Origin of the sequence: Paenibacillus sanfengchensis (assembly GCF_036864765.1) — a bacterium.
GTDB classification, from domain to species: Bacteria; Bacillota; Bacilli; order Paenibacillales; family Paenibacillaceae; genus Fontibacillus; species Fontibacillus sanfengchensis.
The window spans coordinates 1-115343 of sequence record NZ_JBAGJC010000009.1 but is presented as its reverse complement, the minus strand read 5'-3'; the positions used below and the strand labels follow the sequence as shown (position 1 = coordinate 115343).

Annotated in this window: 104 protein-coding genes, 3 pseudogenes and 1 riboswitch (1 of these 108 running past the window's edge); of the genes and pseudogenes, 88 read left to right on the top strand and 19 right to left on the bottom strand. The window is 50.2% G+C overall.

What is annotated here, in order from left to right; translation table 11 throughout:
- Positions 1-866, top strand: the 3' portion of a protein-coding gene (locus tag V4U84_RS19125; RefSeq protein WP_334077743.1) for a WD40 repeat domain-containing protein. Its footprint begins 865 nt before the window's first position; only the last 866 of its 1731 coding nucleotides appear in the window; its start codon lies beyond the left edge, outside the window; it ends in the stop codon at positions 864-866.
- A gap of 27 nt (positions 867-893) precedes the next feature.
- Here V4U84_RS19125 and V4U84_RS19120 read toward each other — a convergent pair whose 3' ends face one another.
- The 3 genes from V4U84_RS19120 to V4U84_RS19110 form a co-directional block, all read right to left on the bottom strand.
- The gene (locus tag V4U84_RS19120) at positions 894-1409 is read right to left on the bottom strand and encodes a hypothetical protein (RefSeq protein ID WP_334077742.1); all 516 of its coding nucleotides are present in this window, start codon (positions 1407-1409) and stop codon (positions 894-896) included.
- Positions 1410-1506: 97 nt separating this feature from the next.
- The gene (locus V4U84_RS19115) at positions 1507-2373 is read right to left on the bottom strand and encodes a hypothetical protein (RefSeq protein ID WP_334074938.1); all 867 of its coding nucleotides are present in this window, start codon (positions 2371-2373) and stop codon (positions 1507-1509) included.
- Between the two features lie 96 nt (positions 2374-2469).
- Positions 2470-2931, bottom strand: a complete 462-nt coding sequence (locus V4U84_RS19110; protein ID WP_334074939.1) for a hypothetical protein — start codon at positions 2929-2931, stop codon at positions 2470-2472.
- Between the two features lie 162 nt (positions 2932-3093).
- Here V4U84_RS19110 and V4U84_RS19105 point away from each other — a divergent pair, with 162 nt between their 5' ends.
- From V4U84_RS19105 to V4U84_RS19040, 14 genes are all read left to right on the top strand, one after another.
- Entirely contained in the window at positions 3094-4932 is a 1839-nt protein-coding gene (locus V4U84_RS19105) for an HSP90 family protein (RefSeq protein ID WP_334074940.1), read from the top strand.
- Entirely contained in the window at positions 4929-6008 is a 1080-nt protein-coding gene (locus V4U84_RS19100; protein WP_334074941.1) for a hypothetical protein, read from the top strand. Before V4U84_RS19105 ends, V4U84_RS19100 begins: the two co-directional genes overlap by 4 nt.
- A gap of 190 nt (positions 6009-6198) precedes the next feature.
- A complete protein-coding gene (locus V4U84_RS19095; RefSeq protein ID WP_334074942.1) occupies positions 6199-7722 on the top strand; it encodes a PTS transporter subunit EIIC in 1524 nt (507 codons plus the stop codon).
- A complete protein-coding gene (locus V4U84_RS19090) occupies positions 7700-8548 on the top strand; it encodes a PRD domain-containing protein (protein ID WP_334074943.1) in 849 nt (282 codons plus the stop codon). The genes V4U84_RS19095 and V4U84_RS19090 overlap by 23 nt, the downstream gene beginning before the upstream one ends.
- A gap of 250 nt (positions 8549-8798) precedes the next feature.
- Positions 8799-10250, top strand: a complete 1452-nt coding sequence (locus tag V4U84_RS19085; protein ID WP_334074944.1) for a glycoside hydrolase family 68 protein — start codon at positions 8799-8801, stop codon at positions 10248-10250.
- 109 nt (positions 10251-10359) lie between these two features.
- On the top strand, positions 10360-11916 hold the full coding sequence (locus V4U84_RS19080; RefSeq protein WP_416367275.1) for a glycoside hydrolase family 32 protein: 1557 nt from the start codon (positions 10360-10362) through the stop codon (positions 11914-11916).
- A 166-nt stretch (positions 11917-12082) separates the two neighbouring features.
- Positions 12083-13384 (top strand): DUF5050 domain-containing protein, encoded by a 1302-nt coding sequence (locus tag V4U84_RS19075; RefSeq protein WP_334077741.1) that lies wholly within the window; start codon positions 12083-12085, stop codon positions 13382-13384.
- A gap of 226 nt (positions 13385-13610) precedes the next feature.
- Entirely contained in the window at positions 13611-14684 is a 1074-nt protein-coding gene (locus V4U84_RS19070; RefSeq protein WP_334075127.1) for a FecCD family ABC transporter permease, read from the top strand.
- Between the two features lie 4 nt (positions 14685-14688).
- Complete coding sequence (locus tag V4U84_RS19065) at positions 14689-15450, top strand: ABC transporter ATP-binding protein (RefSeq protein WP_334077740.1); 762 nt, start codon at positions 14689-14691, stop codon at positions 15448-15450.
- A gap of 54 nt (positions 15451-15504) precedes the next feature.
- Complete coding sequence (locus V4U84_RS19060) at positions 15505-16491, top strand: ABC transporter substrate-binding protein (RefSeq protein ID WP_416367274.1); 987 nt, start codon at positions 15505-15507, stop codon at positions 16489-16491.
- A 119-nt stretch (positions 16492-16610) separates the two neighbouring features.
- On the top strand, positions 16611-18326 hold the full coding sequence (locus tag V4U84_RS19055) for an ABC transporter ATP-binding protein (RefSeq protein WP_334074948.1): 1716 nt from the start codon (positions 16611-16613) through the stop codon (positions 18324-18326).
- A gap of 90 nt (positions 18327-18416) precedes the next feature.
- Positions 18417-19475, top strand: coding sequence for an NAD(P)/FAD-dependent oxidoreductase (locus V4U84_RS19050; protein ID WP_334077738.1), 1059 nt, complete (start codon positions 18417-18419; stop codon positions 19473-19475).
- Positions 19476-19780: 305 nt separating this feature from the next.
- Positions 19781-20122, top strand: coding sequence for a PadR family transcriptional regulator (locus V4U84_RS19045; protein ID WP_334074950.1), 342 nt, complete (start codon positions 19781-19783; stop codon positions 20120-20122).
- Positions 20119-21102: a permease prefix domain 1-containing protein gene (locus tag V4U84_RS19040; RefSeq protein WP_334077737.1), complete on the top strand. Its 984-nt coding sequence runs from the start codon at positions 20119-20121 to the stop codon at positions 21100-21102. The genes V4U84_RS19045 and V4U84_RS19040 overlap by 4 nt, the downstream gene beginning before the upstream one ends.
- Before the next feature lie 885 nt (positions 21103-21987).
- On the opposite strand, the gene V4U84_RS19035 is transcribed toward V4U84_RS19040, so the two are convergent.
- Entirely contained in the window at positions 21988-22653 is a 666-nt protein-coding gene (locus V4U84_RS19035) for a hypothetical protein (protein ID WP_334077736.1), read from the bottom strand.
- A 485-nt stretch (positions 22654-23138) separates the two neighbouring features.
- Here V4U84_RS19035 and V4U84_RS19030 point away from each other — a divergent pair, with 485 nt between their 5' ends.
- On the top strand, positions 23139-24977 hold the full coding sequence (locus V4U84_RS19030) for a S8 family serine peptidase (RefSeq protein ID WP_334077735.1): 1839 nt from the start codon (positions 23139-23141) through the stop codon (positions 24975-24977).
- Between the two features lie 277 nt (positions 24978-25254).
- Here V4U84_RS19030 and V4U84_RS19025 read toward each other — a convergent pair whose 3' ends face one another.
- On the bottom strand, positions 25255-26109 hold the full coding sequence (locus V4U84_RS19025) for a sulfurtransferase (protein WP_334077734.1): 855 nt from the start codon (positions 26107-26109) through the stop codon (positions 25255-25257).
- Between the two features lie 187 nt (positions 26110-26296).
- On the opposite strand from V4U84_RS19025, the gene V4U84_RS19020 reads away from it, so the two are divergent.
- Positions 26297-27220: a DMT family transporter gene (locus V4U84_RS19020; protein ID WP_334074954.1), complete on the top strand. Its 924-nt coding sequence runs from the start codon at positions 26297-26299 to the stop codon at positions 27218-27220.
- Positions 27221-28009: 789 nt separating this feature from the next.
- Here V4U84_RS19020 and V4U84_RS19015 read toward each other — a convergent pair.
- Positions 28010-28222, bottom strand: a complete 213-nt coding sequence (locus V4U84_RS19015) for a hypothetical protein (protein ID WP_334074955.1) — start codon at positions 28220-28222, stop codon at positions 28010-28012.
- Positions 28223-28424: 202 nt separating this feature from the next.
- On the opposite strand from V4U84_RS19015, the gene V4U84_RS19010 reads away from it, so the two are divergent.
- Complete coding sequence (locus V4U84_RS19010) at positions 28425-29018, top strand: hypothetical protein (protein WP_334077733.1); 594 nt, start codon at positions 28425-28427, stop codon at positions 29016-29018.
- On the opposite strand, the gene V4U84_RS19005 is transcribed toward V4U84_RS19010, so the two are convergent.
- On the bottom strand, positions 29019-30020 hold the full coding sequence (locus tag V4U84_RS19005) for a ketoacyl-ACP synthase III (RefSeq protein ID WP_334077732.1): 1002 nt from the start codon (positions 30018-30020) through the stop codon (positions 29019-29021).
- A 210-nt stretch (positions 30021-30230) separates the two neighbouring features.
- Here V4U84_RS19005 and V4U84_RS19000 point away from each other — a divergent pair, with 210 nt between their 5' ends.
- From V4U84_RS19000 to V4U84_RS18885, 24 genes are all read left to right on the top strand, one after another.
- Positions 30231-32360: a DNA topoisomerase III gene (locus tag V4U84_RS19000; protein WP_334077731.1), complete on the top strand. Its 2130-nt coding sequence runs from the start codon at positions 30231-30233 to the stop codon at positions 32358-32360.
- A gap of 58 nt (positions 32361-32418) precedes the next feature.
- The gene (locus V4U84_RS18995) at positions 32419-32556 is read left to right on the top strand and encodes a hypothetical protein (RefSeq protein ID WP_334074959.1); all 138 of its coding nucleotides are present in this window, start codon (positions 32419-32421) and stop codon (positions 32554-32556) included.
- A gap of 128 nt (positions 32557-32684) precedes the next feature.
- Positions 32685-32948: a DUF1294 domain-containing protein gene (locus V4U84_RS18990; RefSeq protein WP_334074960.1), complete on the top strand. Its 264-nt coding sequence runs from the start codon at positions 32685-32687 to the stop codon at positions 32946-32948.
- Between the two features lie 89 nt (positions 32949-33037).
- Complete coding sequence (locus V4U84_RS18985) at positions 33038-33472, top strand: universal stress protein (RefSeq protein ID WP_334074961.1); 435 nt, start codon at positions 33038-33040, stop codon at positions 33470-33472.
- A gap of 370 nt (positions 33473-33842) precedes the next feature.
- Positions 33843-33944: riboswitch (purine riboswitch) on the top strand.
- 208 nt (positions 33945-34152) lie between these two features.
- Positions 34153-34638 (top strand): 5-(carboxyamino)imidazole ribonucleotide mutase, encoded by a 486-nt coding sequence (gene purE / locus V4U84_RS18980; RefSeq protein WP_334074963.1) that lies wholly within the window; start codon positions 34153-34155, stop codon positions 34636-34638.
- Complete coding sequence (gene purK, locus V4U84_RS18975; RefSeq protein WP_334077730.1) at positions 34635-35948, top strand: 5-(carboxyamino)imidazole ribonucleotide synthase; 1314 nt, start codon at positions 34635-34637, stop codon at positions 35946-35948. The genes purE and purK overlap by 4 nt, the downstream gene beginning before the upstream one ends.
- Positions 35945-37243 carry an adenylosuccinate lyase gene (gene purB, locus V4U84_RS18970; RefSeq protein WP_334077729.1) on the top strand — a complete coding sequence of 433 codons (1299 nt, stop codon included), beginning with the start codon at positions 35945-35947 and terminating at the stop codon, positions 37241-37243. The genes purK and purB overlap by 4 nt, the downstream gene beginning before the upstream one ends.
- 278 nt (positions 37244-37521) lie before the next feature.
- The gene (locus V4U84_RS18965; protein WP_334077728.1) at positions 37522-38421 is read left to right on the top strand and encodes a phosphoribosylaminoimidazolesuccinocarboxamide synthase; all 900 of its coding nucleotides are present in this window, start codon (positions 37522-37524) and stop codon (positions 38419-38421) included.
- 64 nt (positions 38422-38485) lie between these two features.
- Positions 38486-38731 carry a phosphoribosylformylglycinamidine synthase subunit PurS gene (gene purS / locus V4U84_RS18960; RefSeq protein ID WP_334074967.1) on the top strand — a complete coding sequence of 82 codons (246 nt, stop codon included), beginning with the start codon at positions 38486-38488 and terminating at the stop codon, positions 38729-38731.
- A 2-nt stretch (positions 38732-38733) separates the two neighbouring features.
- Positions 38734-39423 carry a phosphoribosylformylglycinamidine synthase subunit PurQ gene (purQ, locus tag V4U84_RS18955; RefSeq protein WP_334074968.1) on the top strand — a complete coding sequence of 230 codons (690 nt, stop codon included), beginning with the start codon at positions 38734-38736 and terminating at the stop codon, positions 39421-39423.
- A complete protein-coding gene (purL, locus tag V4U84_RS18950; protein ID WP_334074969.1) occupies positions 39401-41644 on the top strand; it encodes a phosphoribosylformylglycinamidine synthase subunit PurL in 2244 nt (747 codons plus the stop codon). The genes purQ and purL overlap by 23 nt, the downstream gene beginning before the upstream one ends.
- Positions 41629-43119: an amidophosphoribosyltransferase gene (gene purF / locus V4U84_RS18945; RefSeq protein ID WP_334074970.1), complete on the top strand. Its 1491-nt coding sequence runs from the start codon at positions 41629-41631 to the stop codon at positions 43117-43119. The genes purL and purF overlap by 16 nt, the downstream gene beginning before the upstream one ends.
- Positions 43120-43628: 509 nt before the next feature.
- A complete protein-coding gene (gene purM, locus V4U84_RS18940; protein ID WP_334077727.1) occupies positions 43629-44672 on the top strand; it encodes a phosphoribosylformylglycinamidine cyclo-ligase in 1044 nt (347 codons plus the stop codon).
- Positions 44672-45292, top strand: a complete 621-nt coding sequence (gene purN / locus V4U84_RS18935) for a phosphoribosylglycinamide formyltransferase (protein WP_334077726.1) — start codon at positions 44672-44674, stop codon at positions 45290-45292. Before purM ends, purN begins: the two co-directional genes overlap by 1 nt.
- Before the next feature lie 122 nt (positions 45293-45414).
- Entirely contained in the window at positions 45415-46962 is a 1548-nt protein-coding gene (purH, locus tag V4U84_RS18930; protein WP_334077725.1) for a bifunctional phosphoribosylaminoimidazolecarboxamide formyltransferase/IMP cyclohydrolase, read from the top strand.
- 87 nt (positions 46963-47049) lie between these two features.
- A complete protein-coding gene (gene purD / locus V4U84_RS18925) occupies positions 47050-48324 on the top strand; it encodes a phosphoribosylamine--glycine ligase (RefSeq protein ID WP_334077724.1) in 1275 nt (424 codons plus the stop codon).
- Positions 48325-48704: 380 nt separating this feature from the next.
- On the top strand, positions 48705-48932 hold the full coding sequence (locus tag V4U84_RS18920) for a hypothetical protein (RefSeq protein WP_334074975.1): 228 nt from the start codon (positions 48705-48707) through the stop codon (positions 48930-48932).
- A 169-nt stretch (positions 48933-49101) separates the two neighbouring features.
- A complete protein-coding gene (ilvA, locus tag V4U84_RS18915; RefSeq protein WP_334074976.1) occupies positions 49102-50364 on the top strand; it encodes a threonine ammonia-lyase IlvA in 1263 nt (420 codons plus the stop codon).
- Positions 50365-50535: 171 nt separating this feature from the next.
- Positions 50536-51495, top strand: a complete 960-nt coding sequence (locus V4U84_RS18910; protein ID WP_334074977.1) for an ABC transporter ATP-binding protein — start codon at positions 50536-50538, stop codon at positions 51493-51495.
- The gene (locus V4U84_RS18905; RefSeq protein ID WP_334077723.1) at positions 51488-52252 is read left to right on the top strand and encodes an ABC transporter permease; all 765 of its coding nucleotides are present in this window, start codon (positions 51488-51490) and stop codon (positions 52250-52252) included. The genes V4U84_RS18910 and V4U84_RS18905 overlap by 8 nt, the downstream gene beginning before the upstream one ends.
- Positions 52253-52326: 74 nt before the next feature.
- On the top strand, positions 52327-52698 hold the full coding sequence (locus V4U84_RS18900; RefSeq protein WP_334075128.1) for a GntR family transcriptional regulator: 372 nt from the start codon (positions 52327-52329) through the stop codon (positions 52696-52698).
- Positions 52699-52727: 29 nt separating this feature from the next.
- Positions 52728-53429: an ABC transporter ATP-binding protein gene (locus V4U84_RS18895; RefSeq protein ID WP_416367273.1), complete on the top strand. Its 702-nt coding sequence runs from the start codon at positions 52728-52730 to the stop codon at positions 53427-53429.
- Positions 53426-54190, top strand: a complete 765-nt coding sequence (locus V4U84_RS18890) for a hypothetical protein (RefSeq protein ID WP_334074979.1) — start codon at positions 53426-53428, stop codon at positions 54188-54190. The genes V4U84_RS18895 and V4U84_RS18890 overlap by 4 nt, the downstream gene beginning before the upstream one ends.
- A 23-nt stretch (positions 54191-54213) precedes the next feature.
- Positions 54214-55596, top strand: coding sequence for an erythromycin esterase family protein (locus tag V4U84_RS18885; RefSeq protein ID WP_334074980.1), 1383 nt, complete (start codon positions 54214-54216; stop codon positions 55594-55596).
- 163 nt (positions 55597-55759) lie between these two features.
- Here V4U84_RS18885 and V4U84_RS18880 read toward each other — a convergent pair whose 3' ends face one another.
- A complete protein-coding gene (locus V4U84_RS18880; RefSeq protein WP_334077722.1) occupies positions 55760-56458 on the bottom strand; it encodes a DUF1129 family protein in 699 nt (232 codons plus the stop codon).
- A 260-nt stretch (positions 56459-56718) separates the two neighbouring features.
- Here V4U84_RS18880 and V4U84_RS18875 point away from each other — a divergent pair, with 260 nt between their 5' ends.
- From V4U84_RS18875 to V4U84_RS18865, 3 genes are all read left to right on the top strand, one after another.
- On the top strand, positions 56719-56934 hold the full coding sequence (locus V4U84_RS18875) for a hypothetical protein (RefSeq protein WP_334077721.1): 216 nt from the start codon (positions 56719-56721) through the stop codon (positions 56932-56934).
- A 123-nt stretch (positions 56935-57057) separates the two neighbouring features.
- Positions 57058-57885, top strand: coding sequence for an alpha/beta hydrolase family protein (locus V4U84_RS18870; RefSeq protein ID WP_334074983.1), 828 nt, complete (start codon positions 57058-57060; stop codon positions 57883-57885).
- Positions 57886-57995: 110 nt separating this feature from the next.
- Positions 57996-58793, top strand: a complete 798-nt coding sequence (locus V4U84_RS18865) for a DODA-type extradiol aromatic ring-opening family dioxygenase (protein WP_334077720.1) — start codon at positions 57996-57998, stop codon at positions 58791-58793.
- A 35-nt stretch (positions 58794-58828) separates the two neighbouring features.
- Here the strand turns inward: V4U84_RS18865 and V4U84_RS18860 are convergent.
- A pseudogene (locus tag V4U84_RS18860) lies at positions 58829-59339 on the bottom strand (DoxX family protein).
- Positions 59340-59483: 144 nt separating this feature from the next.
- On the opposite strand from V4U84_RS18860, the gene V4U84_RS18855 reads away from it, so the two are divergent.
- From V4U84_RS18855 to corA, 4 genes are all read left to right on the top strand, one after another.
- Positions 59484-60557 carry a DUF3048 domain-containing protein gene (locus V4U84_RS18855; protein WP_334074986.1) on the top strand — a complete coding sequence of 358 codons (1074 nt, stop codon included), beginning with the start codon at positions 59484-59486 and terminating at the stop codon, positions 60555-60557.
- A 212-nt stretch (positions 60558-60769) separates the two neighbouring features.
- Positions 60770-61384 (top strand): DUF47 domain-containing protein, encoded by a 615-nt coding sequence (locus V4U84_RS18850; RefSeq protein WP_334074987.1) that lies wholly within the window; start codon positions 60770-60772, stop codon positions 61382-61384.
- Between the two features lie 86 nt (positions 61385-61470).
- Entirely contained in the window at positions 61471-62460 is a 990-nt protein-coding gene (locus V4U84_RS18845; protein ID WP_334074988.1) for an inorganic phosphate transporter, read from the top strand.
- Between the two features lie 90 nt (positions 62461-62550).
- Complete coding sequence (corA, locus tag V4U84_RS18840; RefSeq protein WP_334077719.1) at positions 62551-63510, top strand: magnesium/cobalt transporter CorA; 960 nt, start codon at positions 62551-62553, stop codon at positions 63508-63510.
- A 22-nt stretch (positions 63511-63532) separates the two neighbouring features.
- On the opposite strand, the gene V4U84_RS18835 is transcribed toward corA, so the two are convergent.
- Entirely contained in the window at positions 63533-64039 is a 507-nt protein-coding gene (locus V4U84_RS18835; protein ID WP_334077718.1) for a hypothetical protein, read from the bottom strand.
- 247 nt (positions 64040-64286) lie between these two features.
- Here V4U84_RS18835 and V4U84_RS18830 point away from each other — a divergent pair, with 247 nt between their 5' ends.
- From V4U84_RS18830 to rlmD, 5 genes are all read left to right on the top strand, one after another.
- Positions 64287-64577 (top strand): YerC/YecD family TrpR-related protein, encoded by a 291-nt coding sequence (locus V4U84_RS18830; RefSeq protein WP_334074991.1) that lies wholly within the window; start codon positions 64287-64289, stop codon positions 64575-64577.
- Position 64578: 1 nt separating this feature from the next.
- Positions 64579-65373, top strand: coding sequence for a sirohydrochlorin chelatase (locus V4U84_RS18825; RefSeq protein ID WP_334077717.1), 795 nt, complete (start codon positions 64579-64581; stop codon positions 65371-65373).
- A gap of 157 nt (positions 65374-65530) precedes the next feature.
- Positions 65531-66421: a diacylglycerol kinase gene (locus tag V4U84_RS18820; protein ID WP_334074993.1), complete on the top strand. Its 891-nt coding sequence runs from the start codon at positions 65531-65533 to the stop codon at positions 66419-66421.
- Positions 66422-66572: 151 nt separating this feature from the next.
- Complete coding sequence (locus V4U84_RS18815; protein ID WP_334074994.1) at positions 66573-66785, top strand: hypothetical protein; 213 nt, start codon at positions 66573-66575, stop codon at positions 66783-66785.
- Between the two features lie 412 nt (positions 66786-67197).
- Positions 67198-68811 (top strand): 23S rRNA (uracil(1939)-C(5))-methyltransferase RlmD, encoded by a 1614-nt coding sequence (gene rlmD, locus V4U84_RS18810; RefSeq protein ID WP_334074995.1) that lies wholly within the window; start codon positions 67198-67200, stop codon positions 68809-68811.
- A 134-nt stretch (positions 68812-68945) separates the two neighbouring features.
- Here the strand turns inward: rlmD and V4U84_RS18805 are convergent, their stop codons facing one another.
- A complete protein-coding gene (locus V4U84_RS18805) occupies positions 68946-69278 on the bottom strand; it encodes a GNAT family N-acetyltransferase (RefSeq protein ID WP_334074996.1) in 333 nt (110 codons plus the stop codon).
- On the opposite strand from V4U84_RS18805, the gene V4U84_RS18800 reads away from it, so the two are divergent.
- Genes V4U84_RS18800 through V4U84_RS18790 form a run of 3 tightly spaced genes read left to right on the top strand, consistent with a single transcriptional unit; the run spans position 69273 to position 71023 of the window.
- On the top strand, positions 69273-69584 hold the full coding sequence (locus tag V4U84_RS18800; RefSeq protein ID WP_334074997.1) for a hypothetical protein: 312 nt from the start codon (positions 69273-69275) through the stop codon (positions 69582-69584). The two genes, V4U84_RS18805 and V4U84_RS18800, sit on opposite strands and share 6 nt — an antisense overlap.
- Before the next feature lie 51 nt (positions 69585-69635).
- On the top strand, positions 69636-70094 hold the full coding sequence (locus V4U84_RS18795) for a MarR family winged helix-turn-helix transcriptional regulator (RefSeq protein WP_334074998.1): 459 nt from the start codon (positions 69636-69638) through the stop codon (positions 70092-70094).
- A gap of 59 nt (positions 70095-70153) precedes the next feature.
- The gene (locus tag V4U84_RS18790) at positions 70154-71023 is read left to right on the top strand and encodes a hypothetical protein (protein ID WP_334074999.1); all 870 of its coding nucleotides are present in this window, start codon (positions 70154-70156) and stop codon (positions 71021-71023) included.
- A 45-nt stretch (positions 71024-71068) separates the two neighbouring features.
- On the opposite strand, the gene V4U84_RS18785 is transcribed toward V4U84_RS18790, so the two are convergent.
- Positions 71069-71728, bottom strand: coding sequence for a hypothetical protein (locus V4U84_RS18785; RefSeq protein ID WP_334077716.1), 660 nt, complete (start codon positions 71726-71728; stop codon positions 71069-71071).
- A 503-nt stretch (positions 71729-72231) separates the two neighbouring features.
- Between V4U84_RS18785 and V4U84_RS18780 the strand changes: the two genes are divergently transcribed.
- From V4U84_RS18780 to V4U84_RS18750, 7 genes are all read left to right on the top strand, one after another.
- Complete coding sequence (locus V4U84_RS18780) at positions 72232-72411, top strand: hypothetical protein (RefSeq protein ID WP_416367272.1); 180 nt, start codon at positions 72232-72234, stop codon at positions 72409-72411.
- Positions 72412-72613: 202 nt separating this feature from the next.
- Positions 72614-73183, top strand: coding sequence for a GNAT family N-acetyltransferase (locus V4U84_RS18775; protein ID WP_334075001.1), 570 nt, complete (start codon positions 72614-72616; stop codon positions 73181-73183).
- Between the two features lie 527 nt (positions 73184-73710).
- The gene (locus V4U84_RS18770; protein ID WP_334075130.1) at positions 73711-74403 is read left to right on the top strand and encodes a response regulator transcription factor; all 693 of its coding nucleotides are present in this window, start codon (positions 73711-73713) and stop codon (positions 74401-74403) included.
- A 4-nt stretch (positions 74404-74407) separates the two neighbouring features.
- Positions 74408-75457: a HAMP domain-containing sensor histidine kinase gene (locus V4U84_RS18765; protein WP_334077715.1), complete on the top strand. Its 1050-nt coding sequence runs from the start codon at positions 74408-74410 to the stop codon at positions 75455-75457.
- Between the two features lie 232 nt (positions 75458-75689).
- The gene (locus V4U84_RS18760) at positions 75690-76856 is read left to right on the top strand and encodes an alpha/beta hydrolase family protein (protein ID WP_334077714.1); all 1167 of its coding nucleotides are present in this window, start codon (positions 75690-75692) and stop codon (positions 76854-76856) included.
- A gap of 66 nt (positions 76857-76922) precedes the next feature.
- Complete coding sequence (locus tag V4U84_RS18755; RefSeq protein ID WP_334075004.1) at positions 76923-77873, top strand: ABC transporter ATP-binding protein; 951 nt, start codon at positions 76923-76925, stop codon at positions 77871-77873.
- A complete protein-coding gene (locus tag V4U84_RS18750; protein WP_334077713.1) occupies positions 77873-78589 on the top strand; it encodes an ABC transporter permease in 717 nt (238 codons plus the stop codon). The genes V4U84_RS18755 and V4U84_RS18750 overlap by 1 nt, the downstream gene beginning before the upstream one ends.
- On the opposite strand, the gene V4U84_RS26980 is transcribed toward V4U84_RS18750, so the two are convergent.
- Together V4U84_RS26980 and V4U84_RS18745 are read right to left on the bottom strand one after the other, a co-directional pair.
- Positions 78528-78824 (bottom strand): phenolic acid decarboxylase, encoded by a 297-nt coding sequence (locus V4U84_RS26980; protein ID WP_416367271.1) that lies wholly within the window; start codon positions 78822-78824, stop codon positions 78528-78530. The genes V4U84_RS18750 and V4U84_RS26980 overlap by 62 nt on opposite strands.
- Positions 78785-78886, bottom strand: a pseudogene (locus V4U84_RS18745) (phenolic acid decarboxylase); the annotation flags it as partial. The gene V4U84_RS26980 and the pseudogene V4U84_RS18745, both read right to left, overlap by 40 nt.
- A 376-nt stretch (positions 78887-79262) precedes the next feature.
- Here V4U84_RS18745 and V4U84_RS18740 point away from each other — a divergent pair.
- On the top strand, positions 79263-81503 hold the full coding sequence (locus V4U84_RS18740; protein ID WP_334077712.1) for a right-handed parallel beta-helix repeat-containing protein: 2241 nt from the start codon (positions 79263-79265) through the stop codon (positions 81501-81503).
- 228 nt (positions 81504-81731) lie between these two features.
- On the opposite strand, the pseudogene V4U84_RS18735 reads toward V4U84_RS18740, so the two are convergent.
- Positions 81732-82877, bottom strand: a pseudogene (locus V4U84_RS18735) (PQQ-dependent sugar dehydrogenase family protein); the annotation flags it as partial.
- A 210-nt stretch (positions 82878-83087) separates the two neighbouring features.
- Here V4U84_RS18735 and V4U84_RS18730 point away from each other — a divergent pair.
- The 5 genes from V4U84_RS18730 (at position 83088) to V4U84_RS18710 (ending at position 87416) form a co-directional block, all read left to right on the top strand.
- Positions 83088-84089 carry a carbohydrate-binding protein gene (locus V4U84_RS18730; RefSeq protein ID WP_334077711.1) on the top strand — a complete coding sequence of 334 codons (1002 nt, stop codon included), beginning with the start codon at positions 83088-83090 and terminating at the stop codon, positions 84087-84089.
- A 241-nt stretch (positions 84090-84330) separates the two neighbouring features.
- The gene (locus V4U84_RS18725) at positions 84331-85323 is read left to right on the top strand and encodes a tRNA dihydrouridine synthase (protein WP_334077710.1); all 993 of its coding nucleotides are present in this window, start codon (positions 84331-84333) and stop codon (positions 85321-85323) included.
- Between the two features lie 99 nt (positions 85324-85422).
- Positions 85423-85992: an SF0329 family protein gene (locus V4U84_RS18720; RefSeq protein ID WP_334077709.1), complete on the top strand. Its 570-nt coding sequence runs from the start codon at positions 85423-85425 to the stop codon at positions 85990-85992.
- 153 nt (positions 85993-86145) lie between these two features.
- Positions 86146-86700, top strand: a complete 555-nt coding sequence (locus V4U84_RS18715; RefSeq protein ID WP_334077708.1) for a PadR family transcriptional regulator — start codon at positions 86146-86148, stop codon at positions 86698-86700.
- Positions 86697-87416 carry a CPBP family intramembrane glutamic endopeptidase gene (locus V4U84_RS18710; RefSeq protein WP_334077707.1) on the top strand — a complete coding sequence of 240 codons (720 nt, stop codon included), beginning with the start codon at positions 86697-86699 and terminating at the stop codon, positions 87414-87416. Before V4U84_RS18715 ends, V4U84_RS18710 begins: the two co-directional genes overlap by 4 nt.
- A gap of 8 nt (positions 87417-87424) precedes the next feature.
- Here the strand turns inward: V4U84_RS18710 and V4U84_RS18705 are convergent, their stop codons facing one another.
- Positions 87425-87817 (bottom strand): MerR family transcriptional regulator, encoded by a 393-nt coding sequence (locus V4U84_RS18705; RefSeq protein ID WP_334077782.1) that lies wholly within the window; start codon positions 87815-87817, stop codon positions 87425-87427.
- Positions 87818-87916: 99 nt separating this feature from the next.
- Here V4U84_RS18705 and V4U84_RS18700 point away from each other — a divergent pair, with 99 nt between their 5' ends.
- From V4U84_RS18700 to V4U84_RS18640, 13 genes are all read left to right on the top strand, one after another.
- On the top strand, positions 87917-88288 hold the full coding sequence (locus V4U84_RS18700) for a carboxymuconolactone decarboxylase family protein (protein WP_334075021.1): 372 nt from the start codon (positions 87917-87919) through the stop codon (positions 88286-88288).
- Positions 88289-88625: 337 nt separating this feature from the next.
- A complete protein-coding gene (locus V4U84_RS18695) occupies positions 88626-89207 on the top strand; it encodes a DUF4256 domain-containing protein (protein WP_334077706.1) in 582 nt (193 codons plus the stop codon).
- A gap of 463 nt (positions 89208-89670) precedes the next feature.
- Positions 89671-90966 (top strand): ABC transporter substrate-binding protein, encoded by a 1296-nt coding sequence (locus tag V4U84_RS18690; protein WP_334077705.1) that lies wholly within the window; start codon positions 89671-89673, stop codon positions 90964-90966.
- Positions 90944-92248, top strand: coding sequence for an ABC transporter substrate-binding protein (locus V4U84_RS18685; protein ID WP_334077704.1), 1305 nt, complete (start codon positions 90944-90946; stop codon positions 92246-92248). The genes V4U84_RS18690 and V4U84_RS18685 overlap by 23 nt, the downstream gene beginning before the upstream one ends.
- A gap of 957 nt (positions 92249-93205) precedes the next feature.
- Positions 93206-94369, top strand: coding sequence for a DUF4317 domain-containing protein (locus tag V4U84_RS18680; protein WP_334077703.1), 1164 nt, complete (start codon positions 93206-93208; stop codon positions 94367-94369).
- 306 nt (positions 94370-94675) lie between these two features.
- Positions 94676-95050: a DUF2750 domain-containing protein gene (locus tag V4U84_RS18675; protein WP_334077702.1), complete on the top strand. Its 375-nt coding sequence runs from the start codon at positions 94676-94678 to the stop codon at positions 95048-95050.
- Between the two features lie 129 nt (positions 95051-95179).
- The gene (locus V4U84_RS18670; protein WP_334077701.1) at positions 95180-96016 is read left to right on the top strand and encodes a hypothetical protein; all 837 of its coding nucleotides are present in this window, start codon (positions 95180-95182) and stop codon (positions 96014-96016) included.
- A gap of 13 nt (positions 96017-96029) precedes the next feature.
- Complete coding sequence (locus tag V4U84_RS18665; RefSeq protein ID WP_334077700.1) at positions 96030-97469, top strand: DEAD/DEAH box helicase; 1440 nt, start codon at positions 96030-96032, stop codon at positions 97467-97469.
- Between the two features lie 209 nt (positions 97470-97678).
- Positions 97679-99184, top strand: a complete 1506-nt coding sequence (locus V4U84_RS18660; RefSeq protein WP_334077699.1) for a restriction endonuclease subunit S — start codon at positions 97679-97681, stop codon at positions 99182-99184.
- Positions 99185-99212: 28 nt separating this feature from the next.
- A complete protein-coding gene (locus V4U84_RS18655) occupies positions 99213-100736 on the top strand; it encodes a class I SAM-dependent DNA methyltransferase (RefSeq protein ID WP_334077698.1) in 1524 nt (507 codons plus the stop codon).
- On the top strand, positions 100726-101931 hold the full coding sequence (locus V4U84_RS18650) for a restriction endonuclease subunit S (RefSeq protein ID WP_334077697.1): 1206 nt from the start codon (positions 100726-100728) through the stop codon (positions 101929-101931). The genes V4U84_RS18655 and V4U84_RS18650 overlap by 11 nt, the downstream gene beginning before the upstream one ends.
- A gap of 252 nt (positions 101932-102183) precedes the next feature.
- A complete protein-coding gene (locus tag V4U84_RS18645; protein WP_334077781.1) occupies positions 102184-105312 on the top strand; it encodes a type I restriction endonuclease subunit R in 3129 nt (1042 codons plus the stop codon).
- An 11-nt stretch (positions 105313-105323) separates the two neighbouring features.
- Positions 105324-109742, top strand: coding sequence for a sigma factor-like helix-turn-helix DNA-binding protein (locus V4U84_RS18640; protein ID WP_334077696.1), 4419 nt, complete (start codon positions 105324-105326; stop codon positions 109740-109742).
- 154 nt (positions 109743-109896) lie between these two features.
- Here the strand turns inward: V4U84_RS18640 and V4U84_RS18635 are convergent, their stop codons facing one another.
- Complete coding sequence (locus tag V4U84_RS18635) at positions 109897-110166, bottom strand: helix-turn-helix domain-containing protein (protein WP_334075026.1); 270 nt, start codon at positions 110164-110166, stop codon at positions 109897-109899.
- Between the two features lie 115 nt (positions 110167-110281).
- Between V4U84_RS18635 and V4U84_RS18630 the strand changes: the two genes are divergently transcribed.
- From V4U84_RS18630 to V4U84_RS18620, 3 genes are all read left to right on the top strand, one after another.
- Positions 110282-110467 (top strand): aspartyl-phosphate phosphatase Spo0E family protein, encoded by a 186-nt coding sequence (locus V4U84_RS18630; RefSeq protein WP_334075027.1) that lies wholly within the window; start codon positions 110282-110284, stop codon positions 110465-110467.
- Between the two features lie 27 nt (positions 110468-110494).
- Positions 110495-110782 carry a hypothetical protein gene (locus V4U84_RS18625; RefSeq protein WP_334075028.1) on the top strand — a complete coding sequence of 96 codons (288 nt, stop codon included), beginning with the start codon at positions 110495-110497 and terminating at the stop codon, positions 110780-110782.
- Between the two features lie 267 nt (positions 110783-111049).
- A complete protein-coding gene (locus V4U84_RS18620) occupies positions 111050-112126 on the top strand; it encodes a hypothetical protein (protein ID WP_334077695.1) in 1077 nt (358 codons plus the stop codon).
- Here V4U84_RS18620 and V4U84_RS18615 read toward each other — a convergent pair.
- The gene (locus V4U84_RS18615; protein WP_416367270.1) at positions 112113-112424 is read right to left on the bottom strand and encodes a hypothetical protein; all 312 of its coding nucleotides are present in this window, start codon (positions 112422-112424) and stop codon (positions 112113-112115) included. The two genes, V4U84_RS18620 and V4U84_RS18615, sit on opposite strands and share 14 nt — an antisense overlap.
- A 216-nt stretch (positions 112425-112640) precedes the next feature.
- Here V4U84_RS18615 and V4U84_RS26975 point away from each other — a divergent pair, with 216 nt between their 5' ends.
- Both V4U84_RS26975 and V4U84_RS18610 read left to right on the top strand, forming a co-directional pair.
- On the top strand, positions 112641-112724 hold the full coding sequence (locus tag V4U84_RS26975; RefSeq protein ID WP_225038886.1) for a putative holin-like toxin: 84 nt from the start codon (positions 112641-112643) through the stop codon (positions 112722-112724).
- Between the two features lie 175 nt (positions 112725-112899).
- A complete protein-coding gene (locus V4U84_RS18610; protein WP_334075030.1) occupies positions 112900-113517 on the top strand; it encodes a hypothetical protein in 618 nt (205 codons plus the stop codon).
- 502 nt (positions 113518-114019) lie between these two features.
- Here V4U84_RS18610 and V4U84_RS18605 read toward each other — a convergent pair.
- Positions 114020-115234, bottom strand: coding sequence for an IS4 family transposase (locus tag V4U84_RS18605; protein WP_334077049.1), 1215 nt, complete (start codon positions 115232-115234; stop codon positions 114020-114022).
- Between the last annotated feature and the right edge of the window lie 109 nt (positions 115235-115343).

The window sequence follows — 115343 nt, the reverse complement described above, 5'->3', positions numbered from 1 at the left end:
ACCCCGGACTGGATTGGGAGCAATTGGAGCGGAACGCATATTATGAGGAGTATACATACGTGGCATTTAGCGAGACAGGCCGTTATTTGCTGATTGTGCCGACCGCAGGCAGCTATGATCCTCAAGGCGACGACGGTTACGGTATCCCCGAACCCTACCGGACCTTCTACTGCGTGGAGTTCGCAAGCGGGGAGGTTATTCTGCAGCACACCTTTTCCGAGAAGTGCAAAATTGCGGCGGTCCAAATGAGCGCGGACGAACAGTTGCTGGCCGTGGGGTGCTTCGGGAAGGACATAACGTTATGGGATATGACAGGTCGGGCAGTGTATGGGGAAGACGATTTTGTCTGGCTCGGTTTGCCGTCCCGGGTAGGCATGACGCAGACGGTTGCGTTTAGTCGGGACAGTAAAAAGTTAGCGTATGCGTCGCGGCAGGCTGTCCGGATCATTCATCTGACCGGGGACGATGCGGATGCCATTCTCACGGAGGATATCCCGATGCCGGAGAATTCCGTTTGCGGCGCCCTCTGTTGGGATTCGCAAGATCGTGTCATTTTTGCACAATATCGTCATAATAGCCCCTCTCGCCTCCTCCGGTATCGGAGCGGTTCGGAAGGGATGGAAGTGCTGCTCGATCAGGGCCTGTATGATGTGGAGGGAATTTACGTCAGCGAGCAGCACGAAGAGATGTGGATCTATGATTCGCCTGTCGTTCAGGTGAGAAATTACACGACGGGAGCCTTGGTTCAAAAATATGACCCCTATCAGTGGTCTTATTCATCGTATATGATTTCTAATCAAGTGTTCATTCAGCCTCGGGCAAGCATGGCCGCCATTAGCCATAAAACGAAAATCCGGCTGGGGTAAACTGTAAGCAAAAAAACAGGCTATAGTTCAACGGCGCTCCCCGTCCAGCATACGAGCTTGATCAAGCAACACCCATTGATTGACTTCGTCATAGCCTTTCACAACGGCTTCCAGCTTGTGGCCAGGATACATCCATTCCGGCGGAGATATTTTTCTTAAGGAGGCTGTATCCGCTAAGCCAACCGCCCGATCTTCAAACATATCGACCAAAGTACCCTGCGGAAAAAATGCTTCAATGCTTCCCGTGATTTTCATTCCGACAGGTAAAGCTTGTTTGACTTGCCGCCATTCCTCCAGAGTAGCCAGCAAAATTTCGGACCATAGTCCCTCAAACCGGGCTTGGGGGATCCTCTCGTAGTAAGCGTCGGAAAGATCGATCGGGCGCTCGGCCAACATGAAATGATAGTGCTCATGCTTCCGATGGGAAGAGATCCGGGTGCCGTCCTCTTCGATAACGATTTGTCTCAGGGCGATGCCGTCCGAATCGACTTCAAAATAATAGGTTCCCAATTCGGGCTCTTCGCATGCGCGTAGATAGATCATGAGTAGTCACCTGCCGCTCCCTATTAGTATAGTTCTGCATTCTATTATACAAATTAAATAAGAAGAAAGCCGCCAAAATGGTTGGCGGCTTTCAAAACTACCCGTTGATTCCCAATGTCTGATAGAAATTCTCCATATTCCGCTCAAACAGGCCATCGGTAAGCGACAATTGTTTCATCAGACTCTGCATGCTCTCTTTATAGGCTGAAAAAGAGCTTGTGTCCACCGAGCCGAATCGGTTAAGCGGACGAGTTTGTGGCTCCGACTGCCCGGCACGGCTGGCCTGATTTCTGTAATCCTTTGTCCATTGCGGATTTTGCGGTATCTTCTTTACAAAATCAAGGAGGATTTCCAATCCGTTTCCGCCGCCCGCTATATCTTGTTGAAACTTCTTATAGCTTTCCGGATCGGACCGTTTCATGAGCGATTCCGGATTAATATAATCCTCCGGCGCGCCCGCAGGGCGTTCTTCCGGCATCGCATAACTTACTTGGTCTGTCTCAGGATCGACGGATCGCGTTAGGGCAAGGTTGGCAATGGTATTCATGGTGTTCAGAAACTCATTTGCCTGGTCGCCGCTCATATACTGGTCGGCTATGTATTTCGCCTGCGATAAGCCGATATCGATCAGCGCGGATCGCTGATCATCATTCCATGAGTCGGAAACCATAAAGTTGGATTCAATGATGCCGTACACCGCCTTGGATACTTCCTCGGGCTGTCCCTGCAAAACCCGGTTCAGCGATTCGTTAATTTCTGTCGTTCCGTAATACTTGGCGGGTTGTGTTTTGATCGAACCAGCCGCCAGTTCGCGTCCAGCCTTGCTAATCTCGACCCGATCATGGCTTAACAAGCCGTTAAAATTGCCTCCCCGCAGTTGCGGCGGTACAGTTGCTCGATTTGACAGGTCCAGTCTGGGAAGCGAGAGGCTCGAGTGATTACCACTACTACCCGTTATTTTCATACAAAAACCTCCTAATTTTTACCTCACTCCCCTATATATCGGAGGATGATGCGTGGGATTGAATAGAGGATAAGGTGCAGGAAGCAATTAATTGACCTAAACCGCGGCCAGCCATGCGGCTCCGCCACCCGCAATCGTGAGGATAAACCCGGCCGCAATTCTCCATTTATGCTTTTTATCCAATCCCAGTTCGCCGATGACACCGGGCAGAATCCATTTGAAGGCGAATAGGGAGAAGAATCCCTGCACAACGCCCAATAAGACGAGTTTCTTGGCCTGATCCAAATAGACCTCGGCGGGGGCGGAACGGGAAAACGCCAAGGTTCCTCCGGTACGCGCGCACCAGTAAGTGATCATCATATAAAGAAGGATCATCAGCAGAGTGAAAAAGATGGGAAGCGATTCTTTGACCATGTCCCGGACCTTGGTTTTCTCGGAGCGCTTGAATTGAGGAAGTCCGATCAGATAGAACACCACTCCCATAATTAAAATGCCGCCTCCTATGGCACATAGGGCGCCATTTACGACCGCTCCCGCCATCAATAGTATAAATAGCATTACGCTCCTCCAATCTGCGCTTTGTGCCGAATGCGGCAATTCTCATTGTATATGCGGAAGAATAGCGTGTGTCAACACCGCTAATCGACAGGTCCCCCCCACTTCCAGGTGAAAATTATGGTAAATTTATAAAAGTAGTCTATTAAAAAAGGGGAGAGTTTGATGAATCGCCATGCGCAGGAAGATTTCCGCTTTCAAGTCGATCTTAGCGGAATGATCAATATTTTGTCCAATCACCTGTACAGCAGTCCCAAGGTTTTCTTGCGGGAATTGCTGCAGAATGCCGTAGATGCCATTACCGCTATGCGGGAGATGGAGACATCTCATCGGGGACAGGTGAGAGTAGAGGTCATCGGGTCCGGCAGCGGAGCCACGTTGGCCATGGAAGACAACGGGGTGGGCCTTACCGAGGAGGATATTCACGAATTTCTCGCGATGATTGGCCAGTCGTCGAAGCGGAAAGACGGAAAACTCGTGGGGGAAACTTCATTTATCGGCCGCTTCGGCATCGGTTTGTTGTCCTGTTTTATGGTAAGCGATGAGATCGTGCTTCTGACCCGGTCGGCAAAGGGTGGACCTTCGCTGGAATGGCGGGGAAAACCGGACGGTACATACAGTATACGTAAATTGGAAAGTGAGCTGTCCATGGGCACAAAAGTTTATCTGCGGTGCAAGCCGGGCAGTGAGTTGTACTTTGAACCGGCGAATCTGGAAGCCTGGCTTGGCGATTACGGTTCCCTCCTGCCGTATCCGATTGTGCTCGAGGCGGAGGGGACCGGCAAGACCATCAATGTCCCTCATCCGGATTGGATGAACAACCTGTCGCTTGCGCAAGGAAGACGCGAGGAGGTTCTCAAATTTGGCGAACAACTGCTCAAAGAGCCGGTTCGTGATTTTATTCCGCTCACCTCTTCCTCCGGCGGGACTTGCGGAATCGCTTATATTTTGCCATACGCCGTCAATCTAAGCGCCAAGCGGTCGCATCGCGTATACCTGAAGTATATGCTTGTTTCCGAATCGGCGGAGAACATTGTTCCGGATTGGGCCTTTTTCGTAAGGTGCATCATCTGGACGGATGAACTTCAGCCGACGGCTTCGCGGGAGCATTTCTATGAGAACGAGAAGCTGGAGACAATTCGCGGAGAACTGGGGGAATCGCTGCGCCGGGAGTTGATGGCGTTGGCTGACCGGGACCCGGAACGACTGAAAGGAATCATTCAACTGCATGCCTTGTCTATGAAAGCATTGGCGGTGGAGGATGAGGCTTTCTTCCGCATCATTCACCGCTGGCTCCCCTTTGAGAGCAGCTATGGCCGCAGAGATCTGGGGGAACTGCTGGATGAAAATGATGAGATTTACTACACGCTGACGCTCGATGAGTATCGGCAAATTACGCACGTGGCTTCCGCGCAGGCCCTGCCGGTCATCAACGGGGGATATGTCTACGATGCCGGCCTGCTCGAAGGCTTGCAAAGTCTATACCCGCAAAAAAAGATCGAGCGGCTGCTCCCGGAAGACGTCTCCTTCACCTTCATCGACCTTACGCCGGAGGAACGGAGACAGTACTACGAACTAACCCGGGATGGGGATGCGGCGCTGCAGCGCTTTCGCTGTCGCGTGCAGCTCAAACGGTTCAAACCGTCCACGCTCCCTTCCTTGTTTACGCTATCGAAGGAATCCTCCGATCTGCGGAGCCTCATCGCCGCGGAAGAGGTAAGCACAACGGAATTATCGTCGATTCTTAATACCTTGAGCTCCACTTATGAGGATCAGCTCTACTCGACCTTGTACTTGAATTTGGACAATGATGTCGTGGCCCGGATTTTTGGCTCCGGGAATCGCGCCATCCTGATTGCCGCGATCGAGATGCTGTATGTCAACGCGCTGATGATGGGGCATTATCCGCTGAACCGAAAAGAAATGCAGGTGCTGAACGAGGGGATTTTGCGCTTTATCGAATTGGGCTTGTCGGCCTATAGCGGGGGAGGAGAGCGGGAATGAGCATGGAGCTTGATTTTGATCAATTATTGGACGAAGCTATGGATATGCCGGATGCCAACGCCAAAATAGCTCTGCTGGAGCAGGCCATCCGCTTAGCCGATACAGCGTGTAATATAGAACAAGGATATGAAGCGCGGAGCAAGCTGGTGAAGGCAGCGGCTTTTAACGGCTATCCGGTTAAAGCGTTGGTTGCCTTCTCGTGGAAGCTGGGGCAGTACGATAAACACCCTGAGCAATTCGAGTATGATCTGCATGACCTGATATGGTCATACAAATGGATTCTGGAGGAAATTTCTTCGTTACCGGACATTCAGCTTGTTCAGATCCATAATTTATTGGAGGATTTTCATCTTCGCTCCAAGAAGGCCGGTTATTCGGAACGGACTTATCACTACTACCGTTTCAGTCTGGCTCTGTTGACGGGAGATCTGGAAGAGGCGAAGCAATCTATGGACAAGTGGACCGCGGTTGACCGGGATTCGCTGAGTAATTGCCTTGCTTGCGAGCAGGATATCCTTGTGGAATTTCATTTCCGCTGGGGAAACGATACGCAGGCTCTGGCAGAAGCGAAGCCAATCCTGGACAGGTGGATGAGTTGCGCCGAAGTGCCGCAAGTCACCTATCCCAAGCTGTTAATGCCGCTGTATCGTACCGGACGGCTGGAAGAAGCGGCCAAACTGGAACGTAAGAGCTATCGGCTTATCAAGGGAAAACGCGACTTTATCGAACCCGCGGGGCTGCATATGGCTTATCTGAGCTTGACTGATCCCTTCAGGGGCCTGGAGGTATATGAAGCCTTCGCGCCGTTAACCCACAACCATGAAGATATGCTGTCCCGCCTTATGTTTGACGGCTCGGCGGCTGCCTTGTTCAAGCGGTTGGCCCGCGAGCAGGTGAAATTCGACATCCGGCTGCCCGCTTACATTACCGATCCCGCCGCATCGAGCGATGTATCCTTGCTGTCGGACATCTACACCGGACTCGCCCTGACCGCCGCCGGGAAATTCGATACCCGCAACGGGAATCGCTTCTACACCGATTATGTGCAGCAGCTTTTGGCCCGAGTGGCGGAGTAGTGTAAGACAATAGATCAAAAGACGGAAAGTCCGCGTGAATACGTGGGCTTTCCGTCTTTTTTGGTATTTCTTGACCATTGATTTTGGAAAGTGAAGTGGTCAAAATAGAACTATTGCCATAGATGACGAAATTGTAACCTTTTTACCGGAAGCTTTTCCAGCAGTTTGAAAATAAGAGGGAGGATCATCCATGCAGCAGGATGAGCGAAGTGTGACGGGGGCTCACGGGTCGGTGAAGGGGTTGGCGACGCGCCTGGTGGGGCTGTCCGGCGGAGTCGGGAATATTATCGAATGTACGCACTGTACGACACGGCTCCGTCTCAGGCTGCGAGATAGCGATCTTGTTGATGAGGATCGTCTGAACGAGTTGAACGAAGTCCGGGGGCTGTTCGCGCGAACCGGGCAACTGCAGATTATCCTTGGACCGGAAATCGTTTTTAAAGTCACCCGTCAGGTAAACGGCATGCTTGAGGCCGCCGCTTTGCCAACATTACAGCGGCAAGAGGTACAGACCGGCCTTAAGACATCCAAACACAAAAACGATGGGGTGCATTCGTTTATACGGCGGTCGCTGGACGCGGTTCAATTCTTTTCCGATGTGGTTGTGCCCGTTATTCCGCTATTTGTCGGGACGGGGCTCCTGCTTGGCCTATTGGGCTTGATGGGGGCTTTTGGCTGGAATGATCCGGGCAACGTCTGGTTCCGGGTCTTGTCGCTGTTGACGGGATCGGCCTTTCAGCTTATGGCGGTCCTGTTCGGGTATCATACGGCCAAGCGGTTCGGGGGAACTCCGGTTCTTGGGGCGGCGATGGGTATTGTCATAACACATCCCGGTTTTCTGTGGCCAGCCGAGCCGGGTGCGGGACCATGGAGCGTTCACATCTTGATAATGGCTCCCCAATTTGAGCACCAGGGGGCGATCATTCCGACGATTCTTTCGACACTATTGTTGACTTTCATAGAGAAAAAGCTGCGCCGCCGGCTTCCGTCGTCCGGAGCATTTCCTTTCGCTCTTTTTATCAGCTTTGCTCTGGCGGGCGGCATGGCGTTACTGATCATTGAGCCGATGGCCTTCCGGTTGGGGAGCTTTCTGGGCGTTTGGCTGGAGCGGTTGTTCGCCTCCAGCGGCGTACTTTTTGGCCTACTGCTTGGCGGAATGTATAGTTCGATTGTGATCACCGGACTCCATCACGGCATTCAGACGGTGGAAGCCGGATTAATCTCCAATCCGGACATCGGCGTCAATTTTTTGCTGCCGATCTGGTCCATGGCGAATATCGCCCAAGCCGGAGCCGGACTCGCGGTGTATGCCGGAACCCGGGACGCGGCTTTAAGGAAGGTGGCTTTGCCTGCTTCCATCACCGCTCTATTTGGCATCACCGAACCGGTTACCTATGGCGTCAACCTGAAGCTGGGTCGCCCCTTTCTGGGCGCTGCGGCGGGAGGGGCCGTCGGAGGTGCGTATGTCGCTTTTCATAAGGTCGTGTCCAATTCGTTCGGTCTAACCGGAATACCAATGACGGCTTTTGTTGTGCAGCCTGGGCCCATGAACCTGTTCCATTATTTAACGGGTTTTTTGCTGGCCCTGACAACGGCATTTTGCGCCACTTGGCTGCTTGGTACCAAGCGAACTTTTATGCACGGAGGCTTGGCTAAACTGCTTGGAAAACGATCAGACATAGGAGACTATCATGAAAATCAAAAAAATACTTAATAATAACGCAGCGGTTGTCAATGATTTAGGAGAAGAAAAAATCGTTCTGGGTTCCGGCATTGTCTTCAGGAAAGGGAAGAATGACGTGGTTGATCCCGCCCTGATCGAGAAAGTGTTCGTCATTAGCGATGCTTCGCAATACGACCACCTTCAGGAGATGCTGGGAACATTGCCCGAAGAAGAAATCGCGGTGACGCAGCAAATTATCACGTTCGCCGAGCGGGAATTGGGAGTCGCGTTTTGTGAGCATATCCATATCGCTCTGACCGACCATCTTTCGTTCGCGCTGGAACGAATTCGCAAAGGCATCGCCATTCAGAATACACTGCTGGAGGAAATCCGTATTCTGTATCCAAGGGAATTCCAGATCGGGCTCCGCGCCAAGACGATGATTTACGAGAAATTACAGGTGGTTATCCCGGAGGATGAGGTGGGTTATATTGCCATGCATATTCATACCGCCTGGAAGAACTCGGGCACTCGTGAGAAGACGACGGAGAAAACGGCAATGATCCGGGATATCGCCGAAGGTGTGGAGCATGCTTCGGGTGTAACGCTGAACCGGCGTTCCGCCAACTATGAACGGCTGTTGAACCAGCTTGAGAATATGCTGCAAACCGATGAATCGGGCAGATTTCGCAATGAATTGGTTCCGGAGCTAGCGGCGCTGGCCAGGGATCGTTTTGCCGAGGCTTATGGACAGGCCTGTGGAATCGGCGAATGGATTGAGGAAGATTACGGGTATGTTTTTACGGAGAGTCAGCGGGTCGTGATCGCCATGGAGATTAACCGGATAGGAACCAGGCGCATGGGACCATGGAGTTAGCCCTATCCTCTTATTCACATAGGAATAAGGGACTTTGGTCCTGATGATAATCGGGAAATACGGGCTATAGCCATAACCGGCTCCGACAGGATAGAATAACTTTTGACATTTGAATATGTCGGGATTGTTACTGGTAAGCAGGCAAGACCTAAAAATCCGTCAGGGAATGGTGTATTCACCACGCTCTAAGGTTTTTTAGGTCTTTTTTCTGTTCTCCAGAAAAATTACACGAGAAAGGGAGAGAGAAAGTATGAATCTCAAACACATCGTAAGAAGAGCATCAGCAGTAACCTTGGCAACAGCTTTATTGGCAGCAGGAGGAACGTCGGTATTTGCAAAAAAAGGTTCGGATTACAAAGAGAGCTACGGCTTCTCCCATATTACACGCTCCGATGCCCTGAAAATCCCGGGACAACAAACAAGCGAGCAATTTAAGGTTCCCCAATTCGATGCTTCAACGATCCGGAATCTTCCTTCCGCCAAAGGCTTGGACGCAAATGGCAACGTCATTGACCTGGACGTATGGGACACCTGGCCGCTGCAAAACGCGGACGGAACCGTCGCTAACTATAACGGCTATGAAATCGTGTTTGGTCTGGCCGGCGATCCGGATCGGGGATGGGACACGTTCATCTATATGTTCTATAAGAAAATAGGCGACAATTCCATCGATGCCTGGAAGAATGCAGGCAGAGTGTTCAAAAACACCGATAAGGACGTGCCGAACGATCCGATCCTGAACCAACAGGGAGAGGAATGGTCCGGTTCCGCGACGCTGACTTCCGATGGCCACATTCGCCTGTTCTACACCAACCGTCATGGCTGGGATCCCGCGAACGGATTTTTCGGCAAGCAAACGTTGACGACCGCTCAAATCAACTTGTCCGAGCCCGAATCCGATACACTTAAAGTGGACGGTGTTGAAGACTTTAAGTCGATCTTTGACGGTGACGGCAAAATGTATCAAACGGTCGATCAGGCTTTCAGCGGGGGAGACTACACGGACAACCATACCTTGAGAGACCCGCACTATGTGGAAGACAACGGCCGCAAATACCTGGTTTTTGAAGCGAACACCGGGACGGAAACGGGTTATCAAGGCGAGGATTCCTTCAACAACCGGGCCTTCTACGAAGGAAGCATGAACTTCTTCAGATCCGAGCAGGAGAAACTGTCGCAAAGCCCTGACAAGAAATCCATTTCCTTGGCCAACGGCGCGTTGGGGATTATTGAGTTGAATGACGATTACACGTTAAAACAGGTCATGAAGCCGCTCATCGCCTCAAACACCGTAACGGATGAAATTGAGCGTCCCAACATTTTTAAATTGAATGGGAAATGGTATCTGTTCACCGATACAAGAGGCGCTAAAATGTTTGTGGACGGCATTGACGCCGAGGATATCTATATGCTCGGCTACGTATCCGATTCACTGACCGGCCCATACAAGCCGTTGAACGGTACCGGACTGGTGCTGCATCAGGATCTGGATCCTAAAGACGTTACGTGGACCTACGCACATTTTGCCGTTCCGCAAGTTCAAGGAAACAACGTGGTCATTACGAGTTACATGACGAACAGAGGCTTTTTCGAGGATCATCATTCCACCTTCGCACCAAGCTTCCTCGTCAACATTAATGGTTCCAAGACATCGGTCGTGAAGGATAGTGTCCTTGAACAAGGACAATTGACGGTGGAATAACCGCTCTCCAATAGTGTCAAAGCAAAGAAAATGTCAATGAAATATTGGCATTTTCTTTGCTATTTTTACAAGCGAGGGTTGCCTTATGAACAACAACATGAAGAACCGGATGAAAAAACAACTTGTCGCGTGGGCGGTCTGCAGCGGTTGTCTGGTGGCTCTTGGCTTAACCGTGCAGGTTCCTATCATGACCAGTATGCAGAAAATTGCGCAGGAAGCGCAAAAGAATATACCCGCTCCCGAGTCTGGCTTGCGGGCAAGTTATCATTTTACCGCACCGGACAAGTGGAAAAATGATCCTCAGAAGCCGCTGTATCTGGATGGGAAATATCACTACTTCTATTTGTATAATCGTGATTATCCTACCGGTAACGGCACGGAATGGCGGCATGCCACCTCCTCGGACTTGATCCACTGGGAGGATCAGGGCGTGGCGATTCCCAAATACACAAACCGGAACGGCGACCCCTGGTCAGGTTCGGTTGTCGTGGATGAGTCGGGGACGGCCGGATTCGGCAAGGGCGCGTTGGTTGCGATCGTGACACAGCCCTCCGCCAACGGCGGGAGTCAGGAGCAATTTTTATGGTACAGCACCGATCGGGGGAGAACATTCAAGTTCTACGGAGACAAGCCCGTGCTTAACAATCCGGGAAAAAAAGACTTCAGAGACCCCAAGGTGATTTGGGACGCCCGTTCGCAAAAATGGGTCATGGCTTTGGCCGAGGGAACAAAGATCGGGTTCTATGAGTCGGCCGATCTGAAAAATTGGCGTTATACCGGCGATTTCCAAACCGATAACATCGGTCTGGTGGAATGCCCGGATCTCTATGTGATGAGGGCGGACGACGGAAACTATAAATGGGTGCTTGGCGTGAGCGCCAACGGGATTTCATCGGGACGGCCCAACACTTACGCTTATTGGACGGGGAGCTTTAACGGCAAGGGATTTATACCGGACCGGCTTGAACCCGGGTGGCTGGATTATGGGTTTGACTGGTATGGAGCGGTTACGTTCGAGGATGGAACAGAGAGCGACAAGACCGGTCACCGGTATGCCTTGGCCTGGATGAACAACTGGAGTTACGCCAACAATACGCCCACGCTTAAAGAAGGCTATAACGGCATGGACTCGATCGTGCGAGAGATTGAACTCAGAAGGTCGGCGGAAGGAGATTATCGCTTGGTGTCCAAGCCAATAGACGCCCTGAATAAGGCCGCGGTTGCGGAAAACTCGTTCGAACCGATCGTCGTTAACGGCTCTCGAACCCTGCTGGCTTCGGGCGATTCCTATCAGCTGGATGCCGACATTTCCTGGACAGAGATAAGGAATGTAGGGCTCCGGCTCCGGGAATCGGCCGATGGGAGCCGTCATGCCGATGTCGGGGTTTATACGGAAGGCGGGTATGCCTACGTGAACCGGGCAAATACCGGGCATCCCGACTTGAGCGGACGCTATTTGGAGAGTCGAGCGCCGTTTCTCCCCGCAAAGAACAAGGTGCACCTGAAAATACTGGTGGATAAGACCAGCATTGAGGTCTATGTGGATGATGGCTCCGTGGTATTCTCCAACCTTGTCTTTCCCGAACGGAATGACCTGGGCATCACCCTCTATACTGAAGGGGGCACGGCGGTATTCAGTAACCTAGTAATCAAACACTTTAAATAATGAATAAGGTTGGGGGCAGCAGCCGGCTATTGATTCTTTGGCTCTCATGGAACATCTCAGGCAAAATATGGGTCTAAAGGCTCATGGAAAATATACACAGCTGCCTCCGATAAAAGAGAAGTATAGTCTTTTATACATATATTTTATTCGGAAGAAGGAGAATTGAATGAACAGCTATGTCAGATTTGCCAGAAAAATGCTGCTCCCGCTATTGGCCGTTGTGCTGGCCTTCACCGGAGCGGTAGCGGCCGCTCCGAAAGCGGAAGCGGCGGCGGCCTCGTCAACGGATGCCTATGTATATTATGTGTCGGACGGGGACTTGTACCGGGTACGGACGGACGGCAGTCCCGCCCAGTTAATCCGGGAAAATTTCTTCGGCGTTGAACTGAAGCCGGCGGGCGATTATCTTTTCCACTTGTTTGATGAGGGTTCGCTGACGTTGCTGAAATTGTCCATGGTTGATTCCAAAGCGAAGGCGGCTGACTTTGGCGGAGATCACGACATCCTTTACTTTGCAACCGAGGGCAATTTCGTCTACTGTATGGATGATAAAGGGCGCATCTATCGGGTGCCGGCCGAAGCCAAAAAGGTCGATGAAGGCACGCTGATTGCCGACATGGCTGACACCAAGCATCCTCAGTTCACCGTGCTGGATGGCAAAGTATACTACAATGCGCTCAAAAACGGCAGAACCATCTGGGTTGCGGCCAAAGCGGCGGACGGAAGCGGAGCGGTTCAGTGGATCGCCGAGGGTGCGCTTTCATCTTCTTATTACTTACATAAGGAAAACAACACCCTTTACTTCATGGTCGATACCAAACCGACGGAAACCCAATATTCCCTCAATAGCATGGTGCTCTATTCGATGCCGGCCGGCGGAACCGCCAAGGCATTGAACGTCAAAGCCCCGTTGGACGCGAATGCCGTATATTCCGGCTTGTGGGCGGGCGATTATTATTTGTACAACAAAGGAGTTCGCCCGGGTTCCGGAGATGGCTTTGACTATTCCAAGTCCAAAGGCTTCCTGATCGACAAGACGGGCAAGAGCATTCAACTGAACCAAACCGGGGTTTACGAAATTGCCGCCCTGGGCGGAAATAAATTCGCTTATGTCGACGCAAAAGGCAAGGCCTATGTGAGTACCCTGGCAAATGGCAAGGTGGCGAGCACTAAGGCGATCCCGCTAACGAATGTGGGATATGTACGGAATTTGACCAGCGGCGGCAAGGTGAGATCGACGGCCTTGTTTGCCGAGAGCGGCGCTTATGTGCTGAATTCCGATCTGACCCTCACCAAGATGGTCGGCGTGGAGTGGGATCTCTGCGTGTACAAAGAAGATGTGGCAGGGGTCTTCTATGTCAACGCGGGAGATAACGGCCGATTGTATTGGATGGGCGAAGACGGCAAAACGACCAAGAAGCTCGCCGATGAGAAAGTGTCCCGAATTGTACTGATCTCCAAAAATTAAATCAAGCCACGCAAAATAGTTCGATGGTAACCCATCGCAACAAAAGAACGGCCCTTACGCTAAGTAGGGGCTTTTTTTGTTGTTGGAAAATAATAGATTGAATTTTAAAAAGGATTCACGTAATATTATCCGTATGATAATGATAATCATTTTCATATAAGTATAACGCAGGAGGTGAGTTTTTAAATTGAAAAGTGAGGGCGCGAGTACGAATGTGAGTGTAAGTATGGCAAATCCGGCGGGAGTAAGAGCAGGGGGCATCTACTATGCTATGATTCTCGTTTTGATAGGTATGATTTTGTTATCCGCAGTGTATTCGGTATCGATCGGGCAGGTACATATTCCCTTCAGCCAAGCCATGGACATATTACTTCATGCATTGACGAATGGTCATCTGGGTTCGCTGGAACATGTCGAAAGCGAGTCCTACTTGAACATCATATTGCAAGTCAGGGCGCCGCGAGTTATATTCGCCCTCCTTATAGGCATCGGACTATCGTTGTGCGGTACCGTCATGCAGGCTGTCGTCCAAAACCCGCTCGCCGATCCGTACATTCTCGGTATTTCGTCGGGGGCTTCGTTGGGAGCTACGTTTGCGATTCTGATCGGATTTGGAAGCGGCGCGTTCTTGTCCCAGTTCGGCATCGCGTTTGGGGCCTTCGTCGGCGCAATGATTACCTCGCTGGCGGTCTTGCTCTTATCCAGCATCGGCGGAAAAGCAACCTCGGTGAAGCTGGTCCTATCCGGGGTTGTCGTCGGCGCATTGTGCGGTTCATTTTCAAGTCTGATCATCTATTTTGCCAACAACACGGAAGGGATCAAAACCGTTACCTTTTGGTCTATGGGCAGTCTCGCTTCTTCCAGTTGGGAGAAAACGCCGATTATGGCCGTGGTCGTTTTGCTGGGATGCGCGATGTTTCTTTTTCAACACCGGGTGCTGAATACGATGCTGCTCGGCGATGAATCCGCCGTAACCCTCGGCATCAACCTGAGCGGATATCGTAAATTGTATCTGGTGGCCACCGCCCTGATTACCGGCACGATGGTAGCGTATGCGGGGATGATCGGTTTTGTGGGTCTAATCGTTCCGCATATATGCAGAGGCTTATTCGGAGCGGATCACAAACGGTTAATGCCGGGAACCCTGCTTTTGGGGGGGCTCTTTCTCATCTGGGCCGACATTCTGTCAAGAACGCTGATTCATAATGTCGAATTGCCTATCGGAATCATTACTTCTGTGATCGGTTCGCCATTATTTATCTACATGATTGTCAAAAAAGGCTACAATTTCGGAGGGTAGAATCATGGAATTGACCGCGAAGGAAATGGAGATCAGGATCGGTAAAAAAGAAATCGTAAAAAATGTTTCGATTCAGGTCAAAAACGGGCAATTTGTCGGTTTGATCGGACCGAACGGATGCGGGAAATCCACGCTGTTAAAAAGCATTTACAAAAGTCTGGTTCCCCAAAGCGGCTCCGTTTTTCTTAATGAGATGGATGTGTTGAAAACTTCCGAAAAAAAAGTTTCGCAGCGATTGGGCGTCGTTGGCCAGTTTAACGAAATGCATTTTGATTTGACCGTACAGCAGATGGTGATGCTGGGCAGAACCCCGCATAAACGGATGCTGGAGTCGGACAAACAGGAAGACTACAGGATTGTCGAGGACGCATTAACGAGAACCAATCTGCTCGATTACAAGGAACGGAGCTATCTGTCCTTATCCGGCGGCGAAAAACAACGGGTGATTTTGGCGAGGACCATTGCCCAGCAGCCGCAATTTATGATTCTGGACGAACCGACAAATCATTTGGATATCCGCTATCAGCTGGAGATTTTAACCTGTGTCAAGGAATTGAACATAGGTGTTCTGGCCGCTCTGCACGACTTGGAAATGGCTGCGCATTATTGCGATTATTTATATGCCATAAAAGACGGTGAAGTGTATGCGCACGGCATCCCGGAAGAGGTTCTCACCCCGAAGGTTATCGAGGCTTTGTATCAAATCAAGTGCCAGACCTACACCAATCCGGTGACGAACGGACTGGGTTTTGCTTATGGAATTTAAAAGGGAGGAAGAAATGTGAAAAGAATTGCAGTTCTGGGGATCGGTTTGACCCTTATGTTAGCGTTAGCGGCTTGTGGGGGCCCGGCGAAGAGCGGAGAAGCGGAAGTAAAACCCGAAACGCCAAGTCATTACCCTTTAACGATTCAAAATTTCAAAAAGGCGGAAGGCGGAACAACCTGGGAGAAAAAAGATCAAGCCTTCGACAAAGCTCCCGAGCGCATCATGGCGAATACCCGGCCGTCCGCGGAACTCCTGCTGCATCTGGGCTTGGCCGACAAAATCGTAGGGGTAGGCGCCAGCTTCGGGCAACCGGACAAAGCGGTGGAAGCGGAGTACGCCAAGCTGAACATTCTTAGCGACGGATATGTGGGCAAAGAAGTGACGATGGGAACGAATCCGGATCTGGTCATGGGCCGGGGCGGCTTGTTCGACAATGCCGACTGGGGCGTCGGCACCGTAGATACGCTTAACGAAATGGGAATTCGTACATATGTCCTTGAATCTTCTGTAGCCGGGGGGACGTATGAATCCATCTATAACGATATCAAAAATCTCGGCGAGATTTTCGAAGTGCAGGACAAAGCCAAAGAATTCGCCCAGGAGCTCAAAAGCCGGCAAGAAGCGGTCATTTCCAAGTTAAGCGGCATTACGGAGAACAAGACGTACGTTTACCTGCATATGAGTGATCCCAAAGAGGTGAGCGTATTGACGCTTGAAGGGGAGACGTTCTTTAACGGGGCGATGAATATGATCAAATTGGATAACGCGTTGAAGGATCAGACCGGCGAGGGGAATATAGAAATGCTGATCGAGGCCGACCCGGATGTGCTGATTATTCCGGATTGGAGCATCAGTAACGGCACGAGCCCCGACAAAATCAAAGAAGGGCTTTACGCCAATCCCAAATTGTCCGGCATGAAGGCCATTAAAAACAAACAAATCTACGCCATGGATTATAATTACATGTTCGGCTATGGGTACAATACCCTGGACGGAATTGAGATTTTGGCCAAAGAGATGTATCCGGACCTGTTCAAATAAAAGATTACTGCGCAGTTGGTCTAAAAAGGCATTCGTCCGACTATTAATTGATAATGATTATCATATTCATCGAAAGACCACCTTGACTGAAGGTGGGCGGGAAAGGAGTGGTATTCCGCTTGATTCGAAGATTTTTCTCCTATTATCAACCTTACCGGAGTTTGTTTCTGCTCGATTTTGGCTGCGCGATCATCGCGGGTTTGCTGGAGCTGGCATTCCCGATGGCCGTTAATGTGTTTATCGACGATCTGCTGCCTGAGGGCAAGTGGAATGTGATTCTGCTGGCTTCCGTTGCCCTTATTGCTTTGTATGTACTGAGCGCGGTTCTGATGTATATCGTGAACTATTGGGGCCACATGCTTGGCATCAATATCGAGACGGATATGCGCCGTAAACTGTTTTCGCATATCCAGAAGCTTTCGTTCCGTTACTTCGACAATACGAAAACCGGCCACTTGATCGGCCGTCTGACGAACGACATGAATATGATCGGCGAAATGGCGCACCACGGGCCTGAGGATCTGTTCATCGCCGTCATGACGCTCGCCGGTTCTTTCACGCTGATGGCGCTGATCCATTGGGAACTTGCGCTGCTTACTTTCGTGATCGTACCGGGGATCGTGTGGATCGTGATTTATTTTAATAAAAAAATGACGAAAGCGGTTGACCAGCTGTTCAGCGATATTGGCGATTTTAATGCGCGGATTGAGGATAGTGTGGGAGGAATTCGCGTCGTCAAGGCTTTTTCCAACGAGGCGCATGAAGAAGCGCAATTTGCCGTCAACAATGGACGTTTCCGTCTGACGAAGCTTGCTTCCTACAAGCTGATCGCCCGCAATGGCTCCATCAGCTATATGATGATGCGGTTCGTTACGGTGTTTGTCATGGTCTGCGGAACCTGGTTCGTCATTCAAGAACGCTTGTCATACGGCGAATTTGTCGGCTTCTTGCTGCTGACCAATGTGTTCTTCCGGCCCATCGAGAAGATCAACGCCATTGTGGAGAGTTATCCGCAGGGCTTTGCCGGTTTCAAACGCTATACGGAGTTGCTGGATACGGAGCCGGACATCGAGGATGCGCCGGACGCCGCAGAGATGCAGCCGTTTCAGCGGGAAATTCACTTCGACCACATCTCCTTCGGCTATGGAGAGGACAAAAAGGTGCTGAACCGGGTTGACCTTGTCATCCGCAAGGGAGAAACGGTGGCTTTTGTCGGACCATCCGGCGCGGGCAAGACCACGCTGTGCAGCCTGTTGCCGCGTTTTTACGAAGTGGATGGCGGCGCGATTCGCATCGACGGCGTGGATATCCGCAGCGTGACCCAGGAATCGCTGCGCGGGCAGATTGGCATTGTACAGCAGGATGTGTTCCTGTTCGCGGGGACGATCCGCGACAACATCCTGTACGGCCAGCTTGGCGCCAGCGAAGAAGAGGTGTGGGAAGCCGCACGGAAGGCGAAGCTTGATGAATTTATCCGCGCTCAGGAGCAAGGGATGGACACGGTCATCGGCGAGCGGGGCGTCAAGCTGTCAGGCGGTCAGAAGCAGCGTCTGGCGATCGCCCGCATGTTCCTGAAGAATCCGCCGATTCTGATTCTTGATGAAGCCACCTCGGCCCTCGATACCGAAACGGAGCTGGCCATTCAGCAATCGCTCGCCGAGCTGGCGAATGGCCGTACGACGCTGGTCATCGCGCACCGGCTGGCCACGATCAAAGAGGCGGACCGCATCGTGGTCGTAACCGATCAAGGCATCGCCGAGCAGGGGCGGCATCAAGAGCTGGTGGAGGCCGGCGGCGTATACAGCCGCTTGCACCGGGCGCAGTTCGGAACTTAAGGAAGTTCTTTGCCGGCCGTGTGACCGAGTGTCGGATCGATAGATAGAGAAGATGAAAGATCTTATATGACAAGCTGGAGGTAACCTAAAGTGCATGATTTGGAACTTTATGATTTGACGATTATCGGCGGCGGGCCCGCCGGTTTGTATGCGGCATTCTACAGCGGGATGCGGGATATGAAGACTAAGCTGATCGAGGCGAAGGAAGAACTCGGCGGGCGGACGCTGATTTATCCGGAGAAGATGATTTGGGACGTCGGCGGTGTCACGCCTGTGCGCTGCGAGCGATTGACGCGGCAAATGATCGATCAGGCGATGACGTTTGATCCTACGATTGTGCTGGGACAGCAAATTTGCGGGCTCGAGCGTCTGGATGACGGAACGATGCTGCTGACGGCGGAAACGGGCGAGCGGCATTGGACCAAAACGGTGATCCTTGCGTTGGGGCGGGGTGTGCTGAAGATGGCAAAGCTGGAGATCGAGGGAGCCGAGCGCTATGAGGTCAGCAATCTGCATTATACCGTGCAGGAGCTGGAGGTTTTCCGGAACAAGCGGGTGCTCATTTCCGGCGGCGGGGATTCCGCGGTGGATTGGGCGAACGAATTGGAGCCGATCGCCGCAAGCGTAACCGTCGTCCACCGCCGTGAGCATTTTGGCGGACATGAGCGCAATGTGAAACGGATGATGGAATCATCCGCTCGTGTCCTTACGCCTTATGCGGTGAAGCAGCTTCACGGCAGTAGGGACGGCAAGGCAATTGAGGCGGTATCCATCGCCCAGGTGAATCCGGAGGGCCAATTGGGGGACACTGCCATGCGGCTCGACGTGGACGCCGTGATCGTGAATCACGGTCTGCGCGGCGACTTCGGCAATATCGTCAACTGGGGGTTGGATATGGGCGAGTGGGATATCAATGCCAATGAAAAGCTGACGACCAATTTGCCGGGCGTTTTTGTGGCCGGCGACGTGGCGAGTTATGCGAGCAAGCTGCACTTGATCGCCGGCGCGTTTACCGATGCCGCCCTGGCGGTGAATAGCGCCAAGCTGCACCTGGAGCCGGAGACGTACAGGATGGCCTATGTCTCCTCCCATAACCCCAAGTTCAAGGAGCGGAATATCGCGCTGGGCGTGGCGGAGGAGGAAGCTTGATCGGAGGGATGGGCGTGTCGTCGGCCTGTAATCCCGCGTCATTTTTTCATATTAAAAGGATTTTGAAGCAGGTCTGAAGCAAAACGATTGGAAAACAAATCCGATATCAGCAATCTCCAAAAGAAAGAGCCCGCGAGAAACAGGCGAGGGCTCTTTCTTTACGTTTATTCCGCCCCGGTTTGGGCTGCATCGGTTTTATCATAAAAGCTGCGGGGGTTGCAATTTAAAAGAAAACATTATACGATGTACTTAATAACGCGAGGTAGTTAATTAATGCGAAGTACTTGAAAGAGGTGAATAGTTTCTTGGATTTTGACAAAGAGATGTTGAAGGGATATATCGATGTCATTCTCTTGAGTCTACTTCAGGACAAGCCGATGTACGGGTATGAAATTGCCAAGAAAGTGCGCGAGGTAAGCGGCGGCGCGATGGATATTAAAGAAGCCACCTTGTATATGGCGCTTAAGCGGTTGGAGAAGCAGGCCCTGGTGGAGGCCTTCTGGGGAGAAGACGATGAATCGAGCGGCGGCGGACGGCGTAAATATTACCGGCTGCTGCCGGAAGGGCAAATACGCTTGCAGGAAAACCAGCGGAGCTGGGCGGTGTTCCGCAACATTATAGATACATTACTAGGAGGGAACCGATGATGAAAACAATGAGCTTAACCACTGAATCCACCCGCCGGATTACGGAATATGTCGACCAACTGTGCAGACTGATGAAAGAACCCCCCGGGGAAATCAACGACTTCCGCGAGGAGATGACCGCCAACTTGATCTCGGGAACACTGGAGCGTATGCAAACCGGGATCAGCGAGCAACAGGCGGTAGCTATGGCGCTGTCGCAGTTTGGCGAAGCCGGGGAAGTCAAGCGGGAGTTGGAGAAAATCTACACGGTCAAAAGGCGTTTTGCCACCGGCGTACTCTGCAGCGCCCTGACTCTGCTGGTTCTATCCGCCGTCTGTATAGGATTGATCTGCGGTGTATGGAATGAACGGATGGTGGAGAAGTTTGGTGAAGATGCCTATCAAATGGTGAAGCAGGAGTCCGGGACCCCCGGTACCACAACGCTCTCCCAGCCGCTTCAGGAGAAACTGAAAGCCTGGGTGGATAACACCTGGGGGGTAAAAGGAATTAATATTGAGCGCGCTCAAAATAAGAAGAATGAGAATTCCAGACTGTTTATGTATGCAGCCGATTCGGACGCAGAACAATGGCTCCACTACGGCTCGTCCTACGAGTCTTACAGCTTCACCATGCGCATGGAAGCCGAGGGAACCGAGGAAAAAGAACGCCCCCGACCGGAGTCCAAATTCTTCATCAGAACATTGATTCATGATGTATTTAGTAGCTATGTTGAGAACCCTCAGTCTCAGGTTGTTGACGAAAGTTCTTTCATTGTCAGCGTGGCGGTCACCTATTTCAACTATACCTTTTTCTACAGTCTGGGATTGTTCCTGCTCGGCGGCTACTGCCTGTTGTTTACGGTCTGGGCGGGGATGAATGCTTATTATGAAGGGAAAGGCAATATAGGCTGGATTGCACTGTTTCTGTTAACAAATATTATCGGTTATGGACTTTACCTGCTATCACGCGGAAGCAAGCGGCGAGGTGCGGCTGCATTGTAGGTCCTGAGATATAACAAAAGGATGGACGCAGGTGTGATTCGGAAGGAAGCCGGCCACTTCCAAAGCCAAAAGGTTCGGACAGGCTGAGACGCTGGGCCGCAGTATATGACAGTCTGCGATCCTTACTCAGTGCCCCAGCCCGTCAGACGGCCTTGAACCTTGATCAACACAGAATTCCTGCATATCTGCAAGTTTTTTTCCTGTTCAGAACAAAAATTTGAAAATCCCTGCAAATCTGCAGGAATTTTCGGCGAAATAGCTCGTTTCTCTAAAATCGCTAGAAATACCTGCAGATTTGCATCTTTTTCGCATACCCTCGTCCGATCGATTTAAATACCTGCAGATTTGCATCTTTTTGGAGTTGGAAGTGTTGGAAAGCGCGTTAGGCACCTTAATAGCCGTGGGCTTAATACGGATTGGATGTTAACTTTTGAAAAAGTGCTCACTGTATTCGTGTGGAGACCGCTCCAAAACGGCACTATATTAGGTTTAACTATTGATTTGCATATTAGACAGCGGTGTAAAGGGCTCTTTTCACACTCTTGATCTGCAACTAAATGTCTGGTTTGAATTAAAGGGAATTCTTCCCGTTAATTTGGTATGCATGCGGCTGCAGAGGCGAATTAGCTGGAAAACCTCCCGTTAATTCGCCTGAAATTGTGTATTTCGGCCATAGGGCCGCGAAATAGATGGAGCTTTTCCAGCTAAATCCGATCGAAAAGCCAAGAGCGGTACATTAACAGGATATTTTCTCGTTAATGATACAGACTCCGACGGCGGAACCCTATATCTACAATTGTGGATGTTGGCAGCGTATATCCGAAACCCTATCATATGCTTGCCCAACGCCAATTCTTTAATTCAACCTATATAGTATCCTTTGGATTACTGCGGCAAAGAAATATTTCTCTCCACCATAAGAGGGATCAATTTACGGAATGCGATCGTGGATGCAGCCTTTTCCTCCCTTTGATAGGCTTCAAAGTCTTTTCGGAATGTCTCTTGTAGATCCTCAGGTAAATGGCGGATGTATAGGTGCGCGCATGCGCTGATCTGTTCCGGTGAGCCGAAATCAACGACCAGGTCAATGATGTCGAGCACATAAAACTCCATAGGATTCGCCTGGGGCAAAAACCATCCAGTCATAATGGCTTCCTCAAGTACCTCCTCAAGATTCGTACCATACTTGTCCACCAAAGGAACAACCTTGTCTTGAATCAACGTGATAATTTCCGCCAGTTCTCGCTCTCGGGTGGCTTCTTTAGCCAGATTCCATACCTTGCCTTTGTCTCGGAAACTGCTCAAGCTGATATACCAGTATGTTTTTCCGCTGGCCGTATTTATCATTCGGCAATCGGTATTAAACTCCAAATAACTGCCAGCCACATTGGAAGCATGACTCGAAAAACGTACCTCAGCCGTAAAGGAGCCCACGTGCTTGACCATGCTCCTCCTGGATTTATAGTATTTGAATCCGTAAGGCTCGCAGGCCGCAGCAATCTTGGAACAACATTCTCGAAAAATCTCCTTGCCGGTTGGATGGTCTGCCATTGTCGGTTCATCTCCATTTTGCTTATTCTATTAAGGGTAGGACAACATGGAAATCCCTACCACATTCTAAGTCCATATATTACTACGAAAAAACGGGCCTCCGGGTTCCGATTATTACGGTGATTTTGAAGGCAAAGCAACACTTTTGTTGGCCGACTGTTGATTTAAGCGAGAGAGTTGCTTGAATGTCTTTGTAGTCGGTTCATACAGGAAGATTTTCTGGGGAATCGGCCTTTTTCTGTGCAACAAATTGGGGAGAGGGTGCGTCATTAGAGAAAAGTAAAATTTTGGACACAATTAATCGACGCAAATCGACTGTAAATAAAGTAAAAATATGTAACTCTGAAAATGAGTAAGTGAAACCATTTACTCCAGAACGGTAACAAAAGGAGGTGGTCTATGGGCGGCGGGATTCAAGAATCAATTATGAACGTGGAGTTAAAAATCTTGTCAGTAAATTAACTTATGAAAGGAGAAAAGCAAGCATGCTAAAAAAAACGGTTACATTACTTCTGGCAGGTTCCATTGTTTTTGGCGGGATGACACAGTCCGGAACAATTCAAGCTAATGCAGATGGAAATGGGCTCGTCATGGATAAAGAGAAGTTGATTTTAAAGCAGATTGATGAGCAGAGTGTGCAAAAAGAAACACAAACATTTAAATTACCTGTTTTAACTGAGGAGGAAAACTTCGAGAAGGATGAGGAGCCTGAGTCAAAGATTACTCATATGTTGAGAGAGGAATTAGAATTAAATAAAGATAAGGAGACCACCTTTGATGTAGAGGTTTTGGTACATTTCGATTATACCGACGAGGAGTTTGAACAGAAGTACAAGGAGTTATTTGGAAATTCTTTAGAATTAACAAAGAGAAAAATCAGCTCTTATCTTATTGAAAATATCAACTACGAGCAACTGGTCAAGCTTGAGATGCTAAAAGAGGTTCTTGTAATAGCCTCGATTAATAATTATATAGTTCCCGATAAAGCGGCTGAAGGGGGGGAGGAAATCGGTATCAACCTTAATTCGTCTACTGACATGATCGGCGTCAAAAAGGCAAGGAAGGACTTTAAGGTAACAGGTGATTTAGATGGAAATGAAAATGTTTATTCTACAAAGGATGTAGTCATAGCCATTGTAGATACCGGAATTGATGCTAATCATGTAGATTTGGACGGTGGTAAAGTTATTGCTTGGTACGACGCGGTTAACGGAAAAACCAAGCCCTATGATGATCGCGGGCATGGTACCCATGTAGCTAGCATTGCCGCCGGAACTGGAGAAGGAGATCCGGGAGTACAAGAAGGGGTAGCTCCAGGCGCAGCTTTAGTAGGTGTAAAAACTTTACCGGGAGCAGGTCAAACCGGTGATCCCAGAGATACATTAAAAGGCCTAGAATGGATCTTAGCAAATCTGGATCGATATAGCATTGATGTTGTTAATATGAGTATAGGAACTACAGCATCATATGAAAGCAGGAAAGAAGTTATTGACACGATAAATAAAATTAAAGCACGCGGTGTCCCGGTTTTTGTAGCAGCCGGAAATGAGGGGAACGATGAACCCTATTACGACACTTTATCGACTTACGCTAGATACACCTCTACCTCAGTCGGAAATATTAAAGACCCTTATGAAGGAGGCTGGGGACTATCTGAGTCGTCCTCCCGAGGTACGGACAAAAGCGTAACCTATAATAAAGGCCCTTACGTAGTACTACCGGGTCACAATGTTCGGGCTGCTGCAGCCAATACGGGGAAGGAATATGTGACACTTTCTGGCACTTCCATGGCTACGCCGATGGTTTCAGGTGTGTTTGCGCTGATGTATGATGCCGCCTATTCCCGTGGAGTTTCATCTAGCATTAATTTTACAGTAACGGATATGGGAGAAGATGGTTTCGATAAAAACTACGGCAATGGAAGAGTGCTGGCATATGAGTCTATCAAAGATGCTGCTCAAGAATCATCTGGGAGTTTTGACACGCATCGGACCTATATTCGAGTACCTAATGGGAGCGTTCAAAAAGGAAACGTGGATTTATATGCTATAAGAGTCAATTCAAGTGCTGCTGATTTAAATGCCACCTTGCTAGTTTTAAATGAAAAGGCGGAAAATCTGGATCTTGTGATTTGGGCACCTGGATCAAATCCGTACCAAGGGGATCCATCTTCTTACTGGATTCGTAGAAACGACGGACCGCCACATGAGTTCTTTAGTTTATCTAATCCTCCTAGAGGAACTTATTATATTGGCGTTTATGGTGTTGAAGATTCGGCCAATTATTCTTTAGAAATCACCGGGCACGAACTAACTGTAAATTGATGTTAAATAAAATGTGAAAAAAAACACAAATAACTACAACTAGAATGGAGAGAAACAGTGAACAGCCATGGACAATCTCATTTTTGGGACAAGGGGTGACTTCCGTAACGGGTCATTTTCTTGTCCTTTTTTAGTTTTCGGATAATCGCGCTGATTCTTCCGGGGCTGCTTGATTGCTATGGGAGTTTGTCCAAGCAACGGGGGAAGCGGTGCGTCTGCCAGGCGCTATCTAAAAAGAAAAGCCCGCGTCGGGCGCGGGCTTCTTCCATTCCTACTTTCAACGTTCTTCTCTCTTCGCGACCGGATTGTTCTCATAGCTAATCCAGTCGCTCCAACTGCCCGCATAGAGCTTCGCCTGCGGGTAGCCCAGCCGGTACAGCGCCAGCACGTTGGGACAGGCGCTGACGCCGGAGCCGCAGTAGACGATGGCCTCGCGGCCGTCGTCGAGCGCCCGGATGACCGGGGCGAGCTGCTCGCGGAGCGCAGCCTCCGCTTTCCAGTGCCCCTGGTCATCCAGCACGTCCTTCCAGAACCGATTGACCGCGCCGGGGATATGCCCGGCCTTCGCGTCAATCGGTTCCTGGACTCCCGCGTAACGCGAAGCTTCGCGGGAGTCGACCAGCAGGACGCCGGGATCGCCGAGCGCCCGGCGGACCTCGTCCACGTCCGCGACCCGTTCGTCGCGGACGTTTGGCACAAACGCGGCCGGCACCGCGGTCCGCTGCGCGTCGGTCACGGGGAAGCCGCCGGCCTGCCAGGCGGCGAACCCGCCGTCCATGACGTACACGTCGTCATGGCCCAGCCAGCGCAGCAGCCACCACAGGCGCGCTGCGTACATCCCGCCCTGGTCGTCGTAAGCGACGACGCGGGTGGAGTTGCCGATGCCGGCCCGGCCGAGGCGGGCGGCCAACTGCTCCGGCGCCGGCAGCGGGTGCCGGCCGCCGTGTTCACGGACCGGAGCGGACAGATCCGCCTCCAGGTCCAAAAAGACCGCGCCGGGAATATGCGAAGCCGCATAGGCTTCCCGGCCGGCGTCCGGACGGCCCAGCGCGAACCGGCAGTCGACAATCACGAGATCCGGCTCGTACATACGGGCCAGTACCCATCTTGGCGTTACGATTGGATCGGTCATATGAGTTCAGGCTCTCCTTTTCACTCCATTGCGAAAAATGGCGTTTTTTTCGATTCCAAAGTAAAAGATATTTCCAATGTAGCACACTGCCCGGTCTTTAGACTATAATTAGGTTCGGTCTGCCGGACTTTACTTTTTTCAATACGTCAAAACGCCGCCGACACATAAAAAAACAAGGAGCACCAACATGAAATCGAGTACCAAGCCATTCGTCTCATTTGAACTTCTCTACATAATCGGAATCCTCGCGATTTCGTTCTCATCGATCTTTGTCCGGTGGTCCACCGCGGAGGTGTCCGTCGTGGGCATGTACCGTCTTTATCTGACGTGCCTGCTGATGCTGCCGTTCATTTGGAAGTTTCGTAAGGAAATGTTCTCCCTCACCGCCAAACAATGGCGCGGCCTGCTGCTGTCGGGTGTGATGCTGGGCCTCCACTTTCTGCTGTGGATGAGCTCGCTGCGGCTGACAACGGTGGCCAGTTCGACCGTCATCCTGACGCTGGAGCCGATCCTCGTGATGATAGGCTCTTTTTTCCTGTTCGGAGCCAAAGTAAACCGGGCGATGCTCGCCGGAATGGGCTTGGCGCTCGTCGGGTCAATCGCCATAGGGGCAGGGGACTTCAAATTATCGGGTACAGCCCTGCACGGAGACATTTTGTCCTTGCTCGGCACGATCGCCGTGGCGGTTCACATGCTGTTCGGCAAGCAATTGCTCAAAAAAATGAGCGCGTTCGTCTACAACTTCTGGGTGTTTTTCATCGCCGCTTCGACGCTTGCGGGCTATAACGCCGCAATGGGGCATGCCTTTACCGGCTACTCGCCGAGAGAGTGGGGAATCTATCTCCTTCTCGCGGTGGTCCCGACCTTGTTCGGGCATTATCTGTTCAACTGGTTGATGAAATTTATCAGTGCGGCCGCCGTTTCGATGGCCGTGCTGGGCGAACCGGTTTTCTCCTCGCTGCTGGCCTGGCTTTTACTGAAGGAGAGCCTGACCGGTATACAGCTGGTTGCTGGGGTGGCCATTTTGAGCGGGGTCTGGATCTTTATCCGTTACGGAAAAGAAACCCCTGCCGCCGAACCCGAGCCGACTGTGCTAAAAGACCCCGCCTAATCAGCCTGCTTAATCTTGGCATGAACGTAATAACGCCCCTTTTGGGGGCGTTATTGCGTTTTTTTGCAGGGTCGGACTCTAATAATAGCGGTTAAAAGGGCCTTATTATCCCGTTGCGGGCAAAATCGCACGCCAAAATGCGGCTATATTAGGTTGAACTAAAGAATTGGCGTTGGGCAAGGATGTGAATGGTTTCGGAGATACGCGGCCAACATCCACAATTGTAGATATAAAGTCCCGCCGTCGGAGTCTACATCATTAACGGGAAAATCTCCCGCTAATGTACCACTTTTGGCTCTTCGATCAGATTTAGCTGGAAAAGCTCCATCTATTTCACGGTCCTATGGCCGATATACGCAATTTCAGGCGAATTAGCGGGAGGTTTTCCAGCTAATTCGCCTCTGCAGCCGCATTCGCACCAAATTAACGGGAAGAATTCCCTCTAATTCGAACCAAACCATTCGTTGCAGGTCAAGCGTGTGAAAAGAACCCTTTGCACCGCTGTCTAATAGGCAAAACCAATAGTTCAACCTATATAGTTTCATAAACTGCCTCAAAACTGCGGGGCATGAGCAACAGGCTGCACTCGCCTGATCCCTGCCAGCGTTCCGACCACGCCTGATCCCCGCCAGCACTAAGGGCTGGCTGCCGTTTGGCACTCGCCTTCACTCGGCATGGGGGCGCCCGGCCTCGCCGGCCGGTATCAGTCCCACCCCGGCCTCGCCGCCCACATCTGTCTCAGCCCGGCGTAACGGCTCCTGCGCCCGTGGCGCTTCCGTAATGGGCGCCTTATTTTCTCAGCTCAAAAAATTGGCTGTCGCTGCGGGAGTGATAGGTCAGCTCGCTGACGCCTTTTTGCGTGATGACGGTGTCGTCGGTAAAGCGGATGATGCAGGTGCTGCTATCCACCATATGGTTATCGCGGAAGATGCGGACGGGCATTTTGCGGTCTACCGCTTCCTGGAAGTCCTGTTCGGTCAAAAGCCGTCTAATCGTTGGCACGTTGTAAAATCTCCTCTATCCCTCTATATTGTTCCTTCGCTTGTTGCCACCAGCATATCAACGAACCTGTCGAATGTCCAGTTGCCGCTGACTGTCAGCGGATGAGCGCCCAACCGTGTCCCCGGGCAGATGCATATGATGAAGCATGGAGATGCGGGTTGTTGTAAAAAAATTTAAATCTTCATCGAGGAGAGGATGCGAAATGTCCGGACATCGGCTTTGCGGTAAGAGAGGAGGGCGCAGAAGAAGACTGGTGAAGCAATCGCCAACAGCCTATTTGCTGCAGAGGATGGCGGCGGGCATGCTTCCCCTGTATAAAGCGGTCGCGTGCAATCCGCGTTTTGCGGAGGCCTGGAGCCGGGCGGTGGTCGGCGCGGACCTGGACGGGTTGAAGAAAATGCTGTGCGTGGTGGCGCCCCGGCTGGCCCATCACGGAATAGGGACGAACGGCATCGGGTATTTTATCACTTTCAGCGCGCCGTCGTCCTCCTATTCGTGTGGGGTGACCATCCCTCCGGGACAGGTTCAGTTTCACTTCAATCCGAGGATTCATCAACGAATTGCCCGGGCGGTTTTGCCCTATTACCGGGAAATGGCCAGCCGTCCCTCTTACTGTGCGGCACTCGCCAGAGCGATTCGGAGGGGCAATCAACGGGCCGCCTCCCGTTTGGTTCGTTGTTTTGTCAAATGCCCCGCTCTAAAAGCGGTAAAAATTCAGAGCGGAGGCATCAATCTGGTCTTCAAATACCCCTCCAGCAAATTTGAATATACATGCCTGATGTTTCGGGATTATTAACTAGTTCGGGGTTTCCCCCCAACGGATCAGGAGCCCGCAATGGGTCAGGCCGCCGCCGAAGCCGTAGAGCAATACCCGGTCGCCGGGATGAAGCTGCCCGGCCCGGACACCGGCTTGCAGCGCAAGGGGGATGGAGGCGGAGGAGGTGTTGCCCATCTCCGTTACGCTCTGCAATGTTTTGGCCAGGGGAATCCCGGACTTTTCGCAGATCGACTCGATCATGCGCAGATTCGCGCTGTGGGGGACGAACCAGTCGATATCGTCCACGGTCAGTTTCGCTTGCTCCAGCAGCTTTTCGATGCCGGCCGAGACGGTGCGGACCGCCCATTTGAACACTTCCCGGCCGTTTTGAACGATCCGGCCTTCTCCCGCCAGGGGCTCGCCGTCCATCTCCGTCGACAGGCCGGAGCGGTAGACGTGGATACCGCCGCTTCCCTGCGTTCCCATGATTACGGATTCGAAGCCCGGTTGCTCCGGCGCGTACTCTACCAAAGCGGCTCCGGCTCCGTCCCCGAACAGGATGCACGTGCTCCGGTCGGTGTAATCCGTGATTTTGGACATCGTTTCCCCGGCCACGACCAATACCTTGCGGTGCAGCCCCGAAGTAATCATCCCGTTGGCCATATGGAGGGCATAAGTAAAGCCCGCGCAGGTCGCGTTCAGATCAATGGCCCCGGCGCCCTCCATTCCGAAGTGCTTTTGAATGCGGCAGGAGACGGTGGGGAAGGAGTAGTCCGGAGTTGTCGTGGAGGCGATGATCAAATCGACATCCTCCAGGCTGACGGATTCGCCGCCGGAGCCGCGCAGATTCTCCACGGCCCGGATGGACAAGTGGGAGGTGAATTCGTCATCGGCGGCGATGTGCCGCTCCTGAATGCCGGTACGTTGGACAATCCAGGCATCGTTGGTGTCGACGAGCTTTTCGAGATCATTGTTCAAAAGAAGGCGCTCAGGCACATAAGTTCCCAAAGCGGTAATACGGGCTGCGGATTTCGGATTCACTCCAAATCACTCCTTCAAATTTTATCGAAAATTGTTATCTGGTATTAGTACCTGGTGATAAAACTATTATATCCGTTTCGTATTCTTTTTCCAAGCCTCTTTCTTTATACTTCATACCCTTAAATGCTCGGCAAGAAAAAGCGATCTCTCTGCGCGAGGCCTTTCGGGATGCTATAATGGATAAGGAAAGAAGGGAGTGCTCAAACAGTTATGAAAACGTTGGTACTGGCGGAAAAACCGTCTGTGGGCCGGGAATTGGCGCGGGTGCTGGGCAGCCGTGAAAAACACAAGAGCCATTTCGAAGGGCCGAAGTATGTGGTTACCTGGGCGCTTGGCCATTTGGTTGGCTTGGCCGAGCCGGAGGATTATGACGGCAAATTCGGAACCTGGTCTTTGGAGGACCTGCCGATACTGCCAGGTAAAATGAAGCTGAAGGTGCTGCGGGAGAGCAGCCATCAATATAAAGCGGTGCAGCAGCTCTTGCGCCGTCAGGATATCGGCGAGCTGATCGTCGCGACGGATGCGGCCAGAGAAGGCGAACTACTGGCGCGCTGGATAATGGATATGGCGAAATGGAACAAGCCGTTCAAACGGCTGTGGATTTCTTCGCAAACGGACAAGGCGATCAAGGAAGGCTTCGCTTCCTTGAAGCCGGGCTCGCAGTTCGATCGGCTTTACCATTCGGCCCGCTGCCGGGCGGAGGCGGATTGGATGATCGGTCTGAACGTCACGCGGGCGCTGACCTGCAAGTTCGGTTCGCCTTTGTCGGCCGGACGGGTACAGACCCCGACCCTGGGCATGATCATGCAGCGGGAACGCGAAATTATGTCCTTCCGGTCGGAAGAGTATCAAGTGGTCCGCGCGGATCTGGGATCTTTTGAGGCTGTATGGCGGGGGAGCGGCGGCGATTCGCGGATTTTTGAGCCGGGTCGGGCCGAGCAGCTGCAGCGGAAGCTGGAGGGGCGCAGCGCAACGATCGTCAAGCTGACCAAGAGCGAGAAGCAGGTGCCGCATCCCCAGGCCTATGATTTGACGGAGCTGCAGCGGGATGCGAACCGGTTGCTCGGCTTCTCCGCGAAGCAGACGTCCAATGTGCTGCAGCGGCTGTATGAGCAGCATAAGCTGGTCACTTATCCACGCACGGATTCGCGCTACTTGACCTCCGATATGGTGGAGACGCTCAAGGAACGCCTGACCAGCGTAGCGGTCGGACCTTATGCGCCGCTGGCCAGACCGCTGCTCCGCAAGCCGCTTCAGCCGGGCAAACGCGTAGTGGATGACAGCAAGGTGACGGATCACCACGCGATTATTCCTACCGAGCAGACGGTGCTGTTGAACACGTTGAATACGGAGGAGCGCAAGCTGTACGACCTGATTGTACGGCGGTTCATCAGCTTGTTCTATCCGCCGGCCCGGTTCGACAACGTCGCGGTCGTGATCGACGCGGACGGGGAGAAGCTCCATGCCAAAGGCGTCACGGTCAAGGACAGCGGCTGGAAAGCGGTGTATGACGGTCAGGCGGTCGCGGACGGGGAGGACGACGAGGACCGCGAGGAAGAGGGCGGTTCGGCCTCGCTGCCGGAGCTGAAGGAAGGCGAGAAGCTGACCGTCAAGCGTTGCCGTCTGCAGTCCGGCCGGACACAGCCGCCGAAGCGGTACACGGAGGCCGCGCTGCTGACGCAGATGGAGAAGCACGGCCTGGGCACGCCGGCGACGCGCGCGGATATCATCGAGAAGCTCGTGAGCTCCGACACGATCGAACGGCAGGGGGCCAGCCTGCATCCTACGGGCAAAGGCAAGCAACTGATCGAGCTCGCGCCCGCCGATCTCCGCTCGCCGGAGCTGACGGCGAAATGGGAGGCGGAGCTCGAACGGATCGCCCGGGGGCAGGGGAAGCCGGAACCGTTCCTGAACGGAATCCGGGACATGGCCCAGACCCTGGTCAAAGGGGTGAAGAACAGCGAGGCCACCTACAAGCCGCATAATGTTTCGAACAGCCATTGTCCGGACTGCGGGACACGGCTTCTCGAGAAAAAGTCCAAGCGCGGTTTGATGCTGGTTTGTCCGAGCGAGGACTGCGGCTACCGGCGTTCGGGTGAGAAGCAGTTGTCGAACCGGCGCTGCCCGCAGTGCCATAAGAAGATGGAACTGAAGGAAGGCAAGGCCGGCATGTACGTGCAGTGTCTCCCGTGCGGCATTACGGAGACGCTGAACAAAGATGCGAAGCACATCAACAAGCGGGAGCAGCAAAAGCTGGTCAAGCAGTATGCGAAGCAGGAATCGCTCGGCTCCAATCTCGGAGATCTTCTGAAAGCGGCGCTGGAGAAAAAGGGAGAGTAGAACAAGGACCGAATAAAAGCCGCGGCCGCCCGGAATGCTAAGCCCGGGAGGTGACTTTATGCCGCACAACAAAGCGGAGAAAACCCAGAACCGGCAGAACAAATCCAGCATCATGGAGGAGCATATCGCCCTGAAGCCCAAGAAGCAGGCCGAGTACCCTCCGAATCTGAACGAGATTCCGAAGCGGGAGTCTTAGGCGGTTGATGCAAAGTGCTCCCCGAAAGGGGGGCTTTTTAATTTGTTTTCTAATTTAAAACGTTGGCGGTATAATGGAATAGAAGGCATCTCATGACTGCCCGACGGGAAAGAGGAGGCGATCAAAAAATGAGGACGGGCTTGCTGGTCTGGCTGTTATTTATCAATGCCGTGGCCTATATCGTCATGTCCGATGACAAACGGCGGGCCAGGCAGCGGAAGGAGCGGATTCCCGAGAGGACGCTGTTTCTGCTGGCCGCAATCGGCGGAGCGCCGGGCGTGCTGCTGGCCATGCAATTGAAGCGGCACAAGACCAAACATATGAGCTTCCGGGTGGGCATTCCGCTGCTCCTTGTTTTGAACGCCGCGTTATACGGGTATTTTTTTACTTGAGGTCCTTCCTTATGCGTGAGGCATTCATTTTTTGGCGAGTTTGACAGGTTGGAGAAGTACATACTTTTAGTAAAGTGGGGTGCTTTCTTATGTTATTTTCCAAAATATTAGCCGCCTATGACGGCTCCAAAGCGGCCAACAAAGCGCTGGACAAAGCGGTGGAGCTGGTGAAGGCGACGCCGGGCGCAACGCTCGAGGTGCTGCATGCTTTTGATTTTCCACGCTTTTATGTCGCGGAGGGATTTGCTCCCGTTCCGGCCAAGGTGAACCAGGATTTCTACGAGCTGGCCGAGAAGACGGTGGAGGAAGTGAAGAACCGGCTGGAGGCCGACGGCATTACCGCCAAGGTAGAGATGGTGCAAGGGGCGCCGGCGGAAGCGATTCTGGATTACGCAGCCAAAAACGGCAATGACGTCATTGTCATCGGCAGCCGCGGCTTGGGCGGAATCCGCGAATTCGTACTCGGCAGCGTCAGCCACAACGTCGTGCAGCATGCCCGGATTCCGGTGCTGGTCGTGAAGTAACGGATTTATAAAATTAGCCCTTCGCGGGAGATGGATCTGATAACATCCATTTTCCCGGAGGGCTTTTTCTCGGTACCGGCCACCACCCGCACATTAGCGGTCTTTTTGGGCGCTATTGCGGCCCGATTTGGCTGCTGCTATTCCATACCGTCCCGTCCAATTCGACAAAATAGCGCCGCAAAAGGCCCCTATTCATCCGTCCTACTTTCAAGGGAAGCAGGACGCGTGATGGTCTCGAAAAAAAGAGAGGAATGCCGAAACATTGTTCAAAAACGAACATTCCAAAAACTACACATATGAATGTTCGGGTTTAAGTTGACATTCGGCGTAGGGGATTGGTAAACTTAAATCAGCTTCTTTTTCTAAAATAATAAAATAAATATATTAATCTCGTATAAAGCCGGGAATAAGGTCCGGCAGTCTCTACCCGGGAACCGTAAATTTCCGGACTACGAGGAATTCAGCGTCAGCCGTGATCCCCCAGCTCCATTTACAAGCCGGGTGGAAACCGGACATTTGTCGTCTTTTCGTCCGGATTTCAGGGACAAATGGGCTGCGCGAGGATTTCCGACACGTCCGATCTTCCCGTAGGAGAACTTCTTCCTCTATGCAAGGTCGGACCTTTTTTTCTAAATCGGCAAAAAGGGCATGACTAAAATAAACGGAAAGTGGGTTGAACAATGTCTGTACAGGTGGCTGTCATCATGGGGAGCACTTCGGATTGGGAGACGATGCGGCATGCGTGCGAGGTGCTGGACGAGCTGGAAATCGGATATGAGAAAAAGGTCGTATCGGCGCACCGGACGCCGGACTTGATGTTCCGGTTTGCCGAGGAGGCGGCGGGACGAGGTATTCGCGTCATCATCGCCGGCGCCGGCGGAGCGGCGCATCTGCCGGGCATGGTCGCGGCCAAGACCGCTCTGCCCGTGATCGGCGTGCCGGTACAGTCGAAGGCGCTGAACGGGCTCGATTCGCTTCTGTCCATCGTGCAGATGCCGGGAGGCATTCCCGTGGCCACGGTAGCGATCGGCCGGGCCGGGGCGACCAACGCGGGCTTGCTCGCGGCCCAGATCCTTGGCGCGTTCGACCCGGCGGTACAGCAGCGGGTGCAGGCCCGCCGCGACCGAATCACGAGCGAAGTGCTGGAAAGCAGTGATTCGCTATGATCCGCCGCGAGTTGCTGGGCTCGTTGGAGCCCTCCGGCGCAGGGGCGGGTGGCGGCAAGGCGGAAAGCGCGGCTAAGGGGAGCGCGGACAAAACGGCTTCCGCTCAGGCGGCTTCCGCCGGGCAGCGGGAGCGTCAGGTGCTCCCGGGCGCGACGGTCGGCGTATTGGGCGGTGGCCAGCTAGGCCGCATGATGGCGCTCGCCGGCAGCAACCTGGGCTACCGCTTCATCGCGCTCGATCCGACGCCGGAGTCGCCGTGCGGCCAGGTTGCGGAGCAGATCGTCGCCGGCTACGGGGACAAGGAGGCGGCACGGGAGTTGGCGAAGCGAGCGGATGTGATCACGTACGAATTCGAGAACGTGGACGCCGAAGTGGCGGCGCTGCTGGAGCAGCAGTCGTACGTGCCGCAGGGCAGCCGGCTGCTGTACACGACGCAGCATCGTCTGCGCGAGAAGCGTGCGGTGGAGGCCGCCGGGGCCAGAGTGGCGCCGTATGCGGAAATCGGCAGCGAGGAAGCGCTGCGGGAAGCCGTCCGGCGCCTGGGCTTGCCGGCGGTCTTGAAGACGGCCACCGGCGGCTACGACGGTAAAGGCCAATGGGTCATCCGGTCCGTTGGAGAGATCGGACCGGCTTATGCCGAGCTGAGCCGCGCGGGCACGGAGCTTGTGCTGGAGCAGTTCATCCCGTTCGTCAAGGAACTGTCGGTCATCGCGGCCCGCAGCCCCCGCGGGGAAATCAGTACGTTTCCGGTGGCGGAGAACATTCATGTGGACAATATTTTGCATCTGTCCATCGTTCCGGCCAGAGTGGAGGAAACGGTGCTGCGGGAGGCCGAGCGGCTGGCCGCCCGGATTGCGGAATCGATGGAAGCCGTTGGTCTACTGGCGGTCGAGATGTTTTTGACGGAGAGCGGGGAATTGTTTGTCAACGAACTCGCCCCGCGCCCTCATAATTCGGGGCATTATACGATGGAGGCTTGCGCTACCTCGCAATTCGAGCAGCACGTCCGGGCCGTGTGCAACCTGCCGCTTGGGGATCCGGCCCTTCGGACCCCGGTCGTTATGGTAAACGTGCTTGGCGAGCATCTCGATGCCGTCAAGGAAGCGGTAGCCACCGGACGCTGGGGCGGCGAAGCGGAGGGCAGCGCAGATCCGGCTGGATTTCGGGTCATCCCGAAAGTACACTTATATGGAAAGAACGGTTCGGCTCCCGAGCGCAAAATGGGGCATGTGAATCTGCTCTGCGGGGATGTCCGGGACGGGCTTGATTTTATACAGCAAACCAATATTTGGAGGAATCAAAACTCATGATCGAACGTTACAGCAGACCGGAAATGCGGGCTATCTGGACCGAGGAGAACAAGTTCAAGGCTTGGTTGGAAGTTGAAATTTGCGCGTGCGAAGCCTGGGCGGACCTCGGGGTTATTCCGAAGGAAGATGTCGCATTGCTGCGGAAAAACGCTTCTTTCGACATCGACCGGATTTACGAGATTGAGCAGGAAACGCGCCATGACGTGATCGCCTTTACCCGGGCCGTTTCGGAAAGCCTGGGACCGGAACGCAAGTGGGTTCACTACGGGCTGACTTCGACCGATGTCGTCGACACGGCGCTCGGCTATTTGTTGAAGCAGGCGAATGAAATTTTGGAAAAAGACATCGTCAACTTTATCGAGATTCTGCGCGAAAAAGCGCTGGCTTACAAAGACACGCCGATGATGGGCCGGACGCATGGCGTGCATGCGGAGCCGACCACCTTCGGCTTGAAGATGGCGCTCTGGCATGAGGAAATGAAGCGGAATCTGGAGCGGTTCCGCCGGGCGGCGGACAATGTCCAGTTCGGCAAAATCTCGGGCGCGGTCGGTACCTACGCTAATATCGACCCGTTTGTCGAGGAGTTCGTTTGCCGCAAGCTCGGTACGAGCCCGGCGCCGATCTCGACCCAAACACTGCAGCGCGACCGCCACGCGGAATACATGGCCACGCTGGCCCTGATCGCCACCTCGCTCGACAAATTCGCGACGGAGATCCGCGCCTTGCAAAAGAGCGAATTCCGCGAAGTAGAGGAAGCCTTCGCGAAGGGTCAAAAGGGCTCGTCCGCGATGCCGCATAAACGCAACCCGATCGGCTGCGAGAACATTTCCGGCCTCTCGCGCGTCATTCGCGGCCATATGGTATCGGCCTACGAGAACGTCACCCTCTGGCATGAACGCGATATCTCGCATTCGTCCGTGGAGCGCGTCATTCTGCCTGATGCGACGATGCTGCTGAACTACATGCTGAATCGCTTCGGCAATATCGTGAAAAACTTGACGGTGTTCCCGGAAAACATGCAGCGCAATATGGGCCGTACCTTCGGCGTTCCGTTCTCCGGCCGCGTCATGACGAAGCTGATCGACAAAGGCTTCAGCCGCGAGCAGGCGTACGACACCGTTCAACCGCGGGCCATGCAGGCATGGGAAACGCAACGCCAGTTCCGCGACATCATCGAGGAGACGCCGGAAATCACTGCGGTGCTGAGCCGCGAGGACATCGACGACGCCTTCAACCCGTCCTGGCACCTGAAGCACGTGGACACGATCTTCCGCAAGCTGGGCTTAATCGAGTAATTAGACATTGAATCCGTCCTTGCCAGGTGGACTTTTGGGGGTGAAATGTCTTTTCAAATGTGGACATACAACCGCTCGTTTTATTGAGCAGCGGATGGTCCTCTTAACCAGATATCGATGGTGGTTAGGGATTGAAATACCATATATGGATTTTAAACGGTGGGACGGATTATAGTGGGTTTGTCCACATTTAGAAAGACAAATTGCTTGAAATGTCTACTGTGCGGGGACATGAAATGAAGAGTAATTAAAGCAGTTGAGGAAAGGGAGGCCGCAGGATGTCGACACCGGCAATTTCCACGGCGGCGGAGCTGGTTAATGCCCCGCTGCTCTACAAAGGCAAGGTCCGGGAGCTTTATGACCTGGGCGAGCATTATTTGATCGTCGTGACGGACCGGATTTCCGCATTCGACTATGTGCTGGAGCCGGCGGTGCCGGACAAGGGGAATGTACTGAACCGGTTGAGCGCTTTCTGGTTCGAACGGACGAAGGACTTGATCCCGAATCACGTAATTCATACCGATGTGGATCGGCTTGGTGAGGTTGTTCCCGAGGCGCACCGGGAAGCGCTGCGCAACCGGATTATGGTGACGCGCAAGGCGCAGCGGATCGATATCGAATGCGTGGTCCGCGGTTACGTCACCGGCGGAGGCTGGCGGCAGTACGTCAGCGGAGGCGCGATCAACGGCATCAAGCTGCCGGAGGGACTGCGCAAGAACGCCAAGCTGGAGCAGCCGATTTTTACGCCGGCGGCCAAAAATGATGTCGGCCATGACGAGGACATTTCGTTCGAGACGATGGCCGGTATGGTCGGCGCCGATTTGGCGGAGCAGCTTCGCAGCCGCACGCTGGAGCTTTACGGTTTTGCCCGCGATTATTGCGAGGAGCGCGGCATTATTTTGGCGGACTGCAAGCTGGAATTCGGCCTGGTGGACGGGGAACTGATCGTCATCGACGAAATGTTCACGCCCGACGCCTCCCGCTTCTGGGCGAAGGAAAACTACGCACTCGACATTGAGATCGACAGCATGGATAAAGAACCGGTCCGGACCTACCTGGCCGGCTCCGATTGGGACAAGAACAGCCAGCCCGACCCGCTGCCGCCACAGGTAGTGGAGGAGACGGCCCGGCGGTACCGCGATATTTTTTACCGGTTGACCGGACAGGAGATGCAATAATCTTTTTTAATACGAAAATCCGCGGCGGTGCCGCATAATCCATGACTAGGAGGAACACAGGGATATGATTAAAGCGACAGTCTATGTCACCATCAAGGAAAGCGTACTTGATCCGCAGGGGGTTGCCGTGCAAGGGGCGCTGCATTCGATGGGCTTCAGGGAAGTAAGCAGCGTACGGATCGGCAAGTATATGGAGCTGGAGCTCGATACCGATGACCGTTTTGAGGCGGAAGCCCGGATCAAGGCGATGTGCGAGAAGCTTTTGGCCAATACGGTGGTAGAAGATTACCGCTTTGAACTGGAGGGCTAATCATGAAATTCGCGGTACTCGTATTTCCCGGTTCCAACTGTGATATCGACTGCTACAAGGCGGTGGAGGATACGATCGGCCAGCCGGTGGATTATGTGTGGCACACGGCCACGGATCTTTCGGGGTATGATGGCATCCTGGTTCCCGGCGGATTTTCTTACGGCGACTATTTGCGCTGCGGCGCCATTTCCCGGTTCGCTCCGGTAATGGCAGAGGTGGCGAAGGCGGCTGAGCAGGGAAAATACATTCTCGGCATCTGCAACGGGTTTCAAATCCTGACGGAGGCGGGGCTGCTGCCGGGAACATTGCGGCGCAATATGTCGCTTAAATTCCGCTGCCATGATACGGTGCTTCGCGTGGAAAACAACAACAATCCGTTTACGACGCAGTATGCCGCAGGGGAAGAGATTACGGTCCCGATCGCGCATGGCGAGGGCAACTATTATTGCGATGAAGCTACGCTCGCTCAATTGAAAAAGAACAATCAGATTATTTTTCGCTATGTGAACAATCCGAACGGCTCGGTGGACGATATCGCCGGCATCTCCAACGAACGCGGCAACGTGGTGGGCATGATGCCCCATCCGGAACGCGCCGTGGACAGTCTGCTCGGCTCGGAAGACGGCAAGCGAATGTTTACTTCAATTTTAAAGGCATGGAGGGATCGGCATGAGTCAGCAAGTGTCCGCTAAGGAACCGACCGCGGAACAAATCGCGGAACAGCAAATTTACAAACAGATGGGCGTTTCGGACAGCGAATATGAGCTGATCTGCGGATTCCTTGGCCGCAAGCCTAACTATACGGAGATCGGCGTATTCAGCGTCATGTGGTCCGAGCACTGTGCCTATAAAAACTCCAAGCCGCTGCTGCGCCGTTTTCCGACCAGCGGTCCCCGCGTGTTGATGGGACCCGGCGAAGGCGCGGGGATCGTCGATATCGGCGACAACCAGGCGGTCGTGTTCAAGATCGAAAGCCATAACCACCCTTCGGCGGTTGAGCCTTATCAAGGCGCGGCGACGGGCGTGGGCGGGATTATCCGCGATATTTTTTCCATGGGCGCAAGACCCGTGGCCCTGCTGAACTCGCTTCGTTTCGGCAAGCTGGAAAGCGAGCGCGTAAAGTACTTGTTCGAGCATGTCGTATCCGGGATCGCCGGTTACGGCAACTGTATCGGGATTCCGACGGTCGGCGGCGAAGTCGTGTTCGACGAGAGCTATGACGGAAATCCGCTGGTCAATGCGATGTGCGTCGGGCTGATCGATCACGATAAAATTCAGCGCGGTGTGGCCAAAGGCGTCGGCAACCCGGTGTTCTACGTAGGGCCGCCAACCGGCCGCGACGGGATTCACGGCGCGACGTTCGCTTCCGAGGAACTGACGGAAGAGTCAGAAGCCAAGCGGACGGCAGTTCAGGTCGGCGACCCGTTCATGGAGAAGCTGGTTATGGAGGCGTGCCTGGAATTGATCGACACGGGGATCGTGCTCGGGATCCAGGACATGGGGGCCGCGGGGCTGACTTGCTCCAGTGCGGAGATGGCGAGCAAGGCCGGCAACGGGTTGGAGCTGTACCTTGACCAGGTGCCGCAGCGGGAATCCGGGATGACGGCTTATGAAATGATGCTGTCGGAATCCCAGGAACGCATGCTGTTCGTCGTCGAGCCGAAGGACGAGGCCCAGGCGATGGAAATCTTCGAGCGTTGGGGCGTCATTTGCGCGAAAGTGGGTAAAGTTACGGACGACGGACGCTTGAAGCTGTTCCATCACGGCGAGGTTGTCGGCGATATGCCGGTCAAGGCGCTGGTGGACGAGTGCCCGATTTATGATAAACCGTCGGCGGTGCCGGCTTACTATGAACAAAATGCCGAGGTAGATACGCTGCGTTATACGGAGGTTGCCGATTTGGGCGCGGCGCTGGAACAAGTGCTGGCCTCTCCTTCCGTTGCCAGCAAAGCCTGGGTTTACGACCAGTATGACTACATGGTTCGCACCAGCACGGCGGTTCGCCCGGGCTCGGACGCGGCGGTCGTAACGATTCGCGGCACCCGCAAAGGGCTGGCGATGACGACGGACTGCAACGGGCGCTTCGTTTATCTGGACCCCGAGGTCGGAGGCCGGATCGCGGTCAGCGAAGCGGCGCGGAACATCGTCTGCTCGGGCGCGGAGCCGCTGGCGATTACGGACAATTTGAACTTCGGCAGCCCGGAGAAGCCGGAAATTTTCTGGCAGATGGAAAAGGCGGTCGACGGGATGGCGGAAGCGTGCCGCGTGCTGGACGCTCCGGTCATCGGCGGGAATGTCAGCTTATACAACGAGAACGCCAAAGGCGCGATCTATCCGACGCCGGTCGTCGGGATGGTCGGCCTCGTGCACGACAGTGATCACATTACGACGCAAAGCTTCAAAGCCGAAGGCGACGTCATCTTCCTGCTCGGCGAAACGAAGGCGGAGCTTGGCGGCAGCGAGTTCCAGGCCGTGGTGCACGGCGTGACGGAGGGACGTCCGCCGCAGCTTGATCTCGCTGTGGAGAAGAAGCTGCTGGACGCGGTGCTTGGCGCAATTCAAAGCGGTCTGGTCCGCTCCGCGCATGACTTGTCGGAAGGCGGCCTGGCTGTTGCGTTGGCGGAATCCTGCATCAGCGGCGGTCTGGGCGCTCAGGTTGATTTTGATACTACGCTGCGTTCCGATGTGGCCTTGTTCAGTGAAACCCAGTCGCGGATTCTGCTCTCGGCCTCTCCCGATCAGGCGGAAAAACTGCAGGAGTTCATCGCATTGCGCGGTGTGCCTGTGGAGCGAATCGGCCAGGTCGGAGGCCGTGATTTGGTCATCCGCATCGGCGGGGCTTCCGCTTTGAACAGACCGGTGGAGGGACTCAAGCGGGTCTGGGAGGACACCATTCCATGTCTGATGAAATAAGACAGCTAAAGCAGGGGCACGGTCTATGGGTAGGCGACTACTATAATGAGGGAACGACGCGCAGCGATATTTTCGACAAGTTGAAGGAAGAATGCGGCGTGTTCGGGGTTTACGGTCATCCGGAGGCCGCCTCTCTTTCCTATTACGGTCTGCATGCGCTGCAGCACCGGGGGGAGGAAAGCGCGGGGATTTGCGTCACGGACGGTGAAGCCTTCAATTACCACCGCGGTATGGGGCTGGTCAAAGAGGTGTTCGACCGCGACAAGCTGGAATCGCTGCGCGGGGATCGCTCGATCGGTCACGTGCGGTATTCGACGAGCGGCGACAGCCGAATCACGAATGCGCAGCCTTTGATTTTTAAATACCGCGACGGCGATCTGGCGGTGGCGACGAACGGCAACATCGTAAACGCGCCCAAGATCCGCCGGGAGTTGGAGATGAGCGGTTCGATTTTTCAAACGACGAGCGATACCGAGGTGATCGCGCATCTGATCGCGCGGTCGCCGAAGGAATTCGTCGAAGCGGCCAAGGACGCGCTGCGTCAATTGGTGGGCGGGTTCGCCTTCCTGCTGCTGACGGACGACAAGCTGCTCGTCGCCAGCGACCCGAACGGTCTGCGTCCCATCACGATGGGGCGGTTGGGCGGCGCGTACCTGTTCTCGTCCGAGACCTGCGCGTTCGAGGTGGTCGGCGCGGAGACGATCCGCGACATCCAGCCGGGCGAGCTGCTCGTGTTGGACGAGAATGGACTGCGGGAGGAACGTTACGCCGCTCCCGAACGGAAGGCGCTATGCGCGATGGAGTACATTTACTTCGCGCGTCCCGACAGCGATATGAACGGCTCCAATCTGCATGCCACGCGCAAGCGGATGGGGCAGATGATGGCGCAGGAGTCGTTCGTCGACGCGGACGTCGTGACCGGCGTGCCCGACTCCAGCATCTCCGCCGCCATCGGCTACGCGGAGCAGACCGGCATTCCTTACGAGCTCGGTCTGATCAAAAACAAATACACCGGCCGGACGTTCATCCAGCCGAGCCAGGAGCTTCGCGAGCAGGGCGTGAAGATGAAGCTCAGCGCCGTGCGCCGCGTGGTGGAAGGCAAGCGCGTCGTGATGATCGACGACTCGATCGTCCGCGGCACGACGTCCCGGCGCATCGTCAATCTGCTGCGCGAAGCGGGGGCGACCGAGGTGCATGTGCGCATCACCTCGCCGCCGTTCAAAAACCCGTGCTTCTACGGCATCGACACGCCGGATCGCGGGGAACTGATCGCCTCGTACAAATCGGTCGAGGAGATTCGTAAAGAGATCAACGCGGATTCGCTGGAGTTTTTGAGTCCGGAAGGGTTAATCCGCGCCGTGGGCGGCGATAACCGGGACGACTACAAAGGCGGCCTGTGCATGGCCTGCTTCGACAACGATTATCCGACGCGGACCGATTTTGACGGCGAGGAGAAGTTCGGCTGCACGTGCTGACGCAAGGCCAGTTTGTTTCACTTCGTAGGTGTTTCATGGGGTGAAACATGCGGTTGGACGATGCGTGAACTAGCGAGGCGTGAAGCGTGGTGCCCAGGGGCAGCCCCGAATCACGGGTACGGCGGGACATGGGCCCCTGGCGGTCAGCGGTGACCTGGGCTTCGGCCTTCGACCTTCGACCGCTAGCAATTAACGGGAATTTCTCCCGTTAATTTGAACGCGAGGCGGAGATTTCGGGAAATAGCTGGAATTTCTCCAGTTATTTTGGGCGGTTTTTGCCTTGAGGGGCCGTTTGAAGACAATTAGCTGGAGGTTTTCCAGCTAATTGTCCGTAAGGGCCGCATCTAAAAAAATTAACGGGAGGTTTTCCCGTTAATTTGGGATTCGTACGCCATATTCGCACCATTGAGCATAGTCATTCTGGCGAAGGTGTGCCGTTATGGCATCCGGTTGCTCGATCATAATAGGTGGTATGGACCACCAATAACTTTTAAGGAGAGTGTCCTTACGTGTCTGAAGCTTACAAAAACGCCGGGGTGGACATCGCGGCCGGGAATGAAGCGGTAGAGCGGATGAAGAAGCACGTCAAACGGACGTTTCGTCCGGAAGTCATGACGGATTTGGGCGGCTTCGGCGCTTTGTTCGGCTTGAACAAAGACAAATATGAGGAGCCGGTGCTCGTTTCGGGGACCGATGGCGTCGGCACCAAGCTGAAAATCGCCTTCGCGATGGACAAGCATGATACGATCGGCATCGACGCGGTGGCGATGTGCGTGAACGACATCGTCGTTCAGGGCGCAGAGCCGTTGTTTTTCCTCGATTATCTGGCCTGCGACAAGGTCGTGCCGGAAAAAATCGAGGCCATCGTCTCCGGCATCGCCGAAGGCTGCCACGAGTCGGGCTGCGCGCTGATCGGCGGCGAGACGGCGGAAATGCCGGGCATGTACGCCGAGGGTGAGTACGACATCGCCGGCTTCACCGTCGGCGTCGTCGATAAGCGCAAAATCGTCAACGGCAGTACGATCGCCGCCGGGGACACCGTGATCGGCCTGGCGTCGAGCGGCGTGCACAGCAACGGCTTCTCGCTGGTGCGCAAGCTGTTGCTGGAGCAAGCCGGCTATTCGCTGCAGGATCGTTTGCCCGAGCTGGGCGACGCCGCGCTCGGCGAAGTGCTGCTGACGCCGACCAAGCTGTATGTGAAGCCGGTGCTGTCCCTGCTGGAGCAGGTTCAGGTGAAGGGTATGGCTCACATTACCGGCGGCGGCTTCATCGAGAACATTCCGCGCGTTCTGCCGGAAGGCGTGAACGTCGAAATCGACTACGGTTCCTGGCCGGCTCTGCCGATCTTCTCGCTGCTGCAGGAGCAGGGGGACGTCAGCAACCGCGACATGTTTACGACGTTCAACATGGGTATCGGCCTCGTGATCGTCGTAGCGGAACAGGATGCCGCGGCCGCGCAGGATGCTCTCCGCGCCGCGGGAGAAACGCCGTACGTCATCGGCCGCGTCACGGAGGGCGAGCGGATTGTGACGTTTAAAGGAGCTGACGTCTAATGCCGCCCCCTTACCGGATCGCCGTATTCGCCTCCGGGCAGGGCAGCAACTTCCAGGCGCTGCTGGACGCTTCCCGCGCGGGCGGACTTGGCGGGGCCGAGATCGTGCTGCTCGTCAGCGACAAGCCGCAGGCGCCCGTTGTCGAACGCGCGCGCTTGGCGGGCGTGGACACATTTTTGTTCCAGCCCAAGGGCTACGCGCGGCGGGAGGATTACGAGGCGGAAATAGCGGCGGAGCTGGAGCGGCGCCAGGTCGATCTGGTCGTGCTGGCGGGCTATATGCGGCTGCTGACTTCAGTGCTGGTAGACCGATATGCCGGGCGGATGATCAACATTCATCCCTCGCTTTTGCCGGCTTTTCCCGGAAAAGATGCGATCGGGCAGGCCTGGGAGTACGGGGTGAAAGTCACCGGAATCACCGTCCATCTGGTGGACGGGGGGATGGACACCGGGGCGGTGATCGCCCAGACCGCGGTGCCGCTGCTCCCCGATGACACCATTGAGTCTTTGGAGGAACGGATTCATCTAGCGGAAAAGGAGCTTTATCCGCGTGTCGTCACCTGGTTTGCCCAGGGACGAATCACTGTGGAAGGCAGAAAAGTGACGGTTAAGACGGTATAGCGGGCGAATTCGAGTTTGTTTTTTTACCCGTTTGAGGTATAGCGAACCTTGTCTTGTTCGTTTCGATATTTCCCGAGAAATATCGGGTCAATCATTCGCCATCATAAAGGAGGAGCCAAATCGTGGGTATCAAAAGAGCGCTGGTTAGCGTTTCGGACAAAACAGGCATCGTGGAGTTTTGCCGGGAGCTGTCAAAGCTGGGTGTGGAGATTATTTCGACAGGTGGGACCAAGAGTCTTTTGTCGAAGGAGGGGGTTCCGGTCATCGGAATTTCCGAAGTGACGGGCTTTCCGGAAATTTTGGACGGGCGCGTCAAAACCTTGCACCCCGCGGTGCACAGCGGATTGTTGGCCGTTAGGGACAGCGCGGAACATCAGGCGCAAATGAAAGAACTGGGTCTGGATTATATCGACCTGGTTGTCGTGAACCTGTATCCGTTCCAAGAAACGATCGCCAAACCGGATGTCACTTACGAAGACGCCATCGAAAATATCGACATCGGCGGACCGACCATGCTTCGTTCGGCGGCCAAAAACCACGCCTTTGTCAGTGTAGTTGTCGATGCGGCCGATTACGGCAGCGTGCTGGAAGAGGTGCGGACGAGCGGCGATACGACGCTGGAAACGCGCAAACGGCTCGCGGCCAAAGTCTTCCGTCATACGGCGGCTTACGACGCGCTGATCTCCGATTATTTGTCGAATGTGACCGGGGACCCGCTGCCTGAACGCTATACTGTAACTTATGAGAAAATCCAGGATCTCCGCTATGGCGAAAATCCGCACCAAAAAGCGGCGTTCTACCGCAAGCCGCTGGCTGCTGCTGATACGCTGACGACAGCGGAACAGCTGCACGGTAAGGAGCTCTCCTACAACAATATCAACGATGCGAATGCCGCGCTCCAGATCGTCAAGGAATTCGAAGAACCGGCCGTGGTCGCCGTTAAGCATATGAATCCTTGCGGCGTGGGTGTGGGCGGCAGCATTTATGAAGCTTACCGGAAGGCGTATGAGGCCGACCCGGTATCGATTTATGGCGGCATCGTCGCGGCGAACCGAATCATCGATGAAGCGACGGCTCAGCTCTTGAAGGAGATTTTTCTGGAAATCATCCTGGCACCGGGCTTCACGTCCGGGGCGCTTGAGGTGCTGACCCAGAAAAAAAATATCCGTCTGCTGAAGCTGGGGAATTTGGCGGCCGGCGGCACCCGGAGCAGCCAGTTTGTCGTGACCTCGATCGACGGCGGGATGGTCGTGCAAGAAAGCGATGTTCACTCCCTCAACGAGAGCGATCTGCAGGTAGTTACCGACCGCAAGCCGACCGAGGAAGAGTTGAAGCAATTGCTGTTCGGCTGGAAGGTCGTTAAGCATGTGAAGTCCAACGCGATTGTGCTCGCGAAGGATGATATGACCGTTGGCGTGGGCGCCGGTCAAATGAACCGCGTCGGCTCCGCGCAAATCGCGATCGACCAGGCGGGCGACAAAGCCAAGGGCAGCGTGCTCGCTTCGGATGCGTTCTTCCCGATGGGCGATACGCTCGAGCTGGCGGCAAAAGCCGGCATCACGGCGGTCATTCAGCCCGGCGGCTCGGTCCGCGACGAGGAATCAATCAAGGTGGCCAATGAACATGGCATCGCCATGGTGTTCACCGGCGTTAGACACTTCAAACACTAATACTCTAGCTAAGGCCTGGACGGCAGGACCGCTGCGGCGGCCCTGCCGATATTTTTGTCGGAAACTTAGTTGCCCAGGAGGTATGGAATGGATATTTTAGTGATTGGCGGCGGCGGACGCGAGCATGCGATCTGCTGGGCGCTGGCGAAAAGCCCGAAGGCAAGGCGCATTTATTGCGCACCGGGAAACGCGGGTATCGGACAAATTGCGGAAATCGTGCCGATTCAAGTCCATGAATTTGAGCGATTGACGTCGTTTGCGCGCGAGAAAAAGGTCGATCTGGTGGTCGTCGGTCCGGATGATCCGCTGGTGGACGGGATTGTCGATGCTTTTGAAGCGGAAGGCATTCCGGTGTTCGGCCCGAGAAAAAACGCGGCTTTGATCGAGGGCAGCAAGACATTTATGAAGGACCTGCTGAAAAAATACGACATTCCGACGGCGGCCTATGAAAAGTTTGAAGACTACGAGCAGGCGCTGGCATACTTGCGGACGCAAGCGGTGCCGATCGTGATCAAGGCGGACGGACTGGCGGCAGGAAAAGGGGTAACCGTGGCGTTCACGCGCGAGGACGCCGAGCAGGCGCTGCGGCAAATCATGGTGGACAAAGTGTTCGGCGAATCCGGCAGCCAGGTCGTGATCGAGGAGTTTCTGGCCGGGCAGGAAATGTCGATTCTGTCGTTCGTGGACGGGGAAACGGTTCGTCCCATGGCGGCGGCCCAGGACCACAAGCAGGTGTACGACGGCGACAAGGGTCCGAATACGGGCGGGATGGGGACGTACTCCCCGCTGCCGCATATCGCCGATTCCATCATCGAGGAAGCGATCGAGACAATTATTAAGCCGACGGCCAAAGCGATGGTTCAGGAGGGACGCCCTTTCCGCGGCGTGCTGTTCGCCGGGCTGATGATTACGCCGGACGGCAAGCCGAAGACGATCGAGTTCAACGCCCGTTTCGGCGATCCCGAAACCCAGGTCGTATTGCCGCGCCTGAAAAGCGATCTGCTGGAGATTTTCCTCGCGGCTGTGAACGGCACGCTGGCTGAGGCGGAAATCGAATGGAGCGACGAGGCGGCGGTTTGCGTCATCCTGGCGTCGGGCGGGTATCCGGCGTCCTATCCGAAAGGCCTGCCGATTATGGGGCTGGACGCCGCCGAGTCGGACGCATCGGGCCTTGTGTTCCACGCAGGCACGGCCAAGAACGAAGCCGACGAGTGGGTCACGAACGGCGGCCGCGTGCTCGGCGTTGTCGGGCTCGGCAAGGGTATCGCCGAAGCCCGGGAGCGGGCGTACGCCTCAGCGGAGAAGATCCGCTTTGAGGGCATGCACAACCGCACGGATATCGCCGCCAAGGCGTTGGTTTAGAAGGTTGGAGGAGGCCGCCCGGATCGGGCGGTCTTTTTGAGTTTTGTTAGCGGGGGAATGTTGCCGGGAATGGAGCCCCATAGCGGACCGAACTTTTGGGCCCTTATTTCGGGAAAAAGCTGGCCAAACCCTGATTTCGGGGATCTTGGTAGGGAAATAAGGTCTTTTTGGACCGCTACGCACCTAGCAAAGCTAGCACCCTCTATCCGTGCAGCTAAGGAAAAAACAATAAGACGATTTCATGCCCTGTATGACAAGTGTATCGGCAGGACGTGATGGAATGGCATGGAAGAAAGTCAGAGCGAACCGGGGAATGACCAAAAGGCCGTTAGGGATAAGTGCCGTAACTTTGGAGATGTTATCAAAGAGGAGGCGATGAGGTGAGCAATAACAACAAGAACAAGAACATGCTGCCGGTCTCACACGAGAAGGTGGATGTCGAGGGAGTTTATGCCGATGAGACGGGCCGCGCGGAATATTTGCACAAGGGCGATGAGTTTCCCGCCGATCTGGTGTTGGGCACGACCGAGTGGAAGCTGACCGAACTGGCCCAGGTGAAGCATGCCGAAGGGCGCACCAATCCGCGGCTGACTCCGAACAAAGATTAGATTCCCGGCGGAACGCCCCGGATTACCTGCCTCTTTTTCGGCGGAATCGGGGGCGTTTTTGCAGGTCGACGAGTTGAAAGGGTTATCATAAATCTACCTCTTGAATCGCGGACTGTTCCGGTGTAACGTTAGAAGAATGAGAGATACGTTATGAAGCGAGGAGATAGAGATGAGCCATACGGAACAGCATACGGTAGCGATGGAGGACATTGTACGGGCGCACCATGTTCTTAAGGAAGTTGTACGGCGGACTCCGCTGCAGCTTGATCCGACGTTGTCGGCCAAGTACGACTGCAAGGTGTATCTGAAGCGGGAGGATCTGCAGGTAGTCCGGTCGTTCAAAATACGCGGGGCCTACAATATGATCCGCAGTTTGACCCGGGAGGAGCTGGCGAAAGGCATCGTCTGCGCGAGTGCCGGCAACCATGCGCAGGGCGTGGCTTTTTCCTGCAATGCGCTGGGCATTCAGGGGAAGATCTTCATGCCGAGTACCACGCCGAACCAGAAGATTAAGCAGGTGAAGCGTTTCGGGGGTTCCTCCGTGGAGGTGATCCTGACCGGAGACACTTACGACGATGCTTATGAAGAGGCGATGAAGGTCTGCAATGAAGGCGGAATGACGTTTATCCATCCGTTCGACGATCCGAAAATCGTCGCCGGCAACGGGACGATTGCGATGGAAATCATGGAGAGTCTGGACACGCCTGCGGACTACGTCTTTGTGACGATCGGCGGCGGCGGACTGGTTTCCGGCGTGGGAACGTATATTAAAACGGTAAGCCCGCAAACGAGGCTGATCGGTGTCGAGCCCTCCGGGGCAGCTTCGATGACGGAATCGATCCAACAGGAAAAGGTAGTCACCCTCGAGTCGATCGATAAATTCGTGGACGGTGCGGCGGTAAAACGGGTGGGCGACCTGAATTTTGAGATCAGCCGGGGCTTGCTGGACGATATCGTCAAGGTGCCTGAGGGGAAGGCGTGTACGACGATTCTGGAGCTGTATAACGACAGCGCCATCGTCGTGGAGCCGGCGGGGGCGCTGCCGGTGTCGGCGCTGGACATGTACCGCGAGCAAATCCGCGGCAAGACGGTCGTTTGCATCATCAGCGGCGGGAACAACGATATCGATCGGATGCAGGAGATGAAGGAGCGCTCGCTTATTTACGAAGGGCTCAAGCATTACTTCCTCATCAATTTCCCGCAGCGGGCCGGCGCCTTGCGCGAATTTCTGGAGCAGGTGCTCGGACCGAACGACGATATTACCCGGTTTGAATATACGAAAAAGCACAACAAGGAGAACGGTCCGGCGCTGGTCGGAATCGAGCTGAGCGATAAGAAAGACTACCAGGGGTTGGTCGAGCGGATGCAGGCAAAGGGGATTGCCTTTACCGAATTGAACCGCGACCTGAATCTATTCAATCTGCTGATCTGAGGCGGTTTTACGGCAGCCCGGATTATAAAGCGTATGTCCAAGGACGAAAAGTCCTCGGGGCATACGCTTTTTTATTTTTTGCAGGAATGTCCTTTACAATCTTAACATACTAGTGTACTATTCAACTATGACACTAATACAATGCAGGATTGACTAAGGAGTGTAGAGTCGATGAGCGAGAGAAATAAACCGGACAATACCGAGGCTGTTCTATCCGTGGAAGGCGTAAGCAAGATCATTAGGAACCGGAAAATTGTGGACCGGCTTTCTTTTGAATTGTATCCCGGCGAAATTGTCGGACTCCTCGGACCGAACGGGGCGGGGAAGACGACGACGATCCGCATGATCGTCGGACTGATCTCCATGAGCGAAGGGGATGTGCGGGTTAAGGGGAAAAGCATCCGCCACGATTTTGCCAAGGCGATCTCCCATATCGGGGGAATTATCGAGAACCCGGAGTTTTATCCGCACATGACCGGCTACGATAACTTGAAGCAGTATCAGCGGATGAGCGAAGGCATTACGGAGGAGCGGATTCGAGCGGTGACGGAGCTTGTCGGGCTGCAGAATGCGATGAACAAAAGGGTGAAGGCGTACTCCCTCGGGATGCGGCAACGGCTAGGCATCGCTCAGGCGCTGCTTCACGAGCCTTCCATTCTGATTCTGGATGAACCGACAAACGGACTGGATCCGGCGGGAATCCGGGAGATGCGCGATTATTTGAAGAAGATCGCCGCGGAAGAAGGCATTTCCATTTTGGTCTCCAGCCATCTATTGTCGGAGATGGAACTGATGTGCAGCCGGGTCGTCGTGATTCAGGAGGGCAAGTTCGTTACGGAGAGACCGCTCGGTTCCGCGACTGAAGTCAAACAAGAGAGCCTGGTTCAGGTGGTGCTCCGGGTAAATGACGCGCTCAAGGCCCAAGCAAGGCTGGCACGAATGGAGGAAATTTCGATTCTCCAAGTATCGGAAGAGCAGCATCAGGTGGCGGTTGCGGTGCGCGATGCGTATATTCCGCGAGTGGTCAGCGCTTTGGGGGCGGAGGGCGTCGACTTGTTCCGGATTGAAGAAATCAAAGAATCGCTGGAAGACGAATTTTTGAAATGGACGGGAGGAAACCGCATTGCGTAGTTTTGGCAAGTTGCTGACAAATGAATGGTTGAAGCTGTCCAAGAAACGGAGCTTCTTCATTCCATACGCCGCTCTGGCGGCATTGGTGCTGTTCGTCACTTATTTGTTTAAAACCATGGATGCGAATGGGGAAATTTCCTCCGGATACGCCTTTACTGCATGGTTGTTCAACAAAAACGGGGTGGGCCAATTGGTCACCTACATGGCGATCATCGGTGCGGCCGGCGTTGTGGCCAAGGAGCACAGCTTGGGGACGATCAAGCTGCTGCTGATCCGGGCACAGAGCCGGAGTAAAATCCTGGCTTCGAAATATATCACGGTTTTGCTGTATACCTTGTCTTTGTCTCTTGTCACGATGTTGGTCAGTGTGCTCGTCGGGGGAGTGGCCTTCGGTTTCCAGGATACGCAGGCGGGTCCCGGCGCTGTGCTGCTTGCTGCCGCTATTCACTATGCTTACACGGTCATCTATGTGACGATCACATTTCTGATCGATGTGTTAACCCGCTCTGCGGGGGCCACCGTCGGTATCGGGATGACGATCGTGCTGATGGAAAGAATCGCGGTTCAACTCCTGTCAAGGTATGATTTTACAAAGTATCTGGTCTTCACCCATGCGGATTTATCCGTGTACCTGAACGGGGCAACCCCGCCGTTTCCGGGAATGACGCTGACTTTTTCCCTGGCGGTCATTTTCGTCTACCTGGCCTTGTTTCTCGGTGTAAGCTTTGTTACGTTTAAGAAACGGGATGTCGCTTAATGCGGATACAGCATCCCTCGGCGGCCGGGAGTAATTATGAAGCCCGAATACCGGCGGAAAGGATGGAGCCGATTGTGACCATGGAATTCGACAATAACCTGCCGATTTATATACAAATTATGAATTACATCAAGCGGGAAATCGTAACCGGTCGGCTAAAGGCCGGGGACAAGATCCCGTCGGTGCGGGAACTTGCGGCCGAGCTGCAAATCAATCCGAACACCGTGCAGCGTACGTTTCAGGAATTGGAGCGTGAAGAAATCGTGGAAACCAAACGCGGTCTGGGAAGATACGTAACAAGCGAGGAAGCAAAAATTATGACGATTAAAAAGGAAATGGCCGGCGATCTGCTGGACCGGTTCATTCACGGGATGCAGGAGCTGGGCTTTACGAATCGGGATATTGCGGCTATCGTCGCCGAAGCGGTCGATTCAAAGGAAAGATGATAACGGGCAAGTCAAAGGAGATACAGAACATGGTGGAAAATCTGCTGCAGTTTGAAGGGGTATCCAAGTCCTATCATTCCAAGCGGGCGTTAAATAACGTATCGTTTACGCTCGGGCCGGGAAAGATCATCGGCCTGCTGGGCACTAACGGAAGCGGCAAGAGCACGCTGATGAAGATCGCCGCGGGTCTGATTCCGGCAACTGCGGGAAGTGTCTCCGTACTAGGCACGCCGGTAGGCTTGGCGAGCAAAGCGATCGTATCCTTTATGCCGGATCGCCCGTTAACGGAGTCATGGATGCGCGTTCGTGACGCGGTAGGGTTTTGCCGCGATTTCTATGCCGATTTTGATGAGGAGAAGGCGCGCAAAATGTTGGAGTTTATGAACCTGCAGGAGCGCGATAAGGTCAGTTCGCTGTCCAAAGGGATGAACGAACGGCTGCAGCTTACGCTCACCCTGTCCCGCAAAGCCAAGCTCTACCTGCTGGATGAACCGATCGGAGGCGTTGATCCGGTAGCGCGCACGAAGATTTTGGACGCGATCGTCGAGTTTTACAGCGAAGACAGCAGCCTGCTGATTTCCACCCACCTGGTGCGGGATATCGAACGGATTTTTGATGAGGTTATATTTATCCGGGGTGGTGAGATCGTGCTGCAGGAGGATGTGGAGGACCTGCGGCTCAAGCACGGAAAAAGCGTGGACGACATGTTTAAAGAGGTGTTTACGGAATGATGAAGCTGCTGAAATACGATTGGAAACGTAATGCCAATACCTTCTCGGGTCTGCTGGCGGTACTGGTCATGGCTCAAGTCATCTTGTCGATGATCGGAAAAATCAGGGACTGGGATGCGAGTGTGATCATAATTTCTTCCTTTATTTTTTATGTAGCCGCGGGCATTATCACAATGATCCTTGTTTGTAAAACGTTCGAATCGAATATCAAAGCTTACCATCGCAGGCTTTTGCCGGTTCATCCGGCCTGGACCGTGCTCTCCTCTCTGCTGCTTGGTGTGCTGACGGCGGCTGTGGTTGCCGCTTTCGCGCTCGTACACGCATTTATATATTTCAACAATAACCATATTTCCTATCACAATTTCATGGGGTCGGGAAGCCGAGGCCTGAGGGACTTGTTCATGATCGCTTTGACTGCGGCATGGGGTTACATTTTGCTGCTGCTGATCATTTTTGCGGCGACCACGATCGGTGCGAGCATCAGTGTACGGGGGAAAGCGGGAACCTGGATCTCCATCCTTTCCTTTTTTATTATCAGCAGCGTGATGGGGTGGCTGGAAGGGCTGCTGTTCGGGGACAACGACCCTCCGAGGTTGCGGATCGGTTTTTTTCATCTCGGCGCCGGTGCGGATGCCGCGGGGGCCCAAGCTACGGGCGGCATTGAATTTATGAGCTTTGCTCCTTTCCTGTACGAGGCGGCTTTTGCGGGGGTAATGTTCTGCACCATGACTTATTTGTTGCACAAGAAAATGGAAATTTAATAAAACCACGGGAGATGTAGATTATGAAAATGAGTTTGAAAAAGACGGCCACCGCTATTCTTTCCGCGATTGTGGCTTGCTCGCTGCTTCTGGTACCCGCAAACGCCTCGGCGGCTGCCTCCGGGAGCCAGAAGCAATGGCTGCAGCAAAACGCGCATAAGCTGAACTCGCTGGAGTCCGAGGATTATAGCGATCTCGCCTTTTTAAAGCCGCTGCTGAAGGACAAAACCGTTGTCAGCCTCGGGGAAAATTATCACCGTGTGGCCGAGTACAGCAGTGTAAAAACAAGGCTGATTAAATTTTTGCACGAAGAGATGGGCTTTGATGTGATCGCTTTTGAATCGGGAATGGGGGATGCGGCCGCTGTGTTCGAAACCCGGGATTACCTTACTCCGGAGGAGATGATGGGGGGTTCGATCCATGGGGCCTGGCATTCCAGAGAAACCCTGGAGCTGTTCAATTATATCAAGGAGCAGGGAAAGGGCGACGATCCCCTGTATCTGGCGGGGTATGACAATCAATTTACGAGCTATTATCTGACCCAGTTCATTGGCGGAGTGATCGCCAAACTGGACCTTGATAAAGGGAAAGCTTTCGCACAAATGGAGTTCCAGGCGATCCCTGACTGGTATGAGGTGGTTAACAAATACCCAATGTTCAGTAAGGATCCGGTTTATAAAAAAGAAATGCAGGCCGTGATCGACAAATATGTGCCGCAATATCAGGAAACCATCAAATATGTGGAGGAGCATCGTGCCGAGATCAAAGCGGCTGTTCCTAATCAACCCCATATCGATGAAATTATTCTCAAGTCCTTGAAAGATCATGTCGCCTTTCTCGAGAGCGGGTTGAAGGACGTTAAGGATGGCTATTCCTCCCGCGACCGGTTGATGACGGAGAATCTGGAATGGGTGATGAAGACGCTGTACCCGGGAAAAAAGGTGATTTTGTGGGCCCATAATGACCATTTGGCCAAAAACACTTCGAAAATGCGGGTTAAGGACGACAACGGAAAATGGATATACAGCTTTACAAGCATGGGCGAGCTGATGCACCATAAGCTGAAGGACAAAATGTATGTGATCGGGCTGTATATGAACCGTGGTTCTTCGGTGACACTCGATTCAGGTAAGCCGTTTACGATCAAGCCGGCAACAAAAGGAAGTCTCGAGCACTTGATCATGCAGAGCGGTTACGCAAATTCCTTTATCGATTTGAGCAAGCATAAAGTGCAGAATGCGCAAAATGCCTGGATGTTCCGGCCGATCTACGCTTCCGAGGACGGGCTGACCACGTATCAGGTTCTGCCGAATGTCATGCGGTTCATACCGAAGGAGCAGTATGACGGAATTATCGTCATCGATAAGGTGAAGGCACCAACCCCCGTCAAGTCAGCGGGGAAATAAGGCGGGAAGTTAACTATACAAGTTGACGCTTCGCTTCTCCAGAATCATTTTACACTCTTGCCTATTGGGTAATTCTTAAGTTCTACTTATATAGGGATAAAACAAAAAGGGCTGGGAAGTCATGAATCTAATGACGTTCCCAGCCCTTATTCATTTTGTTGACTTACGCTTTCGGCCTGCGACCGAAAATGAATTTCTGTCCGAGAATGCCGACGACGAAGATGATCAGACTATCCCAAGGCGATACGGTGAACGAGGGCATGATACGGCCCAGAAGAACACCGACGGCGATGATGCCCACCGCGATGGCCAGATAAATGCCGAGTGCTTTGATATTAAACTTGCGGGGGGACGTCTGGGACGCTTCCTCTTTGTTTTTTCGCGAGCCCGGGCCCAGAAAACGGATGACCAATTCGACCAGAACGATCGAAAGCCCGGCGATCAAAAGCAGCGATGCACTGCTGATAAGAGTGTACTCCAACTCTCCGCCAAACCATTTGCTGAAGAAACCGGTGATCATGTATATGAAGAATACCCACGTTAGAGCCACCCAGGGGATCATCGTGTAATACATGATTTTTTCTTTCGTACTGCGGGGCTTGCGCATGTTGACATCTTCCACAACCTGTTCGCAGTAAGCCGTCGGTTCGGGGCCGTAGAGCTGTTCCGCGGAAATGCCTTTAGACTGGTTTTTGATGATTTCCCTTGCTAATCCAAGCAGTACTTCTTCTCCTTTGGCCTCGGTTAAAGAACTTTTGCCGGATCGGAGGTACTTTACCATTTCCCCGAAGTAAGCTTCATTTTCCGGAGTCATTTGCTGTCTCAGCGTCTTCGTCTCATGAATCATTTCATGAATATACAAGGGCTTCCTCTCCTCCCATGCTGTCCATTTCTCTAATTTCTCCCATTTTGCATTTAAATTTCCGGTTTTCCCCAGTCTTGTACGGCAAAAGTATAGCGCAAAATTTGTCATGGATGCAAGGGTCTTCGGATGTGACCTGGATGGTGAGACCGGAGAATCAACAGAAAATCCATTCAAGTTTTGACGTTTTGGTGAAGGGGGAATAAAAAAACGTCCTCAGCGCCGAAACTACAGCAAAAAGGTAAAGGAGGCAGGAAAGGATGGATAAGTTTGAATCGGAGCTGACGCGCCGCTACTTATTAAACAGCCAGTCCAGAGGCAGCTTGGAAGAAGTCGTAGGCGAGGACGAAAATCTGGATTTGGAGATGGGCGCGCAGACGACGGGGCAGGAAACGATGCAAGAAGGGCGCTTTTCCGATCAGTGGGAAGGGAAGGAGGAGACCCGCAACTTTTTCCTGCAGTCTTATTACCAATAGGCAAAAAGCGATTGACACCAAATTTCCCCGATGCTAAGATAGGCTTAAATATTATTCATATTAAACTTATCGGAATAATTAAATTAAATAAAATTAATTTAATGATCGGCAGGGGGAATCGGAATGGAACGGCAAATCAGCATACCGTATGGGGAAGAACGGATTGCGGCAAGCGTACATTATGCGGCGGCGAAGGTGCAGGAAAGCCGCTGCAAAGAACGCGTTCCGCTTGTGGTCATCTGCCATGGCTTTGTCGGCAGCCGGATCGGCGTTGACCGCCTTTTCGTCAAGACGGCCCGTTCGTTGGCGGAAGCGGGATTTCTGGTCGTCCGGTTCGATCATGTCGGATGCGGTGAGAGCAGCGGGGAGTACGGGAGTCAGGGTATGGACTCTTTAATCGCCCAGACGCGCGCCGTTTTGGATTACGCGTTTGGACTGGGAGACATCGATCCGACCCGCGTATCTTTGATCGGGCACAGCCTGGGGGGCATGGTCGCGCTCCTCACGGCGGTTCGGGACCGGCGGGTGAAGAACTTGATTCTGTGGTCCGCGGTCGGCTATCCGTTCAACGATATCGTCAATATTACCGGACGCAAGGTCTATGACCGCGCGGTGGAGCAGGGTTCGGCGGATTATTTGGGCTATGGGCTGACCCCGGTATTCTTCGATTCTCTGGGCGCGTATCAGCCGCTGCAGGAAGCGGTGAAATTCACCGGCGATGTGCTGGTCGTCCATGGGACGAGCGATGATGTCATTCCCGCCGATTATGCGTTTTTATATCAGAAGGTGTTTTGGATGCGTTCGGAAGGACGCTGCGATAAGGAAATTATTTTTCAGGCGGACCATACGTTCTCCTCCGGCGAGACCCGGGAGCCTTTGATCCGCAAGACGCGCGAATGGCTGAGCGGACGGGAAGCCGAGCAGAACGATTGGAAACATTGGATGATCTGATGGCAAAAAGACAGGCTGAACTAATCCCCTTTTTCCGTAAAAGTGGTAAATAACTTCCTTTCGGGATAAAATGAAATTAAAACGAAAGGCTTGTTACGGGAGGTAGAGGGATGGTTCAGCCTGCATTGTTTATTGCCCACGGGTCGCCGACCCTGGCTATCGAGAAGAATGAATATACGAAATTCCTGAGGCGGTTGGGGTACGAAACGCTGAGACGGCCGCGGGCCGCGGTGATCTTTTCGGCGCATTGGGATTCTCCGGTCCAACTGGTCAGCGTGGATGAGCGTCATCAGACGATGCACGACTTCTACGGGTTCCCCGAGGAGATGTATCGGATCCATTACCCGGCCGCCGGCGATCCTCTGCTTGCCGAAGAGATCATGTCCAGATTTAACGCGGGGAATCTCCCCTCCCGGCCCGTTCGTGGACGAGGTCTGGATCACGGGGCCTGGGTCGTGCTGAGGGCGATGTATCCGGAAGGCGATATTCCGGTGGTGGAGCTATCGGTAGACTCGAAGCGTTCTCCTGAGGAACAATATGCGATCGGAAAAATGCTGGCGGAACTCCGCCGTGATAATGTGCTGCTGATCGGAAGCGGCGGGCTCGTCCATAACTTGCGGCGGATGGCCGGAGAAGGGGCGGCTCCCGCAGCGTGGGCGGCTCTTTTTGACGATTGGATCGGGGAGCAGCTGACCGCCTGGAATCTCCGCAACCTGTTCGAGTACGACAAAAAGGCCCCCCATGCCCGGGATGCCGTTCCTTCCTATGCGACGGAACATTTCGCTCCATTGCTGTACGCTATGGGGGCGGCAGATCCGGACCGCAAAGCCGAGAAGCTGTTTCAGGCTTACCAGAACGGCAGCCTCAGCCTGAACTGCTGGGTGTTCGGCAACCGGCCGGAAAGCTGACCGATTGCCGCGAAATTTGGGAGCCTGCCGAAAGGTTACCTGGCTCCCGATGGATGGCCGTAATCCCGATTGCGGCCAACCCGGCGGCGCAGGAACGGTGTGACGAAGTAGTCGAGACCGGATTCTTCCTGCGTTAAATCCGGCCACGGCAATAAAGATTTCCAGCAGCAACAGCTGCGGGTTGGTGCTGACCGTCCCCGAGAAGAGGAAAGCGAAATTCATGATCATGCCAAACAACGCCGCTTCCCATGTCAGCAAGCCCAGTATAAGTCCCAGTCCGACCAGAACTTCCCCCCAAGGAACAAGAATGTTAAACAGTCCTACCCCCGGCAGCGCAAAGCTCTCCAGGAAGGAAGCCCACCAGCCTTGAACGGCCGGGTGCTCGCCGCCGCTCTTTTCGATAGCCGCCTTTAAAAATCCTCCTGCGTCGAATCCTCCCGTCACTTTTCCCCACCCCGAGGTCAGCCATTGATATCCGACATAGATCCGGACGATGGCCAAAAGCCAGGAAGCAATCATACTATTTCTCAGCCAGTTTACAAACACGGTAACTCCTCCTTTTTCACTAATTAAACCCTATATTTAAAATTTTAACAATAATCCGATAACGCCATATTCGTCTAAAGTTCTTTTCGCGCCGACTTTGTTCGACGTATAATAGTACTTATTACATATTTTGACGGAGGAATCATGAATTTAAACCTGATAAGGAAGAGTTTTGTGTTCCTGTTGCTGTCGATTTGTCTGATTGGCTTGTCGGCCTGCGGTGCGGCCAAAAACCCCCCCGCCGCGGAAGAACCGGCGGTCGAGACGATCACGGAGGAGGAAGCGCCTCCCGTTTCCGAGGAAACGGCTACGCCGGCTTACACGGCGCCGCTTACGGGAATGCCGCTGAACGAACCGCTGACCCGGCGCCCGCTGGCGATCATGATCAATAATGCGCCCGCGGCCAGACCGCAATCGGGTCTCGGTGGGGCCGATATCGTGTACGAAGTGCTGGCCGAGGGCGGGGTCACCCGGCTCGTCTCGATCTTTCACAGCCGCGCGGACGAAGCCAAAATCGGGCCGATCCGCAGCATCCGTCCGTATATGATCGAGCTTGGCGAGAGCTACCACGGCGTGCTGGTCCATGCCGGGGCGAGCAACGATGCCTACGCGATTTTGCAGCGGGAGAAGAAGGAAGATCTCGACGAGATCACGAATGCGGGTTCTTTTTTCTGGCGGGACAAGTCGCGAAAGGCTCCGCACAATCTGTACTCCAACGCGGAAAAGCTGCTGGAAGGGGCGGACAAGCGCAAGTACAAGACCGAAGATACCTCCGTTCCGGCTTACACTTTTCTTAAAGAGGACGATCTTGTTGCCGGAGACCCCGCCACCTCGGTCGAGATCAAGTTCCAGCTGGACAACTATAAAGTGACCTATGAGTATGATGCCGGGAGCAAATTATACAAACGATACATCAACGGGAGCCCTCATAACGATCTGGAGACGGGAGAAACGCTGACCGCATCCAATGTCGTCGTCCTGGGCGCGGACCACAAGATAATGGATGACGTGGGACGCTTGTCCGTCGATTTGGAGCTGGGTGGACAAGCCATCCTGTTTCAGCGCGGCAAAATGATCCGGGGGCAGTGGATTCACCGCCCGGATGATGTCATTCGGTTCGTGAAGGACAACCGGGAGGTTCCGCTTGCGCCGGGGACGACTTATTTCAATGTTGTGCCGAATCAGCCGGATTTCGACAGTCATCTTAAGGTGGAGTAGGTTTGAATTTAAGTCGGAATTTTGAAGGATATGGCTTATTTTGGCGAGTAAAGGATAAGAATGGGAGCCGGTGGGTAAATATAAGCAAATGAACGTGAAATGTTTGCGACAAAATTTACTATAGCCGTATCAGTTGTGATAAGATATTCAAGGTGTTAAGGGAATGTTTCAGGAGTGTAAAAAAATTGCACAAAGAGAAAAGGGGAACCCAAATGCGAGGGAAGAAAAAGGATATCTTTTTCCAAACTTTGGAGAACATGGCCGATACGATCGTGCACTCGGCGGATTATTTTGCCCAGCAGGTGTCGGACTTTAAGAATGTTGAGCAGTTTGCCAAGCAAATGAAGGAATTCGAATCCAAATGCGACGGCTACACACATACGATTATTGTCGAATTGAACAAGACGTTTATTACCCCCATTGAACGCGACGATATCATGAACCTGACGACGACGTTGGACGATGTGATGGACGGCCTGGAGGCGACGACATCCCGGTTCTTTATGTATCATTTAAGTCAACCGGACGAGCATATTATTCAATTTGCGGAAATACTCCGCAACTCGGCTTATGAAATCCAAAAGGCGATTCATTTGCTGTCCCACAAGAAGCTTCTGGCTATCCGCGAGCATACGATCCGTCTGAACGATCTGGAGAACCAGGGCGACGAACTGCTGCGGATCTGTATTAAGGAACTGTTTGCGAAGGTCTCGGATCCGATTGTGTTAATCAAGAAAAAAGAGATCTACGAACGCCTGGAAACGACCACGGATGCCTGCGAGCATGTGGCGAATATGCTGGAATCCATTATTATGCGCAATTCGTAAGCACGCTTTTGGTTTTACAATCGATTTTCGGGAGGTTGGAATTGCGCGGATTTACATAGAGAAACCAAGGTCTGTGCAAATAAGATATGGATACGAGTCTACTTATAATTGTCATCGTTATCATACTGGCGCTGGCGTTTGATTTCATCAACGGTTTTCACGATACGGCGAATGCGATTGCGACCTCTGTCTCCACCCGGGCGCTGAAGCCGCGGACGGCGATTCTGATGGCCGCCCTCATGAACTTCTTGGGGGCGATTATGTTTACCGGGGTAGCCAAGACCATCGGCGGCAGCGTGGCCGATCCGGCCAAGCTGGATAACGGACTGGAGGTGCTGATCGCTACGCTGCTGGCGGCGATTATCTGGAACCTCATCACCTGGTGGTTCGGGATTCCGTCTTCTTCCTCGCATGCCTTGATCGGCGCCCTCGCCGGAGCGGTGTTTGTGGGGGCCGGATCGGATAAGCTCAATTGGAGCGGTTTTCGTACTATCATCGAAGGCCTGTTGCTATCGCCGGTAATCGCGTTTGTTGTCGGCTATATTATTATGATGATATTGAAATGGATCTTTGCAAGACGCAGTCCGCATACGGTCAACAAAGGCTTTCGGACGATGCAGATCGTTACGGCGGCCATTCAAAGCTTTACCCACGGTACTAATGATGCGCAGAAAGCGATGGGGATCATCACTTTCGCACTTGTTACCGCCAAATACCAGGACCACATGGAAGTTCCGCTGTGGGTCAAGCTCTCGGCGGCCACGGCCATGGCGCTGGGAACCTCCATCGGCGGCTGGAAGATCATCAAGACCATGGGCACGAAGATTTTCAAAATCGAGCCGATCAACGGCTTTGCTGCGGATATTACGGGCGCTTCGGTTATTTTTGGCGCGACGATGCTTCACTTGCCGGTCAGCACCACACACGCGATTACCTCGGCAATCCTGGGCGTCGGCTCGGCCAAACGCTTCTCCGCGGTTCGCTGGTCCTTGGCGGGACGAATCGTTATCGCCTGGGTGATCACGATTCCGATCGTGGCCGTGCTTTCCGGATTGATTTATAAGCTGCTGTTTTAACGGCTTGTTCCATAAAAAGTATCAAGAAAAGCCAATCTGTCCAGGTTGGCTTTTTCACTATCTAAAAGTTTGCCAGGGAGGATGAGCGGGTTGATACGAGTGATGGGGATTACGCGGGATCATCGGGTGGAGAGCGGGCTTTCGCTGGAGGACATCCAAAGCTCGAACTATGTGTGGAGTTGGGTCGATTTTAATGCGCCCTCGCCGGAAGAGTCGGAAAAGCTGGATACCTTCTTTCATTTTCATCCTCTGGCGATCGAGGATTGCCTGCATATTCTCCAGCGTCCGAAAATGGACTATTACGAAGACGTCCAGTTTCTTGTGCTTCATGCCCTGGATCCGGATACGCTCGGTACGGTCGAGGTGAACCTGTTTATTGGCGCCAAGTGTCTTGTCTCGTTCCATCACCGCGATCTGATAGAAATCAATGAAGTGTGGGAGAGGATGGACAGCCGCCTGGCACACCGGAGAAAATGGGATCGTGGGACTTACGCGGCCGCGTACATGATCATCGATGCGCTGGTGGATCAATATTTTCCCTGTGTATACGCCGTCGAAGACGAACTGGATGAACTGGAAAATCGGGGAGGCAGCGAATCCGTGGAACTGTTGATGAATCAGGTGTTCGACCTGCGCGGGCGGCTGCTCAAGCTGCGGAGGACAATCGTGCCGATGCGGGACCTGATGTACCGGATTCTGAATTCCGAGCATATCCAGGGGGACCGGGAGCCGCGCGCTTACTTCACCGACATTTACGACCATCTGCTAAAGCTGTCGGAGATGATCGAAACGGACCGGGAAATGACCGCTGACTTAAGGGACTCCTATATTTCTCTGAACTCCAACCGGATGAACGGCATTATGAAGACGCTGACCGTCATCACCACGGTATTTATGCCGCTGACACTGATCGCGGGAATATACGGCATGAACTTCGCATATATGCCCGAACTACTGTGGCGCTACGGTTATTTTGCCGTGTTGGGCCTGATGGCGGTGCTCGCCATTTGGATGATTCTGGCCTTTCACAGACGGGGCTGGTTCAAGTAGGTTTGGAAAACGCCGCCTGCGGTTAGCGGCGGCGTTTTCCGGTTTTTTTGCGGCCGCGGGAACTGGAAGCGCCTTTTCGGCCTTTTTTGCTGCGGCTCTTCCGGCGGGTCGGCTTGTATTCATCAAGCCCGCCGCCTCCCCCCTTCTGCTTTGAGCCTTTAAGCCCGGGCAGGAGGCTGGTAATCATTTTAGCCATGGGGGCGAATTGCTGCACCGTCTGCATGACTTTCTGAACTTTCCCCATCGTGGCGACGATGCCCTCGATACCGCCCAGCCGCTCGATGATTCCCTTAAGGTCTCCGAGATTGGGCAGGGAGAGGCCTCCGGACGATTTGGAAGCCGCTTCCGTCGCCGCGGGCAGCTCGTTCACCGGGGTGACCGACCCGGGAGACAAGGGCACGAGCGCCGTGGCCTCGGCTTTGGCCGGCAGCTCCGCGGCTTCATAGGGGTTGATCCCCGGATAGAACGAAGTGTACGGCGAATAGGATGGCGGCGTCGCACTTCGGCGGGGAGGTTGATAATGTGGCATGATATCACTTTCCTTTTTAAGAAAATGGGATTTGTTTTGCCCGTTAATTCCGCTGATTTAGGCATTTGGATAGTACACTTTATGATCCCCGGGGCAAATGCGTATAGACGAATGTCCCGGTGGAACAAGAGTTCGCCGGATTTGGGCGTTCTTTCTGTGATGCGTGAAACCGTTAATGCTTGAAAAGGGATACTCCGCTCGGGTACAATGAGATTGTGGTTAAGTAACGGTAGGGGATGATTATCTAGTGCAGCTTAAGAAATTGAACGATAAAACGATTGATCAATTATTTGAAGCGATTCTTACATTAAAGACCATCGAGGAATGTTATATCTTTTTTGACGATTTATGCACGGTCAACGAAATACAATCTTTATCTCAGCGTCTGGAAGTGGCGAGAATGCTCGGCAAGGGGAACACGTACAACCAGATCGAAGCCGAAACCGGGGCCAGCACCGCCACGATTTCACGGGTCAAGCGCTGCTTGAACTACGGAAACGACGGTTATAAAATGACGCTGGACCGTTTGGGACGATAAGATGATGACCGGGGACAAGCCTGTCCGCGCTGGCGTGTTGGTGATCAGCCACGGCTCGCCCGACCCTCATTGGGTTGAATTGGTCGATGAGGCCGTCGCAGCCGCGGCGGCCGGGCTGCCGGACGGATTGCCGATCGAGGCCGCCTTTCTTGAAACGGTGGAAGGACGGCTGATCCAGGATGGAGTAGACCGGCTGGAGGCGCAGGGAGTGAGTGATTTGATCGTAATCCCCCTCTTCGTTTCATCCGGAAGCACGCATATTGATGAAATTGCCTATGCCTTTGGTGTGAAGAACACGCCGGAGAAGGAGACCGACATGGAGCGTCTCCGCTGCTCCGCACGCGTGTTTTTTGGCGATCCGATCGACGACGACCCGGTGATTGCCGAAATGGTCTGGGACAAGGTCAAGCCGCTGTCTATGGACCCTGGACGCGAGGTGCTGCTACTGGTTGGCCACGGCAGCATCCATGACGGCTTCCGCCAGCGCTGGGAGCGGGGAATTTCGTCGCTGGCGGCCCACACGGGCGAGGTTAGCGGGCTGGCCCACGCGGACTACGCGCTGCTGAATCCGGACAGCGTGCGCCGGAAAGTCGGCTACTGGAGCGAGGAGCGCGGCCTCACGGTCCTGGTGGCCCCGCTGTTCCTGAGCGCGGGATATTTTACGAAGACGGCGATTCCGTCCCGGCTTGCGGGACTTAACTTCAGGTATTCCGGGGAGGCCTTGCTGCCTCATCCTTTTCTGTCCCGCTGGATGTCAGGGCAAATATTGAATATAATGGGATCAATGGAGAGATAGCCTGCGGCAGGGCTTTTTCGTCAACCGGTCCCTATTTCCTGGGAAAAGGCTCTCCTTTAGGTAGGGGCCTTCTTTTCGTATGGCCTCCGATGGGGTAAACTTCAAATGTATGCAAATCATCAACAATACAAGACGACTAATAGGTGGAGTTCATTGCATGAAAAGAGCTAGGTTAATATATAATCCGACCTCCGGACGGGAGGAAATGAGGCGCCTGCTTCCCGATGTGCTGGACCGGCTGGATCTGGCCGGTATTGAAACGTCCTGCCACGCGACGACGGGGGAAGGCGATGCCGCGCGTGAAGCCGCGGAGGCCTGCGCCCGCGGGTACGACATTATTATTGCGGCGGGCGGTGACGGGACCCTGAACGAGGTCGTCAACGGCATGGCCGGGCAGGCGGGGAAGGAATTTCTGCCGCCGCTCGGTATTTTTCCGCTCGGCACGACGAACGACTTCGCTCGAGCGATGAAAATTCCTAAGCGCTGGGAGGAATACTGCGACCTGGTGATCGAGAACAAAACCCGGCCGATCGACATCGGCAAGGTGAACGGGCGCCACTTCATCAACATCGCCGGCGGAGGATCTCTGACCGAGCTGACGTACGAAGTGCCGAGCAAGCTGAAGACGCTGATCGGCCAGCTTGCTTATTATATGAAGGGCATCGAGAAGATGGCCAGCCTGTCGCCGACCCATCTCGTCATCGACGCCGAGGGGCATGAGGTGATGGAGGGCGAATTCATGCTGTTCCTGATCGCGAACAGCAATTCGGTCGGCGGCTTCGAGAAGCTCGCCCCCGGCGCGGAGATCGACGACGGCCTGCTCGACGTCATCGCCGTGCGCAAGTGCAACCTGGCGGAGTTCATCCGCTTGGTCACCATGGCGCTGCGCGGCGATCACTTCAACGACCCGCACGTCGTCTACTTCAAGACGAAGCGGATGGAAGTGACCTCGCCGGGCAACGTGCTGCTCAACCTGGACGGCGAGCTCGGCGGCGAGCTGCCCGGCGTGTTCGAGATTTTGCCGCAGCATCTGCGGATTTTTGCTTAGGCTCAGAGGGGCCCGTGGCCCCCGGAGCGGGGCACGGGCCGGGGCCTGGGCGGCGGTGACCGGGGGCCACGGGCCGGGGCTTAGGCGGCCGTGGCCGAGAGCGGGGCACAAGCCGGGGCCTAGGCGGCCGTGGCCGGGAGCGGGGCACGAGTTGGGGCCTAGGCGGCCGTGGCCGAGAGCGGGCAACGAGCCGGGGCCCGGCTTCGGTCCGAGTACCCGGGAACGAACCCGGGGCCTCGGACCGTTAGGCGAGCCTTGGGCCAAAACCGGGCATCCCGGGCCCAAGCCCCGGGTCGGCCGGGGGCAGCCCCAGGCCCCGCATGCCCAGGCTCCTGGGGCGATTAACTGGAATTTCTCCAGTTAATTATCGAGTATCGGGGCCAGAGGAGCGAATTAAATGGAGAACCTACCGCTAATTGAGGCAGAAACGCGCAAAAGTGCTATTTTCCCAAAAAATAGAGGTAGTTTTTCCAGTTAATTGTGCGCAAGAGGCGGTAAGACGGAATTTAGCGGTATAAAATCCAGTTATTTTGAACAGAACATGACGAGTGTTGGTGAATCCCCTGCCCGGCGGCGGGGGTTTTGTGCGGATGGAAGCGGTTGGGTGCAGGGGGATTGCGAGATCTGCGAGCGAAGGGGTGCGCGTCCTGCGGGAACGTTGGAGAATGTGGTTAAGTGGAAGTTTGCGGTGAGCGGACTTAGATACAAGTAAAGTAACGGTGCGAAGCGAGGCGGCTCGCGAATACAGGAATAGAAGCGGAAATGAGGCAATGTGCATGAAGAAACAGCAGAGGCAGCGGGGGACGCAAAACGGACAGGCGAAGCGGGGCGAGATCCGGGAGAGCGGGGCGAAGGTGCGGGGCGCGGATGGGAGTGGCTGGGGGCTTAGTCAAAGCCGGGAAACCGGGGCCAAGCGGGGCGGCCGGGGGCGCGGTGCGGGTAACGCGGGCGAGTCGGCCGCAGCGATTGCCGGGCTTCCCGTGGCGAAAAACGACGAGGCCGTCATCGACATCATCGGCATGAACCATGACGGGGAGGGCGTGGGGCGCGCGGAGGGGTATACGCTTTTTGTGCAGGGAGCGCTACCCGGCGAGCAGGTCCGGGTCAAGGTGCTCAAGACCAAAAAGCAGTACGGCTACGCCAAGCTGCTGGACGTGCTGACGCCGAGCCCGGACCGCGTGGCTGCGCCCTGCCCGATCTACGACCAGTGCGGCGGCTGCCAGCTGCAGCACTGGAGCTACGCCGGGCAGCTCGCCTGGAAGCGGCAGCACGTGGTCGATGCGCTGGAGCGCATCGGCAAGCTGCGCGTGGCGGGCGAGGCCCGCGGCGACGCCGATGCGGACGCCGCCGGCGGGCCGGGCGTCATGGTGCTGCCGACGCTCGGCATGGCGGAGCCTTGGCGCTACCGCAACAAGGCGCAGGTGCCGATCGGCGTCGCCGACGGCGGCCTGGTCGGCGGTTTTTACGCGCGGGGCAGTCACCGCATCGTCGATATGGAAACGTGCCTGATTCAGCACGAACATAACGACGATGTCGTTTCCCGCGTCAAAGCGATCGGCCGCCAGCTTGGCGTCACCGCCTACAACGAGGAGACCGGGCGCGGCTTGCTGCGCCATGTCGTCGTGAAGAAGGCGTTCCGCACGGGCGAGATGATGCTGGTTCTCGTCACCAACGGGCGGGACATCCCGCATGCCGATGCCTGGATCGGCCTCATTCGGGAGCAAATCCCGCAGGTGGTCAGCATCTGCCAAAACGTGAACCCGAAGCAGACCAACGTCATCTTCGGAGACGAAACGCGCGTCCTGTGGGGACGCGACGTGATTTATGATTATATCGGCGAGGTGCAGTTTGCGATCTCGGCACGTTCTTTTTACCAGGTGAATCCGGTGCAAACGGAGGTTCTGTATAACAAGACGGTGGAGTACGCTGGGTTGACCGGCAAGGAGACCGTCATTGACGCCTATTGCGGCATCGGCACGATCTCGCTGTTCCTGGCTCAGCACGCCGACCAGGTGTACGGGGTCGAGATCGTCAAAGAAGCGATCGAGGACGCGCGCAGCAATGCGCAGCTGAACGGGATGACCAACGTCAAGTTCGAGGTCGGCGCCTCGGAGGACGTGATCCCGCGCTGGAAGGAGCAGGGCGTCGAAGCCGACGTCATCGTCGTCGATCCGCCCCGCAAAGGCTGCGACCCGCGCCTGCTGGAGACGATTCTCGAAATGATGCCGGAGCGTGTTGTGTACGTTAGCTGCAATCCGTCGACCTTGGCCCGGGATTTGCGCGTGCTGGAGGACGGCGGGTACCGGACGGTCGAGGTGCAGCCGGTGGATATGTTCCCGCATACGGTGCACGTGGAGTGCTGTTCACTGTTAGTTCGGAAGGACAAATAAATCGGAGATGTATTGGCGGAAATAGCAAAGAGGGGCGGCGAACCCCTCTTTTTTTGTTGAATTTATTATCGAATATGTTGATTCTTGAATTTAGTTATAACCTCAATAAGGCGGTTTGGTGATTACAAGTCAATTCATATGTCCTTTTTTAGATAATAATGTGTATGCCTGCCTGCATTTTGAATTTCTCCATAAACTTCAAAACCTAGCTTTTTATAAAAATCTAATGCTTGAAAGCTTAGTGTATCAAGTTTTATGAAATCGCACGCTTTTTCTTTAGCGATTTTTTCAGCCGCATATAAAAGCTTTTTCCCATACCCTAACTTACGAAGCTGTTCCTCAACAAACAAATATTGAACTTCCATCCAATTCCAACATATTTCGCTAACGATTCCACCAAAAATTTGATCATCAGCATTTATTAAATACAGATTTACCTCTTGATACCAATAGTTTTTGGCTTGCAAGGTATTACAGGGCTGTATTTTGTCGATAAGTTTGGATTTACTACCGGGCAAGCTGGTGTTGTTTGGATGGTGCTGGCAGGTGTTTTGATTTTAGTACAAACCTTTTTGACCGGCCCTTTGGAAAGAAAGACAAGTGATAAGTTACTAATACTGATCGGCGTATCCGGCAAAGGTTGGTTGCCTTTTGCTATGGTGGTGCTTGCGCGACGAAATTACGGGGGTATTCTACACACTCTCACAATTCAATGCACGCCCGGTATATACTTGAGATTTTTGCTTCAATCCTTGACAAACGATAATGGGTAATATGTTATCCAATTAAGTAATGTATTACCTATTTCACGAGGAGGAAGATCCATGAAGAATCTTGATAATATTTATGACCCTGCTTTCATATTTGGTTCGGTATTGGTGGTCGCAAACAAAATGGATACTTTACTTGACAGGGCTTTAAACAAACATAATATCACTTCAAAGCAGTGGTTTTTGCTGTTAATTCTTTTTAATCTTTTTGAGCACCCGCCAACAATAAAGGAAGTGGCGAAGGAGATGGGTTCTTCCCACCAGAATGTAAAGCAAGTTGCGTTGAAACTCGAAGAAAAAGGAATGTTAAAGCTTGAAAGGGATAAAAAGGATTTAAGGGCCACACGGCTTGTTGCTACTGGAAAAAGCCATGACTTTTGGAAAGCGGCCGAAAATGACGGAATAAAGTTCATGAAAGAATTCTTTGCAGGTGTCGAAAATGACAAACTGGAAAGTGGCAGACTTTTGCTTGCACAGGTCATGCAGAACTTAGAAGTAATGGAAGAAAAATAGATGCGATAAGTAAATCTCTTATGAGAACTAACATTTAGATGAAAGAAGGATAAACCATAATGGTTAAAAAACCCGGGATTACTATACTCTCTATGATTGTTGTGATATTTATCTGGTGTAGTGCTGGCCTGGGGCTACTTTATAACGATGGAGGAGCCCCCAAACTGGTTGAAAACATATATGGAGAAACAGTGCAATTATTTGGAAATGGGGCTTATGCTAATAACTCGGTGCTCAAGGCCACTACTGCAAAAGGTACGGATTTAGTTGTGCTCTTGGTATCAGTTGGATTGCTTATAACTACTCTAAAACGAAACACCGGGGCCAAGATGAAGCTCCTGCACGGCGGTTTTCTCGTTTCAGTTTTGTACTATTCGGCAACAACAGCCTTTGGTATAGCTTACAGCCAAATGTTTTTATTATATCTTTCTATGTTTTCCTCTGCTTTTTTTGCGTTTGTTGTTACAATGATTGATTTGAATGAAACAATCAGACCTGTGAAAAATGACGGAAAACACACTGGAACAGCCATCTTTACGATGGCTGCCGGGTGTACCGTATTGGTTTGGCTCATGAGCATACTGCCTACTGTATTCACGAATGCACCTCTGGATATTATAGAGGTTTCTACCACCGAGCCTACTTTTATTATTGACATTGGCCTAATCTTCCCAACCTGCATATTAGGCGGTATTCTATTGCTGCAAAAAAGGCCGATGGGATATATTCTACCGCCCATTATGCTCACCTTTTTGATGATAATAGCCGTTATTGTAGTTGGGCAAACTGCTGTTCAACTGCAATACGGAGTTGTTATCTCGATACAACAGGTAATTGGGTATGTGATTACATTCGTAGTTTTTGGCTTCATCGCGGCAATCGTAAATACACGCTTTATGCTAAGATGTTGGCCAAATCAAAATAATTAGATACCGTGTAGTTTTCCGCAAGCTAATGAAACCGCAGTACCGCGGTTACAATCCTGAATTGCGCCCGTCCTTGTCGAGAAACAATAGCTCATAGTACTTTTGGGGCCTTCCTTTGCCGGTCTCTCGTTTTTCAAATACCGTTTGAGCATATTTATTTTCTTCCTCGTTTATAAAAAAGCTGCAGCTACCTGTATAGGCTTTGGCCTGTCGGTGAGCTTTGGCTGCGTTTTCGTTAGCCTGATAATATTCATACCCCGAGCCCCACCCGATTTTCACCTTGTCGATCACACACTCTTCCAGATATTTCAGTAGAGTGCAGTTTTGTGCGTTAGAGGTGATTTTCTTAAAACTTCCGTAGGTGGTGTAAAGTCTGACAGAGCCTTCCGAAATTTGGGCTGTGTCGGCAAGATTTAGGTTTCGCAGAAACCTGCTGGCCAGGACTTTCAACTCATAAAGTTGCTCTTCGGATGGCGAGTGCTCTGTTTCAATCGACAAACATGCTACAACTGCGCTCCGGTTCTTAAGCTTGAGGATGGTAATTTCGTTGATAATCCCGCTTATGGCCTCCTTAACGTGTTCCAAAGTGGATCGTATTAAGATATATCTTACTCCATGCTTTCTGAGTTCCGGAACAAAATGGCCGAACGCCGTGATGGACAGGTCTATTTTCTTCTCTTCCCACAGTGTTATATGGTTTTCGAGCATTGTTTCCACTCTTTCGAACAGATCGTCGCTGTCAATAGGATTTCCCTGATCAGTCAGGTACTTTTAGAATTCACTGAAAGAATCGATAATATATGCAAAGTCTACATAGATCCTGGATATGTCAAGCCCCGGTTCCGTAATCAGTAGTCGGAAAAGTTCTCTATAAAGAAGGGTTTCATTATCTTGTAAAATGTGCGTAGGTATAACGTTATATTCCCTGCTATAAGGGTGGATAGAACCACAAACAACAAATAGAAAGGCGAGTTGATCAAAGCGGTTTCGAATCTATATCAACCTTCAATGCCCTCTTTAAGAAACACTACAGCAAAACACCAAGTGACGTTAGAAATAGCGTAAGGAAAAATAGCAATTTCTCATTACACTTCAGCAATAAGCAAGAAGAGTTATCTCCTCTTCAGGATTACAATAGAAATAAAGAAAATCAACTCTTAAAAAGGGCGTGGGAAAATGCGGTAACAATCAAGCAACTTCCAGAACATGAAGTGGCGTACGTTAGACATGTCGGGAGTTATTTGGATACTCGTATAGCTTGGGACAAGTTAGGACGTTGGGCAAGCCAACAGGGACTTACTCCGAAAAACCATCATTTTATCGGAATATCATTGGATGATGGAAATCTCGTAGATGAATTTGCTACCATGCCTCGAATTTTGTATGAATGATCCCGCTAAGGATAAGGAAGGGAAATGGAAAGTCGATTTATACATACCGATCAAGAAGAGAATATAATAACCACATGGAGAGTAGAATTATTGGGAACCTCTATAGAGAGGGTAAAAGGTTTAATAACAAATAATTCATTCCTAAAAGAGTTGGAGTTTAAAGATTTTCCAATAAAAAAAGAAAATATGGAGCGGTGACGAAATGAACATTGAAGCAGTTTTTGACCAATTTCCTATCCTAAAGTCAGATGAATTCGTATTGAAAAAGATTGAAGATCATCATTTAGACGAAGTTTTTGAAATCTATGACAATGACACAGTATTTGAATACTGCGGTATAATCCCCAAACACAATAAAGATACTGTGAAAAACATGATAGGGCATTTCGAGAGAGATTATAATAAAAGGTCAAGGGTTAAGTGGGGGATATTCTACAATTCTCAACCCGATCGGTTGCTTGGTATTATTGAAGCTCTTGATTTTAATCAAAAGGTAAATGTGGTAACGATTGGCTACTTTTTGACGGAATCTCATTGGGGAAAAGGTATTGCTACCGAGGCTCTAAAAATATTGCTCAATTTCTTGTTCATGGATGTCAACGTAAACAGAATTCAGGCAGAAGTGATGCCTCTAAATGAGAATTCAAAAAAGGTACTATTGAAAAACGGCTTCATCAAAGAAGGAACGCTAAGACAAGCAACATTATGGTCAGGTAAAGGGATTGTCGATTTAGAAATATACAGTATTTTAATAGAAGACTATGTAAAATGATGAAGAAAGCGATTAAAAAGGTATGACTCTAAGGGTGAATACAGCCACATCTTATTTTATTCAACCGTCAGCACTCATCCCACGTGGAGTGTACGGTTCTGATGACGAAATGTGGTTTAGAATTGAAGATGGAGCAAAAATCCGGCTGACAAAGTGCAATATTTGCGAAGATCGAATTACCGGTAAAGTGAGACAATCAAAAGCCCGTGTGCTTGACTAACACTTTTAGTCGGTATACGGGCTTTTTTTATTAGAAATAAACTTGTATTTTGTTTATTGGCTCTTTGACAACATTCCCCAATTATTTCTTCATGCAAGCCATTGTTAAATCATTTGCCGCCTGCATACCGGGTGAGAGGAAATTTGCTCATGCCACCGGGGATCTCCTACAGGTAATTGCCAACTCATTTGTGGCTCCCAAGGTTTAAGATTATATTTAGGATATATATTGGTGGAAACGATACAAGCCACGACAAAAGATTTGTAAACATCGATTCCACAACAAAGCGGAAGGAATGGGAATAAATATGCTAAAAACGATATTAGTTGTAGACGACGATGAAGATATCGTAAAACTCATCACAAAGAGTTTAAGGTACGAGCAATTTGAAATACTTCCGGCATATTCCGGGAAAGAAGCCATATCTGCATTGGAAGAAAATCACATTGATTTCATCGTTCTTGATATAGTGATGCCTGATATGGATGGACTTGATGTCTGCAGAAGTATCCGAGAATCTTATAATGTTCCAATTCTGTTTTTAAGCGCGCGTGATAAGGATATTGATAAAATCGTTGGGCTCGAAATAGGAGCAGACGATTATATGACCAAACCTTTCAGTATTCAGGAGCTTACTTCCAGGATAAAGGCCCACTTCAGAAAGGTTGACAGGCTGTTTAAAGAGTGGAATGAACTTAGTCCCAATAACGAAAAGGCGGATTCTCCGCTCATTTTGAACGATAAGACGTTTGAAGCATTCCTGAATAGCAAGAAGCTCGACTTATCAACGAAGGAATTTCAAATATTGTCCATCCTCATGCATCACCCCAATAATGTATTGACTCGTGAGCAGATATATGAAAATGTCTGGGGAGACGAATACGGAGAATTAAATACCGTTACGGTTCATATAAAAAATATCCGTAAGAAACTTGGTCCTGAATATGACTTTATTAAAACAATTTGGGGCGTAGGATATAAATACACGGAAAGAGAGTAATCGTATGACACTGAAAATAAAGCTTCCTCTGCTGTTCCTGCTGATGTTTATAGTTTTTATGTTTTCAATTGGAATATATCTGAAGCTTATCTTTGCAGCATATTCGCCTATACGCAGTTCATTGCTGGACCCGCGATATATAGGATTACTGCTGCCCATATTTGCCATTGCCTGTTTCATATTTATTATTCTGATTATCTATATTCATTTTCGTATAGAAAAACCAATTCAGCTTCTTAATACCAGGTTGGAGAAAGTAGATATTGTGCATCCAATGCCTCCACTTGCTCTAAGGAGTAATGATGAAATTGGAGACCTTTATAGACACTTTAATAAGATGGAAGAGCGGCTCCGACTAGCGCACAAAGAGCAAACCGATATGATTGCGGCAATCGCCCACGACTTAAAAACACCCTTAACATCTATTAATGGTTTTGCTGAACTGCTAGCTACGCGCAAGAATCTACCAGAAACTGAAAAGCAGGAATATTATGAGTTGATTCAACGGAAGGCAAAATATATGGTTGAACTCATCAATGACTTCTCCAGCTTCACCAAAGAAAAACTGGATTTAGAATCAATGATAGTCAAACCTATAGATGCATCAAAATTATTCGAAAACATTGCCCTAGAATATGAATATGAGTTGGCAGGACTTAACTGCGAGCTTACTTGCTGCCATTCATTCACGGGAAATATGTTGCTGACAGTCAATGAACCGATGATACGCCGGGTTTTCGGCAATCTCTTCAGCAATGCTGTAAGATATGGAGGGAAAAATGAGTTGAAAGTGTATATGACCGGATACCCACAAGGGCATTATGCTTATTTTCAAATTGAAGATAATGGAATTGGAGTGCCGGATAAGGATATATCTTCCCTATTCCTTAAATTTTTCACTGTGGATAAATCGCGGCAAATCCAAAAGGGCGGGCTGGGGCTTGGCCTTGCAAGTTGTAAATCCATTATTGAACATCATGGGGGCAAAATTTATGCATATCCTTCCGAATACGGAGGTTTGGGGATAAAGTTCAGCCTCCCCCTTGTGGTATAACACTAATTTTATTTTTACAAATTTCTTTACAACAAAGTTAAAGGCCGCTGCCAGCTGTGAGCACTAAGGTAGTGGCCATTTTTATTTTTCAGTGCTTTACAATTTTTTATATTTTCTTTACAAACATTTATTTTCCTTTTAGGGAAGCTTTATCTTTGTGTCGTAAAACTTACTTGTAGTCATTTTCGCGGCGCCGCCATAATCGCTTGAACTAGAAGAGGAGGATATTGCAATGTCAATCGAATTCAGCCGTTGGCCCAATAACTACATGATGTCATACCAAGTCACCAAAGCTCTGGGTATGGCAAGCCTCGGTGCTACGGACGTCACCGAGATCTACGAAGCCTGCAAAAAAATCGACCCAAATGAGAGGGACACGTGGCACAGGGAATGGCTCATAACGGCTCAAGCCCTAGAAAGGCACGGCAAGGAGGCCGAAGCGTTTGGAAACTGGTATACAGCGCGAAACTGCTATATTCGCGCCTGCAATTACTACCGAATCGCGGAATATGCGGTGATGGACGATGACACCGAAAAAATTCGTCTATTTAGGAAAGTAAATGAACTCTTCGAAGCTGCCGGAAAGTACTTCGATGTCCCCCCCGAGAAGATCCAAGTCGATTACGAGGATGTCAAGCTGGATGGGTACTTCTTCTCCCCTCCCTGGATAAAAGGTCCGAAACCGACAGTTTTTGCTCTCAACGGTGGCGACGAGTGGTCAATTGAGAACTATTTCTGGCTAGGTCCCGCCTTTATTTTGTGTGGATACAACTTCCTGGTCTATGACCAGCCTGGCACCGGCCTATCACTGTATGAAAAGGGGAAGGGGAGACGAGCTGACAGTGAGGCTTTCCATTCACGAGCAATCGACTTTCTTCTAACACGGCCGGAAGTCGATCCCGATAAGATTATCGTGCACGGTGAGAGTTTTGCGGCATACGACTCTCTGAGATTCGCTTCGTTCGACCACAGGATCGCTGCCGTCATCTCCGACGGCGGTACGCACGCATTCGACTGGGATGCAATGCTTAAATGGATGCCACCGAGTCTAGCCGCGCACGGCATGAGAATTCTGGGGGCAAAAAGCTTGGATGACTTTGCGGGCAATCCGCGTTTTGCCTACGATCTCGAGGGCGTGCTCCACCAGATAGAATGCCCGCTTCTTGTGATGCACGGTGCGGAAGAGATATTGGTTCAGCCAAATCCGCTAACACAAGCTTTGAAGAATTACGAGCAGGCTGGTTCGAAAAACAAGACGTTCTTCCCGATAGAGGATAGACGACTTGGCGGATTAGAACACTGTCAGGTAGACAACATCAATGTGCTGCACGAGGTCGTGCTGAACTGGCTCTGCTCGATCGGGCTTGGGCCGGCCGCACCTCGCCCAAGTGGTCGCTAGAAGATTTCTGATTGAGCTTGTTCAGGAGTTCCACACTTAGAGCCCATGAGGGAGGAGTTGAAGACTATGAGTATTTTCTCAAAGCAAACAATCAGTGGAACAGCCGCAATACAAATTGAGGGATTGCACAAAAAATTTGGCGAATATACAGCTTTGAACAATCTTTCGCTGGAAGTGAACCGAGGAGAGATATTTGGATTTCTAGGGCTGAATGGCGCTGGAAAGACAACGACCATAAAGACGCTCCTAGCGATGCTCAAGCCAACCTCCGGCAAGCTCTATATGTTAGGCGAAAAGGTCGATGCCGGAAACTATAAATTATGGGATAAGGTTGGGTATTTGGAGGAAGCTACGTTTTATCCTGATTTAACCGTAGTTGAAAATCTTGACATAGCACGACGTATGCAAGGAGTACCTGACAAAGAATCCGTTAATCGGGTTATCCGTAAGTTGGGGCTTGAGCCGCACAAAAAGAAAAAGGCGAAGAATCTTTCTTTAGGAAACAAACAGCGCCTGGGACTTGCGAAAGCCATGATACACAATCCGGAAATCATAATACTGGATGAACCGATAAATGGTCTTGATCCGGCTGGAGTTGTTGAGATACGGAATATGTTATATGACTTAGCGAAAAATTTCGGCGTAACTATTTTTATATCCAGCCATCTGTTAGAAGAACTCTCAAAAGTTGCCACACGCATTGGAATTATTCACAATGGTCAACTTATGAAGGAAATCGCAATGGATAGGCTGGAACAATCGTTACAGAAAAACTTGGTGGTGAATGGCCGCGACAAAAATGCTTTAAAGAGAGTGCTTAAAGAGCATGGATATGAATTTGAGGAAACAATGGACGGTTATATCAAACTAACCGATGATCACGCAGCAGATCGTCCTGAACGGCTAGCCGAACTGCTGGTTAAATCTAATCAACCGCCAACACTGCTTCGAGTGATTACGGAAGATTTGGAAGGTTACTTTCTTCGTACAATTGGTATGGCGAGGGGAAAAATATAATGAATATTTTTTCTGTTTTACATTGTGAGATTCGTAAGATTATCCGCGCTAATGTGTTTTGGTTGGTGTTCCTTGTTTTTGCATTTGGACCAATCATGATGGGAGTCGGAATTATTTTATCCAGTGACACCGATAGCATCAATTGGCAAATGTATTTAACGGATTTGCTTAATAATCTTGCCCCACTGGGACTTATCGGATACACATTTATCGCTGCATGGGTATTTGGGCGAGAGTTTACAGATAAAACAATTAAGGATTTGCTTGCAAAGCCCGTATCAAGATCAAATATTGTACTGTCCAAATTGCTGGTAATTTTAGCGTGGAGCATATTACTTTCCATCTATATGTTTGCCACGGCTCTTGCTGTTGGAGGTATTCTTGGGGTTACGGGCTGGTCAGATCCTCTTATTTGGAATATTTTCTTAAAATTTATTATAACATCGCTATTGTTTATTATTGTTACCACACCAGGCGCTTTTTTGGCAAATGTTAGCAGGGGATACTTGGCCCCATTGGGACTCATCCTGGTAATCGTTATTCTCTCAAATGTTTTAGCCTCTTTTGGGTTTGCCCCCTATTTCCCGTGGACAATCCCGTCGGTATTTCAAAGCATCGGGTTCTTAAATTTGAGTAGTATAATTATTCTTGGCTCTACGGGAATAGCCGGAATAGTTGGAATATTTGCTTGGTGGAGATTTTCCGAGCAACAATAAACGTATGAAGGGAAAAAACAAAAACCTTATCAGTACTGTTGACCCAAAATAACGACCATTCTCCAAAATAAAAAAGCCAAAAAGGAATGGTTATTAGGGGCATATTTGGGATGCGAGTATGGCTTTTTATTGTGGTGGAGTGAAGATTTGGCCGGAAATGGCGGACACCATGATAGCGTACTGTAATCTCTGGATGCTCCTGCACCCATTTCGGAAAGAAAATAATACCATGCATGCGTTCTCCACTAATTTCACCAAATTTACCTTCTGGTCGCGTATCCAACGACCACCTACCATGTAGGCTCTGTATGCAAACTGAACAATGATTGATTATCGCCTTTCTGGTTCATCCAGAGAGGCGTGTTTGCTTTTTAAAGCCCTTTTCTAATACTGAGGGACATCGAATCCAACAAAGGGGGTTGCCAATAGAAAGATTCTTATGCAATGTGGTTAATCCTAATTTCAATGTTGGGTGGTGGTCAATGAAATGGCTGGATTGGTTCAGTATCGGGGAAGCTTCACTGAAAAAAACATAAACTTTATGTCAATAAACGTCGATAAAATAATCAGGGCTTATATACATAAATTCCTATATTAGAACATACCTGGCAGTGAACTTGAGCCCAGGCGTAGAAGCTGTATCTAAAAAAGAATTCATTATGGGAGGTAAGCAGTGAGTAAGAGTACAGGCATTAGATTTTTAGTTGTAATTATGATGATTTATGCAATTACTTTTCATCTGGGAGGGGAAACTGTAAAGGCAAATTCCGTATATTATGTTTCTACAACGGGGAATGACATCACTGGAACCGGTACACTATCAAAGCCATGGAAAACCATACAAAAGGCGGCAGATACCATGACAGCCGGAGATACCTGCATCATACGAGGGGGTACATATCAGGAGACAGTAACACTTCAGACTTCCGGAACTTCTGCAAATCCCATAAACTTTAAGGCTTATCCAAGAGAGAACGTAACGGTATCCGGTGCCGATCCGGTTACTGGCTGGGAAAATTACTCCGGATCCATCTATTATGCGGAAATGACGGATTCCCTGGGAACAAAAGATCAAATATTTGTTAATAAGCAAATGCAATTTGAAGCCAGATGGCCCAATTCACCAACACTTGATCCCTTAAATTCAACATATGCAACCGTTGATTCCGGTTCCGCTACAACCATCAAGGATAAGGACTTAACTCAAGCACCTGGATACTGGGTTGGCAAAACGGTTTGGAGTGTTCCGGGGACAGGCTACAAATCTTATAAAAGTACCATTACCGGCTCAAGTAAAGGTTCCATTACCTTTGATCAAATGGCTACTGCAGCGACAGGCGGTAACAGCTACTATATTACTGGTAATCTTGAAGATCTTGACAGTGCGGGAGAATGGTATTACGACAGCATTACTGGCAGACTTTATTTTTGGGCACCTGGTGGAGTGGATCCGAATACTTTGACAGTAGAAGCAAAGAGGCGGACTTATGCGTTTGATTTAAGTTCCCGCTCTTACATAAATATTACCGGAATTAATATCTTTGCCTCCAGCATTAAAATGGCTAATTCTAATTATTGTAAAGTATCTAAAATGATTGCGGAATATGTTAGTCATGATTCGGATGTTACCAGCCAATACAGTACAGGGATATTTATGTCCGGTACCAATAATGAGCTTAGAGACAGCACTTTGACCTACAGTTCCGGTAATCTGGTGAGTATAGAGGGAACAGGAAATAAGGTAATTAATAATCTTATTCATGAAGCCAATTATTCGGCAGCGGATATTCCGGCGATCTATCTATTAGGGGCAAACCATTTAATCAGCCATAATACGGTATATAACGCTGGGCGTCATCTGATATTTATGCCTACCCAAAACAGCCGGATACAATATAATAATCTGTACAATGCAGGAAAGTTGACAAAAGACTGCGGAATACTTTATGAGTTTGCTTGGGATGGGCAAGGGACGGTAATTCATCATAATTACATCCATGATAATCTGGCAAAGAATTATTCCGGCACTGGGATCTATCTGGATAACGGGAGCAAGGGCTATATTGTGCATCATAATGTTGTATGGGGAAATTATACAGGGATAAGATTGAATACACCCAGTAATTTTAACCTGATTTATAACAATACCACCTACAGTAACGGAAATGTAGGATATTGGGGAAGTAATTTTCAGTCGGATATGTACGGCGACAGAATTTTCAACAATATCTTTACTACAGCCTTTACACTGCCTGGTACTCATATAGAGGGAAATAATATGACCTCAGAAACCAATCCGTTATTTGTGAATCCCACAGCATATGATTTCAGGTTGCGGTCTACTTCTCCAGCTATTAATGCAGGGGTTGTAATAGCTGGAATCACGAATGATTATGTTGGTGCGGCACCGGATATTGGAGCATATGAGTTCGGTGGAACTGACTGGACTGCCGGGCATGATTTTTCTTCACCTCCGGACCCGATTTTTGAGAGTGTCAGCTTACCTTATGTTAATAACGTAAGGCAATCTGATTTCGAGAAAGGGATTATCTCACCATGGGCAGCAACATATTCAGATACTGCTGCAAGTGTATCGGTACCAAGAAGCGGCTCTAAGAGTGTAAGATTGGGACCCGGAGAAGCTGGTATCGAGCAGGTACTTACGGGGCTAAGCCCTAATACCAGCTATATGTGTACCGCCTGGGTTAAGGCAGACAAAGGAGAGCAGATTCAGATTGGCGTTAAGGACTTTGAAGGAACGGATGCATCTGTAACATCCGACAGTACATCCTGGACAATGGTAAAGATTCCTTTTACAACCGGAGCAGGCGCTACCAAGGCAACCGTGTATGCTTACAAGAATCCTGGTACAGCATATGTTTATGTGGATGATTTTGGGGTAGTTGAGCAATAAATTATTTTACTGGTTTTATGTTTGACGGGATGGTCAGGAAAGACTAGTTAGTTGAGGTATATTGGCGTATATAGTAACGGAGCGGGTATTGACAGTCGTCCTTTGTTGTACCCCTAACCATTGCTTAGCGAAAGTATTAATTGCACCTTAGCGTAAGTTAAGGTTTGTAATACCCGCCTTTTGTACGCACGTTGAAGCCCGACCTCTCACGGTCGGGCTTTTGTGGAATTATGGAATAATCTCAAATACAGTGCCTTGGTTCGGCTCAGCCACTTTCATAGAGCCATAAACTCCTAAAAACAGCCGGGTTTGATTCTGATTTGATCCTAAACTAACGTAATACGCGGCACTAGACCCAAAATGATAATCCGTTTCTATGACATTGTAATCGTTTGGTTTGCAGTCGGATGTTGCCCTGGTATAGGCTAGAACCCCCCTAACAGGATTTGAATGAGCTCGAGCGAGATCGGTGAACACAACGCTTCCAAATAAATCAGGGATATCGTTTCCATTATAAGCCTGGACCCCGGTGAGTGCAGTCCCTCCAAACTTGTCGGGACGAGGATCTTCATGATAATAACTCGTTAGCGGCGGAAGGCGCAGCACTGAAGTTTCCAGGGTTTCATTGAAATATGAAATATTTTTTTCGCTCAAATCTGGATTTGCAGGGCAGCTTCTTACTACGGAGGTAGGTAAATCACCTTCCCATCCTCGCCAGCCAAAGTTAATAAATCCTTTTTGTCCGGTCTCAGACCCCGCTAATGATGCTTGAATTAGCTGGGGAACCGGTATCGGCGTATATTGAACGAATGAAAAAATCGATTCCACCAGATCTTGTCCGACATTCCCTACGTACTTCATATAATAATTATGGTGTCTCTGATATGAAATGCCCGTTATATTGCGTACTCCTTTTGCAGTGACCGTAAGCATGTTTTGAATAGATTCAGGTAGTTCATTAAACCGTGTAACCACAGGCGGGTGATCAATAAATGAATTCATGCCTACACCAATTTCAATGATCTTACCCGCGATTTCCATCATATCTTGGCTCAAATTAAACGGGTCATATGCAGATCCGCCATCTCCGGTCGTTAAAACCAGTTTTCCGGTTTCGGGCGAAAAGTTTAAGCTATTGACCCCATTATGATTTAAAAAGGGCCTTCTTATATTCAGTAATGTACGCCGTCTTTGAGGTTGCGCGTTCGGTTGCAGAATCCATTCTTCAACGGTATCGATATGATCATATTTTGTTTCTCTATCGGCCCACTTTAGGTTTAACGTCCGGGGATCGCACGGGTTAGGCTTAAAGGATTCGGAAAAAGCGACCGGACCTTGAGTTCCGGCTAGCGAGTAATGGAGATAAAACAATCCGAAGTTTACCCTGCTAACAATAGGCCGTAGACGGACTTTATCGTTATTCAATTAAATTCCCCCTGGTTAAAATAATCTTTTTTAAAATATGATGAGATTACTTTATTAGCACCTATAAAATAATGATAAAATACCCGAACACAATAGGAATTAATTTTAATAATGCAAATAAAATATAATTGGAATAATTAATGACCAAGGAGGTTTGAAATGACTACAAAAAAGTATCTTTTTAACCCCTTATCACTTTTGGTAGTTTTGGCAGTATTTCTATCCACATGGTTCACCGCCCCACCGTCGGTGAGCGCGGCAGCTAGAGGAGCATGGGCTCCGAATACGGCATATGCGGTAAATGACTCGGTAACCTATAATGGAAGCACTTATACCTGTCTTCAGGCGCACACTTCCCTCGTAGGCTGGGAGCCGCCCAATGCTCCTGCTTTGTGGCAGAAGGGCGGTGGCGGGACTACGCCGACACCGACTAACGGAGTGACATTCTATGCGGATATCAACTATGGCGGGAAGGCAGTAACAGTTGGAATAGGCAATTATACATTGTCTCAACTGAACGCAAAAGGAATTCCGAATGACTGGATGTCCTCTCTCAAGGTTCCTAGCGGTTGGACTGTTGAAGTATATGAGAATGATAATTTCGGAGGAACAAAGTGGACCTTTACGTCGGGTTCTTCCTGGGTTGGCAACACGATCAATGATAAAATGTCCTCGGTTAAAATTTATACGGGTTCGCCATCTCCTTCAGTAACAAAGCCGTCCGAAGTTCCAGGCCATATATGGACATATGTAATGAATGTGGACAACAAATTTGGTAAAGGCGGAGATTTTGCTTTATTGCTAAGTGCTGTTATCAAAAAAGAAAGCAATTTTGGAGCTGGCTTACCGGGTAGTCCATCAGCCGGCGACGGATTGATGCAAGTAGAACCAAACACACGCAATGCATATTTATCGCAATTCAGCTCAAAATTTGGCCGTGCGTATAATCACAGCAGTGAACAGGATCAGGTATGTATGGGCGCAATGATTTTAGATGAGAAGATTGTGAAGTTTGGAAATATATATAACGGATTATTACGCTATAATGGAGGAGATAACTGGTATCCGGGAGCCACGGATTCATATGGCCGTCCTATTCTGGCTAATCTCTATGCAGATGCAGTTTACGCTACTTATAAGGGTTATGGCGGTAAAAATTAAGGTAAAGGGCATGAGTTACCAAGCGGATCATTGCTTGCATAACCCATGCCTTTTTTATTTTATCAGGGTTCGTTCGGCCAGTTCCATGATTCGGTTTTCATGGATTTTTTGAAGTTATTGGGTAAGTGAACTTCACCTGGGGTTATGATATACTCGTTTAGATGTCTACCTTTAGCAGACAGGTTGATTTTACTACTACGGGATAAAGAACTGTCCTGGTATCTATAGAGAGGTTTATGACATGAAAAATAATTTCTGGCGTGATTTGCCACGGCCCTTTTTTATTCTGGCGCCCATGGAGGATGTGACGGATGTTGTTTTTCGTCATGTCGTCAGTGCAGCGGCCAGACCGGATGTGTTTTTTACGGAGTTTGCGAATACGGAAAGTTATTGTCACCCGGAGGGGAACCATAGTGTGCGCGGGCGGTTGACGTTTACAGAGGATGAACAGCCCATGGTAGCGCATATTTGGGGAGATAAGCCGGAATATTTTCGTCAAATGAGCATCGGTATGGCAAAGGAAGGCTTCAAAGGCATTGATATTAATATGGGTTGTCCTGTAGCGAATGTAGCGGAGAACGGGAAGGGCAGCGGTCTGATCTGCCGTCCGGAAACCGCGGCGGAACTTATCCAGGCCGCCAAAGCGGGGGGACTGCCCGTCAGCGTAAAAACAAGGCTTGGTTTCACGGAGATCGACGAATGGCGTGACTGGCTAACCCATATTTTGCAGCAAGACATTGTGAATCTGTCCATACATCTGCGCACAAGAGAAGAAATGAGCAAGGTAGCTGCGCATTGGGAGCTCATCCCGGAGATTAAAAAGCTTCGTGATGAGGTGGCTCCGGATACCCTGCTGACCATTAACGGGGATATCCCCGACCGCCAAACCGGCCTCAAGCTGGCTGAGCAGTACGGGGTGGATGGGATTATGATCGGGCGCGGTATTTTTCATAATCCGTTTGCCTTTGAGAAGGAGCCGAGGGAACACAGCAGCGAAGAATTGCTTGATTTGCTGCGGCTGCATCTGGATCTCCATGATCACTATTCAGCACTGGGGCCGCCGCGTTCGTTCAGCCCTCTCCCCCGATTCTTTAAGATATATGTCCGCGGATTTCGAGGGGCAAGCGAATTAAGAAACAGCTTAATGAACACCAAGTCCACAAGTGAAGTGCGTGCGCTGCTCGATGAGTTTAGAAGCAAGGAGCATGCCGAGGCGGAAGAACGTGAAATGTAGAAGAGAGACCTAAAAAGATGGAGGATCGGATGGATGGAGATGGGACAAGCCCGTACCAGCAAGTCTTTCCTCTGTTTTTTCTATGGAGGGGGATTTTACATGTCCTGGAGCAAATTGAAGCAACAACTGGAGAGCTTTCTCAGTCCTGCGTTACATGGAAGGGTGGAATACCGCGCACCGGGTTACCGTTATGTACCGGATAAATCCGGGATTTGTTATATCTCGGTGGATAAGAAGAACATCCTTAATATGAGTGATAAGACGAACTCCATCAGATGGTACCAAACGGAGCTGGAAATCAAGAATGATCCTGATATCCAAATTCCGATCACCCATGACGACATTGAGGTGGTCAGAAAAGATACCAAGGGACCCGTGCCGGAGGATCGTTTAATCGTCATTGCCCGAAGCAGAAAAAGTTCGGAGCATGCCAAAGCGCTTTTGTTCGCACAGGCTTCATTAAGTAAATCCAATTTTATCGTGGTGGCCAATAAGTTCTTAACTACCCCATTAGAGGAGAGCCTGGAGAGCGATGATATCCTATTGAACGTTCTGGCTTTGGTGGATCGAAGGGTCGGGAAAAAGCGGATCTTGAACATGTCCGAAGGGATGAAGTTAAAGCATCCGATTGTGCAGTATTTTTATGAACTACGGCGTAATACGTTGTAAAGGATGTACCTTGTAAATATGCCAGAAAAGCTCATGCTGAGGATAGCATGGGCTTTTCTTTATATGGGGATTGGATTGTAATCTGTGGCTTAATGGGGTATGATGCAAAATATACATATATCTTAAAGATATATTATTCGTGAGGGGGGACATATGAAAAGAATCAATACCACTCATTTTGCCATTCTCGGATTGCTTCGTATTAAGCCCATGAGCGCCTATGAACTGGTTAAGTTCTCGAAGGAAAGCATCGGTCTATTTTGGAACGAATCATACGGGCATATTCACAAGAGCATTAAACAACTGGAGTTAGAGGGCGCTGTGTCGATTGTGGAAGAAACGGAGACGGGAAGACGTAAAATCGTCTACGGCGTTACTAAGCAGGGGTGTGACCAACTGGATGCCTGGTTAGTTCTGCCGCCTGAGGAATCGGTGATGAGAAACGAATTGCTTATGAAGCTCTTTGTCTCCGAGGAACGTCATATCCCTCAGTTAGTCGCTTTTCTGGAGGAAGAATTAGAAGCGAGTGAGCGAATGACAGCGGTGCTTGCCGGAATTAAAGCGAGTGTTCCCAGCGGGAACAGCAAGCAAGAGCAGCTATGGCTGTTGACGCTCGATTACGGTGAGCGATACCTGCGAATGACGATCGAGTGGTGTCAACATGCGTTGGCATTGTTGCAGCCTTCCGAAAAGGAGAAACGAGAATGAACCTAAAACAGCGCTGCCTGGCTCCCATCCTGTTCATCGCGGTCGTGGTGATGGCTTGTGCCCCTCTCCTGCTGTGGATGAGAAGCAGTCCGCCTCTGGCCTTAAAAGTATTCGATCGCGAAGTATACAATTTAGAGATCAGCTATCAAATCACGGCATTATTCCTGGCGGTCATCGTCATCGGCATGGTATATGGGTTGGCGGGCAAGGAGGGGCTTGCGTATTTAAGCCTGAAGAGGCGGGATGGGCAAATCCGGCCTGAACCGTGGATCGGCATTAAACCCAAAGAGACGGAGACGTGGAAGAACCTAGGTACAAACTTTGCGATCGTGATTACACTGGTAACGGCAGTTGTCATCTATTTTCAAGTGGTTCATGGTAAAAGCGTAAGCCTGGAGCTGTTTCCCGGGGTTATTCTCATTCTCGGTTTTGCGCTTACGAATGCTTTTACTGAAGAGATCATTTTTCGATTTTCATTCGTGGCCGTTGTTAGCAGATATGGATTCTCTCCGTATGCAGCGCAAGGGTTAGCGGCGGCGACTTTTGGAATCGTTCATTATTTTGGAAACCCCGGCGGGATACCGGGGGTATTGATGGCTGCCTTTATCGGCTGGTTTTTGGCCAAATCGATGTTGGAAACGAAAGGATTCTTCTGGGCGCTGTTGATTCATTTTTTACAGGATGTCGTCATATTCAGTGCCTTGTTTATGAAATGATCTTTTGTTTAGGGCGTTTCAGTTTGAACTGCTCTGTTGCCAACAAGGCGGAAGCCGCCGTTTGTTTTTTCTTCATAGATTCGAATCTTATCGTCCAAATGCTTCAAATTGTCTTCCCACTTCTTTTTTTCGGCAAGAACGAAAAGGCGGTGCTTTGTCAGCATGCTTAATCTGCTTTGCATCGTCATGTCGCCCTGGTAACGAAGGCCGGCATAGTCCCTTATTTCCTTGATCGCCATACCGGTTTCTTTCAGACGCTTAATAAACAAAATCCAGTTCTGATCGTCTTCGGTATAGCAGCGTCTGCCAGCCGCATTTCGCGCAACTCGAATAAGATGCTCCTTCTCATAATAGCGCAACGTATCTATGCTTAAACCTGTAAGGACCGAAAATTCCCCGATGGAATAACAAATTTGGACCGCCTCCTAAAAATATGCTTGATCTGGAGTTAACTCCAGATTGTATGCTGGTACTATACAACACAGAGGAGGAGTCATGCAATGGAAACTGAACGTTATGCACGTGGTCTGGAAAAGCTGACGGAAGTGGATGGTGAGGGAGGTAAGCATGTCATCGAGTCACTGCAGCATATCGCTCCCGACTTAGGAAAATACATTATTGAATTTGCGTTTGGCGACATCTATTGCCGTGAAGGGCTGAGCCTGCAGGAAAGAGAATTGATTACCATCACCAGTCTCCTTACCGCAGGCGGTTGCGAGCCGCAATTAGAGGTACACATTCAAGGCGCGTTAAACGTGGGAATCCCGCAAGAAAAAATAGTGGAAGCTTTTATGCAGTGCATTCCCTATACAGGATTCCCCAAAGTGCTCAACGCTGTGGCAGCAGCCAAACGTGTATTTCAGAATCAATGAGGTAATGTTGCTAGCACAAAGTGTGTCGGTTACCATCAGCAAAAAGCTAGCATACGAGGTAGCTAGTAAACGCGGAACTTAAAAAATGATGGATAACATATTTCAGATTGCATAGGGATTAAAGGCATGGATTTGACTATCCATGCCTTTTTGAATGGATGGCGTAGAAGAAGTTCTATTTTCATGCAAAACAGGGCATTTACCGGAACCACAGAATAAAATTATTATTCTAGAAGCCTGATCTTTCAAGCCTTTCCCTGTTTTTTATTTGGACATGATTTAAACTATAATAAAAATGTGGTATAAAGAGCTGAGATAAAATGAGGGAGGATCGACCATGACCAAGAGTAATGAAACCAGCGACAATAAGGTGTTATCACCAGAACAGCGTGAAGAACTACTCGCAACATTGAAAGCCCGATTTGAGAAAAACATGAACCGCCATGACGGTCTCGAATGGCCTCATGTTCAAGCCAAGCTCGAAGCTAATGCCGAGAAACTGTGGTCGCTCCATGAAATGGAGAGGACCGGTGGCGAACCGGATGTGGTCGGTCATGATCCAGAGACGGATGAATTCATTTTTTACGATTGTTCAGCGGAAAGTCCTAAAGGCCGCAGAAGTGTTTGTTACGACCGGGAAGCTCTGGAGTCACGGAAGGAACACAAACCGCAGAATAGCGCTATGGATATGGCGGCCGCCATGGGCATTGAGCTTTTAACGGAAGCACAATACCGGGAATTGCAGAAGCTTGGAAAGTTCGATACGAAAACATCAAGTTGGGTGATAACCCCTGACAATATTAGAAAACTTGGCGGGGCCCTCTTTTGTGACTGGCGCTACGAGACTGTGTTTGTGTACCACAATGGCGCGGAATCCTACTATGCCGCCAGAGGGTTCCGCGGCTCGCTGAGGGTCTGAGTATTGGAGGCACCTCGGTGATGTGCAGTTTATATGGGGAACAACTCATCAATAGACGAGCAAAAGCCTAGCACGTTCATTTGAATATCATTTCTCCGAATATCATCGTGAAAAGTATCAATCTGACAAAGATTATGCCAATGGTGGTTTTGAAAATGGGATATGGCTACTTTTGTTGAACACCACATATCCAACTTAAAAACACCTCAAAGATTGTAACCATATGGTTATATTCTTTGAGGTGTTTTAATTTATATCACATTATGAGCAGTCCCGTTCCTAAACAATGAGGTGTTTAGCCCAGCTATTTATCATTTAATTTAGATATAAATTTTCTAAAAAAGTAATAAAATTAAAAATAAAGTATAATATTGGTTTACATTCCCGCAATTTGAGTTTATGTTGTTGATATAACACTAGGTATCTTTCATCATTTGATTATTATTCACTTTGAGGTGAAAAAATGAGAAGCAGAACGTTAATTCTCTTAATATTTTTTACAATACTTCTTAATGGTTGTCAGATGAGTGGGCAGGAGAATGAGCGGAAGGAACTTAGCATCCTGTACAGTTCTATATCTGATTTTCAGAGAGATTTTGGGTTTGTTAAAGATAAATTTAAGGATTTGAATATTAAGATTATCGAATTCTCCCCTCAACTCGGGGAAGGCATGTGGAACGAGATGAGATATGTTCCTGCAAAAGGTGCGGATTGGGATAGTGAGCGTTACATAAAACTGGTCCAGGAGCAAAAACCGGATATTCTATTTTTTCCGCAAACGATATATTCTGACCTACTTAATGAAGGTATGTTATCTGATATGTCTACATATGCAGAGGAAGATGATTTTAAAGAGATTAATTCCAATATTGCAGAAGCCTTTAAAGACTTAGGAGGCGGGAGATTGTATGCCTTGTCTGATTCCATTAGCTCACAGGTGCTGTACTACAATAAAGATTTATTTGAGCAGTTTGCGATACCTGAACCAACGGATCAAATGTCTTGGGAACAAATTCTTGGTTTAGCTAAACAATTCTCGTTACGGGATAATATAGAAGGTCTGTATTTACTCAATTACGACCAAGCTGGGTTGCTGCTGACAATGGGAAAAACAAATGGATTAAAGTGGTATGATTCTTTAAATCAAAGAACCTTATTTGATAGTCCCACCTGGAAAAAATACCTTGAAGGTGTAGTCTCTTTCTATCAAGAAGGTGCATCATATGCTTCCCAGGAAGATCCCAGTGATTTATTTTTAGATGGTAAGTTAGCAATGACATTAAATACCCATCAATTTGTAATGAAGCTTAATAACAATAACGCAAAGAAAATTAATTGGGGAGTTGTAACCGAACCGGTCAATCCAAACGAACCTGATATTAGCAAGACAAAGAGCTTCCAATATTTAGATGGAATCTATGTAGAGACAAAAAATTTTGAAGAAAGTCTGAAAGTTTGGAAATATATAAACAGCGAGGAAGCTGCAAAATTGAAATACAACTTAAGTATGTCTTTATTTACTGTTCCTGTTCGAGACTCGTTAATGGCAGATAATGATAACCGTAATTTGGCTGCATTTTACAAGTTAAAACCCCAGTTTAATTATGAATATAACGATTTGACCCGAGCTTCAGAAAAGGCCGCACTTCTTGAAATTAATGGAATATTACGGCAAGTGATTGAGGGGCAACTAACGGTTGATCAAATGATCATAAAGCTACAGGAGGATGTCATCAATGCTATTCAATCGAATAAATAATAGGGCTTTAATCCATAAAGGTATATTTATCCCTGTCTTGATATCTATCTTCTTACTGATATCGGGGTGTGGTACTTTATCTCCATCTTCGAATAAAGCAAATGATAAAAAGAATATGGAAACCGAGCTAACTATCTATTCTTCGTTTCAAGATCAGTTTTTTTACAAATATTATGGAAATTATTTGATACAAGAATATCCAAACATCAAATTTAGGCTAATCCAATCAACGAGTGAGAATGCTGAAGAGATGGCTAAGGAGGTTCAACAAAGCAAACCAGATTTGATCATTACATGGAAAGATAATTTTCGTGAACTGCAGCGGCAAAATATGCTTACAGACTTAAACAACTTTGTCCAGTCTAGGGACTTTAATCTTGAGGATTACTACCCTGAAATGATCACCACTCTTCAAAACGATACGGGACAGCTAAATGGGCTGTCTCCCATGGTTAGTCCTTTCGTAGTTTTTTACAATAAAAATTTGTTTGATGAAAACAAAATTGGTTACCCTACCAACCAAATATCCTGGGACGAAATGCTTTCATTAACCCAACAATTTATAGGGTCTGGAACAACGGGATTAACTGGGCGAAGCCCTGCAAGTCTGTTATCGGCTATTGCGAAATCCAAAGGTTGGAAGATTGTTGATACTCACAGTAAAAATTTAATTTTCAATGCTCAAGAGTGGACGAGTTCCATACAGAAGATTCTTGATTCATCGAGGGGAGGAAACCTTGTAAATGATACAGGCGAGTTATTCCTCCAAGGAAAAGCGGCTATGCATTATGGAACTTTAGATATGATACCAAAGCTTTTGGAAAAAAACTCATTTGCCTGGGAGGTAGTTACTACCCCAGTAGATTCACTGAATAGAGACATAAGTTCAGATATCTACTTCTATGATATTTTTTGCATCCCAGAAGAGGCTTCCCAGAAGGAGGCTGCGTGGGAAGTGATTCAAGCTCTACTAAGTGGAGAATCCGTTACTTATTTGCAGAATAACAGTATTCCAGGCTCTGTATCGACCCTGAGTAAATATATGAATTCTCAGTATGGGAACGTTGATCTTTCAGCAATTTGGAAGCAAAAAATTGATAATAAGCCTTACTTAAGCAGCGAACTATCACGCAACTTTATTGATAAATTCGATGGAGTCGTAGACACAGTCTTGACCAGGGCAGTTTCCAATAAAAACATAAGCCCTGAAGAATGTTTCACCGAGATAGAAGAACAGGCCAAAGTATTGTATCAGGAGGAGCGCCAAGCAAAAAGCGAATAATTAGTTTGTTTAATTTAGGGGGACGAAGATGACGAGTGATATCAAAGAGATTCAAACAGTCCTAAACCCCCTCTTTCCTGTCCACACATAATAAATTTTTCCTGTAAAGAAAAAGGAGTAACCTCGGCTATTATGATAAAGATACTTGCTCAATTTGGAATTATTATCTCTTCTCAATCTGCTTGTTCGTCTAGAATGAATTTAAGTCGCGTGCTTATGGCTATGACACATGATAAAGAAAATTTCATCCAGCAGTATCAGAATTAGTATTCACGAAACAGTTAGTATGGAGGATGCTAGAAGTTTAGTTAGTGCAATTCTCCAGATGATAGAACTGATCAAAACTAGAAGTAAATTTGAGCTTATTGCATCAGGAAAGTTTATGACAAATTAACCTTCAAACTTAATTACCACTCTCAAAACTAAATGAAGCCTTCGAAAACTGGCAGAGCCTTTCGAAAGACATTATGTATATTTAATGCCCACTAGCCTTTATGGTTAGTGGGCTTTTGCGTTGTTTTTTAAAGCAGCTTAACCGATTTATCCCTGTTCTGCACGCATGTTAGCACTTTCTTGCAAAAACTCCTCTAATGGGCGATAGTTTCCGCTCCAGTACTACCCATGTCTTCTTGTTCCAAAACCGGGCCGATCATTTCAACGTCGACATCCAGTCCTTTCAGAACGGATCTATAGTCCAAGACTTCGGTTTCAAAAGGAAGCAATAAGTAACTCGTAAGAAACGCCATATACGATCTTGTTAATCCCCAATGAGGCTGCTGCAAGCACGCATCTTGTACAGGGGGGTTGTGCTTGTATAGAGTATAGCCTTACTCAATAACTCATCCGGCAGGAATATATGAAGACAAAAAGGTTATAACTCTATCCGTTACATATTTTTCTTCAATCGATTATACTGATAAGGCCAACTCTACATGTTTAGGAGATGTCTCATAGATTATGCTAAAGAAAGAAGTCGCGTATATTCGCAAGCAGTTTAAGCTGGATCACGAAAAACTTCAGATTTACGATATTTTGAATGTGTATATTATGAAGGAAACGAACGAGATTTATCATTATGAGCGTCAGCCTTTTGCGCTAGTGGACAGGGAAAAGCAGGAGCTCTATATGGGGAATTTCAAAAAGCTGCTGGCCGGCGAATTGGATCAAAAGCTGTTTGAGCTAAAGCTTCATGAGGAAGCGGAGACGCCGACGCGGGTGCTTCTTCATCAAGGTCTGGTGACCGGGGATGCGGAGGAATGGCATGATCTGATGATTCTGCTGGTGGAGAAGATGCTTACGGATACCCATTATGAAAAGGATACGGTAATTACTTTTGTCCGCGGGCAATACTATCAGCCGACCAAAGCCAGAAACGAAGAGGCTGAGGAAAGCGAAAATGACGAGATGTTCGCCAATCCGTTCATTCTGTGCAGCATCAATTCTACGGAGCAGCAAAAGAAAACGCTCATGTTCGATTACGTCGAGAGAGAGTTCAAATACAATGTGATCGTCGATCCGATTATTAAGTTGAGTTCGCCGGAGCAGGGCTTTTTCTACCCCAGCGTGACGGATGGCTATTCCGACGTGAATCGGGTGCTGTATTGCTCGGGAAGAGCGCACGAACCGAACCAGCATTTCATCGAGGAAGTTCTGAATGCCGAGAAGACCGTGACGGCGTTGGAGGAGCGAGCGATTTTTGAGGAGATCGTGAAGGAAGTGGCAGGAGATCAACTCGACGCCTCAACAATCGCCAGCGTTTACGAGGAAATTCATCAGGTCATCGAGACCCATGAAGAGGAAGAACCGCCGAAGCTGGACTATAAAGATGTGGAACGCATGCTGATGGTCAGCGGCGTGGAGAATGTGACGGCGGAAAAAGTGGAACGGGCGTTCGAAACGATCGTCGATGACAGGAACTACGAAATCAAAGCGACCAGTGTCGTCCCGAAATTCACCTCGAAATCGATTAAGATCGATACGAAGGTCGCCACGATTTCGGTCAGCCCGCAGGATCTGAAGTACGTGAGACAGGTGAACTATCAAGGGAAACGGTGTATTTTGATCGAGGTAGACGAAGACGCTGTGATTGAAGGATTCACGCTGAATACGGAGACGTTGTAGGTCGGGAGCTGCTTCATAAATAGGAAGCAAATGCGGCTGAATGCCATCATCGATCTGCTAGTGCCCCATTAGACAACGTTGATAACATAGAATTCCTGCAAATGTGCATGTTTTTTTCTTGTTCGGGGCCAAGATTTTAAAATTCCTGCAATTCTGCAGGAATTTTCGGCGAGATCGGCTCGTATCGCTAAACTCGTTAGAAATGCCTGCAGATTTGCATCTTTTTGCAGTTGGAAGTGTCGGGAGTACGCAAGGCACCTTGACAGCTATAGGTATGGCACAAAGAAAAGTAACAAGGGTGATTCGATGGACATTAAGGAACTTGCAGCTGTCATAAAATTACCTGCTAATAAGAGGTATGAGTACTTTATCAAGAAGGTTGTTGATTTCGAAGAAATTTGGGGACTGTATGATGACGGCTGGGCAATGACACAAGACGACACGGGGAATAGCTTAATGCCTTTTTGGCCCAAAAAGGAGTTCGCAGAACTTTGTTCCATCGGTGAATGGTCAGATTTAGCCCCAAAAAGCATTGATTTAGAAGAGTTTATAGAAGATTGGTTACCCGGGCTTAAAGATGATGGTTATAGGGTGTCTGTATTTTGGAATAACGATGATTCAGCTGTATTGGAAGTGGATGACTTACTTAAGGATTTGGAGAGGGAATTGGAGAAATATTGATGTTTTCTCAACGTTGAGTGACTCAATGTAGATTGGGAAACACCAATTCGTGGGCTTTGCAGGGATTTGTCGAAATTTGCAGAAAAACAAATGATGTCCTACTTTTACAGATAGCGAGGGATTACAACGATGAATAGGGATATCTTACACGAGTTGGATTCGCTGAAACAGTCATTTGATTTACTGGTTAAGCGGGTGGATCGTCTGGAAAAGAAACTTGCGGGAGGCGGAAGCCCGAGCTACACTCCACCTCGGCCTTCCCCGATCACTCTATACATTGATTGTGATACTGCCGTATTTAAAGATGGCCTTCGCCCAAGTGCGATTGACTTTTTACGATGGAGTATGACGAACTTTCATTGTTACCTGATCACTTCATTGGAACAAGAGGAGTTCAAAAATCACTGCATGCATAGTAATGCCGATGATTTATATGCTGGAATAACATATATAAACGCCAAAGAATACAAATCCAAAGCGGACATCGTCGATATTTACGATGATTTTTACTGTATTACGACAAACAAGTATCCGGAAAGCTTAATGGACCTGAGTGACACACACTACAATGATCGGGTTATTAAAATTAACAAAATGCCGTTTGATGAAATTAGAGAAAAGATCAGAAGTAACATGAATTCCAGAATAGATGCAAAATTAAGCATGGTCGAGGCACAGAATGCTGAAGTTTTTTCCTTGTTCAAATCAGGTGAATATTTTGGGGGAAGAGGCGGCAGAGGATGGACTTACGAACATATAAAAAATAAAAGGAATGCGTTATCCATTGATTTTGTAAGCCGAACAGACTTCATCGTTGAGTGGTCATTGCAAAAAAAGGATAAGGATGATTGGGTGAAAGAATCCAAATTAGTATTGACTACAAACACTTATATGGAGCTTCTGGCACAAATGGATCTTTTGCCAAACCTGTTAACCGAAATCAATCAACAATTATCAAACAAATAATGAGAGAGGGAACATGGACAACTTGATAACTGGCATAGCTACGAACGACATTTCCCTTGATTTTGCCTTGGAATACACGCCTAAAATACCGTTACGGCCTCATCAGATGATGACCTTTAATTTGCTGGTCCAAAACGACAGCTTCTTAATCGCGGATCAGGAAGGGGTCGGGAAAACCCCGCCGATCTTGTGCAGTCACGAAGCTAAAATAAAGCATGGCAAGGCCGGGATGGGGTTATATATCACGAAAGCATCCCTGATCTACGATGTGTATAATCAAGCCCAAAAATTCACGAACCTTAGAGTTGCCGTAGTTGCCGGAAATATAAATAAGCGGATTAATATGTATTATGATTTGGAAAAAGGCTTGGCCGATTTAGTTGTTGTATCCTATGAGACGTTCAGGCAGGATTTTAACCAATTTAATGAACTTCATCGTGTGAAGCCGTTTAGTGTCGTCTATGCGGATGAAGCTCATAAAATACGCAATGTGGAGACAGAAGTGGCTTATTGGATCCACAAAATAGATACGCCGCAACGGTATGCGATTACAGCCACCCCGATTGTTAACAGTATTGTAGACTGTTTCAATATCCTGAGCTGGATAAGAGCCATTCCTTATACGTATGAACAGTTCTTAGCCCGTTATTGTGACATATCCCGGTCAGGCCGTATTACCGGCTATAGAAACATGGAAGAAGTGAGAGAAACGCTGCAGAATCATATGCTGCGAAGATTGAAACAAGATGTACTGCAGGACTTGCCGCCGGTGTCGAGTCACAATCTGTATGTAGAGCTCACAGCCGCGCAAAGGAAGCTGTACAAAATGGTCGAGGCGGCGGATGAAAACCACGTGTTTGCCAACCTGGATTTTGAGGATATATCCACTGAGTACGTTAAGTACACCCGGTTGTCTCAGATCGCGGAATCCACAGAAATTGTTGGAGGCGAAAAAGGAAAGAAGGGTTCTTCAAAGTTATCTGAGCTTGAGAATCTGCTTGAGGAGATCGTCCTACGTGGCGAAAAGGCAGTAGTTTTCTCCCGTTCCAAGAAGTTTACCCATGTGATGGCGAGCTATTTCTCGAAGTACAATCCGGCAGTCGTCACCGGGGATATTTCTTCTTACGCTGAGGGATCGAAAACCGTGTCGGAACGTCAACTCCAAGTGGATAAATTCCAAGAGGATGAATCCTGCAAGGTGATCTTCTGCGTATCGGCGGCCGGCCGAGAAGGTTTGACATTAACCGCGGCCTCCAATCTCATCTTCACTTCGAAAGATTTTAGTCCCGCCTTCGTTTCCCAAGCCATAGGACGAATCTGGAGAATGGGCGCTCAGGTGCACCCATCGATCGATGTGTATTCCATCCTCGCGTTAAACTCAGTGGATCTTGCGTTGGAGGAACTGCTTGGAGAGAAACAATATGTGATTCAGGATATGGTGGAGAGAAAATAACATACAGACTTCCAGACTAAAAAGAAGCATCGTTAAACGGTGTTTCTTTTTTTAGTATTGTAATACTAAATATTATCGTGGTATAGTTTACCTATACCGCTAGGAACAAAGTAGGTGATTTATTGTTCGAAGACTTTTGGAATCTATGTCTTAACCATGATATTAAATCGCGAGACCAATTGCTTCGTGAAGCCGTACGTGTGGTGAAGATGAAGCAATACATAGAGCAAGTCCCCGTCCCGGAGCGGGCCGAGATTGAAAGCCATTCGGACAAGCTGTTTGAACGGATGCTGGAGCAACTCGGAACGATTGAACTGGGGCATTTTCCGGGGGATCGGGAGCTGTTTTATAGACTCTACCACACGGGAAAAGATCTCAATCTGGCGGAATACGGCCGGCAAACCATCCGACAGGACCGGGTTATAGCTACGCTGCAGGTGCACTATAGTGTTTTTCGTGCCTTTACGGAAGCTTCCGGGGGGCGGAAAGAGCAGCATTGGCTTGTCGCTGAAGCCGAGAAGTTTATGGAAGGCTTGGCACGATTTACACCGCGGCCTAACGTGGATCTTACACTTTTAACCGAAAACTATATCCTTGGGCGTTTGTTAAAGACACATTTCGCGGGTCAGGATCATATTCGGATCGTTCAGGGTTCCATATATCAGCCTTTGCCACTGCCGGATCGGTATGATGCGATACTGACCGTTCCGAATTTCGGACAGAAGCTGGATGACGAATCAGCCGGGGTCCGGGAAGCGGAAGGCGCAGCTATTGAGCATCTGGCTCCGCTGCTGTCGTCCGGCGGCCAACTTGCGGCCGTTTTGCCGGCACGAATGATGTTTCAGTCCGGGACGATCGGGGAGTGGCGGAAACGGATGAACGAGATGTACCCGGTAAGGTCGGTTCATTCCTTGCCGGAAGGGTTATTCAGACCCTACACATCGGTGAAAACTTACGTCGTAGCTTTTGGCAGCGGACAACTTCCGGAGGAAATTCCGATCGGCCGATACAGGCTGCGGGATTCGGTTGTATTGGAGGAAGAACAAACGGTGATGCTGAAGGCCGCCGCCTTTCAACAGCTGGGGGACTGGCGGATCGAGCTTCTCCTGGAGCAGGACAGCGATACCTTGACGGCCTTTCAACAGGCAGCGATTCCTAAAGTCAAGCTGAAGCAAATGGCGGATATTTTCCGAGGGAAATCGATCTTGAAGCAGGATCTTCGTCCAGGCTCCATTTCGGTTCTGAATATATCCAACCTGGAGGACGGAGAAGTGAAGCTTGACCAGATGGAAACGATTGAGGAAGAGCCGCGCAAAGTAAGACGCTATGAGGTGTTTCCAGGAGACCTAGTGATGACTTGCCGCGGCACGCAAAGTAAGCTGGCGGTAGTTCCGGAACATTCGCGGATGGTCATAGCTTCGGCGAATATCATCGTTATTCGTTTCCGGGATCAGATGGACAGCATGTATGCGAAGATTTTTCTGGAGAGTCCGGTGGGGATCGCTCTGATTCAAAGCTTTCAGCGCGGAACGACAGTCATGAATCTGAATCCGGCGGATGTTGGAGAAATCGAAGTACCGCTTCTCCCGTTAGAGAAGCAACGGGCGATTAGTGAAGCCTACATCAAAGAGAAAAAGCGCTATTCGGACGCGGTTCAAGCCGCCACCCGTCGCTGGGAAGAGCAGCGGGAACAAATTTACTCAGCACTATATTAAGCAAGCATAACAGGGAGGTTGCTAAAGCATGGCAACAGCAAACATTGGATTTGAAGAGAAACTGTGGGCGATGGCGGACAAGCTGCGCGGAAGTATGGATGCCGCGGAGTATAAGCATGTTGCGCTAGGCCTGTTGTTCCTGAAATATGTATCGGATGCGTTTGAAGAGAAATACGCGGAGTTGGAACTCGAGCCTTATGCCGATTCGGAAGACCGCGACGAATATGATGCCGTGAATATTTTCTGGGTACCTAAGGAAGCGCGCTGGAGCAACATTCAGGCCAACGCCAAGAAACCGGAAATCGGCCAGATTATCGATAACGCCATGATTTTGATCGAGAAGGAGAATCCGTCCTTAAAAGGCGTGCTGCCGAAAGACTTTGCCCGTCCGGCACTGGACAAGACCCGTCTGGGGGAAGTCATCGACGTATTCTCCTTCAAAGTCGGCGACAAGGACAGCCGTTCCAAAGACGTGCTTGGCCGGGTGTATGAATACTTCCTGAGCAAGTTCGCCAGCGCCGAAGGCAAGAACGGCGGCGAGTTCTACACGCCTTCCAGCGTCGTACGACTCCTGGTTGAAATGATCGAGCCTTATAAAGGGAGAGTTTATGACCCTTGCTGCGGTTCCGGCGGGATGTTCGTGCAAAGCGAGAAGTTCGTGGAGGAACATCAGGGGAAAGCGGGCGACATCGCCGTCTATGGGCAGGAATCCAACCCGACGACCTGGCGTTTGTGCAAAATGAACCTGGCGATTCGCGGTATCGACGGCAATCTGGGAGAGTTTAACGCGGATACGTTCCATAACGATCTGCACAAAAACATCAAGGCCGATTTCATTCTGGCCAATCCGCCATTTAATATCAGCGACTGGGGCGGGCAGCGACTGACGGACGATGCGCGTTGGCAGTACGGGATCCCGCCGGCAGGCAACGCCAACTATGCCTGGATTCAGCATATCGTGTCGAAACTCGCGCCTAGCGGAGTGGCTGGGTTCGTATTGGCGAACGGCTCCATGTCTACGAGTACAACGAGCGAATTGGAAATCCGCAGCAAGCTGGTGGATGCCGATCTGGTGGACTGCATCGTTACGCTGCCGGGTCAGCTGTTCTATTCGACGCAAATCCCAGTATGCCTGTGGTTTATGGCGAAGAACAAAGCACCCAAGGGGCTACGCGACCGCCGCGGCGAAATTCTATTCATCGACGCCCGCAAAATGGGCCATATGGTCGACCGCACCCATAAGGAACTAAGCATGGAAGACATGAAGAAAATTGCAGATACGTACCATGCGTGGCGCGGTCAGTCCGAAGCGGGACAATACGAAGATGTAAAAGGCTTCTGCAAAGCCGCGAAGCTGGCTGAGGTGCAGGAGCATGAATATATTTTGACCCCGGGACGTTATGTCGGGATCGAAGAGGCTGAAGAAGACAGCGAACCTTTCGAAGATAAAATGGTGCGCTTGACGAGCGAACTGGCCGAGCAATTCGCGAAATCCCGCCAGTTGGCGGACGAGATTCGGAAGCAGTTGGGGGGGATTGGGTTTGAGTTTTGACTGGATTAAAACAACTTGGGGAGAGATTGCTAGTTTAGAATATGGTAAAGCCCTCAAAGATTACAAAAGTACTACAGAGGGGTATCCTGTTTACGGAACTAACGGTCCGATAGGTTTTACAGATAAATATTTAACAAACGGACCTGGAGTTATAGTTGGAAGAAAGGGAGCTTACAGGGGAGTTCATTATTCAGAAGGGCCATTCTTTGTAATTGATACAGCATACTATTTGATGCCTTTTAGTAGAGAACAGGTAGATATTAAGTGGGCATATTATAACCTAAAAAACATTGATATAAATAATTTGGACTCAGGTTCAGCAATCCCATCTACAAGTAGAGCTGATTTTTATTCTTTGAATGTTCTACTACCTTCAATTGTTGAGCAAATATCAATCAGAAATATCTTAGATTCTCTAGATAAAAAAATCGAACTAAACAACGCCATCAACAAGAACCTCGAGGAAATGGCCCAAGCTCTTTTTAAGCGCTGGTTTATTGACTTTGAATTTCCAAATGAGAATGGTGAACCGTACAAGTCCAGCAGGGGCGAGTTTGAGGAAAGCGAGTTGGGGTTGATTCCCAGAGGGTGGAGAGTGCTTGAGTTAGGAGAAATAATCGCGTCGATATCAGAGACTTATAAGACTGATAAAGAAAAACTAATATTCTTAAATACCTCTGACATATCCGAAGGAAAGGTATTGAATAAAGTTTACTCGGATGTTTCATCGTTACCAGGCCAAGCAAAAAAGAAGATAAGAAGAGATGATATTCTATACAGCGAAATTAGGCCGCAGAATAAAAGATATGCTTATATTAACTTTGATGCTGAGGACTATATAGTGTCAACAAAACTGATGGTACTCAGATCACAAAAAAAATCTCAATCTATATTTGTATACTTTTACCTAACAAATTCTATAGTAATAGACTATTTACAAATGTTGGCTGAAGCCCGTTCTGGTACTTTCCCGCAAATTACTTACCAACAAATAAAAACATTAAAGATTTGTTTACCAGAGGACGTTGAACTAAAAAGATATTCAAATATTATAGAATCCATACTAAAAAAAATTCAGCATAACAATCAAGAAATTAATAATTTGAATAATATTCGCGACAGCCTTCTCCCCAAACTCATGTCTGGAGAGATTCGCGTCCCGCTGGACGAGCAAGAGCTCGTCATCAGCGAATAACTACTTACATTTATATAAGATGAACTAAAGAAAGAGATGTAAGCATGGAAGTAAAATGAATCCGAAGAAACGGCAGTGGTCGCCTCTGTGAGTGGATTTCTACCTTACTAGAATATATAAATTCAAGAAATCCACAAACAACAGCGATCGCAGGAACATTTTACGTACTTGCTCCACATCCCTTACAACAGTTCATCAACAGTTTCAGCTTATATCCCACCCATCAACCAGCTTAGGAGGTGTGCCGTGTACATTACATCTTATGCAGAAAGCGACCTGGAGCAGGCGGCGATTGAATGGTTTGAAGAATTGAATTATAGCAAGGCCTACGGGCCGGAGATTTCCCCGGAAGGGGAATATCCGGAGCGGATGTTCTATACTGATGTCATCCTGGTGGACCGGCTGCGAGATGCCCTCGTTCGGATCAATCCCGGCGTGCCGCGCGATGCAATCGAGGAAGCGATTCGCATTGTCGAGGTGCCGCAGAGTCCGAGCCTGCTGATGAACAACCGAACCTTCCAGCGGATGATCACCGACGGAATTGACGCGGAATACCGCACGCCTGCAGGGGAGAACCGCACGGCCAAGGTGTGGTTGTTCGCAACCGATCTGGAACGAGTGGAGGAGAACGATTTTCTCGTCGTGAACCAGTTCACAGTCGTCGAAAACGGCGAAAAGCGGCCCGATGTAGTCGTGTTCGTGAACGGCATCCCGCTCGTCGTGATGGAGCTCAAGAGCGCATCCAACGAGGATGTGGGGATCAGCGAAGCCTACAACCAGGTGCAAACCTACAAGAGCAGCATTCCTTCGCTTTTTACCTATAACTCGTTTATGGTCATTAGCGACGGGGTTAATGCACGGGCGGGCACACTGACTGCAGATGAAGAACGTTTTATGATGTGGCGGACGATCGACGGCAGCGATGTTGCGCCTTCTACGGTACCTCAACTCGAAGTTCTAATTAAAGGAATGTTCGAGAAAAGGCGGCTTATGGACATCATCAAGCATTTCGTGTTGTTTCAGACGGACGGGGAGAAGGTCACCAAAATTTTGGCCGGATACCACCAGTTCCATGCGACCAACAAGGCGATTTCCAGCACAGAACGAGCTACCGAAGCCGAAGGCGACCGGAAGATCGGCGTCGTCTGGCATACCCAAGGCTCCGGCAAAAGCTTGTCCATGGTGTTCTATGCCGGCAAGCTGGTTCTTACGATGGACAATCCGACGATTGTCGTCGTGACCGACCGCAACGATCTGGATGAACAGTTGTTTGCGACCTTTAGCAAATCCCAGGATTTGCTGCGGCAGACGCCAAGGCAGGCGGAGGACCGCAAGCATTTGCGGGAGCTGCTGGCGGTTGAGTCGGGGGGGATTATTTTTACGACGGTGCATAAGTTCAGCACGGAAGGGGACGAAGATACATATCCGGAACTGACCGCGCGCAAGAACGTCATCGTTATGGCGGACGAGGCGCACCGCAGCCAGTACGGTTTCCAGGCGGAAATGGTGGCGAACGAGAAAACCGGCGAAGCGGACGTGAAGTACGGCTATGCGAAATATATGCGCGATGCGCTGCCGAATGCTTCCTATATCGGGTTTACGGGGACACCGGTGGAACTGAGCGACAAGAATACCCCGGCGGTGTTCGGGGATTACATCGATATTTACGATATGACCCGGGCGGTGGAAGACGGCACAACGGTCAAAATTTACTATGAAAGCCGTGTTGCCCGCCTGAATTTATCCGAGGCGGAACGTCCGATCATTGACAGTGCTTATGAGGAAATTACTGAGTATCAGGAAATGACCCAGAAGGAACGGCTGAAATCCAAATGGGCCCGGCTGGAGGCGCTGGCCGGTTCGGAGAAACGGATCAAGGCAATTGCCAAAGACATGGTCGCCCACTATGAGCAGCGGCAGCAAGGCATGTTTGGCAAGGCGATGATCGTGGTCATGTCGCGACGGATTGCCATCGACCTGTACAAGGCGATTATTGAGTTGCGTCCGGATTGGCACAGCGATGACGACAGCGAAGGCAAAATTAAAATCGTCATGACCGGTTCGTCGAGCGACCCGGAAGAATGGCAGAAATATATCGGGACCAAACGGCGGCGGGAATACTTTGCTAAGCGGATGAAAGATCTGAACGATCCGCTGCAGATCGTCATCGTTCGGGATATGTGGCTCACCGGCTTTGATGTGCCCTCCATGAGCACGATGTACATTGACAAGCCGATGAAAGGCCACAACCTGATGCAGGCGATTGCACGGGTCAACCGGGTGTTCCGGGACAAGCCGGGCGGGCTGATCGTCGACTATATCGGGATCGCGGATATGCTGAAGTCCGCCTTGCAGCAATATACGGAGAATGATCGCAAAACAGCCGGGATCGACACCGATCAGGCGATTGATTACATGCTGGAACGGTTGGATTTGATCCACGATCTGCTGCATGGTCACGATTACAGTAAATACAACTCGCCGAAAGCGTCGGAACGGATGCAGGCGATTGTGGAGACCGTCGATGCCGTGCTCGGCTTAGGTGAAGAGGGCAAACGGAACTTTACGACCTGGGTGACCGAACTTTCGAGAGCTTACGCACTGTGCGCCACGACACCGGACGCGGAAGAGGTTAACGTGGAGATCGGCTTCCTGAAGGCCGTGAAATCCGGCATCATCAAACTGATTACGACGGAGAACCGCAAAAAGACGACGGCCGAACTGGACGCGGAGTTGAACCAACTGATCTCGAAATCAATTATTTCCGAGGAAGTGGTCGATATTCTGGAAGCCGCCGGTTTGCAGAAACCGAACATCGCGATTCTGTCCGATGAGTTCCTCGAAAGCGTCCGCGGTTTGAAGCAGAAGAACCTGGCGGTGGAGCTGCTGCGCCGTTTGCTGCAGGGGAAAGTGAAGTCTTTTGAAAAAGTGAGCGTCGTTCAATCCCGCAAGTTCTCCGAAATGCTGGACGAATCGATCCGCAAGTACAACAACCGGACGATTGAAACCGCGCAAATTATTGAAGAACTCATTCAAATGGCCAAGGAAGTCAATCAGGCGGTCAAGCGCGGGGAAGACATGGGCATGATCGCGGAGGAGCTGGCATTCTATGATGCGCTTGCTTCCAACGAATCGGCGAAGGAGTTGATGGGTGACCTGATGCTGAAGCAGATTGCTCATGAACTGACGCAGTCGATCAAAAGTAATATTACCGTAGACTGGACGCTGAGGCAGAATGTCCGGGCCCAGATGAAGGTGACGGTCAAACGGCTGCTGAAAAAATACGGATATCCGCCGGATTTGGAACAGATGGCGATTGACATGGTACTTAAGCAAGCGGAAGTGATGAGCTTGTCCGCTTCTCAAGAGTTTCGATATTAAGGGGAATGGCGATGGAAACATCCAATTTTGCTTTTTTGCGCACATTGCACCCGGAGCTGACCGCCCTTGCCGAGCAAGCGGAGGGGAGCCTATGGCTGAACCCGCGAGGCACGCTGGTGCAGGGGAGACTGTTCGGCGAGATTCTGGCCACGACGATTTCCAGACAGGAGAAAGTGGAGCCGGTCTATGCGATCAAACAGATCGATCGTCTGCATAAACTAGCGCGGGAAGGACTTGTATCCGAAGACATTCGCGATAAATTCGAATGGCTGCGGATGAACGGGAATTCGGCGGCTCACAGCAGCGGCGAAATCCATCCCGATTTGGCCTTGACGGCCCATAGGCACATGTACGAGTTGGCTGCTTGGTATGTGGAGTTATACGGCTCCGTTGATATGGAGGTGCCTCCCTATCAAATGCCAGTGCCGAAGCCTCAGGCGGAGCCTCAAAAGGAACCGCCTTCAGTTCTGGATCCCGGCCTAGTGGAGAAAGTGATATCGGACCAATTGGAGGCCAGACTGCTGCCTACATTGGACGAGAAATTCCGCTCCATTGAGGAGGCGCTCCTGCGCATTGCGGACGCTCGAACTGCCGCAACAAATGAGGCGGCAACTCCCGCTCCCGCGAATTCGTCAAACACAGCCGTCCTGGAGCAGCCGGCGGTACAGGAGAACTCTACTCCTCGGGAAGGCATGGGGCTTACCGAGATAGCGGTCGAACTTACCCGCCGGAACTTATCCGTGATTGATAAACGACCGTTCGGTGGCGCTCTATGGGTGGTGGGCGGCTGGGAATTGAAAGAAACGCTCGGTACATGGAACGACCAGGGGATCTATTTCCGCTTTGCCAAAAACGGAAGTCAATCCACCAAGCGAAAACCGGCCTGGTTTATGCTGGGGAAGAATCCTTCCGCGGAAAGATGGGTTAGCACTGTGGCCGAGCTTGAAATAAGCGATCAAACGGACTCTACAGTCGCCCCTTCGATGGGGAAACAGGGCACGCCCGTTACTGTAGCACCACAGCGGGAACAGGTCGAACCTGAAGCATCAGCGACTTCTATCCAAAAGGTGGATGAGAAGGTTCAAGAGAAGGTTCAAGAGAAGGTTCAAGAAGAAGTCCGGAACGATTCCGTGACTACTAATACCCACGAAACTACCGAATCTTCCGAGGCTCCCGAGGTTCCCAAAACTACCGAGGCTCGCGAGGTTGCCGGAGTTGCCGAAGCGCAGAATGCTCCGCAAGATGACGGCGCAGTCGTTCCCGAAAAGCTGCGGGAGCAGCCTATTCAAGGTTACGGCTCCGACCGGCTGGCGGAAGTTTCGACTTCCTTAGGGGCTATGACCTTCGGGGACTGGAACGAAGAGCGTTTGATGCAGTTATATGAGCAACAGCCCAAGCTGCTGCATGATGTTATGGTTCAGCTGTGGTTCTTCGGGTTTCAATTTGAAGGCAAGCTGGGGCGTTTTTTGAAGCTGCAGCGCGAAAGTAACGATGCTTATATAGGAGACATCGCGATCGATAAAAGACTGGATGAAGTCCTGACTCCTGATGCGTGCCGGTTGCTCGGACGATTCGGCATCACCCGTACGCGTCAGCTCGGCGGAATCCCCGTTTCCTCTTTGGCCTGGCTGCTGCGAGGTCGTCATGCTGAGACCGTGGAGCGGCTTCGCGAGTACGAGTCCACCACCGAGGAAAAGGTATCGGAAAGCAAACCGTCAGGAGGCCATAAGACCATCAGGCTTAACGGTGAACAACTTCTGGTACCGGAAGAGTTTTGTCATACACGGATTGTGGATCTGAACATCCAGGGTTGTAATGCCCTGCTAAAGGGCATCCACGAGCATTGGAATATCCAGATGGTGGGCGAACTGCCGGAAGAACTGACGATCTTACCTACCAGAATAAAAAGCGTTGGCTCGGCAGCATTAGTAAAATTTTTTGACCAGTTAAAAAGTTTTATGAAAATCGGTGAACCTGGTTCGTCTATCGGCCATTTGGAGCAGTTTGTAGCTCCTCAACATTTGGCCTCGGTGCTCGAAGCCGGAGAAATTGTCTGGAATGCCGAAATATATCCGGTCACCAAGGAAGAGGCTGCTCTCAATCTCGACTACGCGTATTTCCTGGGAATTCAAAAGTTGATATCCGAGCTTCAGGAGGCCGGTATTCGAACGATTGGCGGTCTCCCCAGCGGGCTTAATCGGCTCCAGGCTTTTCAAGGCGTAGGGGCTACAGCGATTGACAAGTTTTATCACCAGCTCGTTCAAATGCTGGCTCGGCACAGAGCGGAACGGGAGGAAGCGGCAAAGTTAAGTGCGATGACTCCGGAAGAACGAATCACTTATGCCATACAGCAAGTCGAACAAGATTGGCGGGATTGGCTGCAGGGGCAGGACACTTCCAGGGGCAGTGAACGAAATTTGGAATTGCTGCGATTTCGCTGGAACCTCGACAGAGCGGGGAAAAAGGCCACGTTGGAGGAAACCGGTCAGCATTTTAGTTTGACCCGGGAACGGGTTCGGCAAATTTTGATCCGGCAAAATGAAAAATTGGCGAAGGATACGCAGCAACTAGCGAGTCTGATCAGAAATGCAAGCCAGCCCTTCCATGGATTCTTTTATTATCCGCTCCAATTGAAGGAGTCCTTTGTTCATCACTTGATTGCGGAAGTTCTTGATGCCGACGGCCTTGTTTACTTGAAAGAATACGGTTGGTGGTCCGTAAGATCCTTCACCGAGATTGAGTCCGTGTACGAGGTTATGCAAAAGACGCTTAAACAATCCTTTAAAGGAACTGTCATTACGGATCAAATGCTTCAGGAGACAGTGAACGAAGTTGCGGGGAATGGTCGAGTTCCTGCTGAATTGTTAATTTTGTTTGCAAAATCTCTATTGCTAAGTTCTGACCAAGGATTTATATTGTCGAATAGCACGAAGGCCGACCTTGTCGAAATGGTGTTGAAGCACTACCCTTCAGGAGTGGAAGTCTATAAGCGAGCCGATGAACTTATGGAAAAGGCGAATTCGATTTCACCGGATTCTTTTACGAGAGACCGAGAACTTACCTCCATCCTGAACAGGGATGAATACGCGGATACGGCCTACCTATGGGGACGGGGAATCTATATTCATCACTCCTTTGTTAAGCCGGATAAGCCGCTTATTGAAAAGGTATCTCTTGCTTGTGAAGAGCTGCTTGAGGTGCGGAGTCCGATCTCCGTGGGGAGGATGTACGGGCAGTTTGAAGGACCGCTTCAGGATGCGGGAGTGCCTAATGAATATGCTTTATATACCTTGCTTAGAAAATACGGTTCTCCATCGCTTCAACTCCGGAAGTTTCCGCATATCTGGCATGAGAATGACGGCTTCCAGCTCAATAATTCCGAAATGGTTAAGAGCTATATTCGGGAAATGAATCGTCCCGTGGAGCGGCAGGATTTGACCAGGGAATTCGTAGAGAACAGGGGCTGGAAGAGATTCACCCTGGAGTATAATCTAGCCTGGGACCCTGACTACGTAAGGGTAGATTATGGAGTGGTTGGGCTGAGGGATTTCTATAAATTAGATCCATCGGATGTCAGAGAGTTACTGGACAAGCTTACGATCCTTTTGGAGGAGCGCTCCATCCTTCATATTAATATGCTGTTTGAGGAAATGAAGGCGTATTGTAAGTCGCTCGACATTCATTCTCCTGCACTTCTTTATGATTTGTTGCAGGATTTTGCGGACAATACCCTGAAATTCATCCGCTATCCATTTGTGATTTCGGCCGGGCAAGATATTGAAAAAGTGAGCATGCAAGCCCTCATTGAACAATATATCGCCGACCAGAGTCTGGAATTTCCGGTATCCCGGGAACAGGTTGTGCAGTGGCTGACCGATGAAGTAGGCGCTAGGGAAGATTCTCTGGACATGATTCTGTCCTTATCTAAAGATATTATTTACTATGCGCGCGGGCAATACGGGGAGTATATCCATCGGGAAAACCTGGGTTGGAATGAGGACAAGGAGACGCATTTATTGAACTTGGTCAACAGGAAGCTTGAAGAAGCTTCCCTGAACGGTCGTCCTTTCTTATTAGCTAAGGAGTTGCTGGATGCGGAACATTTGCCAAAGCCTAGCGAGTACCTGGAGTGGTCCGAAGATCTCTTGATCGATTTGTTAAAGAAAAGCCAGAAGGTTCTGGTCATCGGCTCTTACGATGCTATCATTGTTTCCCTCTCCAACACTGCGATACGCCGGGAAAGCGACTTTGTAGCTTTTGTTATCGAGCGGTATTTTAGCGGACAGGCTCAGGAGAGAGAGTTAAATCGAAAATTAGCCGAATTGAAGTATTCGAAGGATGGACAACTGCTCTACGAGACGCTTAAAGACATCGAGAACGGGACAGGACGTATCCGAAAAGACGGGGATCGGTTCTTGTTGAAGATATAATATAACTCATATTTCAAGGATAAAGACATTCAATCGAAAGATCATCTTATCCAATCGCAGTAAGAAAGAGCTTCAACACAGAAGCTGATGTATGAAAAAAACTCATTAACAACAACAAGAGCGGGAAAGGCTGCCTTTAGGCCTATACCCGCTTTTATTTGTTCTCATTGTCCTTCTTCTGCAGCTCCACATATTCGTTTTCTACCAGTTTAAAAAAGTCGGAAGGCTTGATTTTTAACCCATTGCAAAGTTCAAATATTTTGGTTACAGAGGGTTCATTTCTGCCAACTTCAATCATGGAAATATAAGATCGATCCACATGGCATTCATGTGCCAGGTCCTCTTGGGTTAAGTCTTGTTTGATACGTAAACCTTTGACCGTTCTCCCTATAATTTGCTTGATGATAATGGAATGATCGTCCAAATAAATTTCCCCTTTTAAGTCCATTATCAGTTTGTTATACTAATCACGACAGATAAAGTATTCAACAAAATGTAAATATTATACATAAATTAAAATCGAAATAGGAGGTCATTTGATGGTGCCTTTACTTTATGCTCTTGATAAGGAGAAACGAAAATTAAACGAGATGGGGCTCAGATCTTTTGAACAAGGAATCCCGCTATACCAAAACAACGCACTCCAAACCCAAAGTAAAAAGGTGGATCAACTAATTGTCCAATTATACGAAAAAGGCCGATCTGCGCAACAATTGAAGCGCTAGGGAAATGAGAGAAGGAGGGCAACTGCAATGCAGATTCCGTCATGGTTTCAAAGTGCGATTCAGGAGAGGGTGAACAACGCTATGGTTCAAATCGAACGTCAGCCCGAGTTACGAAAGCTTAAGGCCGAAGAGCATGCTGCTCTTGATGCTATGTTTCCTGGTTTGAACAAGGTACAGATACCGGAGTTTCTGGATTGGGAGGACAAGCTTCATTGCAGAAGAGCTGCAGAGAATGAAGGCTTGTATATGCAAGGCGTAAAAGATGGAGTGCAGCTTGCGATTGCGTTGCTGAGTGATGATGGTCGGAGGACTTAAAGGCGTTTCCCCATACGGTATGCTCAAACAGGCGATCGGTCTTTTGACCTCAGTTTTTGCGGTATGATGTTTACTAATATGAACTTAAGACCACTCCATGATATTACTGCGATATGCTATAACGAGGACTTTTTTTATAGATTATTTAAAATGGATGTGCTAGGTATGAACAAAAATGATGAAGTAAGGCTTATCTTGATGTTGGAAGCAACACAATTTGAACTAAAAAGAATCGGAAACCGAAATAAAATGATGGAGGAATAGCTTGTGAAAAGCACAAGATACATTGCGCTTGTCGTGGCGTTGGTCTTGCTGACGGTGTTAGCTGCTTGTTCAGATAAGCCCACGCCGATTGATCAGCCTGCGTCCTCATTGCAGCCATCAGGGCAGATTTATCTGTATGGGGAACAGCATGGCGTAGAAAAAATTTTAGATAAAGAATTAGAACTATGGAGTGATTACTACAACAACAAAAATATGCGACATTTATTTATTGAAACTCCGTACTATACCGCAGAGTTTTTAAACATTTGGATGCGGTCGGATAGCGATGATATTTTAGACGAGATCTATGAGGATTGGATTGATACTGCGTCGCATAACCCTGATATTAAGGAGTTCTATAAGAAGATAAAAAGCAAATGTCCCAAAACGATTTTTCATGGTACGGATGTTGGCCACCAGTACGATACAATCGGAGAACGATTTATAAAGTATCTGGAAAAGAACAACATGGAAGGCTCTGAGCAATACTTGCTGGCGCAGGAGGCTATTGAGCAAGGTAAATATTACTATGGAAATTCCGATGATGCTTATCGCGAAAACAAAATGGCGGAGAACTTTATCCGCGAGTTTAACAATCTAAGTGGCGAAAGCGTGATGGGGATTTACGGTGGAGCACATACCGGGTTTGACGGCATGGATTACACTACGCGTTCCGTTCCCAGCATGGCAAATCAGTTAAAAAAAGTTTACGGCAACAACATTTATTCGGAAGACTTAATTGGGTTAGCGAAAGATATCGAACCGAGCAGAGTGGATACTATAGTAGTTAACGAAAAAAAATATGAGGCTTCGTATTTTGGAAAACAAGATTTGACCGCATTTGAAGATTATGCATACCGGGAGTTTTGGCGTTTGGAGAATGCGTACAATGATTTCAAAGATAAGTCAAAAACAGGCGATGTATTGCCTTATGACAACTCTCCGATGCTGATAGAAACAGGGCAAGTTTTTGTTATAGACTATACAAAAACAGACGATTCGCATGTAAGAAAGTATTACCGTTCTGACGGGAAGGTTTGGGATAATATGCCGTCAACGGAGGAGTTTACGGCAGAGTGAGTTTTGGAACAGACGTCTCAATGGAGGCTGCTGAATGCTGGTTCCGCAAAAGCCGATCCAGCACGTCCTTCTGATCCACACGATTCGACATCGCACTGACAATGTAGCTCCGTGTCCATATCGTATGGTCGATCCAAACCTTTTGCATATCGCCTTTCAACTGCACCATTTTGGGGCTTAGACATATCGCCTCTTTCTGCCCGTTTGTGTTTGTGATCGCGTGCGCGGTTAAGGGCTGCACTATGCTGCAAACAAGCGCGAACGTCAACAGCCATATCGGGAACCATTTATTTTTCATTCACCCTGCTCCTCTGTACGTGTGGAATATAATCGGTCATCTTAGTGTGTTTAAAATATCCAGTTATATACAGGGGGGGTTCATTCTCTATAAATAATTCGCTAAAAAATTATATGCACATACTATTTGGGGTATCCCATTTATGGTACTATTTAGGTTGTACAACTGAACGGATGTAAGGGCGGTCGGCTAATCTCCCGGAAGGGAGGTGATGTCATGGAAGTATACCAAGCTTTGACGCTGATGATTTCATTTGCGACATTGGTTGTGTTGATACTTTCGTTCCATAAAAGGAAATAGACCGCCCTGGTAGGACACGGTCTATTCCGTCGTTCCGATGCCGGCCGCTCTTATAGCGGAAGTTGTGCAGAGGGGCCGGTTGCAGCCGGTCCCTTATATAGTTTTATCTTAGCATATAGAAAATTATACCTCAAGAATAATGAGACCCACTCCAGAGGGGAGATCAGCAACTCCAATGCGTAATAAAAAGAAAATCCGCGGTTGGAAGCGTAAAGTTAGGCAAATTGAACACTGGAAAATGCGACATATTGATTTGGACATCGAACAGTTATGTCGTAACGGTAGAGACTATGTAAAGCTATGGATTGATCCATTCTATAGGTTAATCAGACGCGATCCTCCCATGTGGTATTCAAGATTAATGCTGGAGGCTATGACAGAAGTTTATCAATCGTGGAGTAGACAGATGGAGAAATTAAATGAGCCATTTTATTTGAAGCTATGGCTGTATTATCCCCATTTTATAAACTCACAGGTGGTAGTGGCTTTTCGCGAAAGCTTAAACTACTACGATCATATTTTTTATGAGAGCAATGATAAAAAAGAATTTCCTTCGCAACAATTTGGAGCAGTTCCTGGCTTAAATAAATGGAAATGGGACCATGTTATTGAGACAGCTGATTATTGCCTCTCCGAACTTCAGGAGGACATCAAACTAGGGATTAGGACCGCAAAAGAAGTAGAATCTATAAAATACAGGTCGTACAAGACCTCAACTGTTAAATTTAGTTATGGTGAAGACACTGTGTATCATGTGAAGATTGGAGATGTTTGGTTAGGCGAGAGTTCATAGGGAACTTCGACCCGACATCCAAATCGGATTTAGCCCACGGCCACGGCAATCCAGGTGCTTAGCCCATTTTCACCCCTTCCAACTCCAAAAAGATGCAAATCTGCAGGTATTTAAGCCGATTCCAGAGAGAATGCGAAAAAAGATGCAAATCTGCCATTAATCTTGCAAAAACCTTAACATCAGTTAGTCGTAATGAGTTGAACTAATGATGGAGGGATAGAGGCAGCCGGGTGAAATGTTCTTCCGATCGCTGTTGCTCCCGGATTTCTTGATGAATTAAATTCAGATAAGGTAGAAGTCCGGTAACAAAGGCGAACGCTACGCTTCTCCAGAATCATTTCACCCTCTTGCCTTTTCCCATCCTATGCTCTAGTTCAACTTGTTTGCCAGTGATGTTTCGCCTCTCCCAAAAAGGCAAAAAAAAGCCCCACCTTACTTTCAAACGTACAGACACATTTTTTTCCAGAGTATAGTTTTTCTTCTGTTTTGGTTCTACATTTTTTTAGTAATAGATCATCCGTAGTTTCTCCAAACGTTCTGGATGAATTCTTGGACGACCGCCCTTTTTCCTTCGGCCCTTACTCGTCCGCTGCGTCACTGGATGTAAACGGTCCAAAAAATCGGTCCACGCATTCGTTAAATACGCACGCATCTTCCTCGTCACTTGGCCAATGGGCAGATCCGGAGCGTAGAGATACCGGATTTCTTCACACACTACGTACGCCAGTAGGTTTAAATAAATCAGGTTCCATACCGCCTGTGGCTTGTTGTTGTATATTTTTTTCAGATGCAAATTTGACTTCATGAATTTAAAAAATAGTTCCACTTTCCAGCGGTAGTGATACATTCGGGCCACATCTTCCGCTTTTACATCCCAGCGGTTCGTTAGAACTCGCACTTGATGAACCTTGTGCTTATTGTCGATAAACTCAAACTCGACCAGTCGGAACACGCCGGTTTGTTGGCTATCCGGGTCCTTGATTTCTACTTCGGCATCCCGCTTGATGAAACTCCCCGCGACCTTGGACTGAAGCACCCGTACTCTGCTGTTGCTCTTAAGTCGGACCACAAAGTAAATCTGATTTCGATCCCAATGGAGGAATTGTCCGTAACAGATATAACCTCGGTCAAACAAATAGGTGGTTCCTGGCTCCCAAACAAGGTGTTCCAGCACTTCCGAGTCTAGGTCGGCCACCATCGCCGTGGAGAGTACGATGCCTTTTAGCCAGGCGCTTATCTCGCCGGTGAGATGCAGGCAGGTATGCATTTTTACCGCACTCTCTCCCGCTTGGCGTAATGCCCACTTCCCTCGCGGTAGGCTCAGAGTGATTGACGAGGAGTCTACCGCGGCCAGTCGCCCAAGTCCCTTGAGCTTTTTCGGTAGTGTAGGTCCCTGGTGATGCCACAGGTTTTTGAGACGCTGGAGGAACAAGTTACGAACACTGTCGGTTGGAATTTGCGCTAGTTTTCGATTTAAGGAGGAAGCATGGATCGACTCCAAGCCTACCCATTTTTGCAGCCACGGAGCACTTCGTAAATGCTCTGTGATGTTATCTAGTGAACTCCGTTTTTGCAAAATGGCCTCCAGAAAGAGAAGAATCGTGTTGCCAAAGCAAAGCTTCTTGGCGTAATGATCGCCACAGAGTAAACGCACATGGACATCCAACCAACCTAAGGCTTGACGAATCACGGATGGGTTAGGTATCTTTTTATTCAAGGAGACCTCCTTTCGTATGTGTCTGTACAATTCTACGATAACTGGGGTCTCCTTTTTTTGTAAATTATTCTTCTTACTTTTTATGTCATTTTTTTTGCAAGATTACTGC

Excerpts from the sequence above, each read along its gene's own strand:
- V4U84_RS18750 (WP_334077713.1), top strand. The coding sequence starts at position 77,873 with ATGAATATTTTTTCTGTTTTACATTGTGAGATTCGTAAGATTATCCGC.
- rlmD (WP_334074995.1), top strand. The coding sequence starts at position 67,198 with ATGAAGAAACAGCAGAGGCAGCGGGGGACGCAAAACGGACAGGCGAAG.
- V4U84_RS19030 (WP_334077735.1), top strand. The coding sequence starts at position 23,139 with ATGCTAAAAAAAACGGTTACATTACTTCTGGCAGGTTCCATTGTTTTT.
- V4U84_RS18835 (WP_334077718.1), bottom strand. The coding sequence starts at position 64,039 with ATGCCACATTATCAACCTCCCCGCCGAAGTGCGACGCCGCCATCCTAT.
- V4U84_RS19110 (WP_334074939.1), bottom strand. The coding sequence starts at position 2,931 with ATGCTATTTATACTATTGATGGCGGGAGCGGTCGTAAATGGCGCCCTA.
- V4U84_RS18655 (WP_334077698.1), top strand. The coding sequence starts at position 99,213 with ATGGCAACAGCAAACATTGGATTTGAAGAGAAACTGTGGGCGATGGCG.
- V4U84_RS18640 (WP_334077696.1), top strand. The coding sequence starts at position 105,324 with ATGGAAACATCCAATTTTGCTTTTTTGCGCACATTGCACCCGGAGCTG.
- V4U84_RS18725 (WP_334077710.1), top strand. The coding sequence starts at position 84,331 with ATGAAAAATAATTTCTGGCGTGATTTGCCACGGCCCTTTTTTATTCTG.
- V4U84_RS19040 (WP_334077737.1), top strand. The coding sequence starts at position 20,119 with ATGATGAAAACAATGAGCTTAACCACTGAATCCACCCGCCGGATTACG.
- V4U84_RS18795 (WP_334074998.1), top strand. The coding sequence starts at position 69,636 with ATGAAGAATCTTGATAATATTTATGACCCTGCTTTCATATTTGGTTCG.
- V4U84_RS19020 (WP_334074954.1), top strand. The coding sequence starts at position 26,297 with ATGAAATCGAGTACCAAGCCATTCGTCTCATTTGAACTTCTCTACATA.
- V4U84_RS19090 (WP_334074943.1), top strand. The coding sequence starts at position 7,700 with ATGAAAATCAAAAAAATACTTAATAATAACGCAGCGGTTGTCAATGAT.
- purE (WP_334074963.1), top strand. The coding sequence starts at position 34,153 with ATGTCTGTACAGGTGGCTGTCATCATGGGGAGCACTTCGGATTGGGAG.
- purB (WP_334077729.1), top strand. The coding sequence starts at position 35,945 with ATGATCGAACGTTACAGCAGACCGGAAATGCGGGCTATCTGGACCGAG.
- V4U84_RS18670 (WP_334077701.1), top strand. The coding sequence starts at position 95,180 with ATGAATAGGGATATCTTACACGAGTTGGATTCGCTGAAACAGTCATTT.
- purQ (WP_334074968.1), top strand. The coding sequence starts at position 38,734 with ATGAAATTCGCGGTACTCGTATTTCCCGGTTCCAACTGTGATATCGAC.
- V4U84_RS18770 (WP_334075130.1), top strand. The coding sequence starts at position 73,711 with ATGCTAAAAACGATATTAGTTGTAGACGACGATGAAGATATCGTAAAA.
- V4U84_RS18890 (WP_334074979.1), top strand. The coding sequence starts at position 53,426 with ATGATGAAGCTGCTGAAATACGATTGGAAACGTAATGCCAATACCTTC.
- V4U84_RS18665 (WP_334077700.1), top strand. The coding sequence starts at position 96,030 with ATGGACAACTTGATAACTGGCATAGCTACGAACGACATTTCCCTTGAT.
- purN (WP_334077726.1), top strand. The coding sequence starts at position 44,672 with ATGCCGCCCCCTTACCGGATCGCCGTATTCGCCTCCGGGCAGGGCAGC.
- V4U84_RS18690 (WP_334077705.1), top strand. The coding sequence starts at position 89,671 with ATGAGAAGCAGAACGTTAATTCTCTTAATATTTTTTACAATACTTCTT.
- V4U84_RS18730 (WP_334077711.1), top strand. The coding sequence starts at position 83,088 with ATGACTACAAAAAAGTATCTTTTTAACCCCTTATCACTTTTGGTAGTT.
- V4U84_RS18765 (WP_334077715.1), top strand. The coding sequence starts at position 74,408 with ATGACACTGAAAATAAAGCTTCCTCTGCTGTTCCTGCTGATGTTTATA.
- V4U84_RS18660 (WP_334077699.1), top strand. The coding sequence starts at position 97,679 with ATGAAGCAATACATAGAGCAAGTCCCCGTCCCGGAGCGGGCCGAGATT.
- V4U84_RS18855 (WP_334074986.1), top strand. The coding sequence starts at position 59,484 with ATGAATTTAAACCTGATAAGGAAGAGTTTTGTGTTCCTGTTGCTGTCG.
- V4U84_RS19105 (WP_334074940.1), top strand. The coding sequence starts at position 3,094 with ATGAATCGCCATGCGCAGGAAGATTTCCGCTTTCAAGTCGATCTTAGC.
- V4U84_RS18990 (WP_334074960.1), top strand. The coding sequence starts at position 32,685 with ATGAGGACGGGCTTGCTGGTCTGGCTGTTATTTATCAATGCCGTGGCC.
- V4U84_RS18820 (WP_334074993.1), top strand. The coding sequence starts at position 65,531 with ATGAAAAGAGCTAGGTTAATATATAATCCGACCTCCGGACGGGAGGAA.
- V4U84_RS18675 (WP_334077702.1), top strand. The coding sequence starts at position 94,676 with ATGGACATTAAGGAACTTGCAGCTGTCATAAAATTACCTGCTAATAAG.
- V4U84_RS19060 (WP_416367274.1), top strand. The coding sequence starts at position 15,505 with ATGTTAGCGTTAGCGGCTTGTGGGGGCCCGGCGAAGAGCGGAGAAGCG.
- V4U84_RS18910 (WP_334074977.1), top strand. The coding sequence starts at position 50,536 with ATGAGCGAGAGAAATAAACCGGACAATACCGAGGCTGTTCTATCCGTG.
- V4U84_RS26975 (WP_225038886.1), top strand. The coding sequence starts at position 112,641 with ATGGAAGTATACCAAGCTTTGACGCTGATGATTTCATTTGCGACATTG.
- V4U84_RS18775 (WP_334075001.1), top strand. The coding sequence starts at position 72,614 with ATGAACATTGAAGCAGTTTTTGACCAATTTCCTATCCTAAAGTCAGAT.
- V4U84_RS19120 (WP_334077742.1), bottom strand. The coding sequence starts at position 1,409 with ATGATCTATCTACGCGCATGCGAAGAGCCCGAATTGGGAACCTATTAT.
- V4U84_RS18875 (WP_334077721.1), top strand. The coding sequence starts at position 56,719 with ATGGATAAGTTTGAATCGGAGCTGACGCGCCGCTACTTATTAAACAGC.
- V4U84_RS18865 (WP_334077720.1), top strand. The coding sequence starts at position 57,996 with ATGGTTCAGCCTGCATTGTTTATTGCCCACGGGTCGCCGACCCTGGCT.
- V4U84_RS18625 (WP_334075028.1), top strand. The coding sequence starts at position 110,495 with ATGCAGATTCCGTCATGGTTTCAAAGTGCGATTCAGGAGAGGGTGAAC.
- V4U84_RS19095 (WP_334074942.1), top strand. The coding sequence starts at position 6,199 with ATGCAGCAGGATGAGCGAAGTGTGACGGGGGCTCACGGGTCGGTGAAG.
- V4U84_RS26980 (WP_416367271.1), bottom strand. The coding sequence starts at position 78,824 with ATGCATGGTATTATTTTCTTTCCGAAATGGGTGCAGGAGCATCCAGAG.
- purF (WP_334074970.1), top strand. The coding sequence starts at position 41,629 with ATGTCTGATGAAATAAGACAGCTAAAGCAGGGGCACGGTCTATGGGTA.
- V4U84_RS19115 (WP_334074938.1), bottom strand. The coding sequence starts at position 2,373 with ATGAAAATAACGGGTAGTAGTGGTAATCACTCGAGCCTCTCGCTTCCC.
- V4U84_RS18685 (WP_334077704.1), top strand. The coding sequence starts at position 90,944 with ATGCTATTCAATCGAATAAATAATAGGGCTTTAATCCATAAAGGTATA.
- V4U84_RS19085 (WP_334074944.1), top strand. The coding sequence starts at position 8,799 with ATGAATCTCAAACACATCGTAAGAAGAGCATCAGCAGTAACCTTGGCA.
- V4U84_RS18870 (WP_334074983.1), top strand. The coding sequence starts at position 57,058 with ATGGAACGGCAAATCAGCATACCGTATGGGGAAGAACGGATTGCGGCA.
- V4U84_RS18965 (WP_334077728.1), top strand. The coding sequence starts at position 37,522 with ATGTCGACACCGGCAATTTCCACGGCGGCGGAGCTGGTTAATGCCCCG.
- V4U84_RS19070 (WP_334075127.1), top strand. The coding sequence starts at position 13,611 with ATGGCAAATCCGGCGGGAGTAAGAGCAGGGGGCATCTACTATGCTATG.
- V4U84_RS18850 (WP_334074987.1), top strand. The coding sequence starts at position 60,770 with ATGCGAGGGAAGAAAAAGGATATCTTTTTCCAAACTTTGGAGAACATG.
- V4U84_RS19075 (WP_334077741.1), top strand. The coding sequence starts at position 12,083 with ATGAACAGCTATGTCAGATTTGCCAGAAAAATGCTGCTCCCGCTATTG.
- V4U84_RS19000 (WP_334077731.1), top strand. The coding sequence starts at position 30,231 with ATGAAAACGTTGGTACTGGCGGAAAAACCGTCTGTGGGCCGGGAATTG.
- purD (WP_334077724.1), top strand. The coding sequence starts at position 47,050 with ATGGATATTTTAGTGATTGGCGGCGGCGGACGCGAGCATGCGATCTGC.
- V4U84_RS19080 (WP_416367275.1), top strand. The coding sequence starts at position 10,360 with ATGAAAAAACAACTTGTCGCGTGGGCGGTCTGCAGCGGTTGTCTGGTG.
- V4U84_RS18695 (WP_334077706.1), top strand. The coding sequence starts at position 88,626 with ATGACCAAGAGTAATGAAACCAGCGACAATAAGGTGTTATCACCAGAA.
- ilvA (WP_334074976.1), top strand. The coding sequence starts at position 49,102 with ATGAGCCATACGGAACAGCATACGGTAGCGATGGAGGACATTGTACGG.
- V4U84_RS19100 (WP_334074941.1), top strand. The coding sequence starts at position 4,929 with ATGAGCATGGAGCTTGATTTTGATCAATTATTGGACGAAGCTATGGAT.
- V4U84_RS18710 (WP_334077707.1), top strand. The coding sequence starts at position 86,697 with ATGAACCTAAAACAGCGCTGCCTGGCTCCCATCCTGTTCATCGCGGTC.
- V4U84_RS18895 (WP_416367273.1), top strand. The coding sequence starts at position 52,728 with ATGGTGGAAAATCTGCTGCAGTTTGAAGGGGTATCCAAGTCCTATCAT.
- V4U84_RS18790 (WP_334074999.1), top strand. The coding sequence starts at position 70,154 with ATGGTTAAAAAACCCGGGATTACTATACTCTCTATGATTGTTGTGATA.
- purK (WP_334077730.1), top strand. The coding sequence starts at position 34,635 with ATGATCCGCCGCGAGTTGCTGGGCTCGTTGGAGCCCTCCGGCGCAGGG.
- V4U84_RS18825 (WP_334077717.1), top strand. The coding sequence starts at position 64,579 with ATGATGACCGGGGACAAGCCTGTCCGCGCTGGCGTGTTGGTGATCAGC.
- V4U84_RS18885 (WP_334074980.1), top strand. The coding sequence starts at position 54,214 with ATGAAAATGAGTTTGAAAAAGACGGCCACCGCTATTCTTTCCGCGATT.
- V4U84_RS18700 (WP_334075021.1), top strand. The coding sequence starts at position 87,917 with ATGGAAACTGAACGTTATGCACGTGGTCTGGAAAAGCTGACGGAAGTG.
- V4U84_RS18630 (WP_334075027.1), top strand. The coding sequence starts at position 110,282 with ATGGTGCCTTTACTTTATGCTCTTGATAAGGAGAAACGAAAATTAAAC.
- V4U84_RS19025 (WP_334077734.1), bottom strand. The coding sequence starts at position 26,109 with ATGACCGATCCAATCGTAACGCCAAGATGGGTACTGGCCCGTATGTAC.
- V4U84_RS18845 (WP_334074988.1), top strand. The coding sequence starts at position 61,471 with ATGGATACGAGTCTACTTATAATTGTCATCGTTATCATACTGGCGCTG.
- V4U84_RS18760 (WP_334077714.1), top strand. The coding sequence starts at position 75,690 with ATGTCAATCGAATTCAGCCGTTGGCCCAATAACTACATGATGTCATAC.
- V4U84_RS18720 (WP_334077709.1), top strand. The coding sequence starts at position 85,423 with ATGTCCTGGAGCAAATTGAAGCAACAACTGGAGAGCTTTCTCAGTCCT.
- V4U84_RS19035 (WP_334077736.1), bottom strand. The coding sequence starts at position 22,653 with ATGGCAGACCATCCAACCGGCAAGGAGATTTTTCGAGAATGTTGTTCC.
- V4U84_RS18680 (WP_334077703.1), top strand. The coding sequence starts at position 93,206 with ATGCTAAAGAAAGAAGTCGCGTATATTCGCAAGCAGTTTAAGCTGGAT.
- V4U84_RS18715 (WP_334077708.1), top strand. The coding sequence starts at position 86,146 with ATGAAAAGAATCAATACCACTCATTTTGCCATTCTCGGATTGCTTCGT.
- V4U84_RS18615 (WP_416367270.1), bottom strand. The coding sequence starts at position 112,424 with ATGAAAAATAAATGGTTCCCGATATGGCTGTTGACGTTCGCGCTTGTT.
- purL (WP_334074969.1), top strand. The coding sequence starts at position 39,401 with ATGAGTCAGCAAGTGTCCGCTAAGGAACCGACCGCGGAACAAATCGCG.
- V4U84_RS18755 (WP_334075004.1), top strand. The coding sequence starts at position 76,923 with ATGAGTATTTTCTCAAAGCAAACAATCAGTGGAACAGCCGCAATACAA.
- V4U84_RS19065 (WP_334077740.1), top strand. The coding sequence starts at position 14,689 with ATGGAATTGACCGCGAAGGAAATGGAGATCAGGATCGGTAAAAAAGAA.
- V4U84_RS18785 (WP_334077716.1), bottom strand. The coding sequence starts at position 71,728 with ATGCTCGAAAACCATATAACACTGTGGGAAGAGAAGAAAATAGACCTG.
- V4U84_RS18985 (WP_334074961.1), top strand. The coding sequence starts at position 33,038 with ATGTTATTTTCCAAAATATTAGCCGCCTATGACGGCTCCAAAGCGGCC.
- V4U84_RS18995 (WP_334074959.1), top strand. The coding sequence starts at position 32,419 with ATGCCGCACAACAAAGCGGAGAAAACCCAGAACCGGCAGAACAAATCC.
- V4U84_RS18610 (WP_334075030.1), top strand. The coding sequence starts at position 112,900 with ATGCGTAATAAAAAGAAAATCCGCGGTTGGAAGCGTAAAGTTAGGCAA.
- V4U84_RS19010 (WP_334077733.1), top strand. The coding sequence starts at position 28,425 with ATGTCCGGACATCGGCTTTGCGGTAAGAGAGGAGGGCGCAGAAGAAGA.
- purS (WP_334074967.1), top strand. The coding sequence starts at position 38,486 with ATGATTAAAGCGACAGTCTATGTCACCATCAAGGAAAGCGTACTTGAT.